Here is an 82,665-nt window from a genome sequence, read left to right on the forward strand (position 1 = left end):
AACAGCAGCGTGATCGCGCCGGAGCACAGCAGCGACATCACGATCAGCGCCGCATACATGTTGTTGTAGGACGCCCAGCCCTGCGCCCATTGCAGATAGAAGCCGAGCCCGGCCTTGACGCCGATCATCTCGGCGACCACGAGCACGGCGAAGGACGCTCCGAGCCCCATGAACAGGCCGACAAAGACATGCGGCAATGCTGCGGGGATCGCGACCTTGGTCACCAGGAAGGACGGTTTGGCGCCCAGCGTCCGCGCGACGTCGTAATAGGCAGTGCTGACACTGGCTACGCCCGACCAGGTCAGCACCGTCACCGGAAAGCCGGTGGCGAGTGCAATCAGGAACGTGCTGGCGCTCCACGCCGACGGGAACGTGAAGAACGCGATCGGCAGCCAGGCCGTCGCCGGCAACGGTCCGATGAAGCGCAGGATCGGATGGACCCAGTAGCCGGCGAGCCGCGACCAGCCGATGGACACGCCGGTGAGGAAACCCGCGGCCGCGCCGATGAAATAGCCGCCGAGCTGCAGCTTCACCGAGGCAAACGCGCTGTCCAGCAGCTTCGGCAGGTCGTCGGTGTAGACCTCGACGATGGACTGCGGCGGTGGAAAGAAGGGTAGCGGCAGCCAGCCGAATTTCGCTGTTGCAAGCTCCCACAGCGTCAGGAACGCTCCCAAGGCAAACAGCCAGGGCGCGCGCCGCTGCACGCCGTCGCCGAATTTGCCGAGCGCCGCCTGCGCCGTGGTTGCAATCGCGATGCCGGCGGCGATCGCGAATGCGGCGTAAGCGACGGCCTCGCTACGCGGCCAGTCACCTATATCCGGCCAGTACAGACATGACAGGCCGAAGGCCAGCCAGGCGAGCCCTGCCCCGATCCCCGTGATGCTGAACCGGAGCTTGCTGACGAATTGCAATCCGCCATCGCCGGCAATCAGCGCGGTTTCGCGATCAGCGCCAAGCGGCGCGATCTCAGACGCGGAATACGTCGGCATAGATGCGCTCCGCGAATTTGGTGGTGTCGGTGCCCGGTTTGAACACCGAGACAGTCTTGAGATCGTCGGCATAGGATTTCAGCTCGCGCTTCAGCGCGTCGCCGACCGGATGATGATGATGGGTGTGATACTTCACCATGCCCAGCAGATCCTCGATGGTCGCATTCTTCGGCGCATAGGGCTGGAATGACTTCGCCGCTTTTTCGGGATTCTGTGACGCGAACATTGCTGCATCGAGCAATGCCTGCGTCAGACCCCGCGCAACCTGCGGATCGTCCCGCAGCAGGCTGCCGCGCACGCCGACGACGCAGCAACTGATATCCTTGTAGGGACCGTCGAGATTGGAGCCGACTTCCTTCAGCTCGCCGTCCTTGAGCCAGAGATAGGCCAGCGGATCGGATGCCAGCCCGATCTGCGCCTCGCCCTTCTCCACGGCGAGCCGCACCAGATTGCCGGGATATTGCCGCCACTCGACATCCTTGTCAGGATTGAGCCCGGCTTTCGCAAGCTGGATCGAGAAGAAGTTCTTGTCGGGCCCGGCCATATCGCCGACCGCGATGGTCTTGCCCTTGAAATCGGCGACGCTCTTCACGTCCGACTTCGCCGGCGCCAGTGCACGCATGCAGCCGCCATGGGTGCCGGCGACGATCTTGACGTCGAAGCCCTGCTCCAGCGGCTTCAGCCAGCGCAGCGCCATGCCCAGGCCCGCATCGGATTTTCCGGTAGCAATGGCTTCGAGAAGCTGGTCCGTCGAGCCGCTGTAGTTCACCAGTTCGACGTCGAGATTCTGCTTCTGGAAGAAGCCGTGATCGATAGCGACCGGCAGCGGCGCAAGGCAGACCGCGCCGGCATTCCAGGAGAGCTTCAATTTGCGCGGCGCGCCGGTGAGCGCTGGCGCCTCCGATGCGGTCCTGCAGATCGGAAATTCCGAGAAATCAATGGGTGACGCCTGCCGAAACGGAAAGGCCTGCGCGCCCCATACGCCGAGCGGTGCGGCCAATGCGGCTGCAGCGCCGCCGCGCAACAGCGACCGGCGATCCATCAGCTGCTTGCGGTTGTGATCATTGTTCGACATCTGGTCTCCTTGCGATCGGCACAGCGCTGCCCATGGCCACAACGCATGGTGTTGCGGCTCGCGCTGATGCGATGGTCAATGTTTTGAGTGGAAGCTCAGCCGTGAGAGTCCGACGACTCCCGCCCCTGTGATTACGATGGTACGAGGATGGGCAGCGCGGCCGCTTCGGTCAATGAAATGGAATTTTGAATGTGAAAGCGCGGTGAGATTTTCTCTCCAACTTCAATCATCTCTAGAGTGAAACGCTTCGGACGGCACACGAACGTTCTGTGCTTCGACAACATCGCAGAAAATTCTATCTAGCCATCATCGTTGCGATCGCCGGGATCAATCGGGCCGGCCTCAACTCGGAATCTCCACTGGAGCGATCGGCATCGTCGGAACGACCGTCCGATCCGGCACAAGCAAGTTCGGGGGCAACGAACGAGCGCGATCTTCACATCGTGACGTCATGCGTCCGTCACGAACGGGAGATAACAGAACGTTGCTAAATGATTAATGTGCCGGGGGGCATTTGTGGCGTTGAATCTTGGTTTCCTCGACGATCTGTGCGCATTTCCATCTAGAACGCCCCCCACCAGCTTCAAATTCGGCTCCAGCGTTCGGCGCTTGATCCTGCTCTGCACGGCATCTGCCATTGCGATCGTTTCGACGACCGCAAGCCAGGCAGGACAACTCCCTGCCAGCGCATTCCAGGTCTATGATTCCGCTGCAGCGTCGAGCATTCAGCCGGGACCTTTCTCGCTCTATCTGGTTCGGGTGAACAGCATCGACCCGACCCAGTTGAATCTTGGCTTTACCGAAATCGGCAAGAAAGTATCGGCCTACGATCTGCTGACGCCAGCCGGACTTGCCAATGATCTTCTGACCGGCGGCAGTATCGAGCCGGTGATCATCGGGCCGGGCGGCATCCTCTATCTGACCAACGGCCACCACACTTTCACGGCGCTGACGCGATCGATTTACGGCGCCTCGAATCCCAATGTCTACGTCAATGTCATCGCCAATTATTCCAACCTGACGCCCGCGCAATTCTGGGCACAGATGCAGGCCAGCAATTTCCTGCTGCCGCTCGACAACGGCGTTATCCGAAGCGTCGATCCGCTGACCGGCGCGCCGATTCCGTCCACCTACGCGGGCATGACCAATGACCCGTATCGCGGGCTGGAATACAGCATTCTCAAGAACAAAAGCAGCAAGCTGTTTACGACCACCGCCAACATCACCGGCGCGGTCGGCTCGTCGATCCCCGGCCTCGACAAGACTGCGGCATTCTACTCCGACTTCATCTGGGCCAATGCGTATCGCGGCGCCAATGGCGGTCTCGGCCTCGCCTATCTGTCGCCGGGTGACATTGCCATTGCGACCAAGTGGAACCTGACCGGTACCAGTGAAACCACGCTGACCGGCGTCGGAAAAGTGACCGTCGCGCAGCTTCCCGGCTATATCCTGTCCGCCACAGGCAGCATCACCATCAACGGTACGATCACCGACGCGACCCTGGCCAATGGCGTCCTCGACGGGACGAAGGCCGGCACGTTCGATCAGAGCACGAGCTTCGCCTCGTTCAGCGGCTTGCGCGGCCTTAACCTTGGCACCGTCACCATCGGCTCGACGGCGCCCGGCTTCATCATGCAGCTCGGCGGCGACAGTGGCGGGATAGTCAGCCTCACCGGCAGCAATACCTATACCGGAGGCACCACGATCCTGGCCGGCACGCTGGGCGTCAACAGTGACGCCGCTCTGGGTGCCGCACGCCCGGTCAGCGCCGCGATTGATCCCAACAACATTCTCGCCAGTGTGCAGGCTGCCAACGGCATCACCTTCAACAGTTTGAGCGAAGGCAAAGGCACGCTTCAGGTTGCCAGTTCGTTTTCAACCAATCGGCCGATCGCCGTCAGTGGCGAGACAGCCATTCTGAGCCCGCAGGGTGCCGGCACGACGCTGACACTGACAGGCGAAATTGTATCGGTTGGAACCGCCGGCACCGGGCTCGGCAGCGCTAACGGAGAGTCCGACCTCACTGTCAACGCAAGCGCGAACACCGGGATGGTGAAAATCGCGCCCACCAGCGGCAGCAACTCGCTGTTCTACGGCAACTGGATCATCTCCAAGGGCATTCTGCAGGCATCCAGCGACGCGGCGCTCGGCAACACCACGGGCCCCTCTTATACTATCGGTCAGATCGATCTCGATGGCGGAACGTTTCAGGCCGGCGCATCGTTCAGCTCGGTTCGCAGCCTTTACCTGACCGGCGGCAGCACCTTTGACACCAACGGTTACACGACCTCTTTCGCCGGCTCGATGACCGACGTCCAGCGCACGCTGACGGTCGTCAACAGCAATACGACGACGGCGGGCGCGGTGACGTTTGGCTCCCTCGACATCAGCGGAACCAGCACGACGAGTGCAACCGCATCGACATCGACCCTGGCGCTCACCGGCGGCGCCGCGGGCGAGACGGTGACATTGACCAACGGCATCAAGCGCTCCGATCGTTCGACCCTTTTGATCGCTCCGACCTCTGCCGCGACCAACGTCACACTTGGCGTGACCGAAAAAGTGCTGTCAGGGACCGCACCAACCCTCACCAATGGAATCGTGTCGCCGTGGACGATCATTGATCTCGGCAGCGCCTCGGTCTCCAACGGCGCCGCCGCCGGCAATAATCGCTTCAACTTCGCGACCTACGATCCGACCACCGGCTTCCGTGCGGCGACTTACAGCAAGACCGGCTCGGGAGCCGCCGCCGGCATCAATGCCGCCACCGCCACCGATGTGGTGGAGCAGACCGGCAACGGCACGCTGACAACGAACAAGAGCGCATATGCGTTAAAGGTCGATTCAGGCGCCGTGATCACGGCCACCGGCATGACGCTGACGCTGGGCGACGGCACCAATCCCGCGGGCCTCATTCTCAGCGGCAGCAGCGCGGCGATCAACGGCGGCACGCTGGCGTTCGGCGGCAGCGAAGCGCTGGTCTTCGTACGCGGCACCACGGCGGTCTCCTCGCTGCTGACCGGCACCAACGGCCTCACGCTGTCCGGCACCGGCACGCTGACATTGAGTTCAGCCTCGGCAGGTTTGACAGGACCGGTCGATATCGCTTCCGGTACACTGAACCTTACGGCCGCTAATGCGCTGATCAATGCGGGCAGCGTCAACCTGTCGAACGTCAAGAGCAACCCGTCAGCGGCGATCCTGACAATGTCGGCCAACAACACCTTCGCCTCGCTCAACAGCTCCGGCAGCAACAGCGCGATAACCCTGACTGGCGCCAACACGGTGCTGACCATCGGCCAAACCGGAAATGCGAATGCCGCGCTGAACAACCTCGATTCGACGCTGTCGAGCACCATCACGGATACCGCTGTTGCCGCCGGTAGCAGCGCGATCGTCAAGGCCGGCACCGGCCTGCTCGATCTCTCCGGCGCAACGCTCACCCTCACGGCGGGCAGCAATGTTGCCGTCAATGCCGGCACATTGCGGGTCAGCGCCTCGTCCTTTACCAACACCAACAATCTCGTCACAGCCTCGGGCAGCGAAGTGCAGTTCGCGCAGAATGGCGGCGGCAAGTTCGCCGGCAACATCACCGGGGGCGGCGTCATGCATCTGATCGGCGGCACCCTGCAGCTGACCGGTACCGGCAACAGCTATACAGGCGGGACCGTCGTCGAGCAGGGATCGACCCTCGATCTGACCACAAGCAACGTCTCGAGTGGCAACGCCAACATCGCCAATGCCGGTGGCCTGATCGTGTTCGACCAAGCCTTCGACGGCAGCTATTCAGGCATCATCAGCGATGCGCGCCAGATGCAGGCCACGACCGGTGCACTGCTGTCCGGCAGCCTGATCAAGGACGACTCCACCGGCAACAATACGGGCAATCTGATCCTTGCCGCGGTACAGGCTTATACTGGCGGCACATTCGTCGAGGCAGGCACGATCACCCTCGGGGTGACTGACGCCATCGCCACGAGTTCCGGCGTCGATCTCGGACGGGTCGGGGGACCGACAGGAACCGGTGCGGCGGCAGCGGGCACCGCAACCGCCATTCTCGCCCTGAACGCCAACAACACCATTCAGGGCCTGATGAGCGAGGCGGGAAACAACACCGCTGTCCAGCTCAACGCCAACACCCTGACCATCAACACGGCAGCAAACACCGTATGGTCCTTCGGCGGCGCCATCAGCGGCGCTGGTTCGCTGGTCAAGAATGGGGCCGGAAAGGAAATTCTGACCGGCACCAGTAGCTATACCGGGACCACAACGGTGAATGCCGGCACATTGAGCATCAACGGCTCGATAGCTTCATCGTCGCTGACCACCGTCAATGCCGGCGGCACCCTCGGCGGCACCGGCACTGTCGGCAATACCACGATCAATGGCGGCACACTGTCACCGGGCAATTCGATCGGCGCCCTGTCCGTTCAGGGCAACCTGGTGTTCACGGCGGCGGCGAGCTATCTCGTCGAAGTCTCATCGAGTTCGGCGGACCGTACCAACGTCGCTGGTACCGCAACACTCGCCGGAAACGTCCTCGTGGCTCCGCAAGGAACGGTGAATTTCGGCAAGGCCTATACGATCCTGTCCGCCGATGGCGGTATTCTTGGTCAATTCGGTTCTGTTACCACCGGCAATCCGCTGATCGCCGCATCGCTCTCCTACACATCCAATAATGCGGCACTCACGCTCAGCCCGAATCTGGCACCATTTGCCGGCGCGTCGGTCAATCAGCAGAATGTTGCGACGGCGCTGCAATCCGGTCTACAGAACGGTGCCTCCGGCACATTTGGTTTCCTGTTCAGTCTGCCGACGTCGGCGCTGCCCGGGATCATGACGCAACTGTCTGGTGAAACCACTGTGGCCGCGCAGCAGACCACGTTCGACGCGATGCGACAGTTTACCGGCGCAATGCTGGAGTCGCCGATCGACGGCTTTGGTACTGGATCCGCAGCGGGCGCGACAGCCTTTGCCGAACAGGACGATGCCGCTTTGGGTTATGCATCGACCGGTCGCAAGCGGGCCGCCGGCAGCGAGCGGGAAGCCTATGGCATGATCACCAAGGCCCTTCCCCGCCAGCCCGTCTACGATCCAAGCTGGAACGTCTGGGCCGCCGGCTTCGGCGGATCGCAGACCACCGATGGCAATGCGGCGACCGGATCGAACAACACCACGAGCCGCATCTATGGCACGGCGGTGGGCGCGAATTACCGGTTCTCGCCAAACACCATCGCCGGGTTCGCACTGGCCGGCGGCGGCACCAATTTCAGCGTCGCCAATGGCGGCACCGGACGCTCCGATCTGTTCCAGGCTGGCGCCTTCGTCCGCCACACCACGGGTCAGGCCTATATCTCCGGCGCGCTGGCCTATGGCTGGCAGCAGATCTCCACCAACCGCACCATCGCCTTGACCGGCCCCAGTCCGTTGCAGGCGCGGTTCGACGCCAACGCCTATTCGGGGCGCATCGAGGCGGGCAATCGCTGGGTCATGCCAGGGATGTCCGGCGTCGGCATCACTCCCTACGTAGCCGGCCAGTTCACCACATTCGATCTGCCGGCCTATTCCGAGCAGTCGCAAAGCGGCGTTGCCGCCTTCGCCCTGAATTACGCGGCCAAGACCGTGACCGACACCCGCAGCGAATTGGGACTGCGTGCCGACAAATCATATGCTCTGGAAAATGCAGTGCTGTCGCTGCGCGGTCGGGTCGCCTGGGCGCACGAATACAATCCCGATCGCAGTGCTGCGGCAACCTTTCAGTCCCTGCCCGGAGCTTCCTTCGTGGTGAACGGTGCCGCGCGGGCCAGTGACTCCGCACTCACCACGGCGGCAGTTGAGACCCGATGGCTGAACGGCATGTCGATCGCGGCGAGCTTCGAATCCGAACTATCCGAAACCACGCGCAGCTACGCCGGAAAGGGCATCGTCCGGTACGAGTGGTAAGCGACAGCCTCAATACACGTCGAGCTGGAAGCGCCCCTTCTTCTTCAGCTCACTGACGAACATCACCGCCTCGTCGGTCGAGCGCGCGCCGTGCTGGGCGGCGATGTCGACCAGAGCCCGTTCGACATCCTTGGCCATGCGCTTGGCATCGCCGCACACATAGACATGGGCCCCTTCGGCGAGCCAGGTCCAGACGTCGCGGCCGACCTCGCGCATGCGATCCTGCACGTAGAACTTCTCGCCGGCATCCCGCGACCACGCCAGCGACAACCGTGTGAGGAAGCCCTCGGCCTTCATGCCATTGAGTTCGTCAGCATAGAAGAAATCCGAGGCGCTGCGCTGATGGCCGAAGAACAGCCAGTTCTTGCCCGGCGCCTTGGTGGCCCTGCGGTCATGCAGGAAAGCCCTGAACGGCGCAATGCCGGTGCCCGGCCCGACCATGATGATCGGCGTCTCCGGGTTTTCCGGCAGCGCAAAGCCATGAGCCTTCTGGACATAGACCTTGAGTTCGTCGCCGGGCTGGATGCGATCGGCGAGGAAGCTGGAGGCGAGACCATGGCGCTTGCGCTTGCCGACCATGTAGCGAACGATATCGACGGTCAGCGAGAGTTTGCCGGGCGTGGCGTTGTGCGATGACGAGATCGAATAGAGTCGCGGCTGCAACGGCTCCAGTGCCTCAACGAAGGCTTCCGGATGCGGGCGCACGCTGGAGAACTTCTGCAGCGCCGCCATCACGTCGAGCGTCGCTGCATCGCCATCGGGATCTTCGCCCTGCGCCAGCGCGCGGGCCTTGGCGCGTAGCGTACCGCCGGTGAGATAGGACATCAGCTCGAACAGGCTGTCCGGTGCCGGCGCCAGCGAAACATCAAACTGCAGCACCTCACGCAGGGTCTTGCCGCGCACTTTCGTTGTGTGCGACGCGCCGAGCAGTGCGATAATCTGGTCGACATGGCCGAGATCGTTCGACGCGAAGATGCCGAACGAGTCGCCGACGACATAATCGAGCCCGCAGCCGGACAGATCGAAATCGATATGCCAGGTCTCTTTCTCTGAGCCCTTGCCGTTGAGCAGACGGCGCCCAACAAATTTTGCCGGCGCGGGATTGTCACGCGAGCGGCCGAGCGTCGATGGATCGGGCGCCGCCACTTCGGCAGGCTCTGCAGTTGCCGGCTTCACCGCGGCGGGCGCAGCGCCGGCCGGTGCCTTGTCGAGCTCTTCATAGAGCGACTTAAGCATCCGCGCGGTTTCCTTGCCGCCGGGGACGCAGAGGTTCAGGCGCGTTTCGGCCCTGGTGGCAATCGCGTCGGAATAGTCGTTGCAGTTATAACCGCACTGGCCGCAATCCTGCTGCGCCATCGCTGCCATCATCTTGCGGCGGACCGGCTTGCCTTCGGCGAGCTTCATGCGATCGGCGATCGGCATGGTCTGGTCATGCCAGGGCGCGCCGTCGTCGTCTTCCATGATGGCCGCGCCCTGCTCCGCCGACAGCGGCGTCGCCGGCGCATCGGACAACAGGCCGGCGAAGAAGCCGTTCAGCCAGGAGCGCTGCGCTTCGGAGAACGGCGCAGACGATGGAATGATCTCGAGTTTGGGGAGCGGCGTCATCTGGTTCATGCGGACACCTGTTCGTCAGCGAGCGTGCGCAGCGCCGCGCCGTCATGGCGGCGCGCGAAAGTCAGGAAGGTCTCATCCGGCGATGTGCGATTGGCGAGGTAGGCCTTCAGCAGGCGCTCGACGACGACCGGCGCGTCCTCGGACCTGACGTTCTGATAGACCTCCTGCCCGACATCGGCCTGCGGCCCGAAACCGCCGCCGGTGAAGATGTGGAAGCCGTCCACCGTATCATCGCTATCCTCGACCGCGACGCGCGCGCCGATCATGCCGATGTCGCTGATATAATGCTGCGCGCAGGAATGATGGCAGCCGGTGAGATGGATGTTGATCGGCGTATCGACCTCGACGCGCGTGTCGCACCACGCGGCGATGTCCGTCGCTGTCTGCTTGGTGTCGGCATTGCCGAACTTGCAACCGGCTCGGCCGGTACAGGCAATCAGGCCGGCGCGGATCTCGGTGGTCTTGATGGCAAGGCCGAGTGCCTCGATGGCCGCGGTCGCCAGCGCGACATTCGCGTCTTCCACACCGGGGATGAGCAGGTTCTGCCACACCGTGAGGCGGATATCGCCGTCACCGAGATCGGCCGCAATCTTCGAAAGCCCCCGCATCTGATCGGTCGTCACCTTGCCCAGCGGCAGCACGACACCAATCCAGTTCAGGCCTTCCTGCTTCTGTCTGTGCACGCCGATATGCGCCGTGCGGTCGAAGCCTGGGCGGGGCAGCAACGCGTCCGCCGGAACGCGGGTAAACGGCGCGCCGAGCTTCTCCTCGACCAGGGTGAGGAACTTCTCCATGCCCATGCCGTCGATCACGTATTTCAGCCGCGCCTTCAGCCGGTTGGTGCGGTCGCCAAGATCGATGAACACGCGCACGATAGCGTCGGACACCCTGGTGGAGTCCTCAGGTCTCACGATGATGCCGGTATCGGTGGCGAAATCCTTGTGGCCGGTGATGCCGCCGATCCCGAGCTTGAACCAGACGCCCGGTTCGACGCCAAATCCGTCCTTCACCTCGACCGCAGCGAAGGCGATGTCGTTGGTATCCTCCAGCACAGCGATCTTGCCGGCGCCGTCGAAAGCCACGTTGAATTTGCGCGGAAGTCCGGCGAGCGAGCGATCGTTGAGAATGTGATAGTGCCACTCGCGCGCATAGGGCCGCGTATCCAGCAATTCCTGCGGATCGATGCCGGCGGTCGGCGTGCCCGTGACGTTGCGGATGTTGTCGGCCCCGGAGCCGCGTGAGCACAGACCGAGATCCTGGATTCCCTCGATCAGCTTCACGGCATTTTTCGGCGGAATCTCGCGCACCTGCAGATTGGCGCGCGTGGTCACATGCGAGAACGGACCGCACAACGCGTCACTGAGATCCGCAAGACCCGCAAGCTGCCAGTGCTTCATGACGCCGTTCGGAATCCGAAGCCGGCACATATAGGAGTCCTGCGTTGGCCCAACATAAAAGATGCCGTAATAGCGCCAGCGGAAATTGTCGGCCGGCGACGGACGGGCATCCGCAAGCGCCTGCGCTTTCAGGCGTGGATAGGCGTCGAACGGATGTTCCTCCCGCTTCCACTTCTCCTGGTCGACCAGCTTCCTGCCCGCCGCGATGGTGCGGTCCTGCGCCTTGATGTGCGGCGCATCCGGTCCGGTCGGTTCAACATTCGTCCTGCCCGCCGTCCCGCCGCCGAGGCCCTTGCCGACACGGCTGATCTGCAGCCCGGTCGAAAAGCCTTCGAGGTAGCGCTTCTGTTCGTCAGTGAAGTCGACGGAGAGCGTTTCGATTTTCATGCGCGCGACGAAGCTCCTGCGGGCCACAACGTGGCTTCAACGGGGATACGGATTGTGACCGCACAGGATCAGGTCAGCGCGTGACGCCGGCTTTGGATTCTGGAAACGGTCCGATCAGCCTCGTTGCTGCGGAAATCCATCTGGGACTGGCCGGCGGACATCAGCGGTCGCCGGCTGGTTAGAGACATTCAAGTCTCATGCCAAAATGTCGCGGGTAAAAATCGTCGGAAAATCAGCGCATTGGCCAGCGCATCGGGCAAACCCGCCCGCGCGTTGCCAGCATTTTGCACCGCACGCTCAATATTTAGACGGCAGCGGGGATTGCTGCCGTCCAGGGCGTCAGGCCATGGCCGATCTAGGGTTTCGCCGTCAGATCGGCGATCCCGTCATCAAACACACGCGTTTGCCGAAGCATGTCCTCGATGCCGTCAACCGCGACACCAAGATCGACCTGCGACGTATCGATGACCAGTTCGACCGCCTCCGGCGCCTGATAGTCATTGGCGATACCGGTGAAGCCCGGCAGATCGCCGGCGCGGGCCCTGGCATAATGCCCCTTGGGATCGCGCTGCTCGCAGATCTCCGCCGGAGTCGCGACATAGATCTCGCGAAATGCAGTATTCACCGTGCTGCGGGCCTCGGCGCGATCGCCGCGCGAGGGTGAAACAGCCGCGACGATGGCGATATGACCGTTGCGGGCGAGATGGCCGGCCATCTCTGCCAGCCGCCGGACATTCTCCCTGCGATCGGCGGCGGAGAAGCCGAGGTCGCGATTGAGGCCGGCGCGCAGCGTGTCGCCGTCGAGCAGGATCGGCGAACCGCCTTTGGCGAACAGACGATGCTCCAGCGCCCGCGCCAGTGTAGACTTGCCCGATCCCGGCAATCCCGTGAACCACACAACCGCGCCTTGATGGCGGTAACGCGCCGAACGTTCCTCAGGCCGCAGTGCCGACTGCACCGGCACGATGTCTGACGACACCGCACGCTGTCCGGCATCGGCCGAGAGCACGAGGCCACCACCCGCAATACGGCCGTTGACCTCGATGACGAGGCGTCCGGTTCGCGGATTGTCGACGTAGCGATCGGCCGCGACCGGCTGCGCCAGCGCAATATCGATTTCACCGACGTGATTACGGGCGATTTCTTTCGTCTCGACACTCGCCAGCTCGCCGGGATCGATCGCCTTTTCAATCGCGACCACGGTAGCCCGCACTTCCCGCACACCAAGCCGAAGCAGGATCGACGATCCCGCTGTCAGCGGCTGGTCGTGCAGCCAGAAGATCCGCGCACGCAGCCGCCTTGTGTCGCGCGGTTCTGCGCCAACGTGAGCGATCACATCGCCGCGCTCGACGAACAGTTCGCGGTCCAGCGTGATACCGACGGACCGCCCTGCCCCGTGCTCGCCTTTCAGCGGCATCGCCGACCAGCGCTCCACGCTCTTGATCTTTGCCCGCTTGCCGGCAGGCATGATCACGACGTTGTCACCGACCGCCAGATGGCCCGCCTCGATGCGCCCGGCGACAATGCGGCGATCGTCGAACTTGTAGATCGCCTGTACCGGCAGTCGCAGTGGCAATTCATCAAGCGCGAGCGCCGGCGTCAGTGCATCGAGCGCACCTACAACGGTCGGTCCGCGATACCAGCCGATACGGTCAGTATGGGTGGCCACACCATCGCCGTCCCGCGCCGAGATCGGAATCACCGCGGCAGGCGTGACGCCGAGTTCGACGAGATGCGCCGAGATTTCGTCGCTGATCGCCTGGAAGCGCTGAGCGCTGAAATCAACGCGGTCCATCTTGTTGACGACGACGGCGACCTGCCTCACGCCCAATAGATGCAGCAGATAGGCATGGCGCCGGGTCTGATCGCGCACGCCTTCCAGCGCATCGATGATCAGCACGGCGCCATCGGCCTGCGACGCGCCGGTGATCATGTTGCGCAGAAATTCGGCGTGGCCGGGCGCGTCGATCAGAATGACGTCGCGCAACTTGGTGCGAAAGCGGATCTGCGTGGTGTCGATGGTGATGCCCTGGTCACGCTCGGTCTGCAACGCATCGAGCAGGAACGACCATTCGAAGGGCATGCCGCGCCGCGCGCTGACCGCTTTCAGCATCTCCAGCTTGCCGTCCGGCAGGCCGCCGGTCTCGTGCAGCAGCCGGCCGACCAGGGTCGACTTGCCGTGATCCACATGGCCGACGATGACGATGCGCAATTGCGGACGTGTGGTGCCGTTGGGCATCCCGAGCGAAACCGGGTTGACGGGTTTGGTCATGGCATCACCTCTTAGAGATAGCCGGCGACGCGCAGTCGCTCGAAGGCGTCTTCGGTCTCGTGATCGAGTGCGCGGCCGGCGCGCTCGGGCACGGTGGTGCCGTCGAGCTCGATCAGGATTTCGGCAATCGTGCTGGCAGTGGACGCGACGGGATTGGTGATGTCGGCATCGCCCAGCGAGCGGTAGCGCTTGCCGTCCTTGGCCAGATACAGCGGAATGATCGGGATGTTTTCCCGCGCCGTGTAGGCCCAGATGTCGGCTTCGGTCCAATGCAGGATGGGATGAATGCGCAGATGCGCGCCGGGCGGCGGCGAAGCGTTGAACTGATCCCAGAATTCCGGCGGCTGATCGCGCACGTCCCATCCGCCTTCGACGCCGCGCGGCGAGAACACGCGCTCCTTGGCACGGGTCGCCTCTTCGTCGCGCCGGATGCCGGCGATCAATCCGTCGAAACCGTGCTTGGCAAGCGCCAGCTTGAGCCCTTCGGTCTTGCGGGCTGCCGAGCGTGCCGCCGGCGGCAGCGTCGGGTCGACGCTGTCGATCGACGGGCAGTATTCGATGGTGAGGTCGAGTCCCCACTCATCCGCATATCGATCGCGGAACGCGTACATCTCGGGAAATTTCTTTCCGGTATCCACATGCAGCGCGGGAAACGGCACGCGACCGAAGAACGCCTTGCGCGCCAGCCAGATCATCACGTTGGAATCCTTGCCGAGCGACCACAGCAAGGCCAGCTTCTTCAATCGCGCGAAGGCTTCGCGGAGAATGTAGATGCTCTGTGCTTCCAGTTGATCGAGGTGATCCATCGACGCGACGTCGGCTCGGACGCGCTCAAGATTGGTTGACGTCATACGCCTTCTCCAAACCCTCAAAACCGCCGTGAGATTCGTCCTTGCTCGCGAGGCGGGCATGCTCGGAGAAATTGCATCTCTGGAACTGGATTTGCGGAGTTAAAAAATCTAAACTGCCTTTGTTGAATAGAAAGAATATCCTTCTATTCAATGGCGATAAATAACTGATATATAGAATCTTATTCCAGTCAAGCTGGAGTTTGCTCAGGAGTGTGTGATGTCGCCGCCGCAAGCCACCGCAAGTGCCGATGAATGGGACCGGACGCTGCAATCCGCCTCGCCGGCCGAGGTGGTCGCCGTAGCGCTGCGTCTGGTGGGCCGCGATCAACTCGCACTGGTGTCGTCGTTCGGCACGGAGGCGGCGGCGCTGCTGAAGGTGATGGCCGATGTCGACACCGCCATTCCCGTACTGTTTCTCGACACTGGCTGGATGTTCGAGGAGACCCTCGCCTATCGCGATCAGTTGATCGCAACGCTGGGCCTGCGCGACGTGCGAACGATACGTCCCGCAGCGGACGCGCTCGCTGCTCACGACAGTGACGGAGACCTGTGGTCATCCGATCCCGATAGCTGCTGTCGGATCCGAAAGGTCGAACCGCTGGCACAAGCCCTGTCGCCATTCGCTGCGTGGATCAATGGTCGCAAGCGATTTCAGGGCGGATTACGCGCCGCCATCCCGGTGGTCGAGACCGATGGCGACAAGCTGAAATTCAATCCGTTCGCCAATGTGGAGCCGGACGAGATCAGGCTGATCTACGCATCCGCAAACCTGCCGCCGCATCCGCTCGTCGCATCGGGCTTTGCCTCGGTAGGCTGCATGCCCTGCACGACGCGCACCTCACCCGACGAAGACCCGCGCGCAGGCCGATGGCGCGGCCGGGCCAAGACGGAGTGCGGCATCCACAAGTCGGCGAGCTGACGCAGCCGCTACGACTTCATATGCACGATTTCGAACGCAGCCAGATGCGCCGCGATATTATCGGGATCGAACGCCGGGCCGGCAAAGGCGCCAACCCCATCCGGCACGTCGCTGCTGGCGCTTGGCGCGATCCCCAGCGCCGCATCGTAGAGATCAGGCCTGAATACGGCCTCGGCGGTCTTCTGCGCTTCCGGGCTGATAGAGGCCTGCCCCCAACGCACCATCTGCGCATAAAGCCACGTCGCCTGGCGCGGATCGGGACGCCCCGCCCCTTCACGGCCGACCAGCAGATAGCGGCCGCTCTCACGCATGGTGCCGTCAGGTGAAATCTTCAGCCGGCCATCCAGCGTCCGCAATAAGACCTCCGGCGAGACGCCGATATGTTCGGGCTTGGCCAGAATGGCCGCCGTCTCGTCGCGATTGTCTGGGGCCTCGATGAAGGCCGCGGCCTTCACATGCGCCCGCGTCAGTGCGGCGACGGTGTCCGGGTTCTTCTCCGCCCAGGCCTGCCGGACCGCCAGCACCTTCTCGGCAGCGCACAGCAGGATGTCGGAGACGAAATGCAGGATGTGGCCGACGCCGAGATCGACGGCGACCGAATTCCACGGCGCGCCGACGCAGAACGCGTCCACGTGACCGTTGGCAAGGCTGTCCACCATGTAAGGCGGCGGCAGCACCACGAGGCGCACGTCCTCGTCGGGATCGACGCCGCCGGCCGCCATCCAGAATCGCAGTTGATAGTTATGGGTCGAGAACGGAAACGTCATGCCAAAGGTCAGCGGCTCGGCCCCGGCCCTGCTGCGGGCCGCCACCACACGGCGCAGTGCCTGCGCAGTGGCCATCGGATCGGTGGGATTGCCATCCAGTTCAGCCTTCAATGCGGCATGCAGAGCCGGCGAGACCGTGATGGCGTTGCCGTTGATGCCGAGATTGAACGGCGCCACGATCGGCACTTTCACATGCCCGAGCCCGAGGCTGGAAGCGATGGCAACGGGCGCCAGAAGATGCGCCGCTTCGAACAGGCCGATATTGAGCTTGTCGCGGACATTCGACCACGACACTTCGCGCACCAGCGTAACGTCCAGCCCTTCGGCCCTGGTGAAGCCCTTGTCGACGGCGACGATCAACGCGGCGGCATCGACCAGCGGAATGAAACCAACACGAAGCGGGTGATCGGTCATTTCAGCAACTCCGCTGCGGTGATGATCGACTGTGCGATCTCACCGATTTTCTTCTTCTCGCGCATCGCCGTGGATCGCAGCAATACGTAAGCCTCTTCTTCCGTGAGGCCCTTGACCTTCATCACGATGCCCTTGGCGCGGTCGATGATCTTACGCTCCTCCAGGGCCGACTTGGTGCGCTCGAGCTCGTCCTGCAGTTTGGAGAAGGCATTGAAACGGGAGATGCAGAGATCGAGGATCGGCTTGATCCGCTCCTTCTTCAGCCCGTCCACGATGTAAGAGGATACCCCTGCCTCGACCGACGCCCGGGCCGCCTCGGCGTCGCTCTGGTCGACGAACATCGCCACCGGCCGGCGCACCGCGCGGCTGACCTGGAACATTTGTTCCAGCACGTCACGGCTGGGGTTTTCCAGGTCGATGACGATGACGTCGGGGTCCAGGGCGTAGATCCGGGCGAGCAGATTGTGCATTTCCCGGATGTGCTGGACGTCGATATAGCCGGCCTCCCGCAGCCCTTCCTCGAGGATCGCGGCCCGAATCGGGCTTTCGTCGACAATGACAATTTTGGGCGACTGGTCGGCAGGCATCGGGCACTCACAGGGATGCGGAATACCCATAGCACGCCCGCGCACGGCTTAAAGCCTTGTAATTATGGGCAAATGGGACTACCTGCTGCCTCTCAATCAGGCAGATCGAACATGCAACAGGCCGCCGCGCCGAAAATCTCCTTTGTGTCACTGGGATGCCCGAAGGCCCTGGTGGATTCCGAGCGCATCATCACGCGCCTGCGGGCCGAAGGTTACGAACTCGCACGCAAGCACGACGGTGCCGACATCGTCATCGTCAACACCTGCGGCTTCCTCGACAGTGCCAAGGCGGAGTCGCTGGGCGCCATCGGCGAAGCCATGGCGCAGAATGGCAAGGTCATCGTCACCGGCTGCATGGGCGCCGAGCCCGAGCAGATCGAAGCCGCTTATCCCAACCTGCTGTCGATTACCGGCCCTCAGCAATATGAGAGCGTGCTCGACGCCGTGCACCGCGCGCTGCCGCCGGTGCACAATCCGCATATCGATCTCGTGCCGCCGCAGGGCATCAAGCTGACGCCGCGGCACTACGCCTATCTGAAAATTTCCGAGGGCTGCAACAATCGCTGCACCTTCTGCATCATCCCGAAGCTGCGCGGCGATCTCGTCTCACGCCCTGCCAACGAAGTGCTGCTGGAGGCTGAGAAGCTGGTGAAGGCCGGCGTCAAGGAACTGCTGGTCGTGTCGCAGGACACCTCGGCCTATGGCGTCGATATCAAATACGCCACCAGCCCGTGGAAGGACCGTGAGGTCCGCGCCAAATTCTACGATCTGGCGAAAGAGCTCGGCGAACTCGGCGCCTGGGTGCGGCTGCAATATGTTTACCCGTATCCCCATGTCGACGAAGTCATCGGCCTGATGAATGCTGGCAGCAATGTGCTGCCCTATCTCGACATCCCGTTTCAGCATGCGGCCCCGGAAGTATTGAAGGCGATGAAGCGCCCGGCCGCGCAGGACAAGACGCTGGCGCGCATCAAGACGTGGCGCGAGATGTGCCCGGATCTCACACTCCGCTCGACCTTCATCGTCGGCTTTCCCGGCGAGACCGAAAGCGACTTCCAGTATCTCTTGGACTGGCTGGAGGAAGCGCAGATCGACCGCGTGGGCGCGTTCAAATACGAGTCCGTGGCGGGCGCGACCTCCAACGCCATCGCCAATGCGGTGCCTGAAGAAATCAAGCAGCAGCGCTGGAATGCGCTGATGGAGCGCCAGCAGAAGATCTCCGCGCGTCGCCTCAAGCGCAAGGTCGGAACGCGCCAGCAGATCATCATCGACGAGGTCGGCCCGACCGTATCGAAGGGCCGCTCGAAGGCTGACGCACCTGACATCGACGGATCGGTCTACATCACCGCACGCCGGCCGCTGAAGGTCGGCGAGATCGTCACGGCGAAGATCGAGCGCGCGGATGCGTATGATCTGCACGGGACCGTGGCGGGGTTTTAATAGACGTGCCGGCGGCGGTGGTTTCCCTCCCCACCAGGGGGAGGGAAAAGAACAAAGCTCACACCTTCAAAATCACAGCGCCCGTGGTCTTGCGTGCTTCCAGATCCACATGCGCCTTGGCTGCATCCTTCAGCGCATAGGCGTGATTGATCGGCACATGCAGCTTGCCGTCGATCACAGCCGAGAACAGCGTGTCGGCGCCCTCCAGCAATTCAGAGCGCTTGGCGACATAGTCGTTCAACTTCGGGCGCGTCGCGAACAGCGAGCCGTGATTGTTGAGTTCGGCGATCGCGAATGGCGGCACCGGGCCTGAAGCATTGCCGAACGATACCCACATGCCACGGGGCTTCAGGCACGACAGCGAGCCCGGATAGGTGGTCTTGCCCACACCGTCATAGACGACATCGCACAGTTCGTTACGGCTGATCTGCTTCACGCGATCGACGAAGTTCTCTTCGTTGTAATTGATGACGTGATCGCAGCCATTGGCCAGCGCCAGCTCGCCCTTCTCCTTCGAGCCGACGGTGCCGATCACGTGTGCGCCCATGGCCTTGGCCCACTGGCAGGCGAGCAGACCGATGCCGCCCGCCGCGGCATGGATCAGCACGCGGTGATGCGGCTCGACCTTGAAGGTCTTGTGCAGCAGATACCAGACCGTGAGGCCCTTGAGCATCAGCACGGCGCCCTGCTCGTGGGTGATGAGGTCGGGCAGCTTCACCAGCCGGTCTGCTGCGAAGACGCGCTCAGTGGCATAGCTGCCGAGATTTGAATAATAGGCAACCCGGTCGCCGGGATGGAAACCGGTAACGCCGGGACCCACCTCGATGACTTCGCCGGAGGCTTCATTGCCAGCGATGAATGGCAGCTGCGGCGCCTTGTAGAGACCGCTGCGGAAATACGTGTCGATGAAATTGACGCCGATGGCATGCTGGCGAATGCGCACCTCGCCCGCGGCCGGAGCCGGAACCTGCACGTCTTCATAGGTGAGGACTTCAGGTCCACCGATTTCGTGGACGCGGATGGCCTTGGTCATCGTTCAATCTCCCTGAATGACTTTGGTCTCAAGCGATAACCAACAGCCGCGTGATGTCAACCTGTGCCCGATTGGGCCCGCTTTCGGCGGTTGCGCTTCGCCAGCACATTGAACAGCTCGACCGCCGACGAGAACAGGATGGCGAAATAGATGTAGCCGCGCGGGATGTGGAATTTGAATCCGTCTGCAACCAGCGAGACGCCGATCAGCACGAGGAAGGCCAGGGCCAGCATCTTGGTGGTGGGATATTGCGCCACGAAGCGCGCCACAGGTCCAGACGATACATACATCACCACACAGGCAATGATGACGGCGGCAACCATGATCTCGATGTCCTGCGCCATACCGATCGCAGTGATGATGGAGTCGAGCGAGAACACGAGATCGACGACCACGACCTGCAGGATCACCCAGGCAAAGGCGTTCGGGGCCGACCTCTCGTCGCCGTGCCCTTCCCGCGCCTCGACCTCGGCATGAATTTCGTGCGTCGCCTTGGCGATCAGGAACAGACCGCCGCCGATCAGGATGATATCGCGCCACGACAGCGCGAGCCCCCTCACCGTGATCACCGGTTCAGTCAGGCCGATCAGCCAGACAAGGACGCTCAGCAGGATGATCCGAAACACCAATGCCAGGGCCAGACCGATCTGGCGTGCGCGCGTGGCCTGCGGCTCCGGAAGCCGTGATACCAGCACCGACAAGAAGATCACATTATCAATGCCGAGCACGATTTCGAGAGCGGTCAATGTCAGCAGTGCGGCCCAAGCTTCGGGGCTGGAAAACAGTTCGATCATGATGTGGAGGGCCTCATGAGGCGGATGACGGCGTCACCGCAGAGAATGTAAAAAGCGATCGCGCAGAGAGCGACCGTAACAGGCCAAGCAACAGCGAAGTTCTGTATCAGCGTGATGACGGCGAGCACGGCCCAGATCGCCATCAGTGACAGGTTCAACCGGCGCAGGCGCATCACGCGAACGGGATGCAGCACATGCACCGGCACGAAGGTCAGGACGATCAGCGCCAGCATCGCCAGGCTTGCGACGACAGGGGATGGTTGCAGCAGGAACAGATAGAACGCCGCCCCGTTCCACAGCGCCGGAAATCCGCGAAAGTGGTTGTCGTCGGTCTTCATGCGCTTGTCGGCAAAATATAGTGCGCTGGTGACGACGATACCGACGCCGAGCAGCACCGCCGTCCACGGCACCAACAGACCGGACGCCGCAATCGCGTAGGCCGGAACGAACACATAGGTAAGAAAATCGACCACGAAATCGAGCGCATCGCCCGACCAATCCGGCAGCACCCGGACGACGTCGAAGTGTCGGGCGATCGGACCGTCGAGCGCGTCGATGATCAGCGCCAGACCGAGCCAGCCGAACATTGCAGCCCATTCGCCGCGCACGGCGCTCATCATGGCAATGAGTGCCACACCGGCGCCGAGCGCAGTAAAGATGTGAACCGAGAACGCCGCCGCGCGCGCGGATCGTGACGACGACGGGAATTGGTCCGGACTCGAAGCGGTCATGTGCCGGGAATTGCTAGCAGGAATCCGCCCGATTTGCACAGGCGCCGATGCGGCACTCGGCCACTCGACCAGGCGGGAACGATTCCGCGGCGCGTAACGGCTTGAAAATGCCCGGCCAAAAGCCGATGGTCCGGCCATGACCGAGACCTCTGTTTCCACCTCCACCTATGATGTCGCCGTTGTCGGCGGCGGCCCTGCCGGCCTTGCTGCGTCCCTCGCGCTGGCCGAGACCGGCGCCCGCACCGCCCTCGTCGCCCGCCGCGCCCCCTATGGCGACAACCGCACGACCGCGCTGCTTGGCGGCTCCGTCGCGTTTCTGGACAGCCTCGATGTCTGGCGCCGCTGCGCCGACAAGGCGGCCGCCCTGACCACCATGCGGCTGGTGGACGACACGGGCCGGCTGATCCGCGCGCCCGAAGTCAAATTCGTCTCCAGCGAGATCGGCCTCGAGACCTTCGGCTACAATATCGAGAACCGCGAATTGATGATCGCGCTCGAAGCGCGCGCCGCGGAATTGACCAATCTCATTCGCATCGATGACGAAGCCGATACGGTCACGCCGGACGAGATGCAGGTTCAGGTCCGCACGCGGCAAGGCCAGGTGCTGGCCGCGCGGCTGGTCGTCGGCGCCGATGGCCGCCGATCCCTGTGCCGCGCAGCCGCAGGCATTTCGGTCAAACGACGCGCGCTTGAGCAGACCGCGCTGACTTTCAACATCGCGCATAGCCGGTCGCACAAGAACATGTCGACGGAGTTTCATACCCCCGCCGGTCCCTGCGTGTTCGTGCCCCTGCCCGGCAACCGCTCCAGCGTCGTCTGGGTCAACAATCCGCGTGATGCCGAGCGCCTGATGGCACTGAGCGACGAAGCCCTTTCGGACGCCGCAGAGAAGCAATCGCATTCGATCCTCGGCCGGGTTCAGGTCGAGCCGGGTCGACACATGTTTCCGCTGGCCATCGAGCAGCCCGCACAACTCGCGAAGAACCGCATCGTGCTGGTCGGCGAAGCCGCCCATGTGGTGCCGCCGATCGGTGCGCAGGGCCTGAATCTTGGCCTGCGCGACGCCGGCGATATCGCTGACGTCGTTCGCGATGCCGGCATGAATGGCGCGGATATCGGGGCAGCGCCGGTGCTGGCGCGTTTCGAGAAGATCAGGCGCACCGATATCTCCTCGCGCACCTTTGCGATCGATATGGCCAACCGTTCGCTGCTCAGCGATCTACTGCCGATGCAGGCGATCCGCGCCGCCGGTATGCATGCGATCGGGTCGATAGGCCCGTTGCGCCGCCTCGCGATGCGCGAGGGCCTGTCGCCATCGTGGCGCAAGAGTGCGTCGTAGCTCCTTGTAGGATGGGTAGAGCGCAGCGAAACCCATCACCTTACGTGACACGATGATTGATGGGTTTCGCGAAGACGCTCTACCCACCCTACGGGAACGCGATCTGACCTGTCTTCAGGAAGTACATCACCGACGTCAACGTCAGCACTGACACAAAGGTGCCGAGCAGCACCGCAACCGACGCAGGTTCGATCCAGCTGTCATACTGCCGCGCGATCACGAATACGTTCAGCGCCGGTGGTAAGGATGCGAGCAGCACGGCCGTCGCGGCCCAGAACGGCGGGAATGGTCCGAGCAACAGCATCAGGCCGAATACGATCAGCGGATGAATCAACAGCTTGATGAAGATCAGGCCGGGCACCTCCCACGGCACGCGCCCGAGCGGGCGCAGGGCAACCGTCACGCCGAGCGCGAACAGCGCAACAGGCGCAGCCGAATTCTGCAGGAACAGCAGCATGCCATCGATCGCAACCGGCATCTGGATATGAAACGCCGCGACGAACGCGCCGAGATAGGCTGCCACGATCAGTGGATGCAGCACGATATGCCTGATGACGATGCCGATGGTCGGCAGCAGCGGACGCTTGTCGCCTGACGTCAGCGCCATCATCAGCGGCGCGATCGAGAACAGGAAGATGCTGTCGAAACAGAACACCAGCGCCGTCGGCACCGCGGCCTTCGGCCCAAGCACCGCGAGCGCGAGCCCCGGCCCCATATAGCCGATATTGCCGTAGCCGCCGGCGAGCCCGGCCATCCCGGCCTCGCGCATGGTCAGCCGGCCCAGGAACTTACCAGTGCCGACCGACAGGAAGAACGCCGTCGCGGTCGCCAGCGTGGTGCCGATCACGAAGGGCAGATTGTTGAGTTCCTCGAACGGCGTCTTCGCCATGATCCGAAAGAACAGCGCCGGCAGCGACACATAGAGGAGGAAGAAATTCATCCATGCGAGGCCGGTTTCGGGCAGGTTCTTCACCTTGCCGCAGGCGAACCCAATGAAGATCAGCCCGAAATACGGCAGTGCGAGATTGAGGACGTCCATCATGTTGTGCGTGTTTTTCTTGGTTCTTGGCCCTGCGGGCGGTGGTGAGACACCCAAAGTTCTGCACTTTTGAGCCAAAGTTCTGTGGGCAACAGGACCACGGTCTCATTCCCGATCGAAAATCCGTTTTATCGCGAGGAAATCCCGTGTTTGAGCACTCTTTCGCGCGGCACGCCCCTTCGCCTGGAAAAACGCGCCAAAATCCTTGCCGCCTCATCACGACGTCTGGCTTAGCAAGCTAAGCGACCCTGCCGAATCGTTCGTAGAGTCCAATTTGAGTAAAAGGCGGAGACTTCATCAGGAAGCAATAGTCGCGGCCGCGAATCAAGGCGACTTGACGCGAAAGAACAAATGGCAAACGCTTCAGGCAATGGTGGAGGTGCCCCCCAGCCCCTAGCTTAAGTGTGGAATCTCAAAAATGGCAATTCCACACTGCTTTATTCGTTGAAGCCTTCGCCTCCTGAAATCGCAGTTTTCAATTGATCAGTTGACCATCGGACGCGTTCGGCGATGAACTCGGCGAATGGCCGGACGTCCATCGCGACGCTTGCCGTCTCAAGGCATTGCAGATAGCGCGTTCGATCATCGACGCGAACAACCGTCCACGGATAGCCGCCTGATGCGAGCATTACGTTCATGAGAACCTGCCTCCGATGCCGGGCATCTTTCCGGACAAGATGGCGCCTGTCGTCCGCAACGCTGACGGCGGCCGCGAACTCGCAATGCTGCGCTGGGGCATGCCATCATCGTCGCAAGCGATCCTCAAGAAGGCGAAGACACGGGCCGAGAAGCTGGAAAGCAAGGGCAAGCAGGTCGATTTTAAGGAACTCCGGCGGATGGAACAGACAAGGGCACGACCAACGTGTCAATCGGCGTTCACCGATCCCCCGGATTAGGGGTCAATATTGCAGGCCGAATGACATCTTGGCGAGGGCAGCCCGGCTTTCGGTCGTGCCGGCATCCTTCACGGTAAATCAATCCAGCCAAGCGGCACTTCCTGATGCTACGTTGTGATCAAGCCCACACGGTCAAGCGAGCGATGCCTCATGAATTTGCGACAAATCCGCTACTTTCTCCAAGTGGCAGAACTTGGAAATCTGACGAGGGCATCCGATGTTCTCAACATCGCGCAGCCAGCTCTGTCTCGTCAGATCCGGCTTCTCGAGGAGGATCTGGGAGAATCCCTTTTCACTAGGTCCGGACAAGGAGTCGAATTGACGCAAGCAGGTCGGGCTCTGAAGGAGCACGCCGCGTTCGTTGTGAACCAATTTGATAAACTCCGCGAAGTTATCGGCGACCAGTCCTCGCCTCGAGGTCATTTGACGGTTGGGCTGCCGCCCGCGATTGGTCAATTCGTCAGCCTTGAATTGATTGACGAGTACTGCCGTCGATACACGGACGTGCATCTGCACGTCCGTGAAGGAATCAGCATTGATCTAGCAAGCGATGTACAGCAACGGAAGATCGACTGCGCTGTCGTTGTCTTGGATGATACCCCCGGAGTAAATGCCGAACAGCTTTTTACGGAAGGCTTGTTCCTGGCGGCGCCGCCCTCTGCTGGGTTATCACCCAGCAAGCCTGTCACGCTAAAAGCCGCTGAAAACAAGCCGCTTATTCTCACTAACAGGATGAATAACTTTCGTCTCGCAATCGAGGCCGCGTTCAAGCGCGCAGATATATCCATGCGCATACTGGCGGATAGTAACTCAACTCGCATGATTTCTAATTTGGTAACGCGCGGAACCGCTTATAGCATTCTCCCCTACTGCGCCATCCAAGCATCACTGAAGCAGGGCGACCTTTCGGCGAGTCCTATCGAAGGACTTCACGTGAACTGGGCCTTCATTCGCCCAGCGGCCGGAGAGCTTACCTTGCCCGCCAAACTCTTTCGGCAGCTCCTACTGGATATCGTGCGGAAGAAAATTGAGAACGGCAGTTGGCCGACCGCTATCTTGGCCGAGGCGCGTGACTAATTGGCACCCAGATATAGCTCGCTTATCAGATCACTATTTTTCAGCTCGGCTGCACTTTCGGCCGCAAATGCAATATGCCCGTGCACTAAGACATAACCGCGATCGGCTATCCGCAGAGCCTCTGTAAAGTTTTGCTCAGCCATTATAATCGTCAAGCCAAACCGTTGCTTCAATTCTCCTATCTTCGTTATCGCTTGAGTGACCATGATGGGGGCTAGTCCAACGGAGGGCTCGTCCACCAACAAGACCCGAGGGGACGACATCAAGGCCCTACCCAAGGCCAGCATTTGTTGCTGGCCGCCCGACATTGAGCCTGCAGGCTGCCGTCGTCGCTCCTTCAGGATCGGAAATGACTCGAAACAGTATTCCAGATTTTCATGGATTCGCTTACGTGCCGCTTTTCGATATGCACCAAGAAGAAGGTTCTCTTCGACCGTTAGCAAAGGAAAGAGCCGACGGCCCTCCGGAACTATGCTGATACCTAGTTCAACGATCTGCTCTGTCGTGAGCCGGGAAAGATCGAGCACCTTACCATCTATCTCTAATGTCACATGGCCGTGGGTCGGGCGCACGTCCCCGATCAAACACTTCATTAAGGTGCTCTTACCATTTCCATTCGTACCGAGCAGCGCTACCGTTTCCCCTTCGCGCACCTCCAAAGACAGACCGTGCAGCACCTGCACTGGCCCGTAACCTGCGTGGAGGTCGCTGACGACGATCTTAACTGCCAAGGTAAGCTCTCCTGACTTCTGGGTTCGCCATGACATTCTCGGGAAGATCATCACAGATGATCCGCCCTGCGGTCAGGCAAACAATACGCTGCGAAAACCGCATGACCGCCTGCATGATATGTTCGATCATGACGATGGTGATCCCCGCCGAGTTCAATTCGAGCAGGATATCCAGAATCTCGTTGACTTCCTTCATGGCCAGACCGGCCATCGCCTCATCACAGATTAGCAGCTTCGGCCGCGCAGCTATTGCGCGCGCGAGCTCCAGCTTCCGCAATTCGACTTGAGAAAGGTCGCCTGGATGAGCATGGCGTCGATCATCAAGCCTCACACGACTTAATATCTCGCTCGCCTCACAATACACCGACTCCTCATTCGAGGCATCGATCAACCCGTGGACGATATACTCTAGGGGCACCATGAGGTTCTCGACCACCGACATCGAGTGAAACGGTTGTGGAATCTGAAACGTTCGTGCAACACCCGTCTTAGCCCTTTGATGAGGCGCCAGCTTTGATATGCTCGAACCCTCAAACACGATTTGCCCGGTATCGACTTCCAGAGCGCCAGAAATACAGTTGATCAGCGTCGTTTTTCCCGAACCATTCGGGCCAATGAGACCAAGTCGCTCACCGCTTGCGACGTTCAGATTGACATTGGACAGCGCCGTAAAGCCAAAGAATGTTTTTGTAACATCCTGGACGTTCAGAAAGGCAGTCATGGCTTGATCAACCCTTCATTCAAGCGCCCCGTCGATGACCTGGACGTCAGGCAGCCTCGCAACCAATGAACCAAGCCGATCAAGCCGGAAGGTGCGACGACTACAAAAACGATGAGCGACAACCCGACGATGAGAAGGTGCTTCTCGGGACTGGCCGAAACTGCAAACTGCTGGCTGGCAGAAATCAGAACGGCACCAATAGCGGGGCCCCACCATTTCGACATTCCTCCGATCACCGCCATAGAAAGCGCCATTACGGAGTAGTTAAGATTGAAGACGGAGTGCGGCTCGATGAAACTGGAATACAAAGGTAACGTCGACCCAGCCATTGCCATAAGCCCTCCCGACAGCGCGCAGGCTATTAGCTTCAGCTTCAGCGTAGGCACTCCCGAACATTCGGCGGCAACCTCGGCATCCCGCAACGCCTGCAATCCCCGTCCTAGCCAAGATGTTTGGACGTAACGCGCAACGGCGAGTGAAACAACCGCTAAGACCGTCATGACCACCAAAAGCATTTGCGTGTAGGTCTCAAATCCAAGCGGAACCGGAGGCCGAAGGATCTGCATACCCGTCGCCCCGCCAACGTAGCGCCAATTCAAGACAAAGGTTTCGATGACGATAGCGACGGCAATCGTCGCGATCGAAAAAAAGATGCCTTTCAACCGAAGTGTCAAAAGTCCGACGCAAAGCCCCATAGCGGCTCCGATCAGCGCTGCACCGCCGATCTGCACAATCAGTGGAGCCTGAAACGTGAGCATAAGTACGAGGGCGGCATACGCGCCGGCGCCGAAGAAGGCGCCCGTCCCAAAGTTTACATATCCCGCATATCCCCCCAGCACATTCCATGCCGTCGCGAGCACCACGTACTGCAGGACGATATAGCTGACGTACAGATAATACTCGTTGAGGCCGAGCGCTGGTAAGAGATAGGCGGAAATAGGAAGCGCAGTTGCCGCAATCCAGAAAACGATAGAGCTCTTCTTCATCGGCCAAACAATCCTTGTGGACGGATCCCCAACACGAGGAGAAGAAGGCCATAGGCCACGGCGGGCGCCCATGAAGCTCCAAACATGGTAAGGACCAGGGATTCAATAACGCCGAGGATTATCCCGGCCGCGAGCGTTCCGGTTACGCTGCCCAACCCAGCCAGCACCACGACACAGAATGTGCGGCCGATGTAAACGCGATCGAGACTGGGCTCGACCGGGCTGACAATTATCAGCAAGGCCCCGCCAATAGCCGCAACCGCGGTTGCTAGGCCAACGTCGTTCGCAATCGCAATTTTTTCGAGTTTGACTTCGCCGGTTTCGGTATTGACCGCGATTTCAACAGCCTGCGCCGCTCTCGTGCAGAACGAGAAGATTTTGCGCATTCCGTCGTCGGCGGCGTGACCAGTCTCTGGGTCAATTTTGCTCGACGGGACAGTGAACGTCGCCTTGCCCAGCAATTCGCCGCCTGTCGGGAGGAAAGAGCCCGTGAAGAACACCGTGCGGAAAAGTTCGCGGACAGCCATGAAACGATCAGGATTATCCTTCACGAAGACCTTCATGCCGGCCAGATCAAGCTCTTCCGGGCTTGCCTGCATCACCTCAGCCGCCATCTTCAGTATCTGGCCCTTGACATCTTCGCAGGCCATCAGGACCGCATTGCCTGCGGCAAACGTGATGCGGCTCGAGCCGGTCAGTTGGTCGTAAGGCGTGATCCAGGTATCGACTTCAGCCGTCTTCACCCGATCCGGACGAACTTTGAAGAATTCGGCTGCAATTTGGATCAGGGTCGTCGAACTACCCTGGCCGATGTTGCCGGCGCTGTGTCGAATCTCGACGGTCTCGTCATTGTGAACTTTCACGATCGCCGAGGAAGCCGATGGAGCGACGCTATCCTTGTTAGCAAAAGCGATGCCGCGTCCTCTTCGCCAAGGCCCCTTCCCTTCCCTAACAAGCGTGCCGTGCTGCTCGAGGCCTTTCTTTATCTCGTCGAGCAACTCGGATCCGGCGACTGAATGCTGAATCTCTCCTGCGGCGTTGATCTCACCTTCTACGAGAATATTCTTTCTGCGGATCTCGTAGGCGTCCATTCCAATCGCATTAGCAAGTTCGTCGATATGCGATTCCAGTGCAAAATGGATTTGCGTGTTGCCAAATCCACGATAGGCAACGCCAGGCGGCTGGTTAGTGTAAACAACGTAATTGTCGAGCTTGAAGTTTGGAAATCGATATGAACCAAGCGGGCCATAGCTCGCCTGACGGGTAACCAGGAAGCCGTGTTGCGCGTAAGCTCCGCCGTTGACCAAGACAAACATTTCACAGGATGTGATCGTTCCATCCTTTCGAACGCCCGATTTGATCTTCATATCGAAAGGATGCTGGACACCAGCCCAACACAACGACTCCTCGCGGGTATAGACGATCTTGACAGGCCGATTGCCTGCGACGCGCGAGAGCACTGCGCAAAGACCCTCCGCCTTCATCTCGATCTTTCCGCCGAAGCCGCCACCCACGTATTTTGGAATGATCACGCGAATTCGCGAGTGCGGAATATCAAGCGCTTCGCTAATCTGGTTGAGCAGTGGGTAGGCAGCCTGAGATGACGACCAAACAGTAACGTTTCCATCCGCGTCCCACAGAGAGACCGAATTGTGTCTCTCCATAGGGGCATGCCCCATCATCGCATTCGTATAGGTTCTTTCCAGGACAACGTCGGCCTCTTTGAACCCCTTTTCTACCTCGCCGGTGCGAATGCGGTAGTAACCAAAGGCATTAGGATGTTTGGGGTCGTACTGCACCGGTCCAATGGGAACGCGCCGATACCTCTCCTGCTCTTCGTGAACAATCGCTGGCGGATTCGTCTGAAACGCTTCGTGTACGTCAAAGACCGCAGGAAGATCTTCGTAATCGATTTCGATGAGATCGCAGGCTTGCTCCGCAATAGCTTCGCTATCTGCAGCCACGGCAACGACGGGTTCTCCGATATATCGAACCTTTCCCCGCGCAAGGAGGGGCTCGTCATAGCAGCCGAAGCCGAACAGCGTCTGCGGGCAGTCCTTGTCAACAAGCACCGCGTGTACGCCGGCAAGACTTTGTGCGCGGCTAACGTCGATATTGATAATCTTTGCGTGTGGGCGGGTGCTTCTTTTGATCTTGGCCCACAGCATGCGGGGCATCTCAAGATCGATTGCATACTTTCCCAGGCCGGTGACTTTGCCATGCCCTTCTTCGCGGATGACGTTCTTTCCTAGAACCTCAAACTCTGCACTGTCCTTAATGTTATGCATTGGCCCCACTCCGAAGTTCCGCAGCTGCCGCGAGAATGGCTTCGACAATCTTCACGTAACCAGTACAACGGCAGAAATTGCCGCGAATGGCGTCTCTCACCTCCGCCTCCGACGGGTCCGGATTGCTGCTAAGCAGCGCTTTCGCTGTTAAAATGAGGCCCGGCGAGCAAAAGCCGCACTGTACCGCGCCATGCTCCAAAAACCGGCGCTGAAGCGGATGCAGCTCGGACCCGTTCGCGATCCCCTCGATCGTCGTCACAGCTTTGCCATCAACCTGCATCGCCAGCGTAAGACAGGAGCGTACGAGCTCGCCATCGACCATCACGGTGCAGGAACCGCAAACGCCCTCACCACATCCCTCTTTTGTACCGGTAAGGCCAACCCCCAGCCGTAAGACGTCAAGAAGAAGCTCGTTCGGCTCAATCTCCAGAACTTGCTTGCGGCCGTTGATCTCTATGTTAAGTGCTCTTCGCATTTTCTTCTCGCTCACCTAAGCGTGGCCAATGCGGCCGGCTGCAGCTTGAAGTGCGTCGCGCACATAGACTGCAACAAGACGGCGTCGATATTCCGCGGATGCGTAGACATCGCTATCAGGGGCGCAATCCTCGGCAGCGATCAGTGCGGCATTGTGGATCGCTTTCTCGTCGAGTTTTGCACCAACCAGGGCTTTCTCAGCCCGCGTCAAGCGGATGGGCGTTTCGGCTGAGCCGGCCAGCGATATGCTGGCACTCGTACATCCCTTCCCATTGGCTGTGAGGGCAACACCGACCGCGATGAGCGGCGTCTCCATGGCAGCGCGCCCCGCGTGAGCAAGATAGGCCATGCCGACCGGCTCCTTGGGTAGCGGTATCCTGATTTCGCGGACGAGTTCGGCCTCTTCGAGGGCCGTGGACATGTGACCGAGGAAGAACTGGTCGATTGGCAGCGTCCTCTCGCCTTTTGGATTCGAGATTACGAGCTCGGCGCCAAGTGCTAACAGGGCGGCTGAGGGATCACTGGCTGTATGACCTACACAAATGTTACCTACGACAGTCGCCCAGTTTCTCACCGCAGTCGTTGCGATGCGGGCAATGGCCTGAGAAAGCAAAGGCAATTTTTCCGCTACGTCGGACGACCTCAAAACGTCGGTAGACGTAGCGGTTGCGCCAATCTTCAGCACATCCTTGTCGCATTTTACGTATCGGAGCCCTGGAATCGATTTAACGTCGATCAGGCAATCAGGTGACATGATACGAAATTTCATGACGCGTAACAGCGACACGCCACCAGCAATTAGCTTCCCCCCGTCGGGATTCGCCGCCAAAGCTGCACAGGCCTCGCCTATGCTCTTTGGCGCCAAGTAATCGAACTTGGGTAGCGCCATATCGCTCTCCTGTCGCTAGGCGACTTTCGCCGCGGTTACCGTGCCATCGGTCCTCGTAAGATGAGCGTCGAACCAACCGATGGTCTCTCGCATCACAACTTCATAGACCGGTGGATTCACGAACTCATAAACATCGTAGTGGTCCGCGTCGGGGATCGTAACGAGCTTCTTTGGCTCGTTCGCCTTTGCAAACATGGAGTAGCATTCATCGATTGGCACAAGGCCGTCGCGCTCCGTATGGATAAACAGAATTGGCCTGGGAGATATTGCGTGCACGTAATCTTCGGGAATGTGACGCATCGTAGCTTCGGCGTTTTCAAGAGGATAACCCTCGGTGTACCTTTCGGCCGCCTTTACCTTCTCCTGAATGACCTGCCGCGAGTGAGGGTCGCCTGGCATAAGTTCGGTCACATCGACACGGCGCGACTTCCCCGTAAGCACTCGCTGAACGCGGTCTTCAGCGAGAACGTTCTGAAATTTAAGCCATTCCCAGTGCTTCCTTAGGCTCTTCATCCAGCGGTAGCCATTCGCCACGGGAACGACAGAGACTATGCATACAACGCGATCATCGGTGGCCGCGGCTACGACCACGTTACCCCCGCCGAACGACGTGCCGTAAAGTGCGATCTGGTTTGTATCTACCGATGGAATAGTGGTCATGTAAGTGACGGCGTTACGGATATCCTCGACCTGCTCCGTCGGCATCAAGCGCGCGACGATGCCCTCGCTCTTACCAAATCCACGGTGATCGAAAGTGAGCGCAACGTATCCGTGCTTCGCCAACCGTTCCGGAACGGGCAGCAGATAAACGTCCTTCATGCCCGTATAGCCGTGGCAGCAGATCACCGTGGGGCGCACTTCACCAGGCTTCAAATCATCGGGTTCATACAAGAGCCCGCTGAGCTTAAGACCTTCACTGTAAAATGAGACTTCCGTTACTTTGGCCATGGTCATACCTTTCTGAATTGCGCCGCTCAGGCTGCGTTCGCTTGAAGAGTAGCTAGAAGATTCTCGAAGAACCGATCGGCAATCTTCTTGCTTGTATTGGTGATCAGTCGCTGTCCCAATTGCGCAATCTTTCCGTTAATGTTGGCGTCTGCTTCATAGACGAGCTTCGTTCCGCCATCCTCGTCAGCAGTCAGTCTTACAAACGCTCCGCCCTTCGCAAATCCGGCGATGCCGCCGTCGCCCTCCCCGCTGATGCGGTAACCGTTCGGCGGATCCTGATCTTCGAGCTTTACTTTGCCTCGGAAGCGAGTTTTCAGCGGGCCCAGTTCGAGCCGGACAATTGCAGCAAAGATGCCGTCCTCCCGCTGTTCCAGCTCTTCGCAACCCGGAATGCATTTGCGAAGAATCTCTGGATCGTTGAGCGCCGCATACACAGCGTCTTGTCCGATGGGCAGCTTGTATTCTCCAGAAATCAGAATCGCCATATTACCTCTCCGTCGTCCCAGACCTAAGTTCACGCTATTCAGCGGTCCAACCACCATCCAACATCAGGGACGATCCCGTCATCAGGCTTGATGCATCACTCGCCAGGAACACAAAGCCCCCCATTACGTCGTCCACGCGTCCCAGACGCTTGAGCTTTATCTTCTCCAGCACCTGGCGCCTGAAATCGACGTCGCTAAGGAATTCTCTGGTCATGGGTGTTTCGACGAACGTAGGGCAGATAGTATTGACGCGAATTCCGCGCGGCCCGAATTCAACCGCCATAGCCCTTGTCATCCCCTCGATCGCCCACTTCGAGGTGCAATAGAGAGTCCGATTGGCAGCGCCAACGTGCCCCATTTGTGATGAGACATTAATGATAGAGCCTGGCCGGTCCGCCGAAATCAACCGCTGGGCAAACAATCGGGCCGCAAAGAATGCAGCTTTGACATTGAGCCCCATAACAGCGTCGTAATCGTCAACGGTGAGCTCAATCATAGGTTTGGGCCGATTCATTCCTGCGTTGTTAACGAGAATGTCGTGAACCGGCTGAGCCTCGATTACGCGAGTCAGTTGATCAATATCCGTTACATCGATAGTGAGCGCCTCGGCCGTGCCTCCCACAAGCTTGATCGCCTCGACCGCATTATCCAGCTCCTTCGCCGTCCGCGACACAAGCGTGACATGCGCACCCGCCGTTGACAGAGCGACTGCACGCACCGCGCTTGCCATGCTTTCGCAGACGGTCTCGGTGACAGCGAATGCAGCCGTCTTCGTCGATAGCCCCAGCTCCTTCCCAACGGCAGCGTCGAGCGCGCGTCCGGCCGCGTCAGAACTGAGAGCGACCCGACCTCCGGCGAATGCCGCAGGATCGAGCAGTCCGAGAGCAAGATCGGCGTCGGTCACGGTCGCGCCTGCCCCGCCGTTCGGATAACACGCAGGTCCGGGTTGGGAGCCGGCGCTTTCCGGACCGACGGTAACGCGTCGCAGCTTGTCCACGCCGGCGATCGATCCGCCGCCTGCACCGATCTCAACGAGTTCTACCGCAGGGATACGGAGCGGAAGGCCGCTGCCCTTCATGAACCGATGTGTCCGGTCCACCTCAAACGAATTTGCAGTGATCGGTTCGCCATCCTGGATGAGACAGACCTTGGCGGTCGTGCCTCCCATGTCGAACGAGACGACCCGCTTGTCGCCGAGGCTTCGGGCGCGCTGCGCGGCGTAGATGGCGCCACCAGCGGGACCCGACTCGACGAGGCGAATGGGATAGCGACGAGCGGTCTCGATGGACGTCAGACCGCCGCCGGACGTGACGAGAAACAAGCGTCCGGTAAAGGCGGCCGCCGCAAGCGCCGCCTCCATTCGTTCGAGATATCCATTGATCAACGGTTTGACATAGGCATTGCCTGCCGCGGTCGATGTGCGTTCGAATTCGCGGATTTCCGGACAGACGTCGGACGACATCGTGACCGACACGCCTGGCAGCGCGTCCTCGATGAATTTCGCCGCCGTCTCTTCGTGCTCGGGATTGGCGTAGGAATGCATGAAGGCGATCGCGACGCTCTCTACGCCGGTCGCCTTCATCTCCTGGGCGATCTTGGCAAGCTCCGGCAGACTCAGGCCGAGCTTCACGTTTCCCGTCGCATCCATGCGCTCGCTGACCGTATATCGGCGCTCGCGTGGGATCAGTGGCTGCGGCTTGGAAATCTGGAGGTCATACTGATCGTATCTCCCCTCGCTTCCCAACTCCAGCACGTCGCGAAAACCCGCCGTCGCGATAAGAGCAGTCTTTGCGCCCTTTCGTTCGAGCACCGCATTGGTGGCGAGGGTCGTGCCGTGGACGAAGACATCGACCTTCGACAGATCTAGATCGACGGTTTGCAAGAGTTGCTTGGCCCCGTTCATGAGCCCGACCTCGGGCTGCGCGACGGTCGTGAGAACCTTCCGGGTGACGCGCCCGAACGGACCGTCGAGCACGACGTCCGTGAATGTGCCTCCAATATCGATGGCGAGCCGGATTTCTGTCGTTTTGGCCAAGTGATATCTCCAGTGTACGTGGCTCAGATGAGCAACGGTTTGAGCGTTTGTGCCCTTTGGCGGCATAGTTCGACGTAGTGGGCGAATTCGATATCCGTCAGCGCCGGGGACTTCTTGCAATTCAGGTTGAGCGTTCCGAAGACTGAACCGTCATGTCGAAGCAGCGGCACGGCAACGGTCCGCCAGCCCATCACGAATTCATCCTCCATGACGCAATAGCCTTGCTCACGGGTCGCGATGATTTCCTTGCGGATGACTGCCTTGGAAGTGACGGTCGCCTCGGTCTGAGCAACCGGCTTGAGGTTTGCCATGTACTCGGCGAGTTCAGTCTCGGGCCTCATGCCGAGCAACAGGCGGCCTGCCGCCGTGCAATACGCGGGAAAGCGGACACCTACGCCGAGCGTTCTGGCCATGAGCTGTTGAGGCATGGTGTAAGCGACGACCAGCACTTCTTCGTGGTCGAGAACACCGACCAGACACGACTGCCCTGTAATGCGGCTTAGTTCTTCGCAGGCAGGCTGAAGGACCTGCGCATGACCGCCGCTGGTGAGGAACGATGTAGCAAATCGCACGACTTTCGGCGTCAACCTGAATGTCCGCCCGGACATCTCGGCGTATCCGAGAGCGCAGAGTGTATGGAGAATCCGTCTCACACTCGGCTTCGGCAGATCGGTCGCCCTCGCCAAATCGCTAATCGTAAGTGCGTCCTGGTGGTCCCCAAGGGTCTCGATAACCGTGAGACTGCGCGACAGCACCTCAAGGAAGTCGGATCCATGGCCCGCTGCGAGGCGCTTCTCGGTGTCTTCGGAACGTAGTTTTGTCATCTCGATCAATCCTCGGCTAGAATGGAGCGCCGCGGATCTCGGCCGGACGGCCGAGCTCGATGACTTCAAAGGCCGCTGTGGCAACCTTTCCTGAGAGATCTCAACCGAGATCACACGACCGCTCAGCGTACGTTCGTACGATTTTCGCATGGTGTCAAATCCCGGTCGAGAAGTGTGCATCTGCCCTTTCCCTACTGTTAGGCGCGTTCGGACGCCGTCACGGTCGAGATCGACGACGAATCCATGTCCTCTTTGCCGAGCACGATTGGCTCGACGCGCCTGATCAGGATCAGGAAGCTGAAGGCCGCGAGTAGAAGCATTCCGCCTGCAACTACGATGGCCGTCCGGAAGTCCTTGGTACCGTCGTAGATGATGCCGGTGACGATCGGGGAGATGATGCCGCCAATCGCTCCGAGCATCTGCTGAAGCGACCCGACGAACCCAGCATGCCCCTTCGGGGCGATGGCGGACGGGAGAGCCAACATGTTCGTCGCGGAGATGGCCTGCCCGGCCAGAGCAACCACGAACAAGATAGCAGCCGTTGCCGGATCGGCCGCATACACTGCCGGAATGATCGCGGCGCCGAGGAATAGTCCAACGCCGATCGCGGTCTTCCGCACAAGCGTCGATGAATAGCCCTTGGCAATAAGCAGGTCCGCGAGCCAGCCCGTCAGCGGTCCGGCGACCAACGAGATCAGGAATGGGACCGATGCCAACCACGCGATGTCCTGCATCGACATTCCCCGCTCTTTCGAGAGATAGGTCGGAAGCCAGGTCGCATAGATGTAGTAGAGGTACAGGAAGCCGAAGTAGCCGAGAGAAACGCCCCAAACTGCCCTGCTCTTCAGCAGCTCGCGGGTCGTGCCCCAGTTGAATTCTTCTTTTTTGACGGCGGGGGCGTCGAGCGTCTTCGGCACAGCGATCTGCCACGGGATCAGGAAGAACAGCGAGCCAATCCCTACAATGAAGAACATGTGGGACCATCCGAAATTCAACAAAAGGTAAGTGCCGATTACGGCTCCGAGCGCCGGTCCAAGACTGACACCTTTCGCGTAAATCGCTGTCGCCAAAGCCCGCCGGCGGTCGCTGAAGGCCGTTGCCATAGTTGCATGGGCGACCGCGTAGAGCGGAGCTTCGAATGCGCCAAGGAACAGACGGCAACCGATCAGAAACAGGAACAGCGAGCTCAGTCCGGTTGCCGCGCAAGACAGAGACCAGAGCGCGAAAGCAACGGACAAAACCTTTTTCGGTCCGAACCGATCCACCAACCATCCGGAAGGAAGCTGGAACAGCGTGTACGTCCAGGAGAATGAAGACAGAAGAATCCCAAGCGCCGTGCCTGTCATGTGACCGTCGGTCATCATCTTGGGGGCAGCGATAGACAAGAGCATCCGATCCATTTGCGAGATCGTCAGCGCGACGCCAACGAGCAGGATGACCATCCAGCTCCGAACAGAGTCTTTCTGCATCCGAAGTCCCCTTCCAGATCGTACGCCTACCGTACGTTTGTACGAATATAAGATTGCACGCAGGGGTTCTGGATGTCAAACACTCGTCACACGGCTTTCCGAATAAGTTTCGTGCGGGCAGCGCAACAATTTTCGCCATCTGCACCTCGACTGAACCCGCAGCGGCAAGAGGTCATAAGTGCCGCAACAGTTCTGATGACTGCTAGTGCTTGAAGCGTGCGCGGGGGCCGGGTCTCCCTGCACCCGCGCCTGCTTCGAGTCGTTCAATTAATTGGCAGCAATCCGCAGTTTGCCGACGAGCTCTTTCCACGCCGTGTTCGTCGCGATCACTTCGGCAGCGGCATCTCGTCCGGTGCTTGACTTACCGACTACGAAGTTTTGCTTCATGAGCGTCTGCATCGCAGGGGCCGATATCGCTTTCGTAAAAGCGCTCTCCAGGACGGCTACTACGTCACTCGGGAGTTTTGGCGGCCCAAAGAGACCAATGAAACCTCCGCGCCAATCGAATTCCGCTGGATAGCCAAGCTTCTTGAATGTCGGGATCTGCGAATATCCCTGCACTTCGTCCGGAGACAAAATCGCGAGTGCCTTCACGGAACGAGCATCGATCTGAGGAGCGAGAGTACTCATCGTTCCCATCGCGCAGGCAACCTGATTGCTCAGGATATCATTGAGCATGAGGGCTTCGCCCTTGTAAGGCACATGCACCATCTCGAGCTTGTTGTAGTCCGAGAACAATTGCTGAAAAGCATGACTCGTTGTGCCCGCGCCAAAGGTCCCGAACGCCAGCTTGCGACCGCGCGCGTATTCCACGAACTCCTGCAACGTGTTCGCGGGCGAGTCCTTCGGCACAATGAACGGCATCACCGTTCTGCCCATCGACCCGATTGTCGTAAAATCCCCTACCGGAGAGTATAGCTTCTGAGCGGACACGGCCGGGGCCTGGACCAGACTGGATGAGTTGAATAGCAGCGTATGCCCATCGGCAGCGGCACGTGCCACTTCGGCCGATCCGATCATGCCGCCGGCACCAGCACGATTATCTACGTAGACGGTCTGGCCGAATTCAGCGGAAAGAGTCTGCGCAAGGGCCCGCGAAAGCACGTCCACAACGCCACCCGCGGGCCACGGGCAGATGAGCCGAACGGTTTTCGTAGGGTAAGCGGCGGACCACGCCGCACGTGTCGAAGCCATGGCAGCCGCACCAAGAGCTCCGAACTGAAACAATCGTCTCGAAATCATGACCCCTCCTCATCGTACGCCGACCGTACACATGTACGAATATATCAGCATCCAAATCTGAGTTCGTCAAACAAATGTCGCAGACAGAGGTGCGGCGCCGGGTCGCTACGCAAGATCTACTTCTCAGTTCCTGCCAGTCATCGTCCGTCAGGGAGCGGTGAACTTCCTTTCCGGCTAATCGAATACATGCTGCGCCGATAAAGGGCCCCATCAACAAACTTCACTGTTCAGAGTGTCTGCAACCCATTCGTTCTATCATCGCCCTGGATGGTTGCACCTATGATGGTGGGTATGATGTCATCAACCCTATCGACCACAAGAGGCCGCGCAATACTCGCGGTGTGAACGGTAACGACCTGGCATTTCGCCCAGCTTCCGGAGGTCCGGGAGGTCGATCGTAGAATCACGAGCATCCGCAAGGATGAGCATCGATCGAAGCACGAAGAATTCGCTGAAAGCGTTAGGCATCTTCCCGGTCGGGATACCTGCGTTATCGTACCGGAGTGCTTGGGCGGCTTCAGAATAAGGCCTCGTCTCTTTTTCAATCGCAAAAATGCACCTTCTCAGGCACTACTGTGCGACGGCTTCCGCCAGTGCGCCCCAGTAGTCGATGCCGAAACCAAGCGCATCGTAATACATCGAGGCCGCGATGCCTTCGCGGCGGCACAGCTCGGAGATGCTCTCCTAGCCGCGGAGTCCTTCCAGCACAATGCGGATTCTCTCCTCCGTGGAGTATTACCGACGTGTCTGGCGCCGAATGTCCTTCAGCACTTGTTCTGCAGGCGTTTTGCCCGGTCCGGATTTCTGCTTCATCTTCGCTCCTTACGGCTACGATGAACCAGAAACCCTCCCCTCGAAAAGTCCCTCAATTGGTCTCAGGGCTGCTGAGGGCGAACAGTCTTTGACCTCCTATGTTTTGGAGCGACTTCGCCAGCGCCCGCCTTTACTGGTCTTTCTCCCCAAAGCTTGGCCTTTCTGTCGGCTGTTCTCGTTTAGTGCGTTAGGGCAGTATAAACTCTTTGAAGCGGCTTTCGGCTCTTCAGCGATATCCGGCATGGTCACATCCTCCAAGGCTCCAGGGGTTCAACACCGGTTAGCACGTCAGCTGTGGATTCCCACCCTGGTACACTCTTGCATTTCGAAACAGCTGCGCAGGAAGGAACCAACGATCCGGACAAAGCAGAGCAGTTGTCATCCGTCAGACTCAAGCGTTGTGCTCCGAACAATCCTGGGCATAAACATCAATTTGTGGGCGCTGACTTCAGCAGCGATAAACTCCGAAACCGCTGTGACACGGCTCAATCCGACTAGATCGAGGTGCGTGACCAACCAATAGCTGCGTTCGAAAACGAGCTGGGGCAGAATGATATCCAAATCCGCCTCGCCATAGGCCGCATAGTCGTGCAGGATACCGATGCCCGCGCCGGCCCGAACTGCCGCGATCTGGCCGATGGCTGACGAGCATTCGAACCGCGAATACTCAGCCCCATAGTGTTTTGGAACGAAGTTAAGCTGATCAGCAATAAGAAGGTCCTGTACATAAGTGACGAGCGTGTGTTGGGTCAGATCGCTGTCACTTGCTGGTCGCGGATGTTGGTCGAGATACGCCTTAGCGGCGTAGAAATGAAGGGAGTAATCAACGAGTCGCCTGATTGCGACATTTCCTTCCGTGGGACGTTCGATCGTAATCGCGATATCGGCTTCACGCTTGGACAGAGACACGCTGCGCGACATCGGAACGAGCTGGAGGGTCAACGATGGATACCTCTTCTTGAGGTCTACGAGACGCGAGCAAAGGAAGTAGGTTGTAAACCCGTCTGGCGCTGCAATGCGAACCGTTCCGGAAACACTGACATCCTTTTGCGATAGGTCGCGCTGCGCATGAATGAGCTGGGATTCCATCTCTTCGGCCGACCGGATCAATGTTTCGCCAGCAGTCGTCAAGACGCTGCCGGACGGCCTGCGGTCGAACAGGCGCGTCCCGAGTGACTTTTCCAGCGCGATAATCCGTCTGCCGACGGTCGCATTGTCCATATGAAGCGCGAGAGCTGCAGCAGAAAAATGTCCGGCACGGGCTACCGCGAGGAATACCCGTATATTGTCCCAATCCATTGCACCCCCGAGAGTTCATGCGCGCCCAAAGGCCGCGTCCGGAATGATAACCGGTCGCCCATCGATGAACCATCCGCGGAAATGCACGATTTGCCACGGAGCTATTTTTTGACCAGCAGACACTTACTTTCTGACAGCGGCAAGAATGCCTCTTCGGCCGGAATCGACGACAAGACCTTGTAGTAGTCCCAGGGCCCTTTCGACTCCGCCGGCTTCTTGACCTCGAACAGATAGGCCGGATGGATCTTGCGTCCGTCAGTGCGGATGGCGCCCTTGCCAAATAACGGATCGTCCGTCGGCAGCTCCTTCATCTTGGCAACAATGGCCGCGCCGTCGCGGTTATTTCCGTTCAGCGCCTCGAGCGCCTTCAGATAGTGGAGGATCGATGACGCGACGCCGGCCTGCGCCATCGTCGGCATCGCCCGGCTCTTCATGTTTTCTGAGAAACGGCGCGAGAACCCGCGTGTGCCGTCGTTGAGATCCCAGTAGAACGCTTCAGTGAATGTCAGTCCTTGGGCAACGTTCAATCCGAGCGAATGCACGTCAGTAACGAACATCAGCAGCGGCGATAGCTTCTGGCCACCCTGCACGATGCGGAACTCCGCCGCCTGCTTGACTGCATTGATCGTATCCCCGCCGCCATTGGCAAGGCCGATGACCTTGGCCTTCGATGCCTGAGCCTGAAGAAGGAAGGACGAAAAATCCGACGTGTTCGGCGGGTGCTTGACGCTGCCGATGAGCTTGCCGCCCATGCTCTTGACGATGGATGATGTATCGCGCTCGAGCGCCGCGCCGAAAGCGTAGTCCGCCGCCAGAAAAAACCACGAATCAGCTCCGGCCTTCATCATTCCGGTGCCGGTTCCGCGAGCCAGCATATAACTGTCGAACACCCAATGAATAGTATTGGGCGAGCATTGGGCATTCGTAAGGTCCGACGTTGCCGCACCTGAATCGAGAAACACGCGGTTCTTTTCGCGCGTAAGATTGCTGACCGCCAGCGCTACTGCGGAATTTGGTACATCGACGATCACATCGACTTTGTCGACATCGTACCATTGCCGTGCCAGGTTGACGCCGATATCTGCCTTGTTCTGATGATCTCCGGCGACCACTTCGATGGTCCAGCCTTTGTTGAGCAGGCCGGAGTCTTCGATCGCCATCCTGGCTGCGAGCACTGATCCCGCGCCGGTGATGTCGGAATACAGACTCGACAGATCGCTGAGGACGCCTATCTTAACGGTCTTGCTCGCTGCCGCCTTTTCCTGGGTCTGACCAAGGCCGGGTTGCATCATGAGCGACGCGCCTGCCGCCAAGATCAATATTATGCGTTTCATCCCACTTCCTCGCTGTGTTTTTAGTAGCTGGCTCGCTAGCGGCCCATCAGAATGCCACGCGGTCTGCCCCCTTGAGATCGAGCATGACGCGCGCCTCATCGGGCGACGCAACCTCCAGGCCGAGCCCCTCGATGATCTTGCGAACCTGCACAACTTGATGGGCGTTGGTTTCGGCGAGCTTGCCCTTGGCAATCCAGAGTGAGTCCTCCAGCCCGACGCGGATATTGCCGCCCATAGCAGCCGCGGTTGCTGCGATCGCCATCTGACTGCGGCCCGCGCCGAGCACCGACCACTTGTATTTGTCGCCGAACAACCGGTCAGCTGTCCGCTTCATATGCATGACGTCTTCCGGGTGCGAACCGATACCCCCGAGCAGGCCGAACACCGTCTGCACAAACAATGGCGGCTTTACCAGCCCTCGTTCCAGGAAGTGGTGAAGGTTATAAAGATGCGACGTGTCGTAGCACTCGAACTCAAAGCGCGTTCCGGATTGTGACATCGTCGATAGGACGTATTCGATGTCCTTGAAAGAGTTACGGAACACGAGATCGCGCGACGCTTCCAGCATCTGCGGCTCCCACTCGTACTTGAACGTCTTGTAGCGTTCCAGCATCGGAAACAGGCCGAAGTTCATTGATCCCATATTGAGCGATGCGACTTCAGGCTGGAACATCGCAGCCGGCCTTAACCTCTCCTCAACCGACATGAAGGGGCTACCACCGGTGGTCAGGTTGACCACACAGTTTGAGCGCTGCTTGATCACCTTGAGAAACGGTTCGAATGCTTGCGGCGTCTGGTCGGGCTTTCCGGTCTGCGGATCGCGAGCATGCAGATGGATGATCGATGCGCCCGCTTCTGCCGCGCCAATAGCGGCTTCCGCGATCTCCTCCGCCGTCACCGGCAGGTGCGGCGACATCGTGGGCGTGTGAATCGATCCAGTCACCGCGCAGGTAATGATGATCTTGTTGCTGGCTGCCATTGTTAATTCCCATCAGAAGGTCCACCTTGTGGCGGTACAGTTGCCGCCCCGCTCAGGACAGCCAGCGGCGGCGCTGGCGATAGTGCTTGACGGCTGCATAGTCGGCGCCGTGACCGCCGCCGAGATAAGCTGCCTGAATATCCGGATTTGCCCTCATCTCCGCGGCCGTACCGTTCATGACGACGCGGCCGCCTTCCAGCAGATAGGCACTCTCTGCGACATCGAGCGCGGCGGCCGCGTTCTGCTCCACCAGCAAGACTGCTACGCCGGCCTCGGTATTGACGCGGCGAATGATGCCGAAGATTTCGTCCACCAGTAACGGCGACAATCCGAGGCTCGGCTCATCCAGCATCAGCAGCTTCGGCTCAGTCATCAATGCCCGGCCAATGGCCAACATCTGTTGTTCACCACCAGAGAGGTAACCTGCCTTGGCATTGGCTCGCTCGCGCAGCCGCGGGAACCACTGGAAGGTGCGCTCGATCAGCGTGTCGACGCGCTTGCGGTCGCGCATCATCGAGGTCGCAGCGATCAGGTTCTCCTTCGGTGTCAGATGCTCGAACACCCGTCGGCCCTCGAGCACATGCACGATGCCACGCCGGACCCGGTCGGCCGGATCCACGCTCAAAATCGGCTCGCCCGCGAAGCGGATGTCCCCATGACTGACAGTTCCGCGCTCGGGCTTGAGCAATCCGCTGATCGCCTTCAGGGTCGTGCTCTTCCCGGCACCATTGGCGCCGAGCAGAGCGACGAGGCCCCGTTCGGGCACCTCGATCGAGACGCCTTTGATCGCCAGAAAAACGCGATCAAAGACGACCTCGACATTGTTCAGCGACAACACTGTCATCGCTATTTTCCGGTGGCCTTGTATTGCGCCGACTGCTCGCGGATCAACTGCCAGACCAGATCCTGGTTGGGCGCCGCCCAATCGCCGATGCCGACCCATTTGGCACCGTCCCAGCGCGCCAGCTTGCCGGCACCACCGCCCTGATGGTCTTCCGGCGTCACCGTCACTGGCGGCAGGAAGCCGTCGGCCGTGAAGTTCGAGATCGATGTCAGGCCGGCGTTCAGCCACTTGCCGTTGAACGGACCCTTTGGATCCTTCTCGAAGGCCTTGCGCACGCCTTCAACGGCAATCGCGGCCGCCATGACGCCTACATTGTAATACGACGTTCCGACCTTCTCCTTTGGTCCCGCGCCTTTGCCCTTATCGACGACGTTGGCCAGGATCTCCTTGATCACCTTGGCATCGCGGCCCTGTTCGGTCGCAGCCCATTTCAGCACACCCTTGGCTTCAGCACGTCCGACCACATCCATGTCGGATTCGGAGAGCCAGACCCAGCTCGCGATGCGGTCAGGATTGATGCCATTTCGGATGGCTTCCTTGATCGCGACGGGCTGGCCGACGCCGCCACCACCGATAAATGCCCAATCCGGCTTGAAACGTCGCACCTGGGTCCAGACCGCCGACTGCTCGTTGCCGGGCGGTGCGTAAGGGAACGACTGCAGCTCGAAGCCATAGCGCTTCGACAGTGCATCGAGCATCGGCAGGCCCTCGCGGCCGAACGGCGTGTCGATATAGACGAACGCCATCTTCTTGCCCTTCAGGCCACCCTCCTGGGTGTTGAGATAATCCACCACGCGCGAGATCTGCGACCAGTAGCTGGGCGACATCGGCAGGATATAGGGGAATACGCTGCCATCGGCGGCATCGCTACGCCCGGACACCGTGGTGGCGAGATTCACATTGTCCTTCAGCGCACGATCGACCAGCGCGCGGCTCACAGGCGTCGACAACGGATCGATCAGGATGGCGCCTTCGCGTACGAAGCGTTCATAGGCCTCGATGCCGCGCTGCGTGGCGTTGCCGTGATCGGCGACAAGCACTTCGATCTTGTAACCGTTGACACCGCCGGCCTCGTTCACCAGCGAGATATAATCCCGATAGCCCTGATTGTACTCGTTCGTCACGAATGTATAGACGACGGTGAAATCCTGCGGCGTCGCGAACTTGATGACTTTATCTTGCGCCGTGGCCGGCTGGGTTGCTGCGACGGCCAGAGCCATAGCGGCAATCCCGATCATGCGTGAAAACACTCGCATCGCTTCCCTCCTCTTTGTTTCAACGTCAGCTTGATGCTGACGCCCTACTTCCCCATGTGCCGGAATGGCCAGACCAGAAAGTATTTACGAACATTGTCGTACATCTTGGCGAGCCCGAGCGGCTCGATCAGCAAAAAGCCGACGATCAGGGCGCCGAAAATCATCAGCGGCGCGTGGCTTCTGAAATCGGTTCCGATATCGATGCCGACTGAGCGCATCATGGCATCGATCAGATTATTGATGATCAGCGGGGCCAGCAGGATCAGGCCCGCGCCGAAGAAGCTGCCGAGCACGCTGCCCAACCCGCCGACGATCACCATGGCAACCAGCTGGATCGATATCTCGATGTGAAACTGCTCGGGCGTCACGGTCCGGTAGTAACAAAACGCCAGCAGAGTCCCAGCGACGCCGCCGATGAACGAACTCGCCCAGAATGCGCTCAGTTTGAAGCGGAATGCGCTGACACCGAGGATCTCGGCGGCAAAGTCCTTCTCGCGGATCGCAGCTAGCGCGCGACCGAAACTGGTGCGGCGGACATTGAGCGAAAAGATCGTCACTACGGCACAAACGGCAAGCGCAAGATAATACACCGCACTGTCGCTGCGCAGCGCAAAGCCGAATATGCTGGGCGCCGGCGCGACAATCGCCGCCTGCGTGCCACCGCTGACCGCCGGGACATGTCCGATGACGAAATCGACGATATACTGCATCGCCAGCGTGGCGACCGCGAGATAGAGCCCGCGGATGCGCAGCGCGGCAGCGCCGAACATGGTACCGATCGCTGCCGCCACGAAACCTGACAGGATCAGGCTGAGCTCGAAAGGCAGGCCGAGTCTTACCGCATGCACCGATGTATAGGCACCGATGGCCATCACCGCGGCATAACCCAGATGGATCTGGCCGGCGCCGCCCATTAGCAGGTTAAGGCCGAGGGCGGCCGTCGACCAGATCACCCAGGGCAATACATAGCTCGACATCTGCAGGCCGCTGAACAGCCATGGCGCCGCCAGCATGGTGAGGACGACAAGCGTGACCAGTCCGCGGTCGAACGCATAGGGCCAAAGCCGGCGTTCATCCTGATAGCGGGTGTGGCGAATTCCAGCGGCGCGGTACAGCATTCGCCTAGACTCTCTGAATGTGTTCGCGGCCAAACAGGCCTTCGGGCTTCAACAGCAAGGTGACTACGATGATGACCGATGCCACCACATCACGTGTGCCGCCGCCGACCAGCGGATCGAGCAGGCCCGATGCTAGGCCCTCGCAGACCCCGACAATGATACTGGCAACAATGATGCCGATAATTGAATCCAGCCCGCCGAGGATGGCGATCGCCAGCGCTTTGACCAGCAGGAGCGACAGCGTCCAGTCGACGCCCTGGCTGCCGCCCCACAACACGCCCGCCGCCGTCGCACTGATCGCAGCAAGGCCCCAGGCGAAACCGATGGCGTGTTCGACGCGAATGCCGACAGACCACGACGCGACCTGATCGTCAGACACGGCTCGCAGCATGATGCCCATGCGGGAATAGAACAGCAGCAGCGTCGCCACGATCAACGCCAGCGCAATGCCGCCGCTGACGAGATAGACGCGGCTGATGAGCATATCGCCGAGAAAGATCGGCGTGGCTGGGATGCCGAGATCGAGCCGCTTGGCGGCCGAGCCCAGTGTGCCTGGCACCAGCCCGCGCAGCATGATCTCGAGGCCGATGGTCAGCATGATGATCATGATGATCGGCTGCCCCGTCAATCGCCGCAACGCGACACGCTCGATGAACAGGCCGACCAGAAACATCGCGCCGATCGCGACAATGATGGCAACAAAGAGCGGAAGGCCGAGCAGGTTCGCACCGGCCCAGGTAAGATACCCGCCGGTCATCGCCAGCGCGCCCTGCGCGAGATTGGCGATCCCCGAGGTGCGGTAGATCAGCACGATGCCCAGCGCCACCAGTCCGTACATGAGGCCCACGAGCGCGCCGTTGATGGCCAGTTCGCCAAACAAACTCAGGTCCATGAGCCCCCCACGTCCATCACTTGCAAGTCGCGGCGGATGATGCCCTTTTCACCGCTCTCATAGACAATCGACGCCTCGAACACGACACTTGGCCGCCCTTCATAAATCGCCACGATCAATGGTGCGTAGCGATCCTCGATGACGTTGCGGCGTAGCTTTCGCGTGCGCGTGATCTCGCCGTCGTCGGCATCGAAATCTTTATGCAGGTTGACGAAGCGCCGTATTGCCAGCGGTCCCGACAACTGCGCGCTAATATCCTGCAGCACCTTGCCGATAAGCGCATAGACCTCGGGCTTTTGCGACAGGTCGGCATAAGAAGTGTAGGAAATGCCCTGCCGCTCCGCCCAGTGGCCAACGGCCTCGAAATCGATACAGACAATGGCGCCGAGGAATGGCTGGCCTGATCCGGTGACCGCGACGTTGCGCACGAAAGAGCTGAACTTGATGCGGTTCTCGATATAGTTCGGCAGATACTGGTCGCCTGCCGCCGTGCGCACGACCTCGCTGACACGCCCGAGCACTCGGAGCTGGCCATCGCCCCCGATCTCGCCGGCATCTCCGGTGCGCAGCCAGCCATCAATGAATGTCTTCGCCGACGCTTCGTCATCGCCGATATAGCCATCAATCACCGAACCGGAGCGTACAAGCACTTCGCCCTGCTCGCTGATCTTCAGTTCGACGCCGGGCAACGGCCGTCCTACCGTATCGAGCCGCACCTCACCGTCCGGCTGCGCCGCGGTGATGGCACAGGTCTCGGTCTGCCCGTAGAACTGTTTCAGATTGACGCCGAGCGCACGAAAGAAAAGAAACGTGTCTTCGCCAAGCGCCTCACCGCCCGTATAGGCGCGCGTCGCGCGCGATAGGCCGATGAAGTCCTTGATCGGGCCAAACATCAGGACTTCGCCGACCATCAGCAACAGTCGTTCGCGGATAGTCGGTGTCGCGCCCGATAGGCGCCGGCGCTCGATCTCGACAGCACGCGGCATAAAATAGTCGAACAGCTTTCGCTTCAGCGGCGTCGAATCCGCCATGCCGACCTGAATACGGGTCAGCATGTTGTCCCAGGCACGGGGAGCAGCGAGATACATGGTCGGCGCCGTGGCGCGCAGATCCTGCAGGATAGTCTCCTGCCGTTCGGGAATGTTGATGGTCCCGCGCAGAAACACCGTGGACGACAGCGTGAACACGAAGTCACCAATCCACGCCATCGGGAGATAGCCGAAGCACTCACCGCCTTCAGCAAAGAAGTCGCCTTTCGCGCCGGTATGAACGGCAGCCGAGATATGACGCTGCCGTACCACCACGCCCTTCGGCTGTCCCGTGGTGCCCGACGAATGCAGCAGCACGGCAATGTCGTCTGCACAGGTGCGGCCCAGCAATTCCGTCGACAACCCCATGGTCCGCGCCAGCCGCGCGCGGCCGCTCTCCATCAGTGTCCCGAATGCCATCAACCCGCTCTCACGGTAGGCATTCAGCCCGCGCGGGTCATCGTAAATGATATGGACCGGACGACCGATGCGCTCGCGCAACTTGAGCAGCTTGTCGACCTGCTCTTGGTCTTCCGCAAAGGCGATCGTCGGCTCGCCGTGGCGCGTATAGAGAAAAAGCTCGTCCGGCGGCACATCCGCGAATACCGGCGCCGGCGCAGCGCCGAGCACATTGGCCGCGAGCATCGCGACGTAGAGATTGGCGCGGTTATCGCCGATCACCGTCACGGTCGCGCCGCGCGCCAGACCGATATCTTCGAGACCCGCTGCGATTGCCAGGACTTCGTCAAGTACCTGCTTCCAGTTGCGCTCGCGCCAGATACCAAACTCACGTTCACGGATCGCAATTCTGTCGGCCGCGCGTTCCGCATTCTCGGCCAGAGCAGCGACCAACGTCGCCGGCCAGGCATCCACGACGCCGCCACGATTCACCTGCGCTATGCCGGCATTGATCATTGCAAAACTCTTTCGGCAGCCTTCTTGCCGAGATAGGCCTCCACCACCGCCGGCTCCGCCATCGCCTCGCGCGGCGTCCCGTGGGCAATGGCCTCGCCATAGCTCAACACCAGAACGCGGTCGCAGATCGCGGCAACGACATCCATGTGATGCTCGATCACGAGGATGCTGACACCGCGCTCCTCGCGCGCATCCAGCACAAAGCGCGCGATATACTCCTTCTCTTCCTGGTTCATACCGGCCATCGGCTCGTCGAGGATGAGCAGACGCGGCTCGCTGGCCAATGCGCGGGCCAGTTCGATGCGCTTCTGCATGCCGAGCGAAACGGTTTCCACCGGCTCATGGCGAATGTCCTGCAACTGCATGAAGTCGATGATCTCTTCGACCACACGCCGGTGCTTCGTTTCCTCGCGGTCGGCCCATCCCCAATAGAACAGCGCCGGCAGCACGCCGGAATTCATATGGGTGTGCCGTCCGACCATGATGTTGTCGAGCACGCTCATGCCCTTGAACAGTGCGAGATTCTGGAATGTGCGGGCAACACCGCGGCGGGTGATCTGGTGCGGCGCCATGCCTGTGATGTCCTTACCGAACAAAGTCACGGAGCCCTCGTTCGGCGGATAGAAGCCGGTCGCAACGTTGACGGTGGTGGTCTTGCCGCTGCCGTTCGGGCCGATCAGGCCGAAGATCTCGCCGCGCTTGACCTCGAAGGATACGCCCTTGAGCGCGCGCAAACCTCCGAAGCGCCGCTCGAGACCGCTGCATCGCAATGCAACATCCTCGACAGCGCTTGTGTCCATCGCGCCATGCGCGTCGCCGAAATTGGCGGACATCACGTAACCTCCCCTCGCGCTACCTTTTTGGTAACTTGCAAGATGGCTCATAGTGAATATCATTCATCTTGAGATGTCAATCGAACCGGCGGCGATGCGTATCGCATGAAGACCGGCAGCGTTGAGGGATGAGCAATGTTCTACGATGACCGCGACTGCGCGATGCCCAGCGATCGTGACGCACTACTTTTCAAGCGATTGCGCGAGCTGCTGTCATTGGCGATGACGCAATCGCCCGGCTGGGCGAAACGACTGAGTGGCATCGATCCGCGGGCGATCTTCGCGCGCGACAAATTGTCAGCACTGCCAGTTACACGAAAGTCGCACCTGATTGTGGCGCAGGAACTCGATCCGCCATTGGCAGGGCTGACGGCACAGGCGCAGGAATCATTCCCGCGTCTGTTTCTATCGCCCGGTCCGATTTGCGAACCGCAACCTTCCGCTGAAGATGCCTGGGGCGCCGCGCGCGCGCTGCATGCGGCCGGGATGCGCGCACAGGATACGCTGCTCAACACATTCAGCTATCATCTCACGCCGGGCGGCTTCATGTTCGATACCGGCGCCCGCGCACTTGGCTGCGCTGTTATCCCGGCCGGCCCCGGCAATACCGAGCAGCAATTGCAAGCGATACGCCGCTATCGGCCGGCCGCCTATGGCGGCACCGCCGATTTCCTGAACCTTCTGCTGCAGGCCTACGAACAGGCAGGTGATATCGACTTCCCGATCCGGCGAGCTATCCTGTCGGGTGCGGCTGTACCGCAGAATTTGCGCGAGCGCTTTAGCACCGCCGGTATCGCGGTCCACGAGCTTTACGGCACTGCCGAACTAGGCGTCGTCGCCTTCGAGACCGATGCCCATGCAGGCCTTGTCGCCAATGAAGACCTGATCATCGAGATCCTCGATCCGGTGACAGCGGCGCCGGTCGCGCCCGGCCAGACCGGCGAGGTCGTGATAACGCGCCTCGCACCGGACTATCCGTTGTTTCGGTTCGCCACCGGCGATCTCTCCGCCGTCATTGATGAGCCTAGTCCCTGCGGACGCACCAATATGCGTTTGCGGGGCTGGCTCGGCCGGGCCGACCAGACAACCAAGATCAAGGGCATGTTTGTGCATCCCGCACAGATCATCGAGGTGATCGGCCGCCTTGCGGGCGTCACCAAGGGCCGACTGATGGTGAGGCGGCGAGACGATCGCGATGACATGACCCTCGAAGTCGAAACCTCGCAACCCGCGATCGATCTTCCGGCCGCAGCGCGCTTGCTGGCCGAAGTCACCAAATTGCGCGGCGATGTCCGGATTGTCGCGGCCGGGTCGATCGGCCAGAGCGGCGCCATCATCGACGAGCGCACGCAGTAAGGCTATCGCCATCGCACCGACAGAGGCCTACATGCGGAACACGCCGTAATGCGGATCAGCAATCGGCGCATTTAATGAAACGCTCAAAGCGATGGCCAGAGCATTACGGGTATCGACCGGGTCCAGGATGCCGTCATCCCATATCTCCGACGTCGCGTAATAGGCGCTCGACTGCCGCCGATAGTCTTCCAGTATGGGATCGCGGATATCGGCGAACTCCTGGTCGCTCAGCGACTGCCCGCTGCGCGCCAGCTGCCGCACCTTGATATCGGTCAGCACACCGGCGGCCTGCTCGGCACCCATCACCGAAACCTGCGATTGCGGCCAGCTGAACATGAAGCGCGGATCGAAGGCACGGCCGGACATGCCATAGGTGCCGGCGCCATAGGAGCCATTGCAGACCACTGTGAATTTCGGCACCGAGGCGCCGGCAACGGCCATGATCAGCTTGGCGCCGTCCTTTGTGATGCCGCGCCGCTCATACTCGCGACCAACCATGAAGCCCGTGATATTCTGCAAGAACACCAATGGAGTCCTGTTCTTGTCGCAGAGCTGGATGAAATGCGCTCCCTTCAGCGAGCTGTCGCTGAACAGCACGCCATTATTGGCGATGATGCCAACCTGATAACCTTCGATGCGCGCGAAGCCGCACACCAGCGACTGGCCATAACGGGGCTGGTATTCATGAAAACGGCTGCCATCCACCATGCGCGCGATGACCTCGCGCATATCGAATTGCACCCGCGGATCTTTCGGGATGATTCCGTAAAGCTCCTGCGGATCATAGGCGGGCGGTTCCGGCTCAATCCAATTGATACTGGTCTTCTCCCGGCGCGAAAAACGCTCGACGATATCGCGCGCGATAGCGATCCCGTGCATCTCGGACGTCGCTGGATAATCGCCGGTGCCCGACACGCTGGTATGCATTTCCGCGCCGCCGAGATCCTCTGCCGAGACCTCCTCGCCCGTGGCGGCCTTCACCAGTGGCGGCCCGCCAAGAAAGATTGCGCCGGTGCCGCGCACGATCACGTTATAATCACTCAGCGCCGGGATGTAAGCTCCGCCCGCGGTGCAATGCCCCATCACAACCGCAACTTGCGGCACGCCCATCTTGGACAACGTCGCCTGATTACGGAAGATGCGACCCGCATAGTAGCGATCGGCGAAGAACTCCGCCTGCAGCGGCAGGAAGCCGCCAGCGCTGTCGCACAGATGCACCACCGGCAGCCGGTTCTCGATGGCGATGTCGAGTGCGCGGACGATTTTCTTGACCGAGAGCGGATACCATGCACCGCCCTTCACACTGGCATCATCGGCATGGATCATAACTTCCCTGCCGGCCACGATACCGATGCCGATCACTTGCGCCGCGCCCGGCACCTCGCCGTCATAGGCCATGCTGCCGGCCAGCGTGGAGAGCTCAAGAAACGGCGTACCGGGATCTAGCAATGCCTCGATCCGGTCGCGGACAAACATCTTATTCTGCCGCTTCAGCCGTTCGATGTCGCGGTCCGGTCGCTTGAACCGCGCCACCTGCTGTCGCTCCTTGAGCTCGGCGGCAAGCTTACGGTTATGGCTGTCATTGAGTTTGAAATCATCGGCACGCGGATCCGCCTGAGAGTGCAAGCGCTGCATGTCAGCCGTTCTCCTGCAAAAGGGTCGCCAGCAGCGCATCGCGATCGAAACTGTCACCTGCCTTGACGTGAATCTTCTCGACGATGCCGTCCTGCGGAGCACGAATTGACGTTTCCAGCTTCATGCTTTCGATCACCATCAGCACGGTGCCCGCCAGCACCTCATCGCCTGGTGCCACCTTCACCGCGACGACCACTCCCGGCATAGGCGCGCGCGCGACATTCAGTCCACTGTCGTCGCCCGCTCTAGCAAAGGCCGCCAAGGGATCGACATAGTGCAATGCATAGGCACGGCCACCGCAATGGATGTGGATCACATCGCCATCGAGGGCATAGGCCACTGGCACGCGTTCCCCGTCGATCGTCAGGTGGCCTTGGCCGGGCCTGTCTTCGGCAAGTGCCACAGCGCCGTGCCATCCGCCTTCGACCTGCAACTGATAGCCGTTGCCGAGACGCGAGAGCCAAACGCCGTTGGCTTTTCCATCAAGATCGAACCGGTGATACACGTCAGTTTCTCCAGCCCTGAAGCCGCGCATGCAAGGGCGGTACCGCATCGGCGGCATCGCGAACCGGCCGTGTCAGCAGCGCGGCCACAGCGAGCAACTGCCGCATGATCGCGTCATCATCGGCACCGCCGGTCGCGATCGCCGGATTTTCATCGAGATAGCCGGTATGAACCGCTCCGGCCTTGAACAAGTCGTCGCCTAAGATGCGTGACAAGAACGCCGCATTGCTCTCGCAGCCGAGGAAGACGAAATTGGCGATGGCCTCGCGAGCCTTGACGATGGCTTCATCGCGGCTCGGCGCGTGGACGATGATTTTGGCCAGCATCGGATCGAAGGCCGTCGTGATCGACTGCCCCTGCGCGATGCCGCTGTCGATGCGCACACCATCACCTTCGGGATATCGCAATGCCAGCACCTTGCCGGTGGTCGGTGCGAAATCGCGGTCGGGCGCTTCTGCATAGAGCCGGGCTTCGATCGAATGGCCGCTGGACGTGACCTGCGCCTGGTTGAACTCTAGCGGCAGGCCGGCTGCGATCTTAATCTGCTCGGCGACCAGATCCAGACCGGTGGTCATCTCGGTCACGGGATGCTCGACCTGAAGACGCGTGTTCATTTCGAGAAAGTAGAATGCACCGCCGCCATAGATGAATTCGACGGTACCGGCGTTACGATATCCAGCGGCCCGCGCGATTCCGGCCGCAGTGGCGCATATCCGCTCACGCTCCTCCGCCGTTAGCCCCGGCGACGGCGTCTCCTCGATTATTTTCTGGAACCTGCGCTGCACCGAGCATTCGCGCTCGTAGAGATGCACCACATTGCCCATGGCATCACCGAGCACCTGTACCTCGATATGCCGGGGGCGCTCAACGAAGCGCTCGATATAAAGTCGGCCATCACCGAAGTAACGCTCACCTTCGCTGCGCGCCTCAGTCACGGCATCTTCGAGCAAATCGAGATCGCGCACGATCCGCATCCCTTTGCCGCCGCCGCCGGCCGAAGGCTTCACCAGAAGCGGAGCGCCAATGGCGCGGGCCCTCTGCAGGAAAGTTGACGGGGCGTCCTCTTCGATCGCCGATGGCGCAACCGGAAATCCGTTCTTCGCGACAAAGGCACGGGCGCGGATCTTGTCGCCCATGAGCTCGATGGCATCTACGCCTGGACCGACGAACACGATACCTGCTGCCTCGACCGCGCGTGCGAAGCTGGCATTTTCGGACAGGAAGCCATAGCCGGGATGCAACGCACCGGCTTTGGCTTCCTTGGCAACCGTCAGAATCTGGTCACCGTCGAGATAGGCCGCGACCGGCGTGCGCCCGGTGATCCGGATAGCTTCATCCGCCAGCGCCACAGCCGGCGCCAACGCATCGACCTCGTGATAGACGACAATACTGCGCAGCCCGAGTTCGCGGAGCGTCCGAATGATACGCACCGCGATCTCACCACGATTGGCGATCAGCACACTGTCGAACGGAAGCGATGGCCTACCCACGAATGCCCCTTGTCAGTCAATACAGATGCCGGAGGTCAGCATCGCGGTCAGTTCGCGCGCCGTTTGCGTCGCTTTAAGCTGCCCACGGCCGTTGACATGCCGCCAAGCGAGATGCTCGATCGCGCCGAACAGCACGTCACGCAAGAGTTTTGGATTACACTCCGGCTTGACCTCGCCATTGGTGACGGCCTCGCGCACGATACGGATGAGCACCGACGTATAACGCCGGTTGAGATCTTGGATTGCTGACCCCTCGTAATCGCTCGAGGTTCGCACCTCGGCAATGAATAGCCGGCACAGATCGGTATCCGCCACGAACACGCCGATATGCCGCTTGATCAACGCCTCGAGCCGCGCCGGAAATTTGTCGTGCTTGAAGACCTGCAGCTCCAGATCGACCAGGATGCGCTCGTAGAATTTCTGCAGGACGCCATAAAGCAATTCCCGCTTGTTGCGAAAGTAGCGATACACCAGCCCATCGGAAATCTTGGCAATGCGCGCTATATCCGCGATCGACGCGCCCTCGAACCCCTTCTCGGCGAAGGCGCGTTTGGCGGCATCCAGGATAGCGTCATAGCGATCCTGCATGCGTTCGGGACTAATGGCCGGCACGTCACTGCTCCCTAAAGATCGGGCGGCCGCGGCTGAACCGCGAAGATTTGCCCGTTGAATGAATGGCGTGAGCGAACATCCGCCGATTGCCATATTGAATATCATTCATCTTGTCATGTCAACCGATGGCACCCGACCGCCGCACACCATTGTCTTTTCCTGCGACTAGAATTTCGCAGGCCGCCGCTCGAAGAATGCCGTGACGCCCTCGCGGAATTCGTCGCTGCCCGCAGCCACGACAAATGCCGCCCTCTCGCGGTCGAGCTGTGCGCTGAAATCGGACGTGCAGGCCTGCTCGACCAGAGACTTGATCCGCCCCATTGTCTCACGCGGCCCTGCGGCGAGCCGCTTGGCTAGCGACAATGTCTCTTGTGCCAGGAATTCGGGCGCGACCACTTTGTTGACGAGCCCGAGCGTCAACGCTTCCTGCGCATTGATCGGCTCATTGAGCCACATCACCTGCAGCGCGCGGCGACGTCCGAGCAAATGCGTCAGCGACCATGTCGTACCGGCATCCGGATTGGTGCCGATCTTCGAATAGGCCGACAACAGTTGCGCGTTGTCGGCCATGACGCAGAGATCACAGGCGAGAGCAAAACCGAGGCCGCCGCCGGCGACGGAACCCGTCACCCCCGCAACGATCGGCGTGTGCATTGCACGCATCGCGCGGAGCATGCTGTGGAATCCGTCGATCAGCGATGCTGCCACCTGCGGCGCCTGATCCAGATGGTCGCGGAACAGCTTCAGGTCCGCGCCGGCCATGAAGGCGCGGTCAGACCCGACGATCATGACGGCACGAATGGCAGGATCCCGCTCTGCGGCATGAAGCGCCTCACGAATGTCGGCAATCATCTCGCCATCGACGGCATTCAAGCGTTCTGGACGGTTGAACTGCAGGATCGCAACCGCACCATCCACACTGCTCAACACCGATTTGTCGCGCGCCTGCGTTGCGGCCATAATCGCCTCCCTGACACTTTGTTACATCTCATCGCTCTTGCCGATACGGCGATAATGAATATGATGGCTCAAAAATGAATTGAATTCAACAAGCCGCTGGAGGAAGCGCAAACCGATTAGTCGCAGGCCTTGCGCCGCCGGTTTCGTACGCTGTCGTCAGCGGCCAATGTGAGGAGCACCAGGAAAATCGTGTCAGGGAAATTCTTCGACCAGTTCACCGACGGCGAGGTCATTCGCCATCAGGTGTCGCGCACCGTGACAGAGACCGACAATCTGCTGTTCACCGCCCTCACCCACAACACCCAGCCGCTGCATCTCGATGCCGAGATCGCAGCACAGTCCGAATTCGGCCACATCCTGGTCAACAGCATCTTCACCTTCGGGCTGATGATCGGCGTCTCTGTCACCGACACCACACTGGGCACGCTGGTCGCCAATCTCGGCATGGATAAAGTGATCTTCCCGAAACCGGTGCGGATCGGCGACACGCTGCGCTCGGAAACCACCGTCATCGAGAAGCGCGCGAGCCGGTCGCGGCCGGGACAGGGCGTCGTGGTGTTCGAACATCGCTGCTTCAACCAGAAGGGTGAGATCGTCGCGCAATGTCTGCGCACGACGCTAGTGCAAGGGAGCCCGCAATGATGCTGCGTTCTCTGCTGTTTACGCCCGGCGACAGCCTCAAGAAGATCGAGAAAGGCGCCGCGGGCCCTGCTGATGCCCTGATCCTCGACCTCGAGGATTCCGTCGCCGAAGCCAATCGTCCCGATGCGCGCCGTCTCGTCCATGATTTTCTCGCGGCACATCGGGAGCGCACACGCCAGCAGCTCTGGGTCCGCATTAATCCACTCGATACGCCCCACGCACGGCTCGACCTGGCTGCCGTCATTGCCGGGCGGCCAGACGGCATCGTTCTGCCGAAGGTCCGTTCCAGTACCGACGTCACCATGCTCTCGCACTACCTCGATGCGCTGGAGCCGGCCTTCGATGTGCCTGTAAGCAGCGTCCGGATTCTCCCCGTAGCCACCGAGACCGCCCAGGCGATCTTCGCGCTCGGCACCTATGCCGGCGCCAGTCCGCGGCTGCTCGCACTGACTTGGGGAGCCGAGGATCTCGCCGCGGCGATCGGCGCCAGCGCCAACCGCGATGCGAGTGGCCGGCTGGAATTCACCTACCAGATGGCGCGCTCGCTCTGCCTCGTCGGTGCCGCCGCAGCGGATGTCGCAGCGATCGAGACCATCTTCCCGGATTTCCGCAATCACGTGGGATTGCAGGCCTACGCCAACGTCGCACGGCGCGATGGCTTTCGCGGCATGATGGCGATCCATCCCGGCCAGGTCGAGATCATCAACAACGCCTTCACCCCGTCGGGCGACGAGATCGCGTGGGCAACCCGTGTGGTCGCAGCCTTTGCGGGATCGACCACCGGCACTGTGGGGCTCGACGGCCAAATGCTGGATATGCCGCATCTCAAACAGGCGCGACGGCTGCTCGAGACCGCAAGCCTCAAAGCGCAACCCACACGGGCTTCGAAAGGGACGCCCTCGTGATCACCATCGACCAGACCACCACGATCGGCGACGCCTTCGCGCGTGCGGCAAAGACTTATGGCCCGCGGCCCTTTTTGGCGGCGCCCGCAGGCGCGCATCGCGTTTATCACAAGCAAGGCTACGAAATCGATTTTGCCACCGCGGAGCGCGAAGTGAGGCGGCTGTGCGATATCTATGGTTCGCGCGGCTTCGGCCACGGCCACCGCGTCGCGATGCTGCTGGACAATCGGCCGGAGCATTTCCTGCACAAGCTCGCGCTCAATACGCTGGGCATCTCCTGCGTCCCGATCAACCCCGACTACCGCGCCAACGAGATCGCTTATCTCTTGGACAATTCGGAGGCCGATCTGGCCATCGTGTCCGCGGAACGTCGCATGCAGCTCGAAGCTGGCATGCAGGTTAGCGCACACAAGACACCGGTCATCCTGTTTGACGATCTTACCGCGCTGACAGCACCGATCAAACCGGCCCGCACGGATCCCGTCACCAGCGCAACCGAAGCCAGCGTGCTCTACACATCGGGCACGACCGGCCGTCCCAAGGGCTGCATGCTGTCGCATGGCTACGAACTGGCGTCCGGCGCGTGGTACGCGACGCGCGGCCAACTCGCGACCTTCCGCCCCGAAGGCGAAAGACTATACAATCCGCTGCCGGTCTACCACGTCAACGCGTCGATACTATCGTTCCATTGCGTGATGCTGACTGGAAGCTGCCAGATCCAGCCCGATCGCTTCAATCCCGGCCGCTGGTGGACTGAAGTCAACCAGACCCGCGCCACCATCGTGCATTATCTCGGCGTGATCGTGCCGCTACTGTTGAATATGCCGCCCTGTCCGGAAGAGCGCAGCCACAACATCCGCTTCGGAATCGGCGCCGGCGCTGAGCCGCAGCTTCACGCGGTCTTCGAGAAGCGCTTCAATCTGCCGCTGATCGAAGTCTGGGGCATGACGGAAATGGTGCGCGTGCTGCTGGATCACGAGCCACCACGCAAGATCGGCACCCGTGCCTTCGGCCGCCCCGTCCCCGGCGTCGACGTCCGCGTGGTCGATGAGCAGGACAAATACGTTGCCATCGGCGCCCCGGGCGAGATGGTGATCCGCCACTCGGAAGCGACCCCGCGCCGCGACTTCTTCTCCGGCTATCTAAAAGACGAGAAGGCCACCGCCGATGCATGGCGCGGCGGCTGGTTCCATACCGGCGACACCGTCCGCCAGGACGATGACGGGATGCTGCATTTCGTCGATCGCAAAAAGAACATAATCCGGCGATCCGGCGAGAACATCGCGGCGGCCGAGATCGAGGCCGTGCTGCAGTCGCATGATCTGGTCAAGCAGGTCGCCGTTCTCGCGGTGCCCGACGAGTTGCGCGAGGAAGAAGTGCTTGCCTGTGTGGTGCTAAGCGACACCCAGACAAGCGACACCGCCGCCGAAACCCTGTTCCAGCACTGCAACCGCGAACTGGCCTACTTCAAGACGCCGGGCTGGCTACTGTTCGTGGACAATCTGCCCACCACCGGCACGCAGAAAATCCAGAAACATCATATTTTTCCGGATGGTCAGGATCCGCGCAGCAGTGTTGGCATTCACGATATGCGCGAGCGCAAGAAGCGCAATACGATAACCACAGGCTGATCCATGGGACGCATGTTCGAGGAATTCGAGATCGGCGCGCGCATCGAGACGCCGCGCCGAACCATCATCGATGCCGACATCATGCAATTTGCCGGATTGACCGGCGACTTCAACCCGCTCCACACCGACGACGTGTTCGCCGCCACAAGTGATTTCGGCGCGCGTATCGCCCATGGCCCGATGCTGGTCGGCATGGCCTTCGGACTGGCCTCGCGGGCCGGCCTGTTCGAAGGCACCGTGCTTGGCCTGCTCGATCTCGGCTGGAAGTTTACCGGGCCGGTACGACCCGGCGACACCGTAACGGTCGTTGTCGGCGTTCTCGACAAGAAACCGACGCGGAAGCCCGACCGTGGCGTAGTCGACTTTCAGTTCGAAATCCTCAATCAGCGCGATGAGATCGTGCAGATCGGGACGGCAAAAATCCTGATCAAGCGACAGCCGGAGAAGACGACGATCTCAAACGATCGTTGACAGCCGGCCCGGTTCGTTTAATGAATGATATTCATTATAAGCCGTCACTGAATGCGGCATGCACCGAATGGGAGGACCGCAGGCATGAGCATCCCCGAGACCGGATCGCACGGCGACAACCGCCCTTCCATGTTTGCGCTCGATGAAGAAAAACAGGCCATCCTCGATCAAGCCGATCGCTATGGCCGCAACGAACTCTACCCGCTTGCAGAGCGGATGGATCGCGAAGAGTGGTGGCCCAGCGAAGCGTTCCGCAAGATCGGCGACAGCGGGTTTTTCGGCGCCACCATTCCAGAGGAGTTCGGCGGCGCTGGCATGGACCTCACCTCCGCAGGGCTGGTGCTGCAGGGATTTGCGCGCTGGAATCATGCTCTGGCACTGTCCTGGGTTGCGCATGACAATCTCTGCGCCAACAACATCTACCGTAACGGCAACGACCAGCAGCGCCGCAAATACCTCCCCGATCTTTGCGCCGGGCGAACGGTCGGCGCACTCGGCCTCACCGAGCCCGGCGCTGGATCGGATGCGTTGGGATCTATGCGGACCACGGCGCGCCGCGACGGCGATCACTATGTGCTCAACGGCGGCAAGATCTACATCACCAATGGCCCGGTCGCCGATGTGCTGCTGGTCTATGCCAAGACCGATCGCGACAAGGGCGCGCACGGCATCTCCGCATTCATCGTCGAGAAGGATTTTCCCGGCTTCAAGGTTGCGCAGAAGCTCACCAAGATGGGCTATCGCGGCAGCCCGACCGCCGAACTCGTATTCGAAGACTGCCGCGTGCCCGCCGAAAATCTAGTCGGTGGCGAAAACCGGGGCGTCTCCATCGTGATGAGCGGCCTTGATCTCGAACGCGCGATGATCTCACCACTTTGCCTCGGCATTTCCGAGCGCGCACTGGAATTATCTATAGACTACGCCCAGACCCGCCAGCAATTCGGTAAGCCTATCGGCTCGTTCCAGATGGTGCAGTCGATGCTCGCCGACATGTATGTGCAGGTCGAAACGATGCGTACCTTCACCTATCGGACGCTCGCTGAAGCGGCCCCCCTGGAAGTCGGCGGCGGCGGTCGCGGCGATATCCATAAGCTGACGGCCGCATCGGTGATGTTCGCCGCCGAGGCCTGCCACAAGGTCTTGGATCTCGCCGTGCAGATCCATGGGGGCAGCGGCTACATATGGGAGTCCGAAATCAACCGCTTGTTCCGCTCGACCAAGCTGCTTGAGATCGGCGCAGGCACCACCGAAGTCCGCAAAATGATCATCGCCGGCGAGCTTCTGAAAGGAGATGCGCGCCATGGCTGACGCCGTTTCAAACGACGGCGCACAAAGCACCACGGTCAAGCTCGGCCTGACCGATGACGAACTGTGGTCGCGCGCAACCGTCTATGCCCCTACTGCCATGAGCGGCAAGACCGTCATGGTGTCCGGCGCAGCCGGCGGCATCGGGCGCGCCATCGCCTGGCTGTTCGGGCGCCTCGGCGCACATGTCATCGTCGTCGGCCGCAATCGGGAGAAACTCGACGCGCTGGTCGATAACATGACTGCAAGGCAACTGAAGGCGACGCCGTATGTCGCGGATATCAAGGACGCGGACTCCGTCGCAAAGCTGTTCGAAGACGTCGCTGCAGCGCATGGCCAGATAGACTGCCTGATCAACAGCGCGGGCGGACAGTTTCCGCAGCCGGCCATCGACTTTTCTGTAAAGGGCTGGAACGCCGTCATCAGCACCAATCTCAACGGCACCTGGTATATGATGCAGGCGGCAGCGCAGCACTGGCGCGACGCTGGCCGTCCCGGCAACATCGTCAATATCGTGGTCGTCACCACCCACGGCCTCTACGGCATCGCGCATTCCGTCGCGGCGCGCTCCGGCGTCATTGGCCTGTCACGCGCCGTCGCCGTGGAATGGGCGCCGCTGAAAATCCGCGTCAACTGCATCGCTCCCGGCGCCATCGAGACTGATGGATGGAAGGTCTATACGCCAGAGGCGCGCGCCGCCTATCCGCGCTCCAACCCGATGATGCGTGCGGGCACGGCCTGGGACATCGCCGAGTCCTGTGCCTATCTTGCCTCGCCCTCCGGCAATTTCGTCACCGGCGAGACCATAACCGTCGACGGCGGCGGCCAGCTATGGGGCGAAACCTGGACCACCGGTAAGCCTGACTATTTTACCAAGGGCAATTGAACGGAATAGCATCCTCAAAAAAGCGTGCGGAGTTCACTAATGTCTGCTTCGATCTCCGGCTCTGCCGACATCCTGCCCCGCGACCTTTTCGCGAACAAAACCGTCTTCGTCACCGGCGGCGGCAGCGGCATCAATCTGGGTATCGCGCATAGCTTTGCGCGACTGGGCGCGGCGATCGCTATCTGCGGCCGCTCACAAGACAAGCTCGATAACGCAGCCACCGCATTGCGCGCGAGCGGAGCAGTCGTATCTGCGATTGCTGCCGATGTACGCGTGCCCGAACAACTCGAAGCCGCAATGTCGGCGTCACGCGAGACGATCGGCGATATCGACGTGCTTATATGCGGCGCTGCCGGCAATTTCCTGAGCAAAAGTGAGAGTCTCTCGCCAAACGGCTTCAAGACCATCGTCGATATCGATCTGGTCGGATCGTTCAACGCATCCCGGATGGCGTTCGCGCAGCTGACACGAACGCGCGGATCGATTCTGTTCATCACGGCGCCGATGGCGCATATGGCGCATGCATTTCAGGCCCATGTCGGCCCCGCGAAAGCCGGCGTCGAGATGTTAATGAAGAACCTTGCCCTTGAATGGGGACCGTATGGCATTCGCGCCAACAGTATCGTTCCCGGCTTCATCGCCGACACCGAGGGCATGCGCCGTATCTCAGCGCAAGGCGGCGGTGCTGCGTTCGACGACTACATTCCGCTGCGCCGGATGGGGCATGTCGATGAAATAGGACACGCTGCCGCATTCCTGAGTTCGCCGCTTGCTGCTTACATCACCGGCACCTCGCTGTGGGTCGATGGCGGCCAGGCTCTTGCCGGCTCCGGATTCTTCAACGCCAACAGCGCCACTCATCTGGAGAATGCCAAGCCAGCACAATAGCCGAAGCTCCGAGAGACCGGATCAATCCGGCGCGGGCGCCATCACAGGGAGAGAAACATGTATCCGGGACATCACGTGACAGGTCGCGCCAATCAGGCAGCCTTCATCATGGCCGAGTCTGGCGAAAGCGTTACTTACGGCGAACTGGAAGCGCGCACCAACCGCCTCGCACACTTCCTCCGAAAGTGCGGGTTAACGCGACTGGATCACTACGCCATATTCATGGAGAATAACGCACGCTACATCGAGTGCTGCGGAGCCGGCGAACGGTCCGGATTGTATTTCACCTGCATCAATTCGTTTCTAACGGTCGATGAGCTTGCCTACATCGTCAACAACAGCGAATCTCAGATTCTGATTTTCTCCGAAGCGACCCGTACCGTAGCAACGGCGGCGCTCCGCCAATGCCCGAATATCACGACATGCCTCGTTGTCGACGGCCCTGGTGACGGTTCGATCATTCTCAATCTCGACGAAGCCACGCGCGCTTTTCCGAGCACGCCTCTGGCCGACGAGACGGTGGGCACGGCCATGCTGTATTCGTCGGGAACGACAGGTCGCCCCAAGGGAATTCTCAGGCCCATTCCCGAACAGCCGCCGTCGCAGCAGCTTCCGCTGTTCGATTTCCTGCAAAAGCTGTGGCGATACCGCGAGGGATTGATCTATCTCTCTCCGGCGCCGCTCTATCATTCCGCGCCGCAGGCGGCTGTCAATCTCGTCATTCGCAATGGCGGCACGGCCATCATCATGGAGCACTTCGATCCCGCGCGTTATCTGCAGTTGGTCGAAACCTACAAGCCGACACACACCCAACTGGTCCCAACCATGTTCTCTCGCATGTTGAAGCTGCCGCCCGAGGAGCGGGCGCGATACGACCTGTCATCGCTGGAGACCGTAATTCACGCCGCCGCTCCTTGCCCGCCGCAAGTGAAGGAGAAAATGATCGATTGGTGGGGACCGATTATTCACGAATATTACGGGGCAACCGAAGGACTCGGTTTCGCCGCTTGTGACAGTCAGCAATGGCTTTCTCACCGCGGCACGGTTGGCAAAGTCATGCTCGGAGATTTGCATGTTCTTGATGAGGACATGAAGCCGTGCCCGATCGGAACACCGGGTACGCTGTGGTTCAAGACCGCAACGCCGTTCGAATATTTCAATGATACATCCAGGACATGGGAGGCACGCTCCCAAGATGGCAGCATGACTACCGTCGGGGATGTCGGTTATGTCGACGACGAAGGCTTTTTGTATCTGACGGATCGGGCAACATTCATGATCGTGTCCGGCGGCGTCAACATTTATCCGCAAGAATGCGAGAACCTGTTGGTTACCCACCCCAAGGTCGCCGATGCCGCCGTGTTCGGTGTGCCGAACGAAGACCTCGGCGAGGAAGTGAAAGCCGTGGTCCAGCCAATGACAGGCGTGGAATCGGGGCCAGACTTCGAGCGGGAACTGATTGAGTTCTGCAAGACGCATTTATCTCATCAGAAATGCCCGCGGTCGGTTGACTTCGATGCCGAACTCCCGCGCCTTCCAACCGGAAAACTCTATAAGCGTGTGCTACGTGATCGCTATTGGGGTGATCGGAAAAGCCGTATTTTATAGATGCTGCGTCTGGAAGGGTTTAACCGGCGAGTGAGACGAATCTCGCTGCCTACCCGCTGAAGTCATTTGCCAAGTGTGCCGTACCGTGGCGCTACCAACGCACCCTCATGACGACGCTTGAAGACCTCGTGCAAAACCACGCGATCAACGATCCGATTTTCGAAAGCCATTGCCCCTCCACTTCTTGGGTCGGACACTATTCGACCGCAAGTAGAAGTGGCGAGATCCCCACAGCACGCTCCGGGCGAGCGCCTCTCTTTTTGTTCTACGTCAATTCATAGGGTTGGCTTTGGGTTTCCCACCCGGCGGGCGGAATAGCGGGGAGCGGCTTGCGGCTGTCTTAATTCCGTCGTTTGCCTCTAGCATCGGCCACAATCCTGGTCTATTCGACCAGAATGATTAAAGCGCGGACCGCCAAATTCCAGATTGGACAGATCGTCCGCCACCGGATCTTTTCGTTCCGGGGGGTGGTGTTCGACATCGATCCGGAATTCAACAACACCGAAGAGTGGTGGCTGTCGATCCCCGAGGACGTCCGTCCGCACAAGGACCAGCCATTTTACCACCTGCTGGCCGAGAACTCTGAGTCGGAATACGTCGCCTACGTCTCCGAGCAGAACCTGCTCCCCGACGAGTCCGGCGAGCCGATCCGGCACTCCCAGGTCGCCGAGATCTTCATCAAGGACAAGTCCGGCAGCTACCGGCCGCGCAATCCGTCGCTGAACTGACGCCGGGCCGTCCGGGCTTCCATGTCCAGGCATCTGTTACCGCGTTCAGGATTGTGGTAAGTTTGTCGCTGGCGAGGAGCAGTTGTATGGCGCCCGGTAAGGTAATCAGCGTCAAACTCGGCGCGCAGCAGAAATCCCTGCAGCGCCATCTGGAGTCCGGCCGTTACGATGACGCCAGCGATGTGGTTCGCGACGCTCTCCGCGCTCTCGATCAACGCGATGCGTTAGTCGACGAAGTTTTACGCGAGGATGTGAAGGCCTCGATAGCCGACAAGCGTCCCAGCACTCCCATCGATGAGGTGTTCAAGCGGGCTCGCGCTCGGATCGCCCGGAAGACAAAATCCTCCGCACGTGGCGCATAAGGTCGTTTTTCGCCGACATGCGGAGAAACAGCTGATCGAGCTGGGCGAATATATCGCCTTTCATGCAAGCCCCCAGATCGCCAATGGCTATCTCGATCGCATCTACGAGACCTGCCTCGCGCTGGAGCATTTTCCCGAGCGTGGCAGGCGCCCCGATGACATCCTGAAGGGGTTACGGACGATCGGCTTCGAGCGCCGCGTGACGATCGCATTTCGGGTTTTGAAAACCCAGGTTGAGATCGTCAGCATCGCCTATGGTGGACGGGATTTCGAGAGCGAACTCCGAAGACGCCGATAGGAGAACGCCTCCTCAACCCAACAAAAAAGGCGCTCATTTCTGAGCGCCTTTTCGTTTGTCTGTTGAACCAGCCTACTTGGCGGCCGGATTGGCCGGAGCCGCCGCTGCTGCGCCAGCTGCGGGCTGCTGGGCTTCGAGCTTGGCGCGGGCTTCCGCAGCGCGCTTCTGCAGCTCTTCCTGCAGTTTCTTCTGGGTTTCTTCGAACACCTTCGGATCGGTCGGCGGGCCGTCATAGGCCTTGGCGAATTCGGCCAGCGGCAGCGGCAGCGTCAGCGGTGCGCCGTTGGAATTGATCGCCTGAACGATCAGGTTCTGGCCCTTCTTCAGATTGGCCAGCAGTTCCGGGGTGACTTCGTAATCCGACATACAGCCGTTGGCGAAGCAGATCACATACGGGCTCTGCGCCGGGGCATTGTTGTCCACGATCACGCGGGTGCCGTGCACGAGCTGCATGCCGAGCGGCAGGGTCACGCGCAGGATCTTCTTCGGTTCGCCTTCCGGCTCGATGATGACGGCGGCGATGACGGGCTGGCCCGACTCGATGCGGCCGTCCTTGCCGGTGAAGCAGACCTGCTTGGCATTGGCGTCCTGGCCCTTGAGGCAGAACTTGGTCCAGGGTGCGTAGATCAGCTGAACCTGCTGATCGGCCGGGGGCGCGCCTGCGGCCGGGGCCTGGGCTGCGGGAGCGGCCGGAGCAGCGGCCTTCGGAGCGGCTTTCGGTGCAGCCTTGGGCGCAGCCGCCTTCGGGGCCGCGGCAGGTGCGCCGGGCGCAGGTGCCTGCGCATGCGCAACCGGAGCAATCAACGTGGCGGTCAAGGCCGTCGCCGCCAGAAGCGCGAAGCCCCGCCCGCGCGGCAGAACCGACGCAGCCAAGAGACGGAAATTCATTGCGGAAAACCCTTTCTGAACGGAGGCGCTCATATCCCGGAGGCGGCGCTGACAGTCACCCGTTGACGGGTGTCTCGGTGCCAATTACGGCCGTTACGTGACAGGCCGCGCCGTCCTCGTCAATTGTCCGCTTTCAATACAGCGGCCGACGAAAAGATCAATGGTGCCAGCCCTATTTGATGCATGGCACGGGTTCGGGGCGGGCAGCCATGGTAAAGTTCCTCTGTGAAATCAACCGAATCAAATCGCACAGATGCACAGGGTCTTTCGCCCCTGCGCAAACTGATCGCGGCGCTGGCCTGCTGGACGGCACTGGCCGGCCCGGTGGCCGATTCCGCACAGGCCGATCCCAGCCATGCCATCGCCATGCATGGCGCCCCGGCCCTGCCAGCCGATTTCAGGCAGATGCCCTATGCCAATCCCGACGCGCCGAAAGGCGGCCGCATGGTCCAGGGCGTTCTCGGCACCTTCGACAGCCTCAACCCCTTCATCGTCCGGGGCATCGCGGTGCCGCAGATGCGCGGCTATGTCATCGAGAGCTTGATGACTCGCGGCCAGGACGAGGCCTTCACGCTTTATGGCCTGCTCGCCGAAAGCGTCGAGACCGATGATGCAAGAAGCTTCGTCACGTTCCGGATCAATCCCAGGGCGACGTTCTCCGACGGCAAGCCCGTGCTTGCTGCAGACGTGCTGTTCTCCTGGCAGTTACTGCGCGACAAGGGCCGGCCCAATCACCGGCAGTACTATTCGAAGGTGGCCAAGGCCGAGGCGCTGGACGAACGCACGGTGCGCTTCGACTTCGGCGGCCAGGCGGATCGCGAATTGCCGCTGATCCTCGGCCTGATGCCGGTGCTGCCGAAACACGCCGTCAATCCCGACACGTTCGAGGAAACCTCGATGGCGCCGCCGCTGGGCTCCGGGCCCTATACGGTGACGGGTGTGAAGCCGGGCGCAGCGGTGACCCTCACCCGCAATCCCGCTTATTGGGGCCGCGACCTGCCGGTCAATCGCGGGCTGTGGAATTTCGACGAGATCCGCCTCGACTATTACCGCGAGGCCAACACCCATTTCGAAGCCTTCAAGCGCGGCCTCTACGACTTCCGCGTCGAGAACGAACCGCTGCGCTGGCACGACGGCTACACATTCCCGGCCGCCACCTCCGGCGAAGTGATCCGCGACAGCATCAAGACCGGCCTGCCGAAGCCGTCGGAATTTCTGGTGTTCAACACACGGCGACCGATGTTCGCCGATATTCGCGTGCGACAGGCGCTGACGCTGCTGTTCGATTTCGAATGGATCAACCGCACCTATTTCTTCGGCCTCTATGCCCGCTCGGCCGGCTTCTTCGCGGGCTCGGATCTCTCTGCCTATATGCGTGCCGCGGATGATCGCGAACGAACGCTGTTGCAGCCCTACGCCTCAGATATACCCGCCAACATCCTCGATGGCAGCTACCGCCTGCCGGTCAGCGACGGCTCGGGCCGTGACCGTCCCGCGCTGCGCGCTGCGCTGGCACTGCTCAAGGACGCGGGCTACGAACTTGTAAACAACGTGCTGCGGCGGCAGGCGGACAAGGCGCCCCTCGCCTTCGAGATCCTCGTCACCACCCGCGATCAGGAACGCATCGCGCTGGCCTATGCACGCGATCTCAAGCGCGCGGGCATCAATGCCAATATCCGTTCGATCGATGCCGTGCAGTTCGACCAGCGCCGCATCAATTTCGAATTCGACATGATCCAGAACCGCTGGGACCAGTCGCTGTCGCCGGGCAACGAGCAGTCGTTCTACTGGGGCTCGGAAGCCGCCGACAATCCCGGCACCCGCAACTATATGGGCGCGAAAAATCCGGCCGTCGACGCCATGATCTCGGCCATGCTGGAGGCCCGCGACCACGGTCCCTTCGTCGATGCTGTCCGTGCCATGGACCGCGCACTGATCGCGGGTTTCTACGCCATCCCGCTCTACTATGTCGGCGAGCAATGGATTGCGCGATGGAATCGGATAGAACGACCTTCGACCATCGCACTGTCTGGCTATTTGCCGGAGACGTGGTGGGCCAGAACGCTGCCAGCTTCGCCGCCGAACCGGAAGTGACACCGTGACCGCATCCACCTCGCCTACGCCGAATGCCTCGCCCACCCTCGACGGCCTGTTTCGTCGCATCCTCAGCCGGCAGCCGCAGGCGCTGGCGCTGGTCGATCCTGCCGACAAGCTGCGCATCACGGCGACGGAGCCGCAGCGGCTGACCTTTGCGGATGCCGACCGGGCGATCTCAGCGCTGACGGCACATTTCATGGAGGCCGGTCTCCCCGCCAATTCGGTCATCGCCGTCCAGCTGCCAAACACCATTGAATTCGTCCTGACCGTATTGGCCGCGCATCGCGCCGGCCTGATCGTCGCTTTGCTGCCGCAGCTCTGGCGACAGGCCGATCTGACCATGGCGCTGAATCGCTGCAGCGCGCGGGCGCTGGTGACGTCGAGCAAGATCGACGGCGTCAGCCATGCTGACCTCGTCATGAATGCTGCGGCTGAAGCCTTCTCGATCCGCTATGTCGGCGGCTTCGGCAGCGACCTGCCGGAAGGCATGACCCCGCTCGACGCCGTGGTGTCCGGTGAGTTCGTGGAGCCCACGCTCGCGGCGCAGGACGCCCGCCGCGCGGCCATCGTCTCCTTCGATGTCACGTCCGATGGCTTCCGCGCGGTGCCACGCACCCATCTCAACCTGATCTCCGGTGGCCTCGCCGTGTTCCTGGAAAGCGGCATGCCGCAGGGCGCCACGATCATGTCGGCGATGGTGCCGTCGTCTTTCGCGAGCGTCGCCTCATCGCTGGTAACCTGGCTGCTGTCCGGCGGCGTGCTGGCCCTGCATCATCCGTTCGACAATACCGCGCTGGAACGCGGCATCGCGGCCAATGCCTGCGACGTGCTGGTGGCGCCGGCACCGCTGGCACAGCGTCTTGCCGAAGGCGGGTTGCTGGATCGCTCGCCGGTGCTGCGTTACGTGCTCGGCCTGTGGCGGGCGCCTGAACAGGTCGCGGCCTCGTCCGCGTGGCCCGGTTCGCAGGCCTCGTTCACCGACGTCTATCTGTTTGGCGAAGCCGGTCTGTTCGGTGCCATCCGCGGCGGCGACGGCCTGCCTGTGGCCATCATGCCGGGCCCGCACGGCGCACCGCGGGCCCAGCAAGGCTCCTCCATCGCCGGCGACATCATGCTGACGCCAAGGGGCACGCTGGGCCTGCGCGGTCCCATGGTGCCGGTGCTGGCCTATACGGCCCAGGCCGACGCCAGCAACGCACTGATCCCCGCCAAGCCGCTCGATTATGTCGATACCGGCTATGTGGCCCGGCTCGATCGCGCGACCGGCGCGATCAATATTACCGCGCCGCCTTCCGGCATCATGGCCGTCGGCGGCTATCGCTTCCTGGCGCAGGACCTCAACGAATGGGCCAGGCGTCTTGGCGAGAACGCCATGCTGACCGCGCTGCCGGATCGCCTCAGCGGCTACCGGCTCGCCGGCCGCGCCAGCAATAACGGGCGCGCCCGCGACGCCCTCACGGAGCTCGGCCTCAATCCGCTGATGGTCGAGGCCTTCCGCGACCGTGCCGCCGCGGACTGAGCGAGGAAGAGCGGTCCGGAAAATGCAACGGATCTCATTGACCCTGCATTAAGGACGTCCGGCTAGCCTGCCGCGATCAGTTTCGCGTCAGAGGTAGCAGCCAAGCATGTCCGACCAGGCCACGATCGTCGCCGTCTCCAACCTGCAGCCGGCCGCGTTTGCGACCGCACTGGCGGAGAGCAACATCTTCCCGGTGGTCGATGCGACGTGGGGCGAGGCATTGGATGCGGTGGCACGGGTGCAGCCGGCCGCTGTGATCGTGTCGGCCTCCGCCGGGGATATGCCGACCTTCCAGGCGCTGGCGAAGCGCCTCGGCGCCAAGCAGCCTTATGTGCCGCTGATCGCGATCGATCCGGTCACGGACCTGCCCGGCCACGCGATCCCGCTCACGCAGACCGCCGGCAATTTCGATCGGCTCAGCGCGCGGTTGCGCAACGCACTTCGCCTTCGCACGCTACATGCCACGGTCATGCGGCGCCTGACCGCCGAAAACCTGCATCGCATGTCCCTGCAGTCGGACCCGCTGGACGATGCGACCGTGATGCTGATCGGCCGCGGCGGTGGTTATCCCGCCCTGTCCGTTGCGCTCGGCGAACGGGTGGGCGTGGTCGGCGCGCTCAGCATCGAGGCCGCCGCCAAGCATCTCAATGCGCGCGACCTCGACGGCATCGTCATCGGCGAAGGCTTCAGCACACGCGTCGTTGACGCGTTTCTCACTGTCCTCACCGAGGACGCGCGCTTCCGCAATCTGCCCGTTGTCGTCACCGTGCCCGGCCTGACGCCAAGCTACGATCTCGCCAATCTCGAACTGGTCGTCGGAGACGCCGACACCGTCGCGGCCACGGCGCTGCCGCTGCTGCGCCAGCACGCCTTCGAGGCACGTCTCGGCCGCACCTTGAAGTCGATCGAATCCGACGGGCTGCTCGATCCCGCCACCGGCCTGCTGACGATTGCAGCCTTCGAACGCGACATCGCAACCGCGGTCTATCACACGCAAACTCGCGGCGGCGGACTGTCGATGGCTCGGTTCTCGTTCGACAACATCCCGCTGCGCGCGCAGCGCGACGCTGCGCGGATCATCAGCCGGCTGATGCGGCGGATGGATTTCGGCACGCTGCAGAACGACGGCTCCATCGTGGTCGCCTTCGCGGAAACCGGCCAGCGCAACGCCCATATGATCGCCAGGCGACTCTCCAGCGTGATGAAGCACACCATGCATGGACCCAAGCGCGATGCGCGCAACGATCCCCACGTGGCCGTCATCACGATGGAGCCAACGGATACCGCGAAGTCGCTGCTGGCTCGCCTGCACGGCGGGGACGTGCAGCGCGCTGCGTCATAAGTTCCAGAAATAAAATCCGGAACGAAGTATCGATTGTCGCATTGTAGGTGCATCTGCAATGGAGACAACGATAATGAAAAAGCTCGCAATCATCACCGCTTCCCTCGCCCTTCTCGCCACGCCGGTTCTCGCGCAGTCGACCACCACAACGGGCGCTGCGCCCGCCGAGGCAAAGTTCTCGACCGTCTCCAAGGAGGAGATGTTCTCGTCCAAGCTCAAGGGCCTGAACATCACCAACCAGAAGGATGAGACGATCGGGGAGATCAGCGATCTCGCCATCAAGAACAATCAGGTCGACGCCCTGATCCTGTCGGTCGGCGGCTTCCTGGGCATGGGCGAACACTACGTCGCAGTCTCGCCGGCTTCGGTGAAGGTGAGCCTGAACAAGGACAACAAGTGGGTGGCGACCATGAACACCACCAAGGAAGCGCTGAAGGCCGCTCCGGAATTCAAGTATCCGAAGTAAGTACTATCAGTCGTTGAACGAGCGGCCGTCGGCAGCAATGCCGGCGGCCGTTTGTGTTACGCCGCCTTCTTGCTTTCCGCGAGCCCCGCCAGCGCGCGCAGGATTTCCGTTGCGCCTTCGAGACGTTCTTCCGGCGTTCCCCAATCCTGCAGGAACACCACCTTCATGTCCGGACGCACTTTGGCGGCCTGACCATATTGCCTGATGAAGAACACGAGTTTCTCCGGCTGCGCGAAGCTGTTGTCACGGAACGAGATGACAACGCCCTTCGGACCGGCATCGACCTTCTCGACATTGGCGCGGCGGCAATAGGCCTTGATGGCCGCGATCTTGAACAGATAGCGCACCTCGTCCGGCAGAACGCCGAAACGGTCGCGTAGTTCGGCGGCGAAGGCTGCAATCTCGTCGTCGGTTTCGAGATCGGCAAGCCGGCGATACAGCGACAGGCGAACCGAGAGATCGGCGACGAAATCGTCGGGGATCATCACCGGCATGCCGAGTGTAATCGTCGGCGACCACCGGTCGGCGACCGGCTCGGAGATACCCGACTTGAGCGCCAGGATCGCCTCTTCCAGCATCGATTGATACAGTTCGAAGCCGACTTCCTTGATGTGACCGGACTGTTCTTCGCCGAGCAGATTGCCGGCACCGCGAATGTCGAGATCGTGCGAGGCGAGCTGGAATCCTGCGCCGAGATTTTCCAGCGACTGCAGCACCTTCAGGCGACGCTCCGCCTGACCGGTGATCTTGTGCGTCGACGGCAGCGTGAACAGCGCATAGGCGCGCAGTTTGGAGCGGCCGACACGGCCACGCAGCTGATAGAGCTGCGCCAGGCCGAACATGTCGGCGCGGTGGATGATCAGCGTGTTGGCGTTGGGGATATCCAGGCCGGATTCCACGATCGTGGTCGACAGCAGGATATCGTATTTGCCGTCATAGAAGGCCGACATGATGTCCTCGATGACCGTCGGCGCCATCTGGCCATGGGCCACGGCCACCTTCATCTCCGGCACATGCTTGTCGAGGAAGTCCTTCACCTCGGCGAGATCGTCGATGCGCGGCACCACATAGAATGCCTGCCCACCGCGATAGCGCTCGCGCAGCAGCGCTTCGCGGATCATCAGGGGATCGTGCGGCGCGACGAAGGTCCGCACGGCGAGACGATCGACCGGCGCGGAGGCGATGATCGACAGGTCGCGCACGCCCGTCAGCGCGAGTTGCAGCGTACGCGGGATCGGCGTCGCCGAGAGCGTCAGCACATGGACATTGGCGCGGAGCTGCTTCAGGCGCTCCTTGTGGGTGACGCCGAAGTGCTGTTCCTCGTCGACCACGACGAGGCCGAGGTCCTTGAACTTGATCGACTTGCCGAGCAGCGCATGAGTACCCACGACGATGTCGATGGAGCCGTCCGCGAGGCCCTTCTTCGTCGCGGTCAGATCCTTCGGTGTCACCAGCCGCGAGGCCTGCGCGACATTCACCGGGAAGCCCTTGAAGCGCTCCGTGAAGTTCTTGGCATGCTGGCGCGCCAGCAGCGTGGTCGGCACCACGATGGCGACCTGCTTGCCTTCCATGGCGACAGCGAAGGTGGCGCGCATGGCCACTTCCGTTTTGCCGAAGCCGACATCGCCGCAGATCAGGCGATCCATCGGCTTGCCATGTTCGAGATCGTGCAGCGCGGCGTTGATCGCGGTCTGCTGGTCCTCGGTTTCCTCATAGGGAAAGCGCGCGCAGAACTCGTCATACTGCTCGCGCGGAACGACGATCCGCTCGGTCTCGCGCAGATGCCGCTCGGCGGCGATCTTGATAAGTTCGCCGGCAATTTCCTGGATGCGGTTCTTGAGCTTGGCCTTGCGCGCCTGCCAGCCCGAGCCGCCGAGCTTGTCGAGCTCGACATTGGTCTGATCGGAGCCGTAGCGCGACAGCAGCTCGATGTTTTCGACCGGCAGAAACAGCTTGGTCTCGTTGGCGTAGCGCAATTCGAGACAGTCATGCGGCGCGCCGCCGACCTGCAACGTCTGCAGCCCGACGAAACGGCCGATGCCGTGCTCCACATGGACCACGATGTCGCCGGCGGCGAGACTCGTCACCTCCGAGATGAAGTTGTCGAGCTTGCGGCTGGCCTTGCGCGGCCGCACCAGGCGATCGCCGAGGATGTCCTGTTCGCTGATCACGGCGATCTGGTCGGTTTCGAAACCGCTCTCCATGCCGACCACGGCCAGCATGGTCTCGTTGCGCGGCGTCGCCTGCACCGCGCGCCAGGAATTCACCATCTGCTGGTTCAGCAGCTTGTGATCCTTCAGCATGCTCGCCATGCGGTCGCGCGAGCCTTCGCTCCACAGCGCGACGACGACCTTCTTGCGCTCCGCCTGCAACGCCTGGATATGCGCGACCACGCGCTCGAACACGTTCACATTGGCGTCGGCGCGTTCCGGCGCGAAGTTGCGGCCAGCCCGTGCGCCCGCATCGACCACGCCCGGCGTGCCGTCCGGCACGGCAAACGGCGACAACCGCGCCATTGCGAGATCATCCAGCCGCTTGTGCCATTCGCTGTCGGTCAGATAGAGCCGCTCCGGTGGCAGCGGCTTGTAGATCGCGCCGCCGCCCGGGATGCCCATGGCCTCGCGGCGCGCTTCGTAATAGTCGCCGATCTGCTTGAAGCGTTCGGTGGCGGCATCCTCACTTTGCGGCTCGATGGCGACCGGCGTGCCCGGCAGATAATCGAACAGCGTGTCCATCCGGTCCTGGAACAGCGGCAGCCAGTGCTCCATGCCGGGATGACGGCGGCCTTCGCTGACCGCTTCATAGAGCTGGTCGTCACGTTCCGGCGCGCCGAACTGCGCCACATAGCCCATGCGGAAGCGGCGGATGGTTTCGGTGATGAGCTGGAATTCCGACACCGGCACGAGATCGAGCGCGCGCATGTCGAGATGGGTGCGCTGGGTCTCGGCGTCGAAGGTGCGGATCGATTCCAGACTGTCGCCGAAGAAGTCGAACCGCACGGGCTGGTCGAGGCCGGCCGGAAACAGATCGAGGATGCCGCCGCGTACGGCATATTCGCCGGGCTCGCGCACCGTGCCGGAGCGGGTGTAGCCGTTGTGTTCGAGCCAGGCGACGATGCTATCCATCGGCACCACATGGCCGGGCGCCACGGACAGCGCCTGCGCCGCGACGATCTCGCGGGCCGGCACGCGCTGGACCACGGCATTGACCGTGGTCAGCACGATCATCGGCTTGTCGCTGCCGGTGAGGCGCGACAGCCGCGCCAGCGTGGTCATGCGATGGGCGAGAATGCCGCCATGGGGCGACACGCGGTCGTAAGGCTGGCAGTCCCAGGCCGGGAACTGCAGCACCGGCAGGTCCGGTGCGAAGAATTCCAGCGATCGCGCGAGCTGCTGCATCCGCGGCCCGTCACGGCAGATCACGGTGAGGCTCACCGCCGGCGGCTTCGGCTTGGCCGCAACCGCGCGCGCCAGATCCGCAACGATCAGGCCCTCGGCCCCCTCGGCGACATTGGCAAAGGTCAGCGCACGGCCCGGCGCAAGCTGTGCGGCCGGCGAGGCAACGGGGGATTTCATAGAGGCTTGTCCAGATTCCGGAACTGCTTGATGCGCTCGAACAGCGGCGTGCGGTACTGCTCGTCCAGTTGGGTATCGCCGACAAAGGCCGGATAGAGCTCGGGGTCTTCGAGGCCGATCAGGTCTTCGAGCTGCTTGAGTTCGAGATCCGCCAGAATGCCGATCTCGGCATCCGCAAAGCGGCCCAGAATGAGATCCATCTCGCGCGTGCCGCGGTGCCAGCAGCGGAACAGCAGCCGCTTGCGGCGGTCATCCAGGCCATTGCTCGATCGTGTCGTTCCCGTCATCTGTCCATCCCGCCCAAAACCCGCAAACGCAGAAAGCCCGGACGTGCCGGGCAGGCTCATATAGCCCCCGCTCCCGCCCCTGTCAGCACCTCATAACGCATTGCTTTCGCCTTGAAATGCATCCAACTCTCGCAAATACCGTAGCTCTCTCGCCGTGCTGGCCACCTGAGTCGTCCTGATGCGCCCTGAAGTGCTCAATCCCCTGTTCGTCCCGGTCACATCAATGTCCGGCATCGGGCCGAAGCAGGACAAGCTGCTGCGCTTCCTGCTGGACCGCGCCGAGACGCCCCGCATCGTCGATCTCCTGCTGCATCTGCCGGTCAGCGTGATCGACCGGCGCGACAGGCCGAAGATCAACGAGGCCGAGATCGGCGCCATGGTGACCCTCGAAGTCACCGTCGATCGCCATCGCGAGCCGCCACCCGGCCGCTCCCGCGCGCCGCATCTGGTCTATGCCCATGACGACACCGGCACGGTGGTCCTGACCTATTTCCGCACCTATCCCGGCCAGATCGAAAAGCTGCTCCCGGTCGGCGAGAAGCGTTACGTCTCGGGCACCACGCAGCTGTTCGACGGCATGCTGCAGATCACCCATCCCGACCGCGTCGTCGACGAGGAAGGCTTCGCCAAACTCACGGGCATCGACGCGGTCTATCCGCTCACCCAGGGTCTCGCGATCACCTCGCTGCGCAAGGCCATTGCGCAGGCGCTGACCAAGCTGCCGGCGCTGCCGGAATGGATCAGCCCCGAAGTGATCAGGCGCTGCAAGTTCCCGTCGCTGGCGGAAGCCCTGCAGCGCGTCCATGTGCCGGTGGAGACCACCGACGTCCTGCCGGACGGCCCGTTCTGGTCGCGCCTCGCTTTCGATGAATTGCTCGCCGGCCAGCTCGCGCTGGCGCTGGTGCGCGCGCAACTGCGCCGTCCCGCCGGCGATCGCAATGCCGGCGATGGCCACATCCGCCGCAAGATCATCGACGCCCTGCCCTATGCGCTGACGCAATCGCAGCAGCAGGCGACCGCCGCCATTGCCGACGATCTCACCAAGCCGCTGCGCATGCTGCGGCTGCTGCAGGGCGATGTCGGCTCCGGCAAGACCGTCGTGGCATTGCTGGCAGCCGCCGCCGTTGCGGAAGTCGGCAAGCAGGCCGCATTGATGGCCCCCACCGAAATCCTCGCGCGCCAGCATATCAAGACCATCGCGCCCTTGGCCGAGCGCGCGGGCCTGCGCGTTGCCATCCTCACCGGCCGCGAGAAAGGCCGCGAACGCAAGGATATCCTCGCGCGGCTTGCCGCCGGCGAGATCGACTTCATCGTCGGCACCCACGCACTGATCCAGGACGATGTGGAGTTCAAGGCGCTCGCGCTGGCTGTCGTCGATGAGCAGCATCGCTTCGGCGTCCGCGAACGTCTCACGCTGACCAACAAGGGCAGCGCCGTCGATGTGCTGGTGCTGTCGGCAACCCCAATCCCGCGCACATTGGTGCTGACTTACTTTGGCGACATGGACATCTCGGAACTGCGCGAAAAGCCTGCGGGCCGCCAGCCGATCGAGACCCGCACCATGTCGGCAAGCCGGCTGCAGGAAGTCATCGACGGCATTGGCCGCGCGGTGGACAACGGCAAGCTGATCTACTGGATCGTGCCGCTGGTGGAAGAGTCCGAAATGGACGGCCCGAAACTCACCAATGCGGAGGAACGCTTCGAAAGCCTGCAGCAGCGCTTCGGCGACAAGGTCGGAATCGTTCATGGCCGGATGAAAGGCGCCGAAAAGGATGCGGCGATGGCGCGCTTCGCTGCGGGCGAGACGCAGATTCTCGTCGCCACGACGGTGGTCGAAGTCGGCGTCGATGTCCCCGCCGCCACGATCATGGTGATCGAGAATGCCGAGCGTTTCGGTCTCGCGCAGTTGCATCAGCTCCGCGGCCGCATCGGCCGCGGCTCGGAGGCGTCCACATGTCTCCTGCTCTATCGCGAACCGCTCGGCGAGATCGCCACCAAGCGCCTCAAGGTCATCAAGGACTCCACCGACGGCTTCCGCATTGCCGAGGAAGACCTCAAGCTGCGCGGCGAAGGCGATGTACTCGGCACACGTCAGAGCGGCATGCCCGGCTTCCGCATCGCGCGCTCCGAGGTTCATGCACAGCTCATCACGCAGGCGCGCGACGAAGCGCTGCGGATCCTGCAGGACAATCCGAAACTTACCGGCGAGCGCGGCGAGGCGCTGCGGTGCTTGCTGTATCTGTACGAACGCGACGAGGCGATCCCGCTGATCGGTGCGGGATAGCCCGCTTCAGCTCAGCGGCCTTGGTGGTCCGTAACGTTGCCGCAATGTTCCCCACTTAGGTTTGGACCTTGGCTTGTGGCGAAAAGGTGATTGCGTGCGCGTACTCCTCGTCGAGGATGAACCGGAAATGGCAGCGGCGCTCGCGGCCGCGCTCAAGGGCCACGACATGGTGGTCGACCGCGTTGCGACGATCGGCATGGCCGAGGAGGCCCTGCTCGCCAACACCTATGGCGCCATCCTGCTCGATCGCCAGTTGCCCGATGGCGACGGGCTCACCTTGATACCAAAATTGAGGGCCAGCGGCCTGCAGGCCCCCATTATCGTGCTGACGGCCCGTGGCGACCTTGCCGATCGCGTGGCCGGGCTTGATACCGGCGCTGACGACTATCTCGGCAAACCATTCGCGATCGAGGAACTACTGGCGCGGCTGCGCGCCGTGATGCGCCGGCCAAGCGATATGCCGGCCGAACTCCTGCAACTGGGCCGTCTCGCCTATAGCGCCGAGCATCGCCAGGCGAGCGTTGCGGGTATCGACCTCACCTTGCCGCGCCGTGAATTGCTGGTGCTCGAAACGTTGCTGCGGCGCTCCGGCCGAACCGTCGCGCGGTCCGCCCTCGAAGAAGCGGTCTATGGCTTCGACGACGAGATCCAGTCCAACGCTCTCGATACCCACGTCTCGCGCCTCCGCCGCAAACTGGCCGACGCCAATTCGGGGGTGGAAATTCACGCCATTCGTGGCATCGGCTATCTCATCAAGCGCGCGCCATGAACAGAATCCGCGGCAAGTCGTTGCGATGGCTGTTGGTCAGTCGACTCGTCGGCCTGCAGGCGCTGATGCTGACCGGACTGGTCCTGACCGTGGTGAGCGTGTTGTGGGCAGGCGGCTATATCGTCTCGCTCGAACCCGAGGACGAGACCATCAATGTGATCGAGAATGCCGTCGCGCGCGATCAGGCAGGCGCCATCATCGTGCGCGACACGCCGGCTCTGGCGCAACAGCGCGCCAGAATGCCGGAACTATGGTTTCTCGTCAGGGACAAGGACGGCCATCGCGTCTCGCAAGGTAACGTACCGCCGGAATTCGCGCGCATAGGCGATGCGCTCGATGACGTCGGCCAGGCCCGCCTCGGCTGGAATATCGGCGATGCTCCCCGCGCCACGGCACGCATGCGCTGGGTCAGCAGCGCAGCAGGCCGCATTCAAATTCTCGCCGGCTCCGGCGGCACTGTGCCGTGGCACCGCTTCGCCGCCGCCGTCGCAACGCTGTTTCTCAGCGTGGTGCTGCCGATTCTTGCCATGATGGCCCTGACGACTCTCGTTGCCACGCCTATCGTGGTCAGACGCGCGCTGCTCGGTCTCAGCCACACGGCAGCGCAGGCCAAACGGATCGATACCGACAAACGCGGCGCGCGCCTCACGCTGGACGACGTGCCCGGCGAGATCGTTCCGCTGGTCGTGGCCATCAACGATGCATTGCGCCGCCTCGACGAGGGCTTCGATCGCCGCCAGCGCTTTCTGGTCGATGCCGCCCATGAATTACGGACACCTATTGCCATTCTGCAAACCCGGATCGAGTCGACCGAACCCGGACCGCATACGGCCCGTTTACTCGAGGATGTCCGCCGTCTGTCGACGCTCGCCGAACAACTGCTGGACAGCGAACGGTTGAAGCAGACCGCGACGCCGCAGTCGGATATCGACCTCGTCGACGTCGCGCAGCATGTGACGTCGGATCTCGCTCCGCTTGCCATCGCAGCAGGCTACGAGATCGCATTCGAGAGCAGCGTGAAGCAGGCGCCGCTGTCAGGGGATCAAGGGGCACTGGAGCGCGCACTCGCGAACCTGATCCATAATGCGATCGAATATGGCGGGCGCCACGGAAAAATAGTCGTCAGCGTCACGGCGTCTTCCGTCTCGGTGACCGATGAAGGCCCCGGCGTCCCACCGAATGATCGAGAACGCGTCTTCGAGCCGTTCTACCGGATCAACAGCGGCTCGCGTGGCGCCGGCCTCGGACTCAATCTGGTTCGCGAGATCGTTCGGCTCCATGACGGCATGGTCGATATTCAGGACGGCCCGAATGGTGGCACGCGCGTCACCATGGCCTTCGGCTTGCGGTCCCGACGCTAGCAGCGATGCATGTTGAATATCTCCGCCTCTTTATTGCAACGTCAGGAACGTCACGTCATGTTCGCTCAATCTCCACTGCACATACCACATGCACCGCCGACGACCGTCGGCGTCGATGCACTTGCAATGGATAGTTCACATGACTGCAAACGGCCTCCTGCTCTTCTTCCGATCGCTCGCATCAGCCCCCCGAACCGTCGGAGCAATTGCACCGTCCGGGTCTGCCCTTGCCAACATGATCACCCGCGATATCAACGGCGCGACCGGCAAGGTGCTCGAGCTCGGCCCCGGCACCGGCGTCTTTACGAAGGCACTGCTGAAGCAAGGCGTGAGGGAAGGTGATCTGACGCTCATCGAATATGGCTCGGACTTCATGCGACTGTTGCAGCAGCGATTTCCGCATGCACGCGTATTGTGGATGGACGCCTCATGGATCGTTCCGCAAAAGGTCTTCAAACCCGCAACATTCGGCGCCGTCGTCAGCGGACTTCCGCTGCTCAACATGCCGCCAAACAAGGTCAACGCGATCCTGGCCGGCGCCTTCAACAGCCTCCGATCCGACGGCGTGATGTATCAGTTCACCTACGGGGTCCGCTGTCCGATCAGTCCTTGGCAGCTCGAACAGCTCGGCCTTCAGGCTTCCTGTGTCGGTCGCGTGCTGATGAACGTTCCGCCCGCCTCCGTCTATCGCATTACGCGCCGCCAGACCGTCGCCCAGGTGGCAGAATGAGCGCGATAGCGACAGAACTCGCCGATCTTGTCATCAATTGCGTTCACATTGGTGCTGTCGGGATCATCGGGCTTGGCATCGCCGAAAAGCTGTTTCCGTTCGTGCCGTCTTACGTCGCATTCGTGGTCATCGGCATCGTCGTCGCTGCGAAGCAGAGCGACCTCACATCAAGCATCCTCGCACTCGCGATCGGCTCAACGGCCGGTTCGCTGTGCTGGTATGGCGTCGGCCTGCTCCTCGGAGAACGGCGCAGCGCGACATTCGTGAGACGCTTCGGTCCCTATATCGGGCTGACCCCTGCCCGCTATCAGTGGGCGGCAACTGCGTTTCAACGAAACCTGGTCCTGATCCTCGCGGTCGGCCAGACGCTGCCCGTGATTAGGGTCTATATGGCGATTCCCGCAGGGGTGCTCGGCGTCTCCCTCCCGCGATTTCTGCTGGGAACGTTTGTCGGCAGCCTCGCATGGGCCGGGCCGCTGCTCGCGCTCGGCTTCTGGATCGGAGACCACAATTCGGACCCCGCCTTTGCGGCACTGATCGTCGTGGCGACATTGATCGGACTGGAAGCCCTGATCGTATGGGGCTGGCGCCGCTTCAACCGGCGCACATCACGCCGCCGCCCGGCAGCCAGCTAGAACGATGTCATGGCCAGCCGTCCGAAGCGGGCCGGACTGAACCCGGAATGACAGCATGAGGCACCCAAACATTTTTTTCCTATCCATATTGACAACATCCCCATCAGGTTTATTTTCCCTTCCGTCCTGCCCCACCGAGAGGGGCGATCGCGATCGTCACGATTGCGGGGCGGGATGCGGTGGACGCCGGAGATGCGGCGTCACGGGATGTGTGGGTACCGGCTGTCTGCGGGCAGGCCGCATCGCCTGTGGTCAGGATACCACTGGGACAGGCGGCATGGCCTGGTTGCGGATGGAACGGGCCTGCGGATCAAGTGACGGACGACCAGATTCGAAACGCGTCCGGCCCAAGAGCTGCGCTCCCCCGGCCCTGTCGCGCAGGGCCAAACAAGGGTGACCTTGATCGGTTGCCTGGGCAAGCATTCAGCAAGCCGACAAAACACCGCAGGCGGAACGTCGGGCAA

At 61.2% G+C, this 82,665-nt stretch carries 68 protein-coding genes and 1 pseudogene; 27 read left to right on the forward strand and 42 right to left on the reverse strand.

The features are described from left to right. Together ACEK02_RS14710 and ACEK02_RS14715 are read right to left on the reverse strand one after the other, a co-directional pair. On the reverse strand, nucleotides 1-989 hold a 989-nt coding region (locus ACEK02_RS14710; RefSeq protein ID WP_371422412.1), incomplete at its 3' end, for an ABC transporter permease. After that, nucleotides 967-2,064: an ABC transporter substrate-binding protein gene (locus ACEK02_RS14715; protein WP_371422413.1), complete on the reverse strand. Its 1,098-nt coding sequence runs from the start codon at nucleotides 2,062-2,064 to the stop codon at nucleotides 967-969. The genes ACEK02_RS14710 and ACEK02_RS14715, both read right to left, overlap by 23 nt. A gap of 516 nt (nucleotides 2,065-2,580) precedes the next feature. Here ACEK02_RS14715 and ACEK02_RS14720 point away from each other — a divergent pair. Then, a complete protein-coding gene (locus ACEK02_RS14720; RefSeq protein ID WP_371422414.1) occupies nucleotides 2,581-8,007 on the forward strand; it encodes an autotransporter domain-containing protein in 5,427 nt (1,808 codons plus the stop codon). Nucleotides 8,008-8,016: 9 nt separating this feature from the next. Here ACEK02_RS14720 and ACEK02_RS14725 read toward each other — a convergent pair whose 3' ends face one another. From ACEK02_RS14725 to cysD, 4 genes are all read right to left on the reverse strand, one after another. Next, on the reverse strand, nucleotides 8,017-9,621 hold the full coding sequence (locus ACEK02_RS14725) for a sulfite reductase subunit alpha (protein ID WP_371422415.1): 1,605 nt from the start codon (nucleotides 9,619-9,621) through the stop codon (nucleotides 8,017-8,019). Next, nucleotides 9,618-11,405, reverse strand: coding sequence for a NirA family protein (locus ACEK02_RS14730; RefSeq protein ID WP_371422416.1), 1,788 nt, complete (start codon nucleotides 11,403-11,405; stop codon nucleotides 9,618-9,620). Before ACEK02_RS14730 ends, ACEK02_RS14725 begins: the two co-directional genes overlap by 4 nt. Before the next feature lie 355 nt (nucleotides 11,406-11,760). After that, nucleotides 11,761-13,677 (reverse strand): adenylyl-sulfate kinase, encoded by a 1,917-nt coding sequence (gene cysC, locus ACEK02_RS14735; protein ID WP_371422417.1) that lies wholly within the window; start codon nucleotides 13,675-13,677, stop codon nucleotides 11,761-11,763. Between the two features lie 11 nt (nucleotides 13,678-13,688). Continuing rightward, nucleotides 13,689-14,528, reverse strand: a complete 840-nt coding sequence (gene cysD / locus ACEK02_RS14740; protein WP_371422418.1) for a sulfate adenylyltransferase subunit CysD — start codon at nucleotides 14,526-14,528, stop codon at nucleotides 13,689-13,691. Nucleotides 14,529-14,745: 217 nt separating this feature from the next. Between cysD and ACEK02_RS14745 the strand changes: the two genes are divergently transcribed. Beyond that, nucleotides 14,746-15,447, forward strand: a complete 702-nt coding sequence (locus ACEK02_RS14745) for a phosphoadenylyl-sulfate reductase (protein WP_371422419.1) — start codon at nucleotides 14,746-14,748, stop codon at nucleotides 15,445-15,447. Between the two features lie 8 nt (nucleotides 15,448-15,455). Here ACEK02_RS14745 and ACEK02_RS14750 read toward each other — a convergent pair whose 3' ends face one another. After that, nucleotides 15,456-16,628 carry a CmpA/NrtA family ABC transporter substrate-binding protein gene (locus ACEK02_RS14750; protein WP_371422420.1) on the reverse strand — a complete coding sequence of 391 codons (1,173 nt, stop codon included), beginning with the start codon at nucleotides 16,626-16,628 and terminating at the stop codon, nucleotides 15,456-15,458. Then, complete coding sequence (locus ACEK02_RS14755) at nucleotides 16,625-17,215, reverse strand: ANTAR domain-containing response regulator (RefSeq protein ID WP_371422421.1); 591 nt, start codon at nucleotides 17,213-17,215, stop codon at nucleotides 16,625-16,627. The genes ACEK02_RS14750 and ACEK02_RS14755 overlap by 4 nt, the downstream gene beginning before the upstream one ends. A 111-nt stretch (nucleotides 17,216-17,326) precedes the next feature. Between ACEK02_RS14755 and rimO the strand changes: the two genes are divergently transcribed. Continuing rightward, nucleotides 17,327-18,655: a 30S ribosomal protein S12 methylthiotransferase RimO gene (gene rimO, locus ACEK02_RS14760; protein ID WP_315841983.1), complete on the forward strand. Its 1,329-nt coding sequence runs from the start codon at nucleotides 17,327-17,329 to the stop codon at nucleotides 18,653-18,655. Between the two features lie 58 nt (nucleotides 18,656-18,713). Here the strand turns inward: rimO and ACEK02_RS14765 are convergent, their stop codons facing one another. Genes ACEK02_RS14765 through pcsA form a run of 3 tightly spaced genes read right to left on the reverse strand, consistent with a single transcriptional unit; the run spans nucleotide 18,714 to nucleotide 21,213 of the window. After that, the gene (locus ACEK02_RS14765) at nucleotides 18,714-19,688 is read right to left on the reverse strand and encodes a quinone oxidoreductase (RefSeq protein ID WP_371422422.1); all 975 of its coding nucleotides are present in this window, start codon (nucleotides 19,686-19,688) and stop codon (nucleotides 18,714-18,716) included. Between the two features lie 56 nt (nucleotides 19,689-19,744). Beyond that, nucleotides 19,745-20,482, reverse strand: a complete 738-nt coding sequence (locus ACEK02_RS14770) for a TerC family protein (RefSeq protein ID WP_371422423.1) — start codon at nucleotides 20,480-20,482, stop codon at nucleotides 19,745-19,747. Then, nucleotides 20,479-21,213 (reverse strand): phosphatidylcholine synthase, encoded by a 735-nt coding sequence (gene pcsA, locus ACEK02_RS14775; protein ID WP_371422424.1) that lies wholly within the window; start codon nucleotides 21,211-21,213, stop codon nucleotides 20,479-20,481. The genes ACEK02_RS14770 and pcsA overlap by 4 nt, the downstream gene beginning before the upstream one ends. Nucleotides 21,214-21,349: 136 nt before the next feature. Between pcsA and ACEK02_RS14780 the strand changes: the two genes are divergently transcribed. Next, nucleotides 21,350-22,552, forward strand: coding sequence for a UbiH/UbiF family hydroxylase (locus ACEK02_RS14780; RefSeq protein ID WP_371422425.1), 1,203 nt, complete (start codon nucleotides 21,350-21,352; stop codon nucleotides 22,550-22,552). Between the two features lie 88 nt (nucleotides 22,553-22,640). Here ACEK02_RS14780 and ACEK02_RS14785 read toward each other — a convergent pair whose 3' ends face one another. Both ACEK02_RS14785 and ACEK02_RS14790 read right to left on the reverse strand, forming a co-directional pair. Then, entirely contained in the window at nucleotides 22,641-23,594 is a 954-nt protein-coding gene (locus ACEK02_RS14785; RefSeq protein WP_371422426.1) for an AEC family transporter, read from the reverse strand. A 434-nt stretch (nucleotides 23,595-24,028) separates the two neighbouring features. Then, nucleotides 24,029-24,229 carry a hypothetical protein gene (locus ACEK02_RS14790; RefSeq protein ID WP_371422427.1) on the reverse strand — a complete coding sequence of 67 codons (201 nt, stop codon included), beginning with the start codon at nucleotides 24,227-24,229 and terminating at the stop codon, nucleotides 24,029-24,031. 3 nt (nucleotides 24,230-24,232) lie between these two features. Between ACEK02_RS14790 and ACEK02_RS14795 the strand changes: the two are divergent. Both ACEK02_RS14795 and ACEK02_RS14800 read left to right on the forward strand, forming a co-directional pair. Then, nucleotides 24,233-24,456 (forward strand): annotated as a pseudogene (locus tag ACEK02_RS14795) (SOS response-associated peptidase); the annotation flags it as partial. Between the two features lie 181 nt (nucleotides 24,457-24,637). Next, nucleotides 24,638-25,564 (forward strand): LysR family transcriptional regulator, encoded by a 927-nt coding sequence (locus ACEK02_RS14800; protein WP_371422428.1) that lies wholly within the window; start codon nucleotides 24,638-24,640, stop codon nucleotides 25,562-25,564. On the opposite strand, the gene ACEK02_RS14805 is transcribed toward ACEK02_RS14800, so the two are convergent. The 21 genes from ACEK02_RS14805 to ACEK02_RS14905 form a co-directional block, all read right to left on the reverse strand. Further along, on the reverse strand, nucleotides 25,561-26,295 hold the full coding sequence (locus tag ACEK02_RS14805) for an ABC transporter ATP-binding protein (RefSeq protein ID WP_371422429.1): 735 nt from the start codon (nucleotides 26,293-26,295) through the stop codon (nucleotides 25,561-25,563). The genes ACEK02_RS14800 and ACEK02_RS14805 overlap by 4 nt on opposite strands. Beyond that, entirely contained in the window at nucleotides 26,285-27,016 is a 732-nt protein-coding gene (locus ACEK02_RS14810; RefSeq protein ID WP_371422430.1) for an ABC transporter ATP-binding protein, read from the reverse strand. The genes ACEK02_RS14805 and ACEK02_RS14810 overlap by 11 nt, the downstream gene beginning before the upstream one ends. Further along, entirely contained in the window at nucleotides 27,013-28,002 is a 990-nt protein-coding gene (locus ACEK02_RS14815; protein WP_371422431.1) for a branched-chain amino acid ABC transporter permease, read from the reverse strand. Before ACEK02_RS14815 ends, ACEK02_RS14810 begins: the two co-directional genes overlap by 4 nt. Further along, nucleotides 27,999-30,290: a molybdopterin cofactor-binding domain-containing protein gene (locus ACEK02_RS14820; protein WP_371422432.1), complete on the reverse strand. Its 2,292-nt coding sequence runs from the start codon at nucleotides 30,288-30,290 to the stop codon at nucleotides 27,999-28,001. Before ACEK02_RS14820 ends, ACEK02_RS14815 begins: the two co-directional genes overlap by 4 nt. Next, nucleotides 30,283-30,765, reverse strand: coding sequence for a (2Fe-2S)-binding protein (locus ACEK02_RS14825; protein ID WP_371422472.1), 483 nt, complete (start codon nucleotides 30,763-30,765; stop codon nucleotides 30,283-30,285). Before ACEK02_RS14825 ends, ACEK02_RS14820 begins: the two co-directional genes overlap by 8 nt. Before the next feature lie 15 nt (nucleotides 30,766-30,780). Further along, complete coding sequence (locus ACEK02_RS14830) at nucleotides 30,781-31,653, reverse strand: xanthine dehydrogenase family protein subunit M (protein ID WP_371422433.1); 873 nt, start codon at nucleotides 31,651-31,653, stop codon at nucleotides 30,781-30,783. 15 nt (nucleotides 31,654-31,668) lie between these two features. Further along, nucleotides 31,669-32,721: an alpha/beta hydrolase gene (locus ACEK02_RS14835; protein ID WP_371422473.1), complete on the reverse strand. Its 1,053-nt coding sequence runs from the start codon at nucleotides 32,719-32,721 to the stop codon at nucleotides 31,669-31,671. Further along, a complete protein-coding gene (locus ACEK02_RS14840) occupies nucleotides 32,628-33,086 on the reverse strand; it encodes a carbon monoxide dehydrogenase subunit G (RefSeq protein ID WP_371422434.1) in 459 nt (152 codons plus the stop codon). Before ACEK02_RS14840 ends, ACEK02_RS14835 begins: the two co-directional genes overlap by 94 nt. 34 nt (nucleotides 33,087-33,120) lie before the next feature. Further along, nucleotides 33,121-35,121, reverse strand: a complete 2,001-nt coding sequence (locus ACEK02_RS14845; protein WP_371422474.1) for an SDR family oxidoreductase — start codon at nucleotides 35,119-35,121, stop codon at nucleotides 33,121-33,123. Nucleotides 35,122-35,144: 23 nt separating this feature from the next. Then, nucleotides 35,145-35,945: an IclR family transcriptional regulator C-terminal domain-containing protein gene (locus ACEK02_RS14850; protein ID WP_371422435.1), complete on the reverse strand. Its 801-nt coding sequence runs from the start codon at nucleotides 35,943-35,945 to the stop codon at nucleotides 35,145-35,147. Between the two features lie 197 nt (nucleotides 35,946-36,142). Then, entirely contained in the window at nucleotides 36,143-37,414 is a 1,272-nt protein-coding gene (locus ACEK02_RS14855) for an MFS transporter (RefSeq protein WP_371422436.1), read from the reverse strand. 267 nt (nucleotides 37,415-37,681) lie between these two features. Next, entirely contained in the window at nucleotides 37,682-38,656 is a 975-nt protein-coding gene (locus ACEK02_RS14860; protein WP_371422437.1) for a tripartite tricarboxylate transporter substrate binding protein, read from the reverse strand. A 1,191-nt stretch (nucleotides 38,657-39,847) separates the two neighbouring features. After that, nucleotides 39,848-40,768, reverse strand: coding sequence for a LysR family transcriptional regulator (locus ACEK02_RS14865; protein ID WP_371422438.1), 921 nt, complete (start codon nucleotides 40,766-40,768; stop codon nucleotides 39,848-39,850). Between the two features lie 101 nt (nucleotides 40,769-40,869). Next, nucleotides 40,870-42,060: an ABC transporter substrate-binding protein gene (locus ACEK02_RS14870; protein ID WP_371422475.1), complete on the reverse strand. Its 1,191-nt coding sequence runs from the start codon at nucleotides 42,058-42,060 to the stop codon at nucleotides 40,870-40,872. 88 nt (nucleotides 42,061-42,148) lie between these two features. Further along, nucleotides 42,149-43,081, reverse strand: coding sequence for a 3-keto-5-aminohexanoate cleavage protein (locus ACEK02_RS14875; protein ID WP_371422439.1), 933 nt, complete (start codon nucleotides 43,079-43,081; stop codon nucleotides 42,149-42,151). 52 nt (nucleotides 43,082-43,133) lie between these two features. After that, nucleotides 43,134-43,925, reverse strand: coding sequence for an ABC transporter ATP-binding protein (locus ACEK02_RS14880; RefSeq protein WP_371422440.1), 792 nt, complete (start codon nucleotides 43,923-43,925; stop codon nucleotides 43,134-43,136). A 2-nt stretch (nucleotides 43,926-43,927) separates the two neighbouring features. Beyond that, on the reverse strand, nucleotides 43,928-45,181 hold the full coding sequence (locus ACEK02_RS14885; protein ID WP_371422441.1) for an ABC transporter substrate-binding protein: 1,254 nt from the start codon (nucleotides 45,179-45,181) through the stop codon (nucleotides 43,928-43,930). A gap of 44 nt (nucleotides 45,182-45,225) precedes the next feature. Further along, nucleotides 45,226-46,299 (reverse strand): branched-chain amino acid ABC transporter permease, encoded by a 1,074-nt coding sequence (locus ACEK02_RS14890; RefSeq protein ID WP_371422442.1) that lies wholly within the window; start codon nucleotides 46,297-46,299, stop codon nucleotides 45,226-45,228. 4 nt (nucleotides 46,300-46,303) lie between these two features. Beyond that, the gene (locus ACEK02_RS14895; protein WP_371422443.1) at nucleotides 46,304-47,191 is read right to left on the reverse strand and encodes a branched-chain amino acid ABC transporter permease; all 888 of its coding nucleotides are present in this window, start codon (nucleotides 47,189-47,191) and stop codon (nucleotides 46,304-46,306) included. Then, nucleotides 47,182-49,134: a long-chain fatty acid--CoA ligase gene (locus tag ACEK02_RS14900; RefSeq protein WP_371422444.1), complete on the reverse strand. Its 1,953-nt coding sequence runs from the start codon at nucleotides 49,132-49,134 to the stop codon at nucleotides 47,182-47,184. The genes ACEK02_RS14895 and ACEK02_RS14900 overlap by 10 nt, the downstream gene beginning before the upstream one ends. Continuing rightward, nucleotides 49,131-49,967, reverse strand: coding sequence for an ABC transporter ATP-binding protein (locus ACEK02_RS14905; protein ID WP_371422445.1), 837 nt, complete (start codon nucleotides 49,965-49,967; stop codon nucleotides 49,131-49,133). Before ACEK02_RS14905 ends, ACEK02_RS14900 begins: the two co-directional genes overlap by 4 nt. 135 nt (nucleotides 49,968-50,102) lie before the next feature. On the opposite strand from ACEK02_RS14905, the gene ACEK02_RS14910 reads away from it, so the two are divergent. Further along, nucleotides 50,103-51,323, forward strand: coding sequence for a phenylacetate--CoA ligase family protein (locus ACEK02_RS14910; RefSeq protein ID WP_371422446.1), 1,221 nt, complete (start codon nucleotides 50,103-50,105; stop codon nucleotides 51,321-51,323). Nucleotides 51,324-51,350: 27 nt separating this feature from the next. Here the strand turns inward: ACEK02_RS14910 and ACEK02_RS14915 are convergent, their stop codons facing one another. From ACEK02_RS14915 to ACEK02_RS14935, 5 genes are all read right to left on the reverse strand, one after another. After that, on the reverse strand, nucleotides 51,351-52,958 hold the full coding sequence (locus ACEK02_RS14915; protein WP_371422447.1) for an acyl-CoA carboxylase subunit beta: 1,608 nt from the start codon (nucleotides 52,956-52,958) through the stop codon (nucleotides 51,351-51,353). 1 nt (nucleotide 52,959) lies between these two features. Beyond that, on the reverse strand, nucleotides 52,960-53,463 hold the full coding sequence (locus tag ACEK02_RS14920; protein WP_371422448.1) for a biotin/lipoyl-containing protein: 504 nt from the start codon (nucleotides 53,461-53,463) through the stop codon (nucleotides 52,960-52,962). Between the two features lies 1 nt (nucleotide 53,464). Then, on the reverse strand, nucleotides 53,465-54,952 hold the full coding sequence (locus tag ACEK02_RS14925) for an acetyl/propionyl/methylcrotonyl-CoA carboxylase subunit alpha (protein ID WP_371422449.1): 1,488 nt from the start codon (nucleotides 54,950-54,952) through the stop codon (nucleotides 53,465-53,467). A 12-nt stretch (nucleotides 54,953-54,964) separates the two neighbouring features. Further along, nucleotides 54,965-55,564 (reverse strand): TetR/AcrR family transcriptional regulator, encoded by a 600-nt coding sequence (locus ACEK02_RS14930; protein ID WP_371422450.1) that lies wholly within the window; start codon nucleotides 55,562-55,564, stop codon nucleotides 54,965-54,967. A gap of 165 nt (nucleotides 55,565-55,729) precedes the next feature. Beyond that, the gene (locus tag ACEK02_RS14935) at nucleotides 55,730-56,524 is read right to left on the reverse strand and encodes an enoyl-CoA hydratase/isomerase family protein (RefSeq protein ID WP_371422451.1); all 795 of its coding nucleotides are present in this window, start codon (nucleotides 56,522-56,524) and stop codon (nucleotides 55,730-55,732) included. Nucleotides 56,525-56,710: 186 nt separating this feature from the next. Between ACEK02_RS14935 and ACEK02_RS14940 the strand changes: the two genes are divergently transcribed. The 11 genes from ACEK02_RS14940 to ACEK02_RS14990 all read left to right on the forward strand — a co-directional run bounded on the left by ACEK02_RS14940 (nucleotide 56,711) and on the right by ACEK02_RS14990 (nucleotide 66,248). Further along, nucleotides 56,711-57,166 (forward strand): MaoC family dehydratase, encoded by a 456-nt coding sequence (locus ACEK02_RS14940; RefSeq protein ID WP_371422476.1) that lies wholly within the window; start codon nucleotides 56,711-56,713, stop codon nucleotides 57,164-57,166. Then, complete coding sequence (locus ACEK02_RS14945) at nucleotides 57,163-58,071, forward strand: CoA ester lyase (RefSeq protein ID WP_371422452.1); 909 nt, start codon at nucleotides 57,163-57,165, stop codon at nucleotides 58,069-58,071. Before ACEK02_RS14940 ends, ACEK02_RS14945 begins: the two co-directional genes overlap by 4 nt. Further along, a complete protein-coding gene (locus ACEK02_RS14950; RefSeq protein WP_371422453.1) occupies nucleotides 58,068-59,702 on the forward strand; it encodes an AMP-binding protein in 1,635 nt (544 codons plus the stop codon). The genes ACEK02_RS14945 and ACEK02_RS14950 overlap by 4 nt, the downstream gene beginning before the upstream one ends. A 3-nt stretch (nucleotides 59,703-59,705) precedes the next feature. Next, nucleotides 59,706-60,173 (forward strand): MaoC/PaaZ C-terminal domain-containing protein, encoded by a 468-nt coding sequence (locus ACEK02_RS14955; RefSeq protein ID WP_371422454.1) that lies wholly within the window; start codon nucleotides 59,706-59,708, stop codon nucleotides 60,171-60,173. 84 nt (nucleotides 60,174-60,257) lie between these two features. Continuing rightward, nucleotides 60,258-61,481, forward strand: a complete 1,224-nt coding sequence (locus tag ACEK02_RS14960; RefSeq protein ID WP_371422455.1) for an acyl-CoA dehydrogenase family protein — start codon at nucleotides 60,258-60,260, stop codon at nucleotides 61,479-61,481. Beyond that, nucleotides 61,474-62,364: an SDR family NAD(P)-dependent oxidoreductase gene (locus tag ACEK02_RS14965; RefSeq protein ID WP_371422456.1), complete on the forward strand. Its 891-nt coding sequence runs from the start codon at nucleotides 61,474-61,476 to the stop codon at nucleotides 62,362-62,364. The genes ACEK02_RS14960 and ACEK02_RS14965 overlap by 8 nt, the downstream gene beginning before the upstream one ends. Nucleotides 62,365-62,403: 39 nt before the next feature. Next, on the forward strand, nucleotides 62,404-63,252 hold the full coding sequence (locus tag ACEK02_RS14970; protein ID WP_371422457.1) for an SDR family oxidoreductase: 849 nt from the start codon (nucleotides 62,404-62,406) through the stop codon (nucleotides 63,250-63,252). A gap of 57 nt (nucleotides 63,253-63,309) precedes the next feature. Continuing rightward, on the forward strand, nucleotides 63,310-64,860 hold the full coding sequence (locus tag ACEK02_RS14975; protein ID WP_371422458.1) for an AMP-binding protein: 1,551 nt from the start codon (nucleotides 63,310-63,312) through the stop codon (nucleotides 64,858-64,860). A 395-nt stretch (nucleotides 64,861-65,255) separates the two neighbouring features. Then, nucleotides 65,256-65,588, forward strand: coding sequence for a heat shock protein HspQ (gene hspQ, locus ACEK02_RS14980; protein WP_068731660.1), 333 nt, complete (start codon nucleotides 65,256-65,258; stop codon nucleotides 65,586-65,588). 86 nt (nucleotides 65,589-65,674) lie between these two features. Next, the gene (locus tag ACEK02_RS14985) at nucleotides 65,675-65,950 is read left to right on the forward strand and encodes a type II toxin-antitoxin system ParD family antitoxin (protein ID WP_371422459.1); all 276 of its coding nucleotides are present in this window, start codon (nucleotides 65,675-65,677) and stop codon (nucleotides 65,948-65,950) included. Beyond that, nucleotides 65,940-66,248 (forward strand): type II toxin-antitoxin system RelE/ParE family toxin, encoded by a 309-nt coding sequence (locus tag ACEK02_RS14990; protein ID WP_371422460.1) that lies wholly within the window; start codon nucleotides 65,940-65,942, stop codon nucleotides 66,246-66,248. Before ACEK02_RS14985 ends, ACEK02_RS14990 begins: the two co-directional genes overlap by 11 nt. Before the next feature lie 72 nt (nucleotides 66,249-66,320). Here ACEK02_RS14990 and ACEK02_RS14995 read toward each other — a convergent pair whose 3' ends face one another. Continuing rightward, nucleotides 66,321-67,136, reverse strand: a complete 816-nt coding sequence (locus tag ACEK02_RS14995) for an invasion associated locus B family protein (RefSeq protein WP_371422461.1) — start codon at nucleotides 67,134-67,136, stop codon at nucleotides 66,321-66,323. A 294-nt stretch (nucleotides 67,137-67,430) separates the two neighbouring features. On the opposite strand from ACEK02_RS14995, the gene ACEK02_RS15000 reads away from it, so the two are divergent. The 4 genes from ACEK02_RS15000 to ACEK02_RS15015 all read left to right on the forward strand — a co-directional run bounded on the left by ACEK02_RS15000 (nucleotide 67,431) and on the right by ACEK02_RS15015 (nucleotide 72,560). Then, a complete protein-coding gene (locus ACEK02_RS15000) occupies nucleotides 67,431-69,230 on the forward strand; it encodes an extracellular solute-binding protein (RefSeq protein ID WP_371422477.1) in 1,800 nt (599 codons plus the stop codon). A 4-nt stretch (nucleotides 69,231-69,234) separates the two neighbouring features. Beyond that, nucleotides 69,235-70,752, forward strand: a complete 1,518-nt coding sequence (locus ACEK02_RS15005; RefSeq protein ID WP_371422462.1) for an AMP-binding protein — start codon at nucleotides 69,235-69,237, stop codon at nucleotides 70,750-70,752. 106 nt (nucleotides 70,753-70,858) lie between these two features. Beyond that, nucleotides 70,859-72,094, forward strand: a complete 1,236-nt coding sequence (locus ACEK02_RS15010; RefSeq protein ID WP_371422463.1) for a GGDEF domain-containing protein — start codon at nucleotides 70,859-70,861, stop codon at nucleotides 72,092-72,094. 73 nt (nucleotides 72,095-72,167) lie between these two features. Further along, nucleotides 72,168-72,560, forward strand: coding sequence for a PRC-barrel domain-containing protein (locus tag ACEK02_RS15015; RefSeq protein ID WP_371422464.1), 393 nt, complete (start codon nucleotides 72,168-72,170; stop codon nucleotides 72,558-72,560). 56 nt (nucleotides 72,561-72,616) lie between these two features. Here the strand turns inward: ACEK02_RS15015 and mfd are convergent, their stop codons facing one another. Further along, the gene (gene mfd, locus ACEK02_RS15020; RefSeq protein ID WP_371422465.1) at nucleotides 72,617-76,135 is read right to left on the reverse strand and encodes a transcription-repair coupling factor; all 3,519 of its coding nucleotides are present in this window, start codon (nucleotides 76,133-76,135) and stop codon (nucleotides 72,617-72,619) included. After that, nucleotides 76,132-76,422 carry a succinate dehydrogenase assembly factor 2 gene (locus ACEK02_RS15025; protein WP_371422466.1) on the reverse strand — a complete coding sequence of 97 codons (291 nt, stop codon included), beginning with the start codon at nucleotides 76,420-76,422 and terminating at the stop codon, nucleotides 76,132-76,134. The genes mfd and ACEK02_RS15025 overlap by 4 nt, the downstream gene beginning before the upstream one ends. A 178-nt stretch (nucleotides 76,423-76,600) precedes the next feature. Between ACEK02_RS15025 and recG the strand changes: the two genes are divergently transcribed. The 5 genes from recG (at nucleotide 76,601) to ACEK02_RS15050 (ending at nucleotide 82,201) form a co-directional block, all read left to right on the forward strand. After that, nucleotides 76,601-78,706 carry an ATP-dependent DNA helicase RecG gene (gene recG / locus ACEK02_RS15030; RefSeq protein WP_371422467.1) on the forward strand — a complete coding sequence of 702 codons (2,106 nt, stop codon included), beginning with the start codon at nucleotides 76,601-76,603 and terminating at the stop codon, nucleotides 78,704-78,706. 94 nt (nucleotides 78,707-78,800) lie between these two features. Further along, nucleotides 78,801-79,475 (forward strand): response regulator transcription factor, encoded by a 675-nt coding sequence (locus ACEK02_RS15035; RefSeq protein WP_371422468.1) that lies wholly within the window; start codon nucleotides 78,801-78,803, stop codon nucleotides 79,473-79,475. Next, nucleotides 79,472-80,836: a sensor histidine kinase gene (locus tag ACEK02_RS15040; protein ID WP_371422469.1), complete on the forward strand. Its 1,365-nt coding sequence runs from the start codon at nucleotides 79,472-79,474 to the stop codon at nucleotides 80,834-80,836. The genes ACEK02_RS15035 and ACEK02_RS15040 overlap by 4 nt, the downstream gene beginning before the upstream one ends. Before the next feature lie 139 nt (nucleotides 80,837-80,975). Next, nucleotides 80,976-81,566: a class I SAM-dependent methyltransferase gene (locus tag ACEK02_RS15045; protein WP_371422470.1), complete on the forward strand. Its 591-nt coding sequence runs from the start codon at nucleotides 80,976-80,978 to the stop codon at nucleotides 81,564-81,566. Next, the gene (locus ACEK02_RS15050) at nucleotides 81,563-82,201 is read left to right on the forward strand and encodes a DedA family protein (protein WP_371422471.1); all 639 of its coding nucleotides are present in this window, start codon (nucleotides 81,563-81,565) and stop codon (nucleotides 82,199-82,201) included. The genes ACEK02_RS15045 and ACEK02_RS15050 overlap by 4 nt, the downstream gene beginning before the upstream one ends. Nucleotides 82,202-82,665 lie beyond the last annotated feature (464 nt).

Origin of the sequence: Tardiphaga sp., from assembly GCF_041424195.1 — a bacterium.
GTDB lineage: Bacteria > Pseudomonadota > Alphaproteobacteria > Rhizobiales > Xanthobacteraceae > Tardiphaga.

Excerpts from the sequence above, each read along its gene's own strand:
- ACEK02_RS14715 (WP_371422413.1), bottom strand. The coding sequence starts at position 2,064 with ATGTCGAACAATGATCACAACCGCAAGCAGCTGATGGATCGCCGGTCG.
- ACEK02_RS14725 (WP_371422415.1), bottom strand. The coding sequence starts at position 9,621 with ATGAACCAGATGACGCCGCTCCCCAAACTCGAGATCATTCCATCGTCT.
- ACEK02_RS14730 (WP_371422416.1), bottom strand. The coding sequence starts at position 11,405 with ATGAAAATCGAAACGCTCTCCGTCGACTTCACTGACGAACAGAAGCGC.
- cysC (WP_371422417.1), bottom strand. The coding sequence starts at position 13,677 with ATGACCAAACCCGTCAACCCGGTTTCGCTCGGGATGCCCAACGGCACC.
- cysD (WP_371422418.1), bottom strand. The coding sequence starts at position 14,528 with ATGACGTCAACCAATCTTGAGCGCGTCCGAGCCGACGTCGCGTCGATG.
- ACEK02_RS14745 (WP_371422419.1), top strand. The coding sequence starts at position 14,746 with ATGTCGCCGCCGCAAGCCACCGCAAGTGCCGATGAATGGGACCGGACG.
- ACEK02_RS14750 (WP_371422420.1), bottom strand. The coding sequence starts at position 16,628 with ATGACCGATCACCCGCTTCGTGTTGGTTTCATTCCGCTGGTCGATGCC.
- ACEK02_RS14755 (WP_371422421.1), bottom strand. The coding sequence starts at position 17,215 with ATGCCTGCCGACCAGTCGCCCAAAATTGTCATTGTCGACGAAAGCCCG.
- rimO (WP_315841983.1), top strand. The coding sequence starts at position 17,327 with ATGCAACAGGCCGCCGCGCCGAAAATCTCCTTTGTGTCACTGGGATGC.
- ACEK02_RS14765 (WP_371422422.1), bottom strand. The coding sequence starts at position 19,688 with ATGACCAAGGCCATCCGCGTCCACGAAATCGGTGGACCTGAAGTCCTC.
- ACEK02_RS14770 (WP_371422423.1), bottom strand. The coding sequence starts at position 20,482 with ATGATCGAACTGTTTTCCAGCCCCGAAGCTTGGGCCGCACTGCTGACA.
- pcsA (WP_371422424.1), bottom strand. The coding sequence starts at position 21,213 with ATGACCGCTTCGAGTCCGGACCAATTCCCGTCGTCGTCACGATCCGCG.
- ACEK02_RS14780 (WP_371422425.1), top strand. The coding sequence starts at position 21,350 with ATGACCGAGACCTCTGTTTCCACCTCCACCTATGATGTCGCCGTTGTC.
- ACEK02_RS14785 (WP_371422426.1), bottom strand. The coding sequence starts at position 23,594 with ATGATGGACGTCCTCAATCTCGCACTGCCGTATTTCGGGCTGATCTTC.
- ACEK02_RS14790 (WP_371422427.1), bottom strand. The coding sequence starts at position 24,229 with ATGAACGTAATGCTCGCATCAGGCGGCTATCCGTGGACGGTTGTTCGC.
- ACEK02_RS14800 (WP_371422428.1), top strand. The coding sequence starts at position 24,638 with ATGAATTTGCGACAAATCCGCTACTTTCTCCAAGTGGCAGAACTTGGA.
- ACEK02_RS14810 (WP_371422430.1), bottom strand. The coding sequence starts at position 27,016 with ATGACTGCCTTTCTGAACGTCCAGGATGTTACAAAAACATTCTTTGGC.
- ACEK02_RS14815 (WP_371422431.1), bottom strand. The coding sequence starts at position 28,002 with ATGAAGAAGAGCTCTATCGTTTTCTGGATTGCGGCAACTGCGCTTCCT.
- ACEK02_RS14820 (WP_371422432.1), bottom strand. The coding sequence starts at position 30,290 with ATGCATAACATTAAGGACAGTGCAGAGTTTGAGGTTCTAGGAAAGAAC.
- ACEK02_RS14825 (WP_371422472.1), bottom strand. The coding sequence starts at position 30,765 with ATGCGAAGAGCACTTAACATAGAGATCAACGGCCGCAAGCAAGTTCTG.
- ACEK02_RS14830 (WP_371422433.1), bottom strand. The coding sequence starts at position 31,653 with ATGGCGCTACCCAAGTTCGATTACTTGGCGCCAAAGAGCATAGGCGAG.
- ACEK02_RS14840 (WP_371422434.1), bottom strand. The coding sequence starts at position 33,086 with ATGGCGATTCTGATTTCTGGAGAATACAAGCTGCCCATCGGACAAGAC.
- ACEK02_RS14850 (WP_371422435.1), bottom strand. The coding sequence starts at position 35,945 with ATGACAAAACTACGTTCCGAAGACACCGAGAAGCGCCTCGCAGCGGGC.
- ACEK02_RS14855 (WP_371422436.1), bottom strand. The coding sequence starts at position 37,414 with ATGCAGAAAGACTCTGTTCGGAGCTGGATGGTCATCCTGCTCGTTGGC.
- ACEK02_RS14860 (WP_371422437.1), bottom strand. The coding sequence starts at position 38,656 with ATGATTTCGAGACGATTGTTTCAGTTCGGAGCTCTTGGTGCGGCTGCC.
- ACEK02_RS14865 (WP_371422438.1), bottom strand. The coding sequence starts at position 40,768 with ATGGATTGGGACAATATACGGGTATTCCTCGCGGTAGCCCGTGCCGGA.
- ACEK02_RS14870 (WP_371422475.1), bottom strand. The coding sequence starts at position 42,060 with ATGATGCAACCCGGCCTTGGTCAGACCCAGGAAAAGGCGGCAGCGAGC.
- ACEK02_RS14875 (WP_371422439.1), bottom strand. The coding sequence starts at position 43,081 with ATGGCAGCCAGCAACAAGATCATCATTACCTGCGCGGTGACTGGATCG.
- ACEK02_RS14880 (WP_371422440.1), bottom strand. The coding sequence starts at position 43,925 with ATGACAGTGTTGTCGCTGAACAATGTCGAGGTCGTCTTTGATCGCGTT.
- ACEK02_RS14885 (WP_371422441.1), bottom strand. The coding sequence starts at position 45,181 with ATGCGAGTGTTTTCACGCATGATCGGGATTGCCGCTATGGCTCTGGCC.
- ACEK02_RS14890 (WP_371422442.1), bottom strand. The coding sequence starts at position 46,299 with ATGCTGTACCGCGCCGCTGGAATTCGCCACACCCGCTATCAGGATGAA.
- ACEK02_RS14895 (WP_371422443.1), bottom strand. The coding sequence starts at position 47,191 with ATGGACCTGAGTTTGTTTGGCGAACTGGCCATCAACGGCGCGCTCGTG.
- ACEK02_RS14900 (WP_371422444.1), bottom strand. The coding sequence starts at position 49,134 with ATGATCAATGCCGGCATAGCGCAGGTGAATCGTGGCGGCGTCGTGGAT.
- ACEK02_RS14905 (WP_371422445.1), bottom strand. The coding sequence starts at position 49,967 with ATGTCCGCCAATTTCGGCGACGCGCATGGCGCGATGGACACAAGCGCT.
- ACEK02_RS14910 (WP_371422446.1), top strand. The coding sequence starts at position 50,103 with ATGTTCTACGATGACCGCGACTGCGCGATGCCCAGCGATCGTGACGCA.
- ACEK02_RS14915 (WP_371422447.1), bottom strand. The coding sequence starts at position 52,958 with ATGCAGCGCTTGCACTCTCAGGCGGATCCGCGTGCCGATGATTTCAAA.
- ACEK02_RS14935 (WP_371422451.1), bottom strand. The coding sequence starts at position 56,524 with ATGGCCGCAACGCAGGCGCGCGACAAATCGGTGTTGAGCAGTGTGGAT.
- ACEK02_RS14945 (WP_371422452.1), top strand. The coding sequence starts at position 57,163 with ATGATGCTGCGTTCTCTGCTGTTTACGCCCGGCGACAGCCTCAAGAAG.
- ACEK02_RS14955 (WP_371422454.1), top strand. The coding sequence starts at position 59,706 with ATGGGACGCATGTTCGAGGAATTCGAGATCGGCGCGCGCATCGAGACG.
- ACEK02_RS14960 (WP_371422455.1), top strand. The coding sequence starts at position 60,258 with ATGAGCATCCCCGAGACCGGATCGCACGGCGACAACCGCCCTTCCATG.
- ACEK02_RS14965 (WP_371422456.1), top strand. The coding sequence starts at position 61,474 with ATGGCTGACGCCGTTTCAAACGACGGCGCACAAAGCACCACGGTCAAG.
- ACEK02_RS14970 (WP_371422457.1), top strand. The coding sequence starts at position 62,404 with ATGTCTGCTTCGATCTCCGGCTCTGCCGACATCCTGCCCCGCGACCTT.
- ACEK02_RS14975 (WP_371422458.1), top strand. The coding sequence starts at position 63,310 with ATGTATCCGGGACATCACGTGACAGGTCGCGCCAATCAGGCAGCCTTC.
- hspQ (WP_068731660.1), top strand. The coding sequence starts at position 65,256 with ATGATTAAAGCGCGGACCGCCAAATTCCAGATTGGACAGATCGTCCGC.
- ACEK02_RS14985 (WP_371422459.1), top strand. The coding sequence starts at position 65,675 with ATGGCGCCCGGTAAGGTAATCAGCGTCAAACTCGGCGCGCAGCAGAAA.
- ACEK02_RS14995 (WP_371422461.1), bottom strand. The coding sequence starts at position 67,136 with ATGAATTTCCGTCTCTTGGCTGCGTCGGTTCTGCCGCGCGGGCGGGGC.
- ACEK02_RS15010 (WP_371422463.1), top strand. The coding sequence starts at position 70,859 with ATGTCCGACCAGGCCACGATCGTCGCCGTCTCCAACCTGCAGCCGGCC.
- ACEK02_RS15015 (WP_371422464.1), top strand. The coding sequence starts at position 72,168 with ATGAAAAAGCTCGCAATCATCACCGCTTCCCTCGCCCTTCTCGCCACG.
- mfd (WP_371422465.1), bottom strand. The coding sequence starts at position 76,135 with ATGAAATCCCCCGTTGCCTCGCCGGCCGCACAGCTTGCGCCGGGCCGT.
- ACEK02_RS15025 (WP_371422466.1), bottom strand. The coding sequence starts at position 76,422 with ATGACGGGAACGACACGATCGAGCAATGGCCTGGATGACCGCCGCAAG.
- recG (WP_371422467.1), top strand. The coding sequence starts at position 76,601 with ATGCGCCCTGAAGTGCTCAATCCCCTGTTCGTCCCGGTCACATCAATG.
- ACEK02_RS15040 (WP_371422469.1), top strand. The coding sequence starts at position 79,472 with ATGAACAGAATCCGCGGCAAGTCGTTGCGATGGCTGTTGGTCAGTCGA.
- ACEK02_RS15045 (WP_371422470.1), top strand. The coding sequence starts at position 80,976 with ATGACTGCAAACGGCCTCCTGCTCTTCTTCCGATCGCTCGCATCAGCC.
- ACEK02_RS15050 (WP_371422471.1), top strand. The coding sequence starts at position 81,563 with ATGAGCGCGATAGCGACAGAACTCGCCGATCTTGTCATCAATTGCGTT.